The following is an 84,907-nucleotide window of genomic DNA, read 5'->3' on the forward strand; positions in this document are numbered from 1 at the left end:
GACGAGCGACTGTTCCTTCTCGACCGTGTCGCCGACCTTCACGCCGATCTCGATCACCGGGACGTCCTTGTAGTCGCCGATGTCGGGCACTTTCACTTCGAGGGTGCCGCCGGACGCTGCCGGTGCGGCCGCGGGGGCTGCGGCAGCCGGTGCCGGTGCTGCTGCCGGAGCCGGAGCCGCGGCCGGCGCGGCCGCGCCGTTCGCCTGCGCGCCAGCGCCGCCTTCGAGCAGGATGATCAGCGAGCCTTCCGACACGGAATCGCCAACCTTGACCTTGATTTCCTTCACGACGCCGCCGACCGGGCTCGGCACGTCCATCGTCGCCTTGTCCGACTCGAGCGTGACGAGCGACTGCTCGGGCTCGACCGTATCGCCCACCTTCACGCCGATCTCGATGACCGGCACGTCCTTGTAATCGCCGATATCCGGCACCTTCACTTCGATCGCTTGACTCATCTGTTTCTGTCTCCATGGCCGCGCGCGCTCCTCGCGGGAGCGGCGCGCGGCATCACACGGCGTGTGCGTTAAACGGTCATCGGGTTGGGCTTGGACGGATCGAGGTTGTACTTGGCGATCGCGTCAGCGACCACCTTGCGCTCGATCGTGCCTTCGTCGGCCAGCGCGTTGAGCGCGGCGACGGTGACCCAGTGACGGTCGACCTCGAAGAAGTGACGCAGCTTCTCGCGGGTGTCCGAACGACCGAAGCCGTCGGTGCCCAGCACGACGAAGCGGCGATCGATCTGGCCACGGATCTGGTCTACCAGCGCACGGACGTAGTCGGTCGATGCGATGACCGGGCCCTGCGTGTCCTTCAGGCACTTCTGCACGTGCGACAGGCGACGCTCCTCCGTCGGATGGAGCAGGTTCCAGCGCTCGATTTCGTGGCCTTCGCGCGCGAGTTCGGTGAAGCTCGGCACGCTCCACAGGTCGGCGGCGACGCCCCAGTCGTTCTTCAGCAGGTCGGCGGCAGCGATCACTTCGTTGAAGATCGTGCCCGCGCCGAGCAACTGGACGCGCGGCGCCTTCTTGTCGGCGTCGGCCTTCTTGAACGCGTACATGCCCTTGATGATGTCGGCCGCCACGTGCTCGCCCTGCGGAATCGCCGGGTGCTCGTAGTTCTCGTTCATCACCGTGATGTAGTAGTACACGTCTTCCTGGTCCTGCACCATGCGGCGCAGGCCGTCCTGGATGATCACCGCGAGTTCGTAGCCGAACGTCGGGTCGTAGCTCACGCAGTTCGGCACCGATGCCGCCCACAGCAGCGAGTGACCGTCTTCGTGCTGCAGGCCTTCGCCGTTCAGCGTCGTACGGCCCGCGGTGCCGCCCAGCAGGAAGCCGCGCGAACGCATGTCGCCCGCGGCCCAGGCGAGGTCGCCGATCCGCTGGAAGCCGAACATCGAGTAGAAGATGTAGAACGGCACCATGATCTCGCCGTGCGTCGAATACGACGTCGCCGCCGCGATCCAGTCGCACATGCCGCCCGCTTCGTTGATGCCTTCCTGCAGGATCTGGCCGGTCTGCGATTCCTTGTAGAACATCAGCTGGTCGGAATCTTCCGGCACGTACTTCTGGCCTTCCTGGTTCCAGATACCGATCTGGCGGAACAGGCCTTCCATGCCGAACGTACGCGATTCGTCCGGGACGATCGGCACGACGCGCTTGCCGAGCGCCTTGTCCTTCAGCAGGATGTTCAGGATCCGCACGAACGCCATCGTCGTCGAGATCTCGCGGCCTTCGCCCGTGCCCTTCAGGAGCGGCTCGAACGCGTCGAGCGCCGGCACCGGCAGCGACGTCGCCTTCTCGCGGCGGTGCGGCAGGTAGCCGCCGAGGTCCATGCGCTTCTGGCGCATGTATTCGAGTTCCTTCGAGCCTTCCTCGAATTTCAGGTACGGCACGTCGGCGATCTGCTCGTCGGTGATCGGCAGGCGGAACTGGTCACGGAACTTCTTCAGTTGCTCGACCGGCAGCTTCTTCTGCTGGTGCGTGATGTTCATCGCCTGGCCCGACTCGCCCATCCCGTAGCCCTTGATGGTCTTCGCGAGGATGACGGTCGGCGCGCCCTTCGTGTTCGTGGCTTCATGGAACGCCGCGTAGATCTTGTGCGGATCGTGACCGCCGCGGTTCAGCGCCCAGATGTCGTCGTCCGACCAGTCGGCGACGAGCGCCTTCAGTTCAGGCGTGTTGAAGAAGTGCTCGCGAACGTACGCGCCCGACTCCGACTTGTACGTCTGGTATTCGCCGTCGACGCACTCCATCATGCGGCGCATCAGCGCGCCCGACTTGTCGCGCGCGAACAGCGCATCCCAGCGGCTGCCCCAGATGACCTTGATCACGTTCCAGCCGGCGCCGCGGAATTCCGATTCGAGTTCCTGGATGATCTTGCCGTTGCCGCGCACCGGACCGTCGAGACGCTGCAGGTTGCAGTTGATCACGAACACGAGGTTGTCGAGCTTCTCGCGGCTCGCCATGCCGATCGCGCCGAGCGATTCCGGCTCGTCCGTCTCGCCGTCGCCGAGGAACGCCCACACCTTGCGGCCTTCCGTCTTCGCGATGCCGCGCGATTCCAGATACTTCATGAAGCGGGCCTGGTAGATCGCCATGATCGGGCCGAGGCCCATCGACACGGTCGGGAACTGCCAGAAGTCCGGCATCAGCCACGGGTGCGGATACGACGAGATGCCCTTGCCGTCGACTTCCTGGCGGAAGTTGTCGAGCTGCTCTTCCTTCAGGCGGCCGAGCAGGAACGCGCGCGAGTACACGCCCGGCGACGAGTGGCCCTGCACGAACACGAGATCGCCGCCGTGCTGGTCGGACGCTGCGTGCCAGAAGTGGTTGTAGCCGACGTCGTAGAGCGTCGCGGCCGATGCGAACGACGCGATGTGGCCGCCGACGTTCGTGTCCTTGCCTGCGCGCAGCACCATCGCCAGCGCGTTCCAGCGCGTGTACGAACGGATGCGGTGCTCGATGTCCTGGTCGCCCGGAATCTTTGCCTGGGCTTCGACCGGAATCGTGTTGATGTACGGGGTATTGGCGGAGAACGGCAGGTGTTCGCCGTGCATGCGGGCGAATTCGATCTGCTTTTCGATCAGGTAATGCGCACGGCCGGTGCCCACGGAGGAGATCACGCCATCGAGCGACTCCAGCCACTCGACGGTTTCTTGCGGGTCGTCGTCACGTTCGGCGGCGACATATTTCATCACTTCGTTCGGTACAGCGGACATTCTCGTCTCCTGGGTCCTGGAATGTGAGGATCGCTCTCGTGCAGACGACGCGACGCGGCCGGCTGCGGGCAAGCTCCGACGGATTGTAATGAGCGTGGACGGGCCTGCGCAACAAAATTTTCGAATTGTGAGATCTTTTCTCGTAATGCGGAATATTGCTGCGCTGCACCCATATTTCGGGGCTCCGCGGCCCGTCTCGTCCGAACAAAACCGTTTCCGTTCAACATATCCGGTATCGGTTTTCCATGTATTGCGCTGCGCTACAATCCTGCCATGTTGACCGATCGGCTTTTCGCACGCTCGGCGCGACCGCCGGGCCCGCCGGCGGAGTCGCAGCCGTCCCGTTGGCACCACGGACCGTGGTGGTCCAACTCCTATTTGCTGACGCCGCTGCTGTCGATCCTGGTGTTCCTCGTGGTGATGAGCCTCATCCTGTGGAGCCTCAACCGGCGCGAACAGCAGCAGCAGGAAGACACCCTGTTCCGCAACGTCGCGTGGGCCCAGCAGCAGATCCGCCTGTCGATGACGGGCGCGCAGGAACAGTTGCAGGCGCTGTCGCGCGACCTCGCGTCCGGCCGCCTCGACCAGAACGCATTCCAGATGGCCGTCGCGGACGTGATGCAGACGCATCCGGAAATCCTCTACCTGAACTGGTACACGGCGCCCGGCGTGCAGCGCTGGCCGACCGTGCATCCGCCGCTGCTCGGCCAGCGCCTCGCGAAGCCCGGCGACGCGCAGATGCAGGACGCCGTGCGCGGCGCGTACGACGAGGCGCGCAGCACGCGCCGCCAGGCCTATTCTCCGCTGATCTACGACGACTTCGGCAACGGCTTCATCACGTTGCAGACGCCCGTGATGCGCGGCGACCGCGAATACCTCGGCTCGATCGCCGCGGTGTTCTCGGTCGAGGGCATCCTGAAGCACGACATCCCGCAGGAACTGTCGTCGAAGTACAAGATCTCCATCACCGATTCGAACAACCGCGAACTGTCGTCCACGTCGACACGCCCGCGCCTGCCGCGCGACTCGCACTACGATCTTCCGCTCGACCCGCCCGGCCAGGGGCTGACGGTGCGCGTGTACGCGTTCCCGCAGCTCACCAACCTGACCAACAACACGCTCGTGTGGCTCGTCGCCGGCCTGTCGTGCTTCGTGCTGTGGAGCCTCTGGAGCCTGTGGAAGCACACGCGCCAGCGCTTCGAGGCGCAGCAGGCGCTGTACGCGGAAGCGTTCTTCCGCCGTGCGATGGAAAACTCGGTGCTGATCGGCATGCGCGTGCTCGACATGCACGGCCGCATCACGCACGTGAACCCCGCGTTCTGCCGGATGACGGGCTGGGACGAAACCGATCTCGTCGGCAAGGTCGCGCCGTTCCCGTACTGGCCGCGCGACGCGTACCCGGAAATGCAGCGCCAGCTCGACATGACGCTGCGCGGCAAGGCGCCGAGCTCGGGCTTCGAGCTGCGCGTGCGGCGCAAGAACGGCACGCTGTTCCACGCGCGCCTGTACGTGTCGCCGCTGATCGACAGTTCGGGCCGCCAGACCGGCTGGATGTCGTCGATGACCGACATCACCGAGCCGAAGCGCGCGCGCGAAGAGCTCGCGGCCGCGCACGAACGCTTCACGACGGTGCTCGAAAGCCTCGACGCCGCGGTGTCGGTGCTGGCCGCCGACGAAGCCGAGCTGCTGTTCGCGAACCGCTACTACCGCCACCTGTTCGGCATCCGCCCGGATGGCCATCTGGAGCTGTCGGGCGGTGGCTTCGATCGCGCGCAGGCATCGTCCGACTCGATCGACATGGTCGACGCGTTCGCGGGCCTGCCGGCCGCCGCGCTGACGAGCAGCACCGCCGATGCGCAGGAGGTGTACGTCGAGAGCATCCAGAAGTGGTTCGAGGTGCGCCGCCAGTACATCCAGTGGGTGGACGGCCACCTCGCGCAGATGCAGATCGCGACCGACATCACGACCCGCAAGAAGGCGCAGGAGCTCGCGCACCAGCAGGAAGAGAAACTGCAGTTCACGAGCCGATTGATGACGATGGGCGAAATGGCGTCGTCGATTGCTCACGAATTGAATCAGCCGCTCGCCGCGATCAACAACTACTGCTCGGGCACGCTCGCGCTCGTGAAGAGCGGCCGCGGCACGCCCGAGACGCTGCAGCCCGCGCTGGAAAAGACCGCGCAGCAGGCGCTGCGGGCCGGGATGATCGTGAAGCGGATTCGCGAATTCGTGAAGCGCAGCGAGCCGAAGCGCCAGCCGGCGCGGGTCGCGGACATCGTCGCCGATGCGGTCGGGCTGGCCGAAATCGAGGCCAGAAAGCGCAGGATCCGGATCGTCACGGAAATCCTCGCAAGAATGCCTATTATTTATGTCGACCCCGTGCTGATCGAACAGGTGCTGATGAACCTGATGAAGAACGCAGCCGAGGCGATGGCCGACGTGAAGCCGGCGTCGGCGGACGGCGTGATCCGCGTGGTCGCCGACATCGATGCGGGCTTCGTCGACATCCGTGTGATCGACCAGGGCCCGGGCGTCGACGAAGCGACCGCCGAGCGCCTGTTCGAACCGTTTTACAGCACCAAGTCCGACGGCATGGGCATGGGGCTGAACATCTGCCGTTCGATCATCGAATCGCATCGGGGGCGTCTGTGGGTGGTCAACAACGTCGAGCCGGATGGCCGCATTTCCGGCGCGACGTTCCACTGCAGCCTGCCCATTGGGGAACCCGCTGATCTCGGCCAAGGGGGGCGCGAGGCATCGGCATCACATACCGTTACGGGAGAACTATGAATAGCCCTGTCACCACCACTCAGGAAACCGTCTTTGTCGTCGACGACGACGAGGCCGTACGGGACTCGCTGCGCTGGCTGCTGGAGGCGAACGGCTATCGCGTGCAATGCTTCTCGAGCGCCGAGCAGTTCCTCGATGCCTATCAGCCGGCGCAGCAGGCCGGCCAGATCGCCTGCCTGATCCTCGACGTGCGGATGTCGGGCATGAGCGGCCTCGAATTGCAGGAACGCCTGATCGCCGACAATGCCGCGCTGCCGATCATCTTCGTCACCGGTCACGGCGACGTGCCGATGGCCGTGTCGACGATGAAAAAGGGTGCGATGGACTTTATCGAGAAACCGTTCGACGAAGCCGAGCTGCGCAAGCTCGTCGAGCGGATGCTCGACAAGGCCCGAAGCGAAAGCAAGAGCGTGCAGGAGCAGCGTGCCGCGAGCGAACGCCTGTCGAAGCTGACCGCGCGCGAGCAGCAGGTGCTCGAGCGGATCATCGCCGGCCGCCTGAACAAGCAGATCGCCGACGACCTCGGCATCAGCATCAAGACGGTCGAGGCGCACCGCGCGAACATCATGGAAAAGCTCAACGTCAACACGGTGGCCGACCTGCTGCGCCTCGCGCTGTCGAAGAAGCAGGCCTGAGCGGGTTCGCCGGCCGCCCGGCCCGCAACCGGTGTTTGCCGCCCCGCGCGATGCGGCCCACTCGCGCGGCGGCGGCCGTTTCTCCCGGCACGCGAGCGCCGCGGCCATGACGCTTCCCGTTGATTCGCTGTCGGACGGCAGCAGGCGAACGGTATAATTACGTGCTTTGCTACGGCGCTTCGCGCGCCGTACGCCCGCATTCCAACTTCCCGGCAGGACCCACCACCATGACAGCCCTCCTCATCGACGGCAACGCCCTTTCGAAGACCTTGCGCGCCCAGGCCGCCGAACGCGCCGCCGCGCTGACCGCACGCGGCCACCAGCCCGGTCTCGCGGTGATCCTCGTCGGCGCCAACCCGGCGAGCGAAGTCTACGTGCGCAACAAGATCAAGGCGTGCGAGGACAACGGCTTCTTCTCGCTGAAGGATGCGTACCCGGCCACGCTGTCGGAAGCCGACCTGCTCGCGCGCATCGACGAACTGAACCGCGACCCGAAGATCCACGGCATCCTCGTCCAGCTGCCGCTGCCCGCGCACATCGACAGCCACAAGGTGATCGAGGCGATCGCGCCGGAAAAGGACGTCGACGGCTTTCACGTCGCGAACGCCGGCGCGCTGATGACCGGCAAGCCGCTGTTCCGCCCGTGCACACCGTACGGCGTGATGAAGATGTTCGAAGCGCACGGCATTGCGCTGCAAGGCGCGAACGCGGTCGTGATCGGCCGCTCAAACATCGTCGGCAAGCCGATGGCGATGATGCTGCTCGACGCCGGCGCGACCGTGACGATTTGCCACAGCAAGACGCGCGACCTCGCCGCGCATACGCGCGAGGCCGACATCGTGGTCGCCGCGGTCGGCAAGCGCAACATCCTGACCGCCGACATGGTGAAGCCGGGCGCGACGGTGATCGACGTCGGCATGAACCGTGACGACGCGGGCAAGCTGTGCGGCGACGTCGATTTCGCGGGCGTGAAGGAAGTCGCCGGCTACATTACGCCGGTGCCGGGCGGCGTCGGCCCGATGACCATCACGATGCTGCTGATCAACACGATCGAATCCGCCGAACGCGCCGCCGCCGCGGCCTGACGCTGCCTTTGCCGAGCCGGTGCGCGGTCCGCGCGCCGGCGCCTCGCCAGCCGCAATCGCGCGGCTGCATCGCGCCGGCCGGCGCGCCGATGCACCTCGCTGCTCGCCCGCCGCCGGTCACCCTTGGCCGGCCGCCCCTGGCCGGCCGCCCCTGGCCGGGCGCCCCTGGCCGGGCGCCCACATCCGACCCTGCGTCAATCGCGTCATTAGAAACTAACGATTGGAAAGCGCACGATGCGCCCCAATAATGTCGGTATCGGGCGCCGCTTCATCGCGCCTCACCCTTTTCATCCCGGTTCATCCGGCAACAGACAGGGAGTCTTATGTCCGCCAGCGCCAACACCAATCCGCTCCTCGACTTCTCCGGCCTGCCCCGTTTCGGCGAGATCCGCCCGGAACACGTGACGCCCGCGCTCGATACGCTGCTCGACGCCGCCAGCCGCGCGGTCGAAGCGGCGAGCGCGAGCGACACGCCGTCGACCTGGGCCGCCGTCGTCGAGACGGTCGAGCAGGCCACGGAGCCGCTCGGCCGCGCATGGGGCATCGTCGGCCATCTGAATGCGGTCGCCGACACGCCCGAACTGCGCGCCGCCTACGGTGAAAACCTGCCGCGCGTGACCGAGTTCTGGTCGAGCGTCGGCCAGAATCTCGCGCTGTACGAAAAGTACAAGGCGATCGCCGCGAGCGCCGAATACGCGACGTTGTCCGCCGAGCGCAAGAAGATCCTCGACAATGCGCTGCGCGACTTCCGCCTGTCGGGCGCCGAGCTGCCCGAAGACCAGAAGCCGCGCTTCGCGGAACTGCAGGAACAGCAGGCCGCGCTGTCGAAGGCGTTTTCCGATCACGTGCTCGATGCAACCAACGCGTACGCGTACTTCGTCACCGACGAAGCCGAGCTGGCCGGCCTGCCCGGCGACGCAATCGAGGCTGCTCGCGAAGCCGCGCAGAAGGACGGCAAGGAAGGCTGGAAATTCACGCTGCATTTCCCGTCGTACTTCCCGGTGCTGCAGTACGCGGACAACCGCGCGCTGCGCGAGACGCTCTACCGCGCCTATGCGACGCGCGCGTCGGAGCTCGGGCCGCAGTACGGCGACGGCAAGGCCGAATGGGACAACACGGCGATCGTCGTCGACGCGCTGAAGCTGCGCCGCGAAGAGGCGCAGATGCTCGGCTACCGCAACTTCGCCGAAGTGTCGCTCGCGCCGAAGATGGCCGAATCGCCGCAGCAGGTGATCGCATTCCTCGAGGATCTCGCGACGCGCGCCCGCCCGCACGCGGACAAGGACTGGGACGAGCTGCGCACGTTCGCCGCGAAGGAGCTCGGCCTCGCCGAACTCGCGCCGTGGGACGTCGCATACGCGGCCGAGAAGCTGCGCCAGCAGCGCTATGCGTTCTCGGAAAACGAGGTCAAGCAGTACTTCCCGGAACCGGCCGCGCTGAAGGGCCTGTTCACCGTCACCGAAACGCTGTTCGGCGTGAAGATCAAGCCGGACGACGCGCCGGTATGGCACAAGGACGTGCGCTTCTTCCGCGTCGAGAACCGCGACGGCTCGCTCGTCGCGCAGTTCTATCTCGACCTGTACGCACGCGAAGGCAAGCGCGGCGGCGCCTGGATGGACGACGCGCGTTCGCGCGCGAAGCGCGGCAGCGACGTGCAGACGCCCGTCGCGTACCTGACCTGCAACTTCTCCGCGCCGGTCGGCGGCAAGCCCGCGTGCTTCACGCACGACGAAGTGATCACGCTGTTCCATGAATTCGGCCACGGGCTGCATCACATGCTCACGCGCGTCGACGAGCTCGGCGTGTCGGGCATCAACGGCGTCGAATGGGATGCGGTCGAACTGCCGTCGCAGTTCATGGAGAATTTCTGCTGGGAATGGGACGTGCTGTCGTCGATGTCGTCGCACGTCGATACGGGCGCGTCGCTGCCGCGCGAGCTGTTCGACAAGATGATCGCCGCGAAGAACTTCCAGAGCGGGCTCGGCACGCTGCGCCAGATCGTGTTCTCGATGTTCGACATGCTGCTGCACGTCGACTTCGACCCGGCCGGCGCCACCGGCGTGACCGCGTTCGCGCGCGAGATCAACGAGCGCTATCACGTGATCCCGCAGGCGGCGTTCTCGCGCTGGCCGAACACGTTCAGCCACATCTTCGCGGGCGGCTATGCGGCCGGCTACTACAGCTACAAGTGGGCCGAAGTGCTGTCGGCCGATGCGTACGCGGCGTTCGAGGAAGCGGCGGCCGCCAGCGGCAGCGTGCTCGACGCGGCAACCGGCACGCGCTATCGCCGCGAAATCCTCGAGGTCGGCGGCAGCCGCCCGGCGATGGAGTCGTTCAAGGCATTCCGCGGCCGCGAGCCGCAGATCGACGCACTGCTGCGCCACAACGGGATGGCCGCGTCCGCGCACTGAGCGCGCTGCCCGGCCCTTCCAGTTGTTCAGGCTGCTCAGGCTGCATCGACAGGCACCGCTTCGGCGGTGCCTTTTTTCATGGCGCGGACGTGTCGTCGCCCACTTCGTCGTCGAACAGCAGGAATTGCCCGTGGCGTTCGGCCGTATCCTCGTCGATGCGCACGCCGACACCGAGCAGCCGTACCGGCTGCGCGCGCCGCAACAACCCCTTCGCGAGCAGCGTGACGGCCGTCTCGGCATTCGTCGCGTCGGCCACGCACTCGACCGTCGTGCGCTGGAAATCGGCGAAGCGGATCTTCACGTACAGCTTGCGGATCGACCGCGCGGCGCCCGCGCGATCGATCCGCGCGTCGAGTTGCACGACGAGGCGACGGATTTCGTCCGCGCATTGCTCGAGTGTCGTCAGGTCGGTCACGTAGGTCGTCTCGACGCTGACCGACTTGCGCTCCTGGTCGGCCTGCACGGGCCGCTCGTCGATCCCGCGCGACAGTTCGTACAGCCGCCGCCCGAACGCGCCGAACTCGCGGTGCAGGTCGATCAGCGGCCAGTCGCGCAATTGCGCGCAGGTCTGGATGCCGAGCCGGTCGAGCCGCGTGGCCGTCACCTTGCCGACGCCGTGCAGCTTGCGCACTGGCAGCGCCGCGACGAATGTGTCGATCTCATGCGGCCGCACGACGAACAGCCCGTCGGGCTTGTTCCAGTCGGACGCGATCTTCGCGATGAACTTGTTCGGCGCGACGCCCGCCGACACGGTCACGCCGACCGTATCGCGCACGCGCTCGCGGATCTCGCGCGCAATCAGCGTCGCACTGCCCTGGCAACGCTCCGACCCGCTGACGTCGAGGTACGCCTCGTCGAGCGACAGCGGCTCGACGTCCGGCGTGTAGTCGCGATAGATCGCCATGATCTGCCGCGACGCCGCACGATACTTGTCCATCGCGGACGGCAAGATCAGCAGGTCCGGACACTTGCGCATCGCCAGCGCCGACGACATCGCCGAATGCACGCCGTAGCGCCGCGCCTCGTAGTTGCAGGTCGCGATCACGCCGCGCTGGTCGGGGCGGCCGCCGACCGCGAGCGGCCGGTTGCGCAGCGACGGGTCGTCGCGCATCTCGACCGACGCGTAGAAGCAGTCGCAGTCGCAATGAATGATCTTGCGCATGCGCGGCGGCGCGTCGCCGGGCAGCGGCGTGGGTAGATCGGCAGGCGGGATGGTGGTCGGGCTCACGGTGCCGATACTGTACAAAAACACAGTGCCGGTTTCAACTGCCGCGTACGCCCGAGGGCGGTCGCAGCCGGCCACCCGGCGCCGGCCATCTGCCGCCGGCCGCGCCGTACTGGCCCGCTTTGTGCGGATCGTACCGGCCGGGCACGGGCAGCGGCCCCTATACTCGTCTGCCACGACACACGAAACGCAAAGGTGACGGATGAAGACGATCGGACTGATCGGCGGCATGAGCTGGGAATCGTCGGCCGAGTACTACCGGATGATCAACCGGCACTCGAAGGCATTGCACGGCGGCCATCACAACGCGAAGAGCGTGCTGGTCACGGTCGACTTCGCCGAAATCGAAGCGCTACAGCGCACGCACGACTGGGCCGCGCTCGGCGAACGGATGGCCGACGCCGCGCGACAACTCGAAGCGGCCGGCGCCGATCTCGTCGTCCTGACGACCAATACGATGCATCGCGTGCACGACGCGATCGAGGCCGCGGTGACGCTGCCGTTCCTGCACATCGCCGATCCGACCGGCAGCGCGCTGCGCGCCGCGGGTGTCGAGCGCGTCGCCCTGCTCGGTACGCGCTACACGATGGAGCTGCCGTTCTATGCGGCGCGGCTGCGCGAGAAATTCGGGCTCGACGTGCTGGTGCCGGACGAACGCGGGCGCGACGACGTGCACCGGATCATCTACGACGAGCTGTGCCACGGCGTCATCTCGGAGGAATCGCGCGCCACGTATGTGTCGATCATCGATGGACTGGCCCAGCGCGGCGCACAGGCGGTGATCCTGGGCTGCACGGAAATCACGCTGCTGATCGGTGCGGACGACTCGCCGCTGCCGGTATTCGATACGACCGCGCTACATGCGAAAGCAGCCGTCGAGTGGGCGGCGCGCTGAACGACACGCGCCATCGCGTATCGACAAGCGTCGCCGAACGGCATCGCCGCATTGTTTCGCGCGCCGGGATTCACTCTCCCGGCGCGCGCGTCGCCGCTCGGCCGACGCCCTGCTCTCGCCCACCACACGGGCCGGCACGAACGGCCCGCGAATCATGCGACTCCGTTCCCGCGGGCACGCCGACACAAGGGGTTATCCATTGGTAATAAAGTGACCGCAAATTGGTACGCGAGCAGCGGCACCGCACTCGACGCTGCTCGTCGCGGTCTCTTTTTCCACCAACCGGAAACAGGAACATGAAAAGACTCAGCACCGTGCTCGGCGCGCTGCTCGCCGTGTCGGCCACGCTCAACGCGCACGCGGACCCCAGCATCACCGCATCGGCCGCCACGACGCCCAGGGACGGCTTCGATCGCATGACGTGGGAGATCACGCCCGAAGTCGTGCCGACCCAGGTCAACGCCAGTTACTACTGGGCCAACCAGTTGTCGTCGCAACACGGCGGACACGCGATCTACACCGGCATCCAGCCGCGCACCCGCAGCACCAACGTGGTGATCTTCAGCGCGTTCGGCACCGGCACGGCGCCGCTGTCGGCGAATTGCCGCGGCGGCGCCGACGGCGGCTCCGGCACGTCGTGCTCGATCGCCTACCCGTGGAAAACCGGCCACGCCTATCGGCTGCAGGTCACCGTGACGCAGGCCAATCGCAGCGACGGGCGCTCGACCGTCGACGGCTTCATCACGGACGTCGCCACCGGCGCCACGACGCCGACCGGCAGTATCGCGGTGCCGGCGGACTGGGGCGGCCTGTCGAGCTCGGCTTACCTGTTCGACGAGTACTTCCCGTTCAACGCCGCGTCGAAGGACCCGATGCAGCGGCCGTGCGTGCCGTATGCGCGCTACATGACGTCGCTGCCGCATTTCTACCTGAAGGATGTGGACTACCCGGCGACCGAGCGGTCGATCCGGCTGAATACGGGCAAGGACAAGTGCGCGGTGCTCTCGGGCACGCCGAACGCACGGACCACGCTGGTCAACACGACGACCTATCTGCTCGAGAACGGCTTCCTGCCCGGGAGCCCGGGCGCGCCGAAATAACAAGCGGACGCGGAAAACAAAAAACCCGGCATGGAGCCGGGTTTTTCGTGGACGAGGTGCGCATCGGTCAATTGCGCGGCACATCGTCTGGTGTGCTTGGTTGCGGGGACAGGATTTGAACCTGTGACCTTCGGGTTATGAGCCCGACGAGCTGCCAGACTGCTCCACCCCGCGTCAGAGAAATAAATTATAGGGTGAGGAAGTACTCACGTCAATACTTTTGTCACAATTTCTGCTTCCCTTCCTCGCGCGACGATGCGTGACCCTGCACGACATCCGCGTTCGCACCCCATGCTCGCGGTAAGATGACGGCCTCCGAATTCACGCCGCACGCCCCTCCCGTTCATGAAAATAGCCACCTGGAACGTCAACTCGCTCAACGTCCGCAAACAGCACGTGCTCGACTGGCTCGCGCAAAGCGGCACCGACGTCCTGTGCCTGCAGGAACTGAAGCTGCCGGACGAGAAATTCCCGCGCGCCGATCTCGAGGCGGTCGGCTACCGCAGCTGGTTCACGGGCCAGAAGACCTACAACGGCGTCGCGATCCTCGTGCGCGACACGCTCGCCGTCGACGAATCGGACGTCGTGCGCAACATCCCCGGCTTCGACGACCCGCAGCAGCGCGTGATCGCCGCGACGGTCGACGGCGTGCGCATCGTGTCCGCCTACTTCCCGAACGGCCAGGCGCTCGACTCCGACAAGTTCGTCTACAAGATGCAGTGGCTCGACGCGCTGCAGGCATGGCTGCGCACCGAGCTGCAGCGCTACCCGAAGCTCGCGCTGCTCGGCGACTACAACATCGCGCCGGAAGACCGCGACGTGCACGATCCCGCGAAATGGGAAGGCCAGAACCTCGTGTCGCCGCAGGAGCGCGCGCACTTCGCGCAGCTGATCGAACTCGGCTTCGTCGATGCGTTCCGCCGCTTCGAGCAGCCCGAGAAAACCTTCACGTGGTGGGACTACCGGATGATGGCGTTCCGCCGCAACGCGGGGCTGCGCATCGACCACATCCTGCTGTCGCCGGCGCTCGCGGCAACCTGCGCGTCGTGCGAGGTCGATCGCACGCCGCGCACGTGGGAACAGCCGTCCGACCACACGCCCGTCGTCGCGATCGTCGGCTGATCGCCCAGGGCCTGTTCACGCGCGATCAGCGCCGCGCGGGCGCCGGCCCGAGATGGGCCCACAGGAAGCCGAATTCGGCCGCATCGGCTTCCGCGCGTTCGAGATCGTCGGCGCTGCCGTGGCCGCCGTCGGTGTTCTCCCAGTACCACACCCGTTCGTGACCGAGCGCCTGCATGCGCGCGGCCAGCTTGCGTGCATGCGCGGGATGCACGCGGTCGTCGCGGGTCGACGTCGTCAGCAGCAACGGCGGATACACGACACCTTCGCGCACGCGGTGATAGGGCGAATACGCTGCCAGCGCCGCGCCTTCGCTCGGATCGTCCGGATCGCCGTATTCGTCGAGCCATGCGGCGCCCGCGTGCAGCTTCGGATAGCGCTGCATGTCGAGCAGTGGCACGCGGCACAGCACCGCGCCGAACAACTCCGGCCGCTGCATCATGCACGCGGCGACCAGCAGCCCGCCGTTGCTGCCGCCCTCGATCCCCAACTGCGCGGCGCTCGTCACGCCGGTCGCAACCAGATCCTCGGCCACTGCGATGAAATCGTCGAACGAACGCTGGCGATGTTCGCGCTGCGCGTCGGTATGCCAGCGCGGCCCGAACTCGCCGCCGCCGCGGATGTGCGCGAACGCCATCACGCCGCCGCGTTCGAGCCAGCCGATGCCGAACGCATCGCTGTAGCCCGGCAGGTTCGGGATCGCAAAGCCGCCATAGCCCGACAGCAGGCACGGCCGCGCGACGCGCGCCACACCTTCAGGTGCGTCGAGCGCATCGCGCGGCCCGATCAGCGTGTACGGCACCACCGTGCCGTCGTGCGAACGCGCGCTCGCGCGCCGTACGACCAGCCCGGCGGCGTCGAACTGCACCGGCGGCCGGTCGAGCAGCACGCGGCGCGACGGTGCATCGTCCGCGCGGTCGGCCAGATCGGCCAGCCAGCATTCGGGCGGATCGAGATAGGTGTCGACGTCGACGTACACTTCGTCGTTCAGCGTCGATTCGACGGGCTCGACGTCGATCTGCGCGTCGCCGGGCCAGTCGAACGGCCGCGCGTCCCACGTCCACGCCCCGTCGTCGGCCTGCCGCGGCTGCCACAGCATCGTGCGGTTGTGCACGTCGTCGAGCCAGCTGGCGATCAGCGTCGTGCGCGTATGCGTCCACGTACAGGCGGACGTCGTCGGCCGCGGCGCGAACAGCGTCGTGAATTCGCGCGCGCCGGCGAGGAACGCCTCTTCGCGAATCGCGAGCAGCGAGCCGCCCGCGTGGCGCACGCCGTCGCAATCCCAGTCGAGGCGCGGCTCCAGCACGAGCCAACCCTCCCAGAACCCGACCTCGACATGCGTCGGCACGTCGTAGCGCGCCCATTCGCCCGCGTCGTTCAACCAGTACGCGTGTGCGTCGAAGAAATCGACGCTGCGCCACGCGACGTGGCGGCGGTCGATCGGGTCGTACCACGCGCCTGCGCTGATGTCGTCGGGTTCGCCGCTGAACACGACGGGCGCGTCGGCAAGCGCCGTGCCGCGCACCCAGCGCCGCGCTTCATACGGATAACCGGCGGCGGTCGCATGCGCTTCGCCGCGATCCCAGCTCACGTACACGGTATCGCGGTCGATCCAGCCGACCGTGTGATGGCCCGGCGCGTCGATCGTGAAACCGCCGTCGACGAAACGGCGCTCGACGAGGTCGAATTCGCGCACGACGACCGCGTCGGCGCCGCCCGGCGATAGCGACAGCAGCACGCGATCGCCGTCCGGATACAGGATCGCCTCCTGCTCGAACACCCACGACTCGCCCTCTTCGGCGCCAAGCGCGTCGATGTCGAGCAGCGTTTCCCAGGCCGGCTGGCCGGCCCGCCAGTCGGCCCAGCGCGTGCGGCGCCACAGCCCCTTCGGATGGAGATCGTCCTGCCACAGGTCGTACGCCCAGTCGCGCCAGCGGGTCGGAATCACCGGGCGTTCGCGCGGCAGATACGCTTTCGCGAGACGCGCGGTCAGCGCGCGATAGGCATCGTCGTCGCGCAACGCGGCGCGGGTGCGCGCATTCTGCTCGTCGACCCACGTGCGGGCGCGCTTGCTGTCGAGTGCTTCGAGGAAACGGAACGGGTCGGCCCCGGCGGGCCAGCGGAAGGATTCGGACATTGAGGATCGCGGAATGGCAAGCTGCATGCAAACCGCGATTATGTCCGATCGCGGCATGCGCGGGCCCGCGCATGCCGCGAATCGTGCTCAGGGTTCCAGATGGAGTTCCTGGATCTTGCGCGTGATCGTGTTGCGGCCGATGCCGAGCCGCTCTGCGGCCTCGACCTTGCGACCGCGCGTGAAGTCGAGCGCCTCGCGGATCACGGCGGCTTCGAAGCGGCGTGCGAGTTCGTCCATCACGTCGGCCGAGTTCTCGCGCAACAGCCGCGCGACTTCGGTGCGCAGCCCGTGCTCCCACAACGGGTAGCCGGCCGGCGCGCTGCCGTTCGCCGCGCTCGCGACGGGCGCGGCCGTCGGCGCTGCACCGATCGCGGCAGGCGCCGCTGCGTGACCGCCGCTGCCGTGCGCGTCCGCGCCGTCGCCCGTCGCGACGACCGGCGCACCGGCCGGCACGAGGTCGGGCGGCAGATCCTTGATCTCGACCGTCTGCGCGGGCGCCATCACGGTCAGCCAGTTCGCGAGGTTCTCGAGCTGCCGCACGTTGCCGGGAAACGGCAGCGACGTCAGGTACGCGAGCGCATCGTCGGACACGCGCTTCGGCTCGACGCCGAGATCGCGCGCGCTCTTCTGCAGGAAGTGGCGCGTGAGCAGCGCGATGTCCTCGCTGCGTTCGCGCAGCGGCGGCAGACGCAGCCGGATCACGTTGAGCCGATGGTAAAGGTCCTCGCGGAACAGCCCCTGCCGCACGCGCGACTCGAGATTCTGGTGCGTCGCGGCGATCACGCGCACGTTCGCGCGCAGCGGGTTGTGGCCGCCCACGCGGTAGAACTGCCCGTCCGACAGCACGCGCAACAGGCGCGTCTGCAGATCGAACGGCATGTCGCCGATTTCGTCGAGGAACAGCGTGCCGTTCTCGGCCTGCTCGAAGCGGCCCTGGCGCGTCGTCTGCGCGCCGGTGAACGCGCCGCGCTCGTGGCCGAACAGTTCGGATTCCAGCAGATCCTTCGGAATCGCCGCCGTGTTCAGCGCGATGAACGGTCCGTTCGCACGCGGGCTGTGACGGTGCAGCGCCCGCGCGACGAGCTCCTTGCCGGTGCCCGACTCGCCGGTGATCAGCACGGTCGCGGCCGAATGCGACAAGCGGCCGATCGCGCGGAACATGTCCTGCATCGCCGGCGCCTGGCCGAGCATCTCGGGCGCCTCGGCCACGCGCTCGTCCTGCGGCGCGCCGCCGCGCAGGCTTTCTTCCACCGCGCGGCGGATCAGCTCGACCGCCTTGTCGACGTCGAACGGCTTCGCGAGGTATTCGAACGCGCCGCCCTGGAACGCCGCGACGGCGCTGTCGAGATCGGAGAACGCCGTCATGATGATGACGGGCAGGCCCGGCAGCCGCTCGTGCATCGCCTGCAGCAACTCGAGGCCCGAGCCGCCCGGCATCCGGATGTCGGACACGAGCACCTGCGGCGTCTCGTGGTCGAGCGCGGCCAGCGCATCGCGCACGTTCGCGAAGCTCTTCGTCGCGAAGCTGTCCCGGGCGAGTGCCTTTTCAAGCACCCAGCGGATCGATTGGTCGTCGTCTACTATCCAGATCGGCTTCATAGGTCGGTCAGGTATGGGTGAATCGCAATGCTGCCGCTCAATGGTCGAGCGGCAGCAGAATCTGAAATTCGGTACGTCCGGGCCGGCTTTCGACCTCGATCATCCCGTCGTGCTGCTGCACGAACGTCTGCGCGAGCGTGAGGCCGAGGCCGCTGCCGTCGTCGCGTCCGGACACGAGCGGGTAGAAGATCCGGTCGCGGATCTCTTCCGGAATGCCGGGCCCGTTGTCGACCACGTGCAAGTCCAGTGCCAGCTTGTACAGGCGCTTCGCGATCGTGATCTTGCGCGCGATGCGCGTGCGCAGCTCGATCTTCGCGTCGCCCTGCGCGATCCGTTCGCGCAGCGCCTGCGCGGCGTTGCGAACGATGTTGAGCAGCGCCTGGATCAACTGCTCCTTGTCGCCGCGCAGGTCGGGCACGCTCACGTCGTAATCGCGCTCGATCGTGAGCCCGCGCGGAAATTCCGCGAGCATCACCGCGCGCACGCGTTCGCACACTTCATGAATGTTCACGTCGCCGACGATGTGCGGATGCCGGTGCGGCTCCAACAGCCGATCGACGAGCGTCTGCAGGCGATCGGATTCCTTGATGATCACCTGCGTGTATTCGCGCAACTCGCCGCGCTCGCGCTCGCCCAGTTCGAATTCGAGCAGCTGGGCTGCGCCGCGAATGCCGCCGAGCGGGTTCTTGATCTCGTGCGCGAGGTTGCGGATCAGTTGCTTGTTGACCGCGGTCAGGTCGTGGATGCGCTCTTCCCGATCGGTGCGCGACTGCCGCTCGTTCTCGAACAGCTCGACGAGCACGAAATCGGGCGCGCTCTCGAGGAAGCCGACGATCGCATGCACGTGCAGCGGTTCGCGGCCGGGCCGGTCGAGCACCGTATCGAGGTGCGTCGCGTGAAAGCGTTCCTGGCCGATCGCGGTGATCGTCGACGCAAGCTCGTTCGCGTTCGGAAAAATCTCGCCCCACGGCCGCTGTGCGAGCTGCCGCCGCGAGATGTCGAGCATCGCCTCCGCGGACGGGTTCGCGAACGCGACCCGCAGCGTCTTGCGGTCGAGCACGATCACGACCGTCGGCAGCGCTTCGAGCCCCGCCAGCAGACCCGAGCGCGCGAGCCGCTCGTCGTCCGTCAGTCGTTCGGGTTGCCCCGTTTTCGCCTTGATCAGATTCTTCAGAACCATCTGCGTGCTTGTCGCGCCTCACCGGGCCAGAAAATGAAAATCGTCGGAACAAAAAAGGGACGGCCGGACGCCGTCCCCTTTCAGACTCCGCCGTTCCCGCCGCCAGCCGCGCGACGGGAACGAACCGGCATGACGGCGCTGAATCGAAGCGCCATCGCCGATTAGAGCGAGTAGTACATCTCGAACTCGATCGGGTGCGTCGTCATGCGGAACTTCGCCAGCTCCTGCTCCTTCAGCGCGAGGTACGCGTCGAGCATGCTGTCCGTGAACACGCCGCCACGGGTCAGGAACTCGCGATCCTTGTCGAGCGCTTCCAGTGCCTGGTCGAGGCCTGCGCAGACGGTCGGGATCTTTGCATCCTCTTCCGGCGGCAGGTCGTACAGGTTCTTGTCGGCTGCTTCGCCCGGATGGATCTTGTTCTGGATCCCGTCGAGGCCGGCCATCATCAGCGCCGAGAACAACAGGTACGGGTTCGCCATCGGGTCCGGGAAGCGCGTTTCGATACGGCGGCCCTTCGGGTTCGACACGTGCGGAATGCGGATCGATGCCGAACGGTTGCGTGCCGAGTAGGCGAGCTTGACCGGTGCTTCGAAGTGCGGGACCAGACGCTTGTACGAGTTCGTCGTCGGGTTCGTGATCGCGTTCAGCGCACGGGCGTGCTTGATGATGCCGCCGATGTAGAACAGCGCCAGTTCCGACAGGCCGGCGTAGCCGTTGCCCGCGAACAGGTTCTGGCCGTCCTTCCAGATCGACTGGTGAACGTGCATGCCCGAACCGTTGTCGCCGACGACCGGCTTCGGCATGAACGTCGCCGTCTTGCCGTACGAGTGCGCGACGTTATGGATGATGTACTTCGACCATTGCGTCCAGTCGGCGCGCTGAACCAGCGTCGAGAACTTCGTGCCGATTTCGTTCTGGCCCTGGCCCGCCACTTCGTGGTGGTGCACTTCGACCGGGATGCCGAGCTGCTCGAGCAGCAGGCACATTTCCGAACGCATGTCCTGGAACGTGTCGACCGGCGCGACCGGGAAGTAGCCGCCCTTCGTGCCCGGACGGTGGCCGGTGTTGCCGCCTTCGAATTCCTTGCCGGCCGACCACGGTGCTTCTTCCGAGTTGATCTTCACGAAGCAGCCCGACATGTCCGTGTTCCACTGGACCGAGTCGAAAATGAAGAATTCCGGTTCCGGACCGAAGTACGCCGTGTCGCCGATACCCGTGCTCTTCAGGTAGGCTTCCGCGCGCTTCGCGAGCGAACGCGGGTCGCGCTCGTAGCCCTTGCCGTCGGCCGGCTCGACCACGTCGCAGGTCAGCACGAGGGTCGACTCTTCGTAGAACGGGTCGACGAAGGCAGCGGTCGGGTCCGGCATGAGCAGCATGTCCGACGCCTCGATGCCCTTCCAGCCCGCGATCGACGAACCGTCGAATGCATGGCCGCTTTCGAACTTGTCTTCGTCAAACGCCGAAACCGGCACCGACACGTGCTGTTCCTTGCCGCGCGTATCCGTGAAGCGGAAATCGACAAACTTGACGTCCTCGTCCTTCACGAGCTGCATGACGTCGGCGACGGTTTTACTCATAACCTCTTCTCCTGATTGAACAATTCCGGCGGACTGGGAAACCGCCTCGTTTATCGAGCTGATCGGGGTCTTGCTTTGGCGCAGCGCGCCCCGATTCGACCGAATTCTATATAGCAGCTTCCGTGCCACCTTCATGCAGGATCGGCGCGAATCGCGTCAGGGCTCGCCAGGACAGGGCTGCGCTGCGCGATTCCGGGGCTTTACCCGCCATCGGTTCCGCCCCGAAAGCACCGACGTGGTGCAACCATCGAGCCCCGTCGCTTCGAGCGAGTTATTTTGGTGCATTCGCGCCATTCTGCACTCTTTTGGTGAGCGCGTGTACGGCCCATGCACCGTGTCGCAGGCGGACGTCCGTGCCGCGACGTCGCGCTAGAATGATCGTTTGACCGATACGGAGACTCCCTACCATGAGTACGCTGGACCAGCTTTACGCGAAGGCCGACGAACGCCGCGCACAAGGCGCGCTCAACTATGCCGGCGCGCTGCTGCCGGTCGAAGCATTCGAACTGCTGCAGCTCGACCCGTCGGCGCGCCTGGTCGACGTGCGCACCCGCGCCGAGCTCGACTGGATCGGCCGCCCGCTCGTCGGCGACGACCAGTACCTGCACCTCGAATGGACGCGTTACCCGGGCGGCGTGCCGAACGCCGAATTCGTCAACGAACTGAAGGCGGCCCTCCCGGCCGATACGCCCATCCTGTTCCTGTGCCGCAGCGCCGCGCGCTCGAAGCTCGCCGCGGTCGCATCCGCGCAGGCCGGCTTCACGAAGGCGTTCGACCTGCTCGAAGGCTTCGAAGGCGCGAAGGACGCCGAAGGCCACCGCAAGACGGTCGACGGCTGGTGCTTCCGCAAACTGCCGTGGATCGGCGCCTGAGCGCGCGCCGCTCACGCCGGCTGCGACGACCTCATCGTCGAGCCGGGCGATGACATGCCGATGACGGGCCGCGTTGCGCGGCCCGTTGCTTTTGACAAGGCGGCGTGGCAGGCCGCTCAGGCGCGCGGCGTATCGGGCTCGACGACGTCGCCGCCGAGCAGGTGCACGCCTTCGCGCAGCTTCACGAACGCGGCCGCGACCGCTTCCGGCTCGCCCTTCACGCCGAGATCGATGTGACGGCGCGCATAGATGCCGCCGCGCTCCGCGTCGCCGACGCTCGGCAGGCTGAACACGCGCACGCCGGGGAAATCGCGCTCGATCTTCTCCATCAACGGCGTGAGCGTCGATTCCGGCAGCTCGAACACGTACAGCGAGCGCTCGGCATGCGGCGTCGCGTGATGCAGATGCGCGTACTTCGTATCGAGCACCCATTCGATCATCGGCCACGCCATCACCGGGAAGCCCGGCACGAAATGCAGATCGCCGACCGAGAAGCCGGGAATCCGGTTGTAGCCGTTCGGGATGATCGTCGCGCCCGCCGGGAACACGCCCATGTTGAAGCGATGCTGGTTCTCCGGCGACTCGAAGTCGACCGGCGCGGCCGGATCGGTGTGCGTCTCGCGAATGCGCTCCGAAATCAACGTCTTCGCCTCCGGATGCAGCTCGAGCGGCACGCCGAGCGCGGCGGCCGCGCACTGGCGCGTGTGGTCGTCCGGCGTCGCGCCGATCCCGCCCGTCGAGAACACGATGTCGCCCGATGCGATCGCGCGCGCGAGCGTCGCGGTGATACGCGCCGGATCGTCGCCAACGTATTCGGCCCAGTCGAGCGCGAGGCCGCGCGCGCCGAGCAGCTCGATGACCTTCGCCAGATGCTTGTCCTGCCGGCGGCCCGAAAGGATTTCGTCGCCGATGATGATGATGCCGATGCTCATGCCTGCCTCATGTCGATTGCGGTGGCGCGCGCACTGGCGCGCAGGTCTTCCAGCGCGCGCAGGCAGTAGTGCCCGAACCACAGCGCCGAGAAGACGAGGATGAAAGCGTAAACCCAGATCATGGCGGCCGCGACGAACGGGAACAGCACCATCATCCAGACCGACGAGACCCACACGAAGGTCGGCACGGTGCCGAGCAGCCCGGTCGCGACGCCGATGCCGATCAGCGGCCAGCGGTGCCGGCGCACCAGCGCGCGGCGCTCGTCGCGGCTCGCGTGCAGCGCGAGCGCGTCGTAGGTCATCACGCGGTACGTGAGCCAGCCCCAGATCACCGGCGGCAGCAGCGCGAAGAACGGCGGAATCAGCCACAGCGGGATCGTGACGACGAGCAGCACGACGCCGACGATCGCCGCGCCGAGCGAATTGACCACGCTGCCGAAGAAGGTGCCGCCCCGCTTCGCTTCGAGCGCCGCGAACTGGCGATTCGACAGGTGCTTGATCACGACCGGCATCGAGATCGTCGCGATCAGCAGCAGCACGGTCAGCACGATCAGCGGGATCGCGAGCGACACGACCACGAACGGCGCGACGACCGCATGCAGTTGCGACATGCCGATCGCGTCGAACGCGCGATACAGCATGGCCGTCAGCACGAAGCCGTCGAGCGCGCCGCGCGCGAGGTCCAGCAGCGTCTGCCACGAGAACCACAGCACGGCGCCCCACAGCAGCGCCGACACGACGAACGGCATCAGGGTGAGCCACAGCATGCGCGGGTGCAACGCGCTGGCGAGCGCCCGGACGAAGGAACGCAGCAAGTCGTTCATGCGAGCCTATGGAATCTGGATTGACGGAGAAAAACGGGGAAAGGATAAACCACGCGGCCCGCATGCGCCAAAGCGCATGCGGGCCGCGTGGAAGGGTCGTTCAACGGGAGAACGGCCGGAGGGGATCAGGCCGACGCCGCGCCGCGCTTGGCGGGGAACAGGCGCCGGAAGATCCGCACGAACGCCAGGCCGTGCTGCGACCAGAAGCCGTCGCCATAGGACACGCCCTCGACCTGCTCGCGGATGCCGGTCGGCTCGACCGTGCGGCTCCACGACGCGGTGCCGAACATCATGTCCCACCACGGGAACAGCACGCCGAAGTTGCAGCCGTACTTGGTGCCTTCGTGGCCATAGCCGACCGCATGGTGGCGGCGGTGGAAGATCGGGCTGACGAGCAGGCGCTCGCCGAGCCAGCCGAACGACAGCCGCGCATTCGTATGCTGGATGCTCTGCACGAAGTTCGTGACCGCGGTGAGCACGACGAACTGCGACGGCGTCACGCCGATCACGAGCGCGATCGCCGCGAAGAAGCACGACTGCAGCACGTCGTCGAGCAGGTGGTTGCGGTCGTCGCACCACAGCGACATCTGGCGCTGGCTGTGATGGACCGCGTGCAGCTCCCACCAGACGCCGAACTTGTGTTGCCAGCGGTGATACCAGTAGCCGGCGAAATCGAGCACGACGAGGTAGATCGCGAACGCGACGATCGGCTGCGAGGTCACGCCCGGCCACAGATAGTCGAGGTTGACGTTCGCGACGCCGTGCAGGCGCAGCCACGCCTGGAAGTTGTCGAACACCGGCTGCAGCGCGAAGAAGAAGAACAGCGTGTAGATGCCGAGCTTCGAGATCGCCGTGTAGATCACGTCGACCCGCACCGCGCGGCGGTTCTTCCAGCGCTCGACCGGCAGCAGCGCCTCGAGCGGGCGCAGCAGCGCGAACATCAGCACCATCTGCAGCGCGCCGATGATCACCCAGTACAGCGCGTCGTAGGTGTCCTCGTCATAGTCCATCAGGTTGAACTTGAAGAGGAGCGGCTGCACGACGTCGACGTACAGCCAGGTCTGGATGTCCGACACGAACGCATCGATCAGGTGCAGCATCGTTCGCCTCCGCCCGTCACGCGCCGTTCGCCGCTCTCCACGGCGCGCGGTCGTAGAAGTAGATGCCGTGCGGCGAGCGGCCGACGGCGATCGTCTGCACCAGCTTGCGCGAGGCCAGGTCGATGATCCCGACCTTCTTCGCGAAACGGAACGTCACCCACAGCGTCTTCTTGTCGGCGGACAGCTCCATGTCGTCGGGGCCCGGCAACAGGCCCGTGATGTCGCCGACGTTGGTGAGCGTGTTCTCGTCGATGATGCTGATCGTGTTCGCGACGCGGTTCGTCACCGCGACGTGCGTGCCGTCGGCGAGCGAGCGGAAGTTGTGCGCGCCCTTGCCCGTGTAGATCTGCTTGACGATCTTCTGGTTGCGCCAGTCGACGACCGCGACGTAATCCGCGCCGGTCATCCCGACGAGCAGGAATTTGTCGTCCGGCGTGAGCCACAGGCCGGCCGGCACCTTGCCGACCTTCATCCTCCATTTGACCGTCTGCGTCGGCAGGTCGATCGCCGCGATCTCGCCGGACACCTGCAGCGACACGAGCAGCGTCTTGCTGTCCTTCGTGAACGCGAGGTGGCTCGGCATCACCGCGAGCGGCACGCGCTTCACGAGCTTCAGGTCGCGGCCGTCGTAGCCGTAGATGTCGACGCGGTCGAGCCGCAGGCCGGCCGCCGCGAACCACTTGCGATCGGGCGAGAAACCGAGCTGGTAAGGATCGTCGATCCCTTCGACGGTGCGCTGCAGCTTGCCCGTCTTAGGATCGAGGAACATCAGGCTGTTCGAGACCGAATTTGCGACGATCAGCGACGCGTTGTCGGGCGTCGCCATCAAATGGTGCGGTTCCTTGCCGGTCGGCATCGTGGAAACGACTTCGCGGGTCTGCTGGTCGATCAGGGAAAGCGTCGCTTCGGCCGAGTTGAGAACGATCACGTTATTCGCGTGGGCGGCGGGCGCCAGGACGGCGGCGGCCAGCGCGAGCGTGCGGCCGAGGGAAAGGAAAGTGCGCATGAAGACTCACGTCGTGGAACAGCAGTCATTGTAGAACGTTCGGCGGGCCCCGCCGGTTGACCCATGCCGGCATTGCGCCGCTTCGACGCACGCCCCGCCTGCCGGACGAGCCGCGGCAGCAGGCGCCGTGCGGCCGGCCGGGGCCGGCCGCCGATGCCGGCCCGGCCCATCGAAGTTGCGCTAGCGCTGCATCGACTCCCAGACCTTGTGCAGACGCTTGACAGAGACCGGCATCGGCGTGCGCAGTTCCTGCGCGAACAGCGAAATCCGCAGTTCCTCGAGCAGCCAGCGGAATTCCGCGAGCCGCGCATCGGCGACGCCGCCGCGCTGCGACACCGCGCGCTGGTACTGCTGGGCGAGCGGCAGCAGGTCGGCCGACTGCTTCGCGTCGCGCGCCGGATCGGCCTTCAGCTTGTCGATCCGCAGCGCGATGCCCTTCAGGTAGCGCGGGAAGTGCGCAAGCTGAGCGTAAGGCGTGTCGATCACGAAACGCTTGCCGACCAGCGCGGCCAGTTGCTGCTGCAGGTCCGCATGGGCCTGCGCGAACGGCTTCGCCTGCGCGAGCTTCTTCACGAGGCCCGCGTATTCGGCCAGGATCTGCCCGACGAGCCGCGCGATTTCCTGCGCGAGCAGGTTCAGGCGGCTGCGGCCCTCGTCGCGGCGCGCGTGGAAGCTCGCGTCGTCGTCGGGCAGCGGGTCCTGCAGGCACGCGCGGTCGAGCGCCGTATCGATCAGCTGGTCGCGCAGCTCGTCCTGCGTGCCGAGCGACATGTACTGCATCGCCATCTCGCGCAGGCCCGGCAGGTTCTTTTCGAGGAACTTGATCGGCTCCTTCAGCTGCAGCGCGAACAGCCGCCGCAAGCCGGCCCGGTGGATGCGCGCGGCCTCCTCCGGCGAATCGAACACCTCGACGTCGCAATGCGTGCCGCGGTCGACGAGCGCCGGATAGCCGTACAGCGTCTGGCCGCGCCGGCGGATTTCCAGCAGCTCGGGCAGCTTGCCGAAATTCCACGTCGTCAGGTTCTCGTACAGCGCGGTCGCGCCGGTTTCCGCCGCGGTGGCCGTCTGCGGCGCCGCGCCCTTGCCCGGCTTGCCGCCCTTCGCCGCCGAACCCGGCGCGGCAGCGGGCGCCGGCGTATCGCCTGCGTCGCCCGCGCCGGCATCGGCGCCGCCGGTCGCGATCGTCGACGCCGCCGCGATCTTCTGGAACTGCTGCTGCGCCTGCGCGCCCAGTTCCTGGCGAAGCTGCGCGAGATTGCGCCCCATCGCGAGCTGGCGGCCGTGCTCGTCGATCACCTTGAAGTTCATGAACAGGTGCGCGGGCAACGTCTCGAGCTTGAAGTCGGCCGTTTTCATCGCGACCTGCGTCTCGCCGCGCACGTCGGCGATCAGCGCCTCGACGAGCCCACCCGCACCGAAGCGCTCGCGGCCCATCCGCTCGACGAAGCCGGCCGCGTACTCGGGCAGCGGCACGCAGTGCCGGCGCAGCTTCTGCGGCAGCGACTTCAGGAGCAACTGCACCTTTTCCTTCAGCATCCCCGGCACGAGCCACTCGCAACGGCGCGCGTCGACCTGGTTCAGCGCGAAGAGCGGCACCGCGAGCGTCACGCCGTCGCGCGGCGTGCCCGGCTCGAAATGATACGTGAGCGCCATCTCGACGCCGGCCATCGTCGCGCGCTTCGGAAACAGGTCGGTCGTGACGCCGGCCGCCTCGTGGCGCATCAGGTCGTCGCGCGACAGGTACAGCAGCCGCTGCTTGTCCTCCGCCTGGCCGCCCTTCTTCACCTCGTCGCGATACCAGCGCTCGAACGCGGCGCCCGTGTGGATGCCTTCGGGAATCGCCTGGTCGTAGTACGCGTAGATCAGCTCGTCGTCGACCAGCACGTCCTGGCGGCGCGACTTGTGTTCGAGCTGCTCGATGTCGGCGAGCAGCTTGCGGTTGTGCGCGAAGAACGGCAGCTTCGTGTCGAATTCGCCTTCGACCAGCGCACCACGGATGAACAGCTCGCGGGCGCGCGCCGGGTCCTGCTTGCCGAACGCAACGCGCCGCCGGTGGTAGATCGGCAGCCCGTACAGCGTCGCGCGCTCGAATGCGCTGACCTGCGCCGGACGCTTCTCCCAGTGCGGCTCCGACAACGATTTCTTCAGCAGGTGCGCGCCGATCTTCTCGACCCACTCGGGCTCGATCTTCGCGAGGCAGCGCGCGTACAGCCGGCTCGTCTCGACCAGTTCGGCCGCCATCACCCAGCGGCCGGCCTTCTTCGCGAGCGCGGAGCCCGGCCACAGGTAGAACTTGATGCCACGCGCGCCAAGGTAATGCGGATCGTCGTCGGCCTTCATCCCGAGGTTGCCGAGCAGGCCCGTCAACAGGGCCAGATGAATCTGCTCGTAGGTGGCCTCGACTTCGTTGAGTCGCCAGCCGTGCTCGCGCACGACCGTCAGCAGCTGCGAATGGACGTCGCGCCATTCGCGCAGCCGCAGGTGCGACAGGAAGTTCTGCCGGCACGCGTCGATCAACTGGCGATTCGACTTCTTGTGCGCGACGGCCTCTTCGAACCACGCCCAGATCTTCAGCCACTGCAGGAATTCGGAGCGCTCGTCGGCGAACCGGCGATGCGCGTGGTCGGCCTGCTCCTGCGCCTCGATCGGGCGGTCGCGCGGGTCCTGCACGGACAGCGCGCTCGCGATGATCAGCACCTCGCGCAGCGACTGCTGGTCGCGCGCGGCGAGAATCATCCGGCCGACGCGCGGGTCGAGCGGCAGCCGCGCCAACTCGCGGCCGAGCGGCGTCAGCGCGTTGTCGTCGTCGACCGCGCCGAGTTCGTTGAGCAACTGGTAGCCGTCCGCGATCGCGCGGCCGGGCGGCGGTTCGAGGAACGGGAACGATTCGATCGCCGTCAGGTGCAGCGATTTCATCCGCAGGATCACCGACGCGAGCGACGAGCGCAGGATTTCCGGGTCGGTGAAGCGTGCGCGCGCCTGGTAGTCGCTTTCCTCGTACAAGCGGATGCAGACGCCATCGGCCACGCGGCCGCAGCGGCCCGCACGCTGGTTCGCGGCCGCCTGCGAGATCGACTCGACCTGCAGCTGCTCGACCTTGTTCCGGTACGAATAGCGCTTCACGCGCGCGAGGCCGGTGTCGACCACGTAGCGGATGCCCGGCACCGTCAGCGAGGTTTCGGCCACGTTGGTCGCGAGCACGATCCGGCGCGCGTTCGACGCCTTGAACACCTTGTCCTGGTCGGCCGCCGACAGCCGCGCGAACAGCGGCAGGATCTCGGTGTGCGGCGGATGATGCTTGCGCAGCGCCTCGGCCGCCTCGCGGATCTCGCGCTCGCCGGGCAGGAACACCAGCACGTCGCCAGGGCCTTCGCGGCACAGCTCGTCGACCGCGTCGACGATCGCGTCCATCAGGTCGCGCTCGGCCTCGCGCGCGGTCTTCACGCGATCGCGGCCGCCCGTGCCTTCGGCGTTCTTCACCGCCGGGCGATCCTCGGCCACCGGGCGGTAGCGCATCTCGACCGGATACAGCCGCCCGCTCACCTCGATCACGGGCGCCGGACGCTCGTCGGTACCGAAATGGCGCGCGAAACGGTCGGCATCGATCGTCGCGGACGTGACGATCAGTTTCAGGTCCGGCCGCCGCGGCAGGATTTCCTTCAAATAGCCGAGCAGGAAGTCGATGTTCAGGCTGCGCTCGTGCGCCTCGTCGATGATCAGCGTGTCGTACGCCTTCAGCAGCGGATCGGTCTGCGTCTCGGCGAGCAGGATGCCGTCCGTCATCAGCTTGACGGATGCGCCCGGCGCGAGGTTGTCGGTGAAGCGCACCTTGTAGCCGACCACCTCGCCGAACGGCGTGCCGAGTTCCTCGGCGATGCGGCGGCCGGTCGACGATGCGGCCAGGCGCCGCGGCTGCGTATGGCCGATCAGGCCCGTGCCGCCGGCGCCGAGGCCGCGGCCGAGATCGAGACAGATCTTCGGCAACTGCGTGGTCTTGCCCGAGCCGGTTTCGCCGCAGACGATGACAACCTGATGACCGGCGATCGCGCGCGCGATTTCGTCGCGCTTGCCCGACACGGGCAGGCTTTCGGGGTACGTGATCGGCGGGACGGGATTCGGTGCCACCGCGGCGCGCGGCGCACGCTCGCGGCGCGGGGCGCGCTCGCCGGTTGTCTGCGGCGCGCCCTTCGCGGCCGGCTGGCGCGCGTCGCCGCGCCGTTCGTCATTGCGCGGCCCGCGCGGTGCGGGTGCCGGCTTGCCCGCCGGCGTGCCCTGCTGCTGGCGCGACGGCTGGCCCTGCTGCTCGCGCGCATCGGCCGCACCATCCGGGTGCTTCGCCGACGGCGTATTGGCCCGCGTCGGCGCGGGACTTTTAGAAACATTCGACATGGGGGCGCATTATAATCCCGCCCATGAATTCCCAAACCGACCTCCCTCCCGCCCAGACCGGCGCCGCGACGCCGCCGGCCGCCGACGATTCGGCCGCCAGCCACGCGCAGTTCGTCGACTGGATGCGCTCCGTCGCGCCCTATATCCACAAGTTCCGCAACAGCACGTTCGTCGTGGGGTTCGGCGGCGAGGTGGTGCAGCAGGGTCTGCTGAACGCGCTCGTGTCCGACATCGCGCTGTTGCAGGCGATGGGCATCCAGATCGTGCTGGTGCACGGCTCGCGCCCGCAGGTCGAGGAGCAGTTGAGCCTGCACGGCGTCGAATCCGAGTTTTCGCACGGGCTGCGCATCACCGATGCGCGCGCGCTCGAATCCGCGAAGGAAGCGGCCGGCGAAGTGCGTCTCGACATCGAGGCCGCGATCAGCCAGGGTCTGCCAAACTCGCCGATGGCGCACGCGCACATCAGCGTCGTGTCCGGCAACTTCGTGACCGCACGGCCGGTGGGGATTCTCGACGGGGTCGATTTCGCGCACACGGGCATCGTGCGCAAGATCGACGCCGAATCGATCCGTCATTCGCTCGCGAGCCGCAAGCTCGTGCTGCTGTCGCCGCTCGGTTTCTCGCCGACCGGCGAGGCCTTCAACCTGTCGATGGAAGACGTGGCGTCGGCGGCCGCGATCGCGCTGCGCGCCGACAAGATCATCTTCCTGACCGACGGGCCCGGCATCGTCGACGACGAAGGCGAGCTGGTGCGCGAAATGTCGCTCGACGCGGCGGCCGAGCTGCTCGATTCCGGCAACATCCAGGGCGACGACGCGTTCTTCCTGAAGCACTCGATCCGCGCGTGCCGCGGCGGCGTGACCCGGGCCCACCTGATCCCGCAGTCGCTCGACGGCAGCATGCTGCTCGAACTGTTCCTGCACGACGGCGTCGGCACGATGATCTCGTACGAGAACCTCGAAAGCCTGCGCGAGGCGACGCCGGACGACGTCGGCGGCATCCTGTCGCTGATCGAGCCGCTCGAGTCCGACGGCACGCTGGTGCGGCGCGGCCGCCACCAGATCGAACGCGACATCGACCACTTCTCGGTGATCGAGCACGATGGCGTGCTGTTCGGCTGCGCGGCGCTGTACCCGTACCAGCAGGAGAAGATCGGCGAGATGGCGTGCCTGACGGTCGCACCGGAAGCGCAGGGCTCAGGCGACGGCGAACGCCTGCTCAAGCGCATCGAGCAGCGCGCCCGCGCGCGCGGCCTCACGCACATCTTCGTGCTCACGACGCGCACCGAGCACTGGTTCCTCAAGCGCGGCTTCGTCAAGGTCAGCGTCGACGACCTGCCGGAAGACCGCCGCAAACTCTATAACTGGCAGCGCAAGTCGCTCGTGCTGATGAAGCAGCTCTGAGCGCAGGCACGACTGCCCTTCCCCCCAGACACCGATTACAGGAGAAGTACACGATGGCTCGAATGATCCAATGCGCGAAGCTCGGCAAGGAAGCCGAAGGCCTCGATTTCCCGCCGCTGCCGGGCGAACTCGGCAAGCGCATTTACGAGAGCGTCTCGAAGGAAGCATGGCAAGGCTGGCTCAAGCAGCAAACGATGCTGATCAACGAAAACCGCCTGAACATGGCCGACCCGCGCGCGCGCCAGTACCTGATGAAGCAGACGGAGAAGTACTTCTTCGGCGACGGCGCGGACCAGGCGTCCGGCTACGTGCCGCCGACGGAAGGCTGAAGCGACGCTCGACTCGCGACGGCCGGCCGCGCCGATCTCGTCGTGACTTGAAGCAAACGCCCGAGCAAACGGCACCGTGGATCGCACGGTGCCGTTTGCTTTTGGGCTGCGTGATCGGAACGAGTCGAGGCTGCGCCACGCGCACTCGGTCCGACGCGCGATGCCGACGGAGCGCCGAATCACCGAATTGCCGAATCGCGAGCGTGCCGAATCACGCCGGCCTCCCCGGCTCACCCCGCCGGTTTCAACGTGCCGCGATCGTCCGGCTGCACCGGCTCGCCGACCGGACGATCGGCGCTCGCGCCTTCGGTGCCCCACTCGGCCGCATCGCTGCGCTCGGCGCTCGACAGCTCGTCGGCGCGATATCCGGTGCGATTGAGCAGCGCCAGCATGCACGCCAGCGACACGAGCGCGTACAGCCCCGACGCGATCGCGACGCCGACGATGCTGCCGGTCGCATTGAGAATCGCCTGCGCGAGCACCGGCGTGCCGCCGCCGGCGACCAGCGCGCTCAACTGATATGCGAGCGACAGGCCCGTATAGCGGATGTTGGCCGGGAACACGCGGGCGAGCACGCCGCCGACCGCACCATAGAACATCGCCGACGGAATCGTCGAGATGCACATGCCCGCGACGGCGACCCAGTACGAACGCGTCGCGAGCGCATGGAACATCACGGGCATCAGCACGATTTCCGGAATCAGGATCCAGCACATCGCGCGCCGCATGTCGACCTTCGACACGAACCACGCGCCGACCGGCTGCATCAGGAATTGCACGACGAGCGAGATCGACAGGATGCCGAGGAACGTGCCCTGCGCGTAACCGAGTTCCTTGGTCGCCCACGACAGAGCGAACGTGCTGCGGAAATACGTGACGTTGATCACCGGCAGCGTGCCGGCCGCGAGCAGCACGACGACCCAGTGATCGCGCACGACCTCGCGCAGCGGCAGCTTCACCGTGCGCTTGCGCGCGAGCACACGCTGCATGTCGACCGACTCCTCGAGCCTCAGCCGGATCACCATGCCGATGATCACGAGCACGGCCGACAGCAGGAACGGAATGCGCCAGCCCCACATCAGGAACGACGGGGTCGGCAGCGTGCTCAGCGCGAAGAATGCCGCCGTGGCCAGCAGGTTGCCGGTGGGCGAGCCTTGCTGCGCGAACGCCGCATACAGGATGCTGCGATGCTTCGGCGCATTCTCGCTCGCGATCAGCACCGCGCCGCCCCACTCGCCGCCGACCGCGATGCCCTGCAGCACGCGCAGCGCGACGAGGCCCGCCGGCGCCCAGACGCCGATCGACGCGTAACCGGGCAGCAGGCCGATGCCGGTCGTCGCGAGCCCCATCATCACCAGCGTGATCACGAGCGCGGTCTTGCGGCCGACGCGATCGCCGAGATGGCCGAACACGATGCCGCCAAGCGGCCGCGCGGCGAAGCCGGCCCAGAACGTGACGAACGCGAGCAGCGTCGCGACGCCGGGGTCCATCGTGCTCGAAAAGAACACCTTGCCGAACACGAGCGCCGCGGCCGTGCCGTAGATGTAGAAGTCGTACCACTCGATCGTGGTGCCGACGAACGCCGCGAGGGCGGCGCGGCCGGGCCGCGGTTGTGCTGCGGGCGGGGATTGCGGACGGCTCATCGATGTCTCCATATTGTGATGATCGGGGGCGCGACTCGCGCGCGCCTTTCCCGGGTGGCCGGCATCACGCCGCCGGCCGGCGGCGTCGTGTCAGTCGGGCGGCGACTCGCCGGCTGCCGTCTTCAGCACGCCGGCATCGAGCAGTTGTTGCTGAAGCACGCGATCGACGCCGAGCCGGTCGAGCACCGCGCGCGTGTCGCGGCCGAGCGCGGGCGGCGCCGACCGGTAGGTGGCCGGCGTGCGCGACAGCTTCACCGGCGACGCGGTGCCGCGATACGCGCCGATCTCGACGAACAGGTTGCGATGTAGCGCATGCGGATCGTGCGCGACGTCGGCCACCGTGCGCACCGGCCCGCACGGCACGCCGGCCGCCATCAGGTCGCGCGCGAGCGGCTCGCACGCGTGCGCGATGAGCCGCGCTTCCAGTTCGGCCTTCAGCTCGGGCCGGTGCGCACAGCGGCTGCGGTTGTCGACGAAGCGCGGATCGGCGGCGAGCGCCGGCGCGCCGAGATGCGCGACCAACCGTGCGAACTGCCGGTCGTTGCCGACCGCGAGGAAGATCGGCACGGTCGCCGTGCGGTAGCTGTCGTACGGCGCGATGTTCGGATGCGCGTTGCCGCTGCGTTCCGGCACGCGGCCCGAGCCGAAGAAATTCGGCAGGTGCGGATGCAGCAGCGACACGCCGCAGTCGTACAGTGCGACGTCGATCGACTGCCCGCGCCCGCTCTTCTCGCGCTCCGCGAGCGCCAGCAGGATGCCGGCGAGCGCGTTGAGCCCCGTGACCATGTCGACGATCGGCAAACCGATGCGGGTCGCGTCGCCGTCGCGTTCGCCGTTCACGCTCATCAGCCCGGCCATCGCCTGGATCACCGCGTCGTAGCCCGGCAGCCCGCCGAGCGGACCGTCGGCGCCGAAGCCCGTCACCGCGCAGTGGATCAGGCGCGGCAAGCGCGGCTGCAGGTCGCGTGCGTAGTCCATCCCCCAGCGCGCGAGCGTGCCGGGCTTGAAATTCTCGACGAGCACGTCGGCTTCTTCGAGCAGGCGCCACAGGATCGCGCGCCCTTCGTCGTGCGACAGGTCGAGCGCGAGCCCTTCCTTGTTGCGGTTCACGCCCATGAAGTACCACGCCGTGTCGCCGAGGAACGGCGGCCCCCAGCCACGCGTCTCGTCGCCGGCGGGCGGCTCGATCTTGACCACCGTCGCGCCGTGGTCGGCGAGCGCCTGCGTGCAGTACGGGCCGCCGAGCACCCGGCTCAGGTCGACGACCTTCAGGCCGTCCAGTGCGCCACGCGTCGGGTTCATCGCTCGACCTCCGGCAGCAGGTCGAGCGCCATGTCGAGCGCGACCGGCAGGCCGCGCAGCAGCGCGTCGGACGCGGCCGATTCGTCGTCGCGCGGGGCCGGCGCGAGCGGATCGACAGGCAGCAGCTTGTGCCGCACGATCAGGTGCGCGAGCGCGAGACGCCGGAAATCCGGCGCGAGCCGTGCGCCCTCGCAGGCCATCAGCACGGCCGCGCTCGCGTAATACAGCGCGGACGCGGCCTGCCGCACGCGCGCGTCGTCGCCTTCCCCGGCCACCCTCGCAAGTGCATCGCATGCCCGTACAAGGATGCGCCGCAGCGCCGTGCGGCTCGCCTCGGGCAGCGGCGCCGCGCCCAGACGATCGCCGAGGAACGTCCGCAGCGCGTCGAGCGCATGCTCGCGTTGCGCGGCACGCGCGACGTCGAGCGCGACGATGTTGCTCGTCCCTTCCCAGATCGAACCGAGATGCGCGTCGCGTACGAGCCGCGCATCGCTCCATTCCTCGATATAGCCGGTGCCGCCGCGCACTTCCATCGCGTCGCCCGTCACGCGGCGCGCGTCGCGGCAGGCGCGGAACTTGATCAGCGGCGTCAGGATCCGCACGCAGCGCGCGGCCTGCTCGTCGCCCGCGTCGGCCTGCGGCAGCAGCAGCGCGATCTGCATGAACATCGCGCGTGCGGCCTCGGCCGGCAGCAGCATCTTCATCAACTGGCGCTGCATCAGCGGCATCTCGATCAGCTTGCGGCCGAATGCCTCGCGATGCGCGGCGACGTGCAGCGCTTCGTTCAGCGCGCGCCGCATCAGCCCCGCCGCGCGCACGCCGTTCGACAGCCGCGACATGTTGATCATGTCGGCCATCTGGTGAAAGCCGCGGCCGATCTCGCCGATCAGGTACGCCTGCGCACCTTCGAGCGCGATCTCGCCGCTGGCCATCGAACGGCTGCCGAGCTTGTCCTTCAGGCGCACGATCCGGTAGCGGTTGCGCGTGCCGTCCGGCAATGTCTTCGGCAGCAGGAACAGCGCGAGGCCCTTGATGCCGTCCGGCGCGCCGTCGGGCCGTGCGAGCACCATCGCGAGATCGGCGTCCGCGTTCGAGCAGAACCACTTGTCGCCGGTCAGCCGCCAGACGGTCTCGCCGTGCGCGTCGGTTTCGCTGGTCGCGCGCGTCGCGATACGGCCGACGTCGGAGCCGGCCGCCTGCTCGGTCATGAACATCGCGCCCTGGTACAGCGTGTCGAAGTCGCGCGAGGCGAGCCGCGGCAGGTAGCGCGCGACGAGCGCGGGATCGCCGAAGCGGCGCAGCGTGCGCGTCAGCGAATCGGTCATGCTGACCGGGCAGCACAGCCCGAATTCCGCCTGCACGAACAGGAACGTCAGCGCGTACTTGACGAGCGGCGGCACGGTTTCGGCTCCATGGCTCAGTGATGCGAGCCCGAGCTCCGCATACGCGACGCGTTCGAGCGCGACGTACGCCGGGTCCTTGTCGATCCGCTGCACGGCCTCGCCGCGCCGGTTGCGATGCTCGAGCACGGGCGGATGCTTGTCCGCGCGCGACGCCCACTCGTCGAGTTCGCCCGACACGCGCGCGCCGAGCGCGCGCAGCCGCGGCTCGAGTTCGGCATAGTGCGCGTCGCCGAGATGCAGCTTCAGCAACGCGCCGAGATCGGGATCGAGGGTGAAGAAATTGATGCCCCGGGTATCGGGGATATTGGATGCGCCGGTGTCCGGCGTGCGAGCGGTGTCGTTCATGCGTGCGTCTCCTGGGTTGCCGGTGCAGCGACCGGGCCGCGCGCCGCAGCGCCCGGCCGGCCCTGCATCGAGCCTCCCGCAGAGCGTAGGCGCGCGATCGATAAGCGTCCAATACAGGATTTGTCCGGTACGATAGAGATCGCTTATCGATGCCGACGCCGGGAGGAGACACCGTGGAACTGAGGCAGTTGCGCTACTTCGTGGCGGTCGCCGAGGAGCTGCATTTCGGGCGCGCGGCGAAGCGCCTGTTCATCTCGCAGCCGGCGCTGAGTTTCGACATCCGCAAGTTCGAGGACGCGCTCGGCGTGCAGTTGTTCTCGCGCACCAACAAGACGGTCGCGCTGACCAACGCGGGCGAGGTGCTGCTCGGCGAAGCGCGCCGGCTGCTGCTGCAGGCGGACGAAGCCGAGCGCCTGACGGTGCGCTCCGCGTCGGGGCTCGCCGGCCGGCTGCGGATCGGCTTCGTCCATTCGATGCTGTATCGCGGGCTGCCCGACGCCGTGCGGCGCTTCGAGGCCGACTATCCGGGCGTCGAGGTCGTGCTGAGCGAGATGAACACGCACGCGCAGGTGCAGGCGATCCAGCGCGGCCAGATCGATCTCGGCTATGCGCACTGGGGCCACTTCCCGCCCGAGGTCGAATCGGTGGCCGTCTATGCGGAGCCGTTCGTGTGCTGCCTGCCGGCCGCGCATCCGCTCGCGCGGCGCAGGCAGGTCGCGCTCGCCACGCTCGCGACCGAACCGTTCATCCTGTTTCCGCGCGACGCCGCTCCGCACTATCACGACCTGATCATCGCGCAGTGCGTGAACGCGGGATTCAGTCCGCTGATCCGCCACGAGGCGCGGCTGTGGCAGACGATCCTGTCGATGATCGAGTTCGGGATGGGCATCGCGCTGGTGCCGCGCGTGCTGCAGCAGGCGAAAAGCGACCGGCTCGCGTTCCTGCCGCTGAAGGATGCGTCGCTCGAATCGCGCACGCTCGCGCTGAAACGCAGCGGCACCGCCGAACCGGTGGCGCTGCGCTTCGCCGGCTACGTGCGCGCGTCGATCGACGCGCTGCCTGCGCTGGCGGGCTGAGCGCGCGGCTCGCGATCCGGTGCTTGCGGCTATTTGAAAAAATTTGCAGAAAGGGCTTTACGAGCCCCAAAATCTCTGACATAATTTGATTCTTCTTTGGGCGGTTAGCTCAGCGGTAGAGCACTGCCTTCACACGGCAGGGGTCACTGGTTCGATCCCAGTACCGCCCACCAAAGAATTCAAGGGCCTGCGTCTCACGACGCAAGCCCTTTTCGTTTTGGCGTCGCGCGTGTCCCGCGACGCGGGCGCCACGTCATTCGACGCCACGCCGCACGCAGGTACCGGCTTACCGTCCGTGCCCCACCCGCTCCGCCGTCGCGTCGAACGCGCGCTTCGCCTTGTCGACGATCTCGTCGACCTCCGCCTCGCGAATCACGAGCGGCGGCGACAGCAGCATCCGGTCGCCGGTCGCGCGCATGATCAGGTTGCCGTTGAAGCAGAAGTCGCGGCAGATCGTGCCGACATCGACGTCCGCGCCGAAGCGCTCGCGCCGGCTCCGGTCGCGCGCCAGTTGAACACCCACAACCAGCCCCGCTCCCGCGATCTCCCCGACGATCGGATGGTCGCCCAGCGTGTCGCGCAGCCGGCGCTGGAAATACGGCCCGATGTCGGTCTTCACCCGCTCGACGATCCCCTCGTCGCGCAGCAGCTTCAGGTTCGCGACCGCGACGGCCGCCGCCACCGGGTGCCCCGAGTACGTGAGGCCGTGATTGAATTCGCCGTTGTCGATGATCGGGCGCGCGACGCGCTCGTGAATGCCGACCGCGCCCATCGGCACGTAGCCCGACGTGAGGCCCTTCGCCATCGTGACCAGGTCCGGCTCGAAGCCGAAGTGCTGGTGCGCGAACCATTCGCCGGTGCGCCCGAAGCCGCCGATCACTTCGTCGGCGACCAGCAGGATGTCGTACTTGCGGCAGATCCGCTGGATCTCCGGCCAGTACGTCGACGGCGGGAAGATCACGCCGCCCGCGCCCTGGAACGGCTCGCCGATGAATGCCGCGACGTTCTCCGCGCCGAGTTCGAGAATCTTCGCTTCGAGCTGCTGCGCGCGTGCGAGGCCGAACGCTTCGGGCGTCTCGCCGGTTGCCGCTTCGCCGAAGAAATACGGCTGGTCGATGTGCACGATGTGCTCGACCTTCGATGGCATCTGCTCGTGCATGTAGCCCATCCCGCCGAGCGTGCCGCCCGCGATCGTCGAGCCGTGATAGCCGTTCTTGCGCGAGATCACGACCTTCTTCTGCGGCTTGCCCTGCACGCGCCAGTATTGATGCACGAGACGCAGCACGGTGTCGTTGCCTTCCGAGCCGCTGTTGCAATAGAAGAAGTGGTTGAAGCCGGCGGGCGTCACTTCCGCGAGCATCGCGGAAAGCTCGATCACCGGCGGATGCGTGGTCTTGAAGAACGTGTTGTAGAACGGCAGTTCCTGGATCTGGCGATACGCGGCGTCGGCGAGCTCCTTGCGGCCGTAGCCGACGTTCACGCACCACAGGCCGGCCATCCCGTCGATCACCTTGTTGCCGTCCGAGTCCCACAGATAGACGCCGTCGGCCTTCACGATCACGCGGCTGCCGGCGCGGTTGAGCGCGCCCATGTCGGAGAACGGGTGGATGTGGTGGGCGGCATCGAGCGCGCGAAAATCGGCGGTCGAGCGCGGCGGAAAAGCTTCATTTCGATCGGTCATGTTTTCTCCGTCAAACAGCGCCGCACGCTTATACGTGCAGCAGCAAGTGCCTGCGTTCCCACGAGCTGATCACGCGGAAGAACGCTTCATATTCGGTTTCCTTCAACGCCAGGTAGGCCTTCACGAACTTGTCGCCGAGGATGCCGGCGAGCGGCTCGCACGCGGCCATCAGCGAGATGCCTTCCTCGAGGTTGCGCGGCAGCTGGTACGGCAGGTCGTAGCCGTCCGATGCGATCGGCTCGGTCGGCGCGAGCTGTTGCGTCATGCCGAGATAGCCGGCGGCGAGCGTCGCCGCGAACGCGAGGTACGGGTTGCAGTCGACGCCCGGAATCCGGTTCTCGATGCGGCGCGCGATCGGGCTCGACTGCGGAATGCGAAAGCCCACCGTGCGGTTGTCGTAGCCCCACTGCACGTTGATCGGCGCGGCCATGAAACGCGACAGGCGGCGGTACGAATTGATGTAAGGCGCGAAGATCGGCATCAGCGCCGGCGTGTACTTCTGCAACCCCGCCAGATAGCTGCGGAACAGCGGCGACACGGCGCCGTTTTCGTCGGCGAACAGATTGCGCCCGGTGCGCATGTCCGCAAGGCTCTGATGAATGTGCATCGCGGAACCCGGTTCGTTTTCCATCGGCTTGGCCATGAAGGTCGCATACATGTTGTGACGCAGCGCGGCCTCGCGCACCGTGCGCTTGAACAGGAACACCTGGTCGGCCAGCGGCAGCGCGTCGCCATGCACGAAGTTGATCTCCATCTGCGCGGCGCCGACTTCGTGAATCAGCGTCTCGATATCGAGCCCCTGCATTTCGCAGTACTCGTAGATGTCCTCGAACAGCGGATCGAACTCGTTGACCGCCTCGATCGAATACGACTGGCGGCCCGTTTCCGCCCGCCCCGTGCGGCCGACGGGCGGACGCAGCGGCAGGTCGGGGTCGGCGTTCATGTCGACCAGATAAAACTCGAGCTCGGGCGCGACCACGGGTTTCCAGCCCTTCGCCTCGTACAGGTCGAGCACGCGGCGCAGCACGTAGCGCGGCGAGATCTCGACCGGCGAGCCGTCGAAATGCACGCAATCGTGGATCACCTGCGCGGTCGGATCGACCGCCCACGGGATCAGGCAGATCGTCGACGGATCGGGCACGCACACCATGTCGGGATCGGTCACGCCGGTCAGCGTGCCGTCCTCCGGATAGTCGCCGGTGACGGTCTGCACCATCACGGCCTGCGGCAGGCGCATCGATTCGCCGGATTCGAACTTGTTGCGCGGAATGATCTTGCCGCGCGCGATGCCGGCCATGTCGGGAATGATCGCCTCGACTTCGGTGATACGGTGCTGTCGCAGGAATTCGCTCAGTTCGGGTTGCATGATCGGCCTCGTTGGTCGATGTCGATGTCGGATGCGGCCGGCGACGGCGTCGCGCCGCCAGCAGCATGCATGCGGTGCGTCATGCGCGCGCGGCACGCCGCGCCGAATGCCGCGAAGATGTCGCGCGACAGCGGCTGCTCCGCGTAGCGCCATTCGGGATGCCACTGCACGCCCAGCGCGAATGCACGCGCGCCGCGCACGCTGACGGCCTCGACGAGCCCGTCGGGCGCGCTCGCTTCGACCGCGAGCCCGGTGCCCAGCCGCGCGATGCCCTGGTCGTGCAGGGAATTGACCGTCGCCTCGTGCGCGCCGCGCGCGACCCGCTGCAGCAGGCCGCCTGGCGCGAGCTGCACGACGTGCGCGGGACCGTACTGCCGTTCGAGCGGATCGGCCGGCCGTTCGCGATGGTCGTCGAAACCGGTCGTCGCATGCAGCCGCTGATGCAGCGTGCCGCCGTACGCGACGTTCAGCTCCTGCATGCCGCGGCAGATCGCGAGCACCGGCACGCCTGCGTCGATCGCCACGCGGATCAGCGGCAACGCGGTCGCGTCGCGCGCCGGATCGTGCAGCGTGTCGGGCGCGCTGGCGGTGCCGCCGTAATGATGCGGTTCGACGTTCGAATAGCTGCCGGTCAACAGCAGCCCGTCGATTGCCGCGACGATCGCGTCGGCCGGCTGCCGCGCGCCGAGCGCGGGCAGCACGAACGCCAGCGCGCCGGCGCCGTCGACGACGGCGGCGAGGTACTTCTCACCCGCCGTGTGGTTCGGATGGGCGCCGCGCAAGATGCGGTCGGCGGTGACGGCTACGATCGGTCGTGCGCGCATCGGCGTCTCTCCGGTGATGGCGCGCGACACGCTCGCGCGCGCAACGATGCAGGTTCGCGGGTACGCCGCACACGCGGACAATCGCGCAGCGCCAACGCCGGCGCAGGCGCGATCCTGCCGCGCGAATGCCGCGGCAACCGGCGGTACGGCCCCGGACGGAAGCGGAAAGGGGCGCTAGGGCAACAACGATGCGCTGCCGTCGCACTGCACCGCGCTGCACAGGTGCGCGGTCACGAGATTGAAGCGGCGCGGGCCGCAATGGGAAATGGCGAAGAAGCGAGGCTCGCGTAACGGGGCGGCGCGCGTGCCGCGATCAGCATGCCGGTTCGGCCCGGCCTGAGGCGGCGCGCCCGCCGACGGACTTCGCGTCCGGCGTATCGAAGGGCTGGCGGCTTTCACGATCGTACTCGACTGACTGATGGAGGCAGGACACGTGTCGCAATGCCGCGTGGCGACACGTCAGCAAGATGTCTCGCAGCGCATTCCGGCGCAGTCCGGCCATCGTCGATGGCCTCGCCGCCGGCGCGCGCGTGACGACTTCCTGACATTCAGCTTATATCACTTAAAAATTGCGTCAAATTTTCAGGGGTCGATGACGACATCGGTCAGACAAAAAAACGGCATCGATCGCGCCGGATCGATGCCGTTTTGTGCATTGCGTCGGCTTGCCTGCTATGTGCCGACGGGGCGGAGCGCACTGCCCCACCGCGCTGCCGCATGGAGGCAGCCCGCGTTCAACGATGCGCGAGCGCGGTTTCGACGAGCGTCTGCAGCAGCGGCACGATCCGCGCTGCACGCGCTTCGTCGTATGCGTACGGACGCGTCTCTTCCATGTAGGTGATCTGCGACAGTTCGAGCTGGACGGCCTCGACGCCGGTCTCGGGCACGCCATAGTGACGCGTGATGTAGCCGCCCTTGAAACGCCCGTTCGCGACGGCCGTATAGCCGCCGTGTGCGAGCACGCGCGCGGCCAGCGCTTCCGCGAGACCGGGCGCCGCACTCGCGCCGCTCGACGTGCCGAAGTTGAAGTCCGGCAGGCGGCCGTCGAAGAAACGCGGCACGTGCGAGCGGATCGAATGCGCTTCCCATACGAGCACGCGACCGTGTTCGCCTTTCAGGCGCGCGATCTCGCGTTGCAGCGCGTCGTGATACGGCAGCCAGTAGCGATCGCGGCGACGCATGATCTCGTCGTTGCCGGGCAGCGCGTTGGCCGGATACAGCGGCGCCTTGTCGAACGTATCGACCGGCACGAGCCCCGTCGTGTCCTGCCCCGGATACAAGTTCTCGTTGTCGGGCGGACGGTTCAGGTCGACGACGTAACGCGCATGCGACGGCACGAGGATCGATGCGCCGAGATCGGCCGCGAAGCCGTACAGCCGCTCGAGATGCCAGTCGCAATCGTCGACGAAGCGCGCGTCGGGCGTCATCGTCGCGGCGATGTCGTCGGGAATGTGCGTGCCTGCGTGCGGAATCGAGATCAGCAGCGGCAGCGTGCCCTGCTTCAGCGTGAATACAGCCGGTTGTTCAGTCATGTCGCCTCACCGTAAGAGTCGGCCGGCGCACGCATGACGCGTGCGCCGGTTGCCGCGCGTTCAGCGCAGCAGTTGCGCCAGCGCGGCGCGGTAGTCGGCATACGCGGCGGCTTCGTCGCGATGGCGGCGGCCGCTCACGACGCGCTCGCCGCCCGTGTAGACGTCGAGCACCGGCGTCTCGCCGTGCTCGGCGAACACGATGCCCGACAGCCATGCGGCGCTGTCGTGTTCGGCGATCGCCGGATGATCGGGATCGAGCACGAGCCAGTCAGCGCGGCAGCCTGCGCGTAGCGCACCGATGCGCCGCCCGCTCGCCTGCGCGCCGCCCGCGAGCGACGCATCGAACAGGCGATCGGCGACGTGCGCCTGCGTGTCGCTCGCCAGCACGTTGCGCGCGCGGTGCACGAGCCGCTGCCCGTATTCGAGCAGGCGCAGCTCCGAGCGCCAGTCGACCGACGCGTGGCTGTCCGAGCCGATGCCGATCACGCCGCCCTGCGCGAGATAGTCGACGGCCGGGAACACGCCGTCGCCGAGGTTCGCTTCGGTCGTCAGGCACAGGCCCGCGACCGCGCGACGCTTCGCGAGCGCCGCCGTCTCGGCCGCGTCGACGTGCGTCGCATGCACGAGGCACCAGCGCGCATCGACGTCGAAGCGATCAAGCAGCCATTGCACGGGGCGTGCGCCGTAGGCGCGCACGCAGTCGTCGACTTCAGCCGTCTGCTCGGCGATGTGGATATGCACCGGTGCATCGCCGGGCAACCCTTCGAGCAGCACACGCAGCCCGTTCTCGGACACCGCGCGCAGCGAGTGCGGCGCGACGCCATAGCGCAGCCCGCCATGTTCCGGCGCCACGCGACGCATCGCGTCGAGCAGTTCGAGCACGCCGTCGGGCGTGTTGATGAAGCGGCGCTGGTCGTCGCGCGGCGGCTTGTCGCCGAAGCCGGCGAACTGGTACGACACCGGCAGCATCGTGATGCCGATGCCGGCCGCGCGCGCGGCGTGGATCACGCGCGTGCCGAGCTCCGCGATCTGCGGATAGCGCGAGCCGTCCTGCGCGTGATGCACGTAATGGAATTCGCACACCGACGTGTAGCCGCACTTGAGCATCTCGACATACAGCCAGCGCGCGATCGCCGCGAGCGCGTCGGGCGTGATCTTCAGCGCGAAGCGGTACATCAGGTCGCGCCAGCTCCAGAAGCTGTCGGCGGGATTCGCGCGGTATTCGGTGAGCCCCGCCATCGCGCGCTGAAACGCGTGCGAATGCAGGTTCGGCATGCCGGGCAGCACCGGCCCGGCCGCGCGCGCGACGCCTGCCGGCGCATCGGTGTCGGGTGTCACGTCGGTCAGCGTGCCGGCGGCGTCCCAGCGCAGCAGCACGTTGCGGCGCCAGCCCTCGGGCAGATAGGCATGGTCCGCGAACAACAGGGTGTCGGTCATTGCGTGTCCTCATCGACCGGATCGAGCGCTTGAGCAATCCCGTCCGGCCCGGTGCCGCAGCCGGCAGGCGCGAGCGCGTCGCGCCAGCGCCAGCCTTGCGGCGATCGACCGGAGTGCGCCCGTTGCGCACCGGCTCCGGTCCCCTGCAAAGCGTCGGCCGGGCTCGGTACGTCACGTACCGAGCCCGGTCCGTCGTCAAACTTATCCGTTCATCCGGCGAAACACGGTCGTGCCGCCGCGTACGACCTGCTCGCACAGCGGCCGGCCGATCCAGTACGCCAGCTCGGCCAGCGAGCCGACCGACCACACGGCGAAATCGGCCTGGCGACCGACCTCGAGCGCGCCGTGGCGATCCGCGCGGCCCAGCGCCGCGGCCGCATGGCGCGTGACGCCCTGCAGCACCTCGGGCACCGTCATGCGGAACAGCGTGCAGCCCATGTTCAGCGTCAGCAGCAACGATTCGAGCGGCGACGTGCCGGGGTTGTGATCGGTCGCGAGCGCGATCGGCACGCCGTGCTTGCGCAGCAGCTCGATCGGCGGCAGCTGCGTTTCGCGGATGAAGTAGTACGCACCGGGCAGCAGCACGGCTACCGTACCGGCCGCCTTCATTGCCTCGATGCCCGCTTCGTCGAGAAATTCCAGATGGTCGGCGGACAGCGCGCGGTAACGCGCGGCGAGCGCCGTCCCGCCCGCATTCGACAGTTGCTCCGCATGCAGCTTCACCGGCAGCCCGCGCCGCGTCGCGGCCTCGAACACGCGCTCGGTCTGCGCGAGCGAAAAGCCGATGCGTTCGCAGAACACGTCGACCGCGTCGACGAGCCCTTCGTCGGCCAGCGTCGGCAGCATGCGGTCGCACACTTCGTCGATGTATTCGTCCGCGCGGCCGGCGTATTCCGGCGGCAGCGCATGCGCGCCGAGGAAGGTCGTATGGACGGTGACCGGGAAGCGCTCGCCGAGCTGGCGCGCGACGCGCAGCATCTTGCGCTCGCTCGCGAGGTCGAGCCCGTAGCCCGACTTGATCTCGATCGCGGTCACGCCTTCGGCGAGCAGCGGCTGCAGGCGCGCGGCGGCCTGCACGAACAGCGTCGTCTCGTCGGCCGCGCGCGTCGCGCGCACCGTCGACACGATCCCGCCGCCCTGCCGCGCGATTTCCTCGTAGCTGACGCCCGCGAGGCGTTGCGCGAATTCGTCGGCGCGCGTGCCGCCGTACACGAGGTGCGTATGGCAATCGACGAGGCCCGGCGTCACCCACGCGCCGTGCAGGTCCTCGCGCTGCCAGTGCGCGTAACCGTGCGGCAGCGCGGACAACGCGCCGAGCCACGCGATCGTGCCGGTTTCGTCGACGGCGATCGCCGCGTCGTCGATCGTCTCGTCGGGATGGCCGTGCGGACACAGCCTCAGGTGATGCCAGACAGTCGGTTTCATGCGTTCAGTCTCGTTCGCCGACGGCAAGCGAGACGGCCAGCAGTGCGCCGCCTCCGCTCACGACGACGTCAAACGCACGCCGCGGCCCGTCGAGCCGCAACGTGTCCATGTCTTCCAGCGCGTAGTGCGTGCCGTCGAGGTCGACGCTCACCGCACCGGCCGCGCAAAACAGCAGCACGGTATCGGCCGGCGCGACGCGGTGCACGCCCGCGCGCCACACGTCGAGTGCGCCACGCGCGGCCGAACGGCGCGTCATCAGGTTGAAGTCGCGCGTCGCGCCGTCGTGCAGCGTCGCGTCGATCGCCGTCTCGCCCGCGAAATCCGCGCGGGCGAGCGGCGCATCGAGCACGTGGCGCGTGCCGCCCTCCTCGGCCAGCGTCATGCCCGCGCCGGACAGCAGCACGAGCGTGCGGTCGATGCCGTCGAAACGCGAGAACGGCCCGGCCGTGCCCACGTCGGCGACGCTCACGCGCCACGCGAACGTATCGAGCGCCGCGCCGGGCGGGAACGCGCCGATTTCACGCGTCACGCCGCCACCGTTCTTCCACGGCGACGCGACGAGATCCGCCGCGCGGATCAGCGCGACGGCCAGCGTCGCATTCCCCGGCGCGTGGTCGAGCGCCGTCATGCTCAGCGGCCGAGCATCGGCAGCTTCAGGCCGGCTTCGCGGGCCGTCTGCTGCGCGAGTTCGTAGCCGGCATCCGCATGGCGCATCACGCCCGTGGCCGGATCGTTCAGCAGCACGCGACCGAGACGCTCGTGCGCGTCAGCCGTGCCGTCGGCGACGATCACGACGCCCGAGTGCTGCGAGAAGCCCATGCCGACGCCGCCGCCATGGTGCAGCGACACCCACGATGCGCCGCCCGCGGTGTTCAGCAGCGCGTTCAGCAGCGGCCAGTCGCTCACGGCGTCCGAACCGTCCTTCATCGATTCCGTCTCGCGGTTCGGGCTCGCGACCGAACCCGTATCGAGGTGATCGCGACCGATCACGATCGGCGCCTTCAGTTCGCCGTTCTTCACCATCTCGTTGAACGCCTGGCCGAGGCGATAGCGATCCTTCACGCCGACCCAGCAGATCCGCGCCGGCAGGCCCTGGAACGCGATACGCTCACGCGCCATGTCGAGCCAGTTGTGCAGGTGCGGATCGTCGGGGATCAGCTCCTTCACCTTCTGGTCGGTCTTGTAGATGTCTTCCGGATCGCCGGACAGCGCGACCCAGCGGAACGGGCCCTTGCCTTCGCAGAACAGCGGGCGGATGTACGCCGGCACGAAGCCCGGGAAGTCGAACGCGTTCTCGACGCCCATTTCCAGCGCCATCTGGCGGATGTTGTTGCCGTAGTCGAGCGTCGCCGCGCCGCGTTCCTGCAGCGCGAGCATCGCACGCACCTGGACGGCCATCGACTGCTTCGCGACCTTCACGATGCTCTGCGGGTCGACCTTCTGCGCTTCGCGCCATTGCGCGACGGTCCAGCCTTGCGGCAGGTAGCCGTTGATCGGGTCGTGCGCGCTCGTCTGGTCGGTCACGCAGTCCGGCGTGATGCCGCGCGTGACGAGTTCCGCGAACACGTCGGCCGCGTTGCCGAGCAGGCCGATCGACACCGGCTTGCCGGTGCGCTTCGCTTCCTCGATCATGCCGAGCGCTTCGTCGAGCGTCGTCGCCTTCTTGTCGACGTAGCGCGTCTTCAGGCGGAAGTCGATGCGCGTCTCGTCGCATTCGACCGCGATCATCGAGAAGCCGGCCATCGTCGCGGCCAGCGGCTGCGCGCCGCCCATCCCGCCCAGGCCGCCCGTCAGGATCCAGCGGCCCGACGGATCGCCGTTGAAGTGCTGGTTCGCGACGGAGAAGAAGGTTTCGTAGGTGCCCTGCACGATGCCCTGGCTGCCGATGTAGATCCAGCTGCCGGCCGTCATCTGGCCGTACATCATCAGGCCCTTGCGGTCGAGCTCGTGGAAGTGATCCCAGTTCGCCCAGTGCGGCACCAGGTTCGAGTTCGCGAGCAGCACGCGCGGCGCATCCTTGTGCGTGCGGAACACGCCGACCGGCTTGCCCGACTGGATCAGCAGCGTTTCGTTTTCCTCGAGATCCTTCAGCGACGCGAGGATCTGGTCGTAGCATTCCCAGTTACGCGCCGCACGGCCGATACCGCCGTACACGACGAGCGCATGCGGATGCTCGGCGACTTCCGGGTCGAGGTTGTTCTGGATCATCCGGTAGGCCGCTTCGGCCAGCCAGGTCTTGCAGGTCTTTTCGCTGCCGCGCGGCGCGCGGATCGTGCGCGTCGGATCGAGACGGGGATCGATGTGTTTCGGATGGTTCATGACGACTGCTCCCGAAGGAAATTGAAGATCAAATAGGAATCAGAAATGCCCGGTGAAGCGATAACGGCTGCCGGGATGCCACAGATTCGCCACCGAGGCGACGACGCCCTGCGACCAGGTGCGCCGATGTAAAACCAGACACGGCTCGACGCCGTCCATCCGCAGCTGCTCGCGCCGCTCCGGCGCCGGGGCCGCCGCTTCGATCCGGTACTCGACGCGCTGCAGCGGCGCCGCGCGCATCAGGTACTGGTTCGGCGTCGTGTTCGTGAAGTCCTGCTCGGCGTAATCCGGCGCGACCGCCGGATTCACCCACCGTTCTTCGAGCTGCACCGGCTCGTCGTTCTCGAAGTGCAGCACCTGCGAATGAAACAGCTTCGTGCGCACGGCCACCTGCATCTCGTCGGCGAGGGCCTCGTCGGCGCGGATCGTGTCGAGCCCGAGCACGCTCGCGCGGTACGCATGCCCGCGCGCGCCGACTTCCTCGGAGATACTGCGGATCGCCACCAGCGTCGACTCGTACTTCGGCCGCGCGACGTAGGTGCCCGCGCCCTTCATGCGCGTGAGCACCTGTTCGGCCGTCAGTTCGCGCAGCGCGCGGTTGACGGTCATGCGCGCCACCTTGAACTCGCGCGCCAGCTCGTTCTCGGACGGCACCTGATCGCCCTCCTCCCACTCGCCGGCATGGATGCGGGCCAGGATGAAATCCTTGATCTCCTGGTAGACCGGCGCACTCATCGGCTTACTGTTCCGACGCGAACGAGAACGGCGCGACTTTCGCGAACGCGCGCTCGCCGACCAGCTTCGCGATCACCGCGATGTCCGGTGCGAAGTAGTGGTCGAGTTCGTAGTGCGCGACCTTGCCGCGGATCGTCTCCATCACCGGCGCGAGCTTCGGGCTCGTGTGATACGGCGCGCGCAGGTCGACGCCTTGCGCGGCGGCCAGCAGTTCGATCGCGAGGATGTGCTTGGTGTTGTCCGCGATGTCGGCGAGCTTGCGCGCGGCGAACGTCGCCATCGACACGTGGTCTTCCTGGTTGGCCGAGGTCGGCAGCGAGTCGACCGATGCCGGGTGCGCGAGCGTCTTGTTTTCCGATGCCAGCGCGGCGGCCGTCACGTGCGCGATCATGAAGCCGGAGTTCACGCCGCCGTCCTTCACGAGGAACGGAGGCAGACCCGACAGCGTCGCGTCGATCAGCAGCGCGATGCGGCGCTCGGCTAGCGCGCCGATTTCCGCCGCGGCGAGCGCGAGGTTGTCGGCCGCGAACGCGACGGGCTCCGCGTGGAAGTTGCCGCCCGACAGCACTTCGCCGGTGTCCGGGAAGATCAGCGGGTTGTCCGACACGGCGTTCGCTTCGACCAGCAGCACGTCGGCCGCATGGCGCATCTGGTCCAGGCACGCGCCCATCACCTGCGGCTGGCAGCGCAGGCTGTACGGGTCCTGCACCTTGTCGCAGTCGCGGTGCGACTGGTTAATCGGCGAGCCTTCGAGCAGTTCGCGGTACGACGCGGCCGCGTCGATCTGACCTTGATGGCCGCGCAATTCGTGGATGCGCGCGTCGAACGGCTTCACCGAACCGGCTGCCGCGTCGACCGACAGCGCGCCGGCGACGAGCGCGGTGCGGTACAGGTCCTCGATCGCGAACATGTTGTCGAGCGCCAGCGCGGTCGACGCCTGCGTGCCGTTCAGGAGCGCGAGGCCTTCCTTCGCCTGCAGCGTCAGCGGCGCGAGGCCCGCGACGCGCAGGCCGTCGAGCGCACTCGCGCGCTCGCCGCGGATGAACACTTCCCCGACGCCGAGCAGCACGGCCGACATGTGCGCGAGCGGCGCGAGGTCGCCCGATGCACCGACCGAGCCCTTCACCGGGATCAGCGGCAGCACGTCGGCGTTGAACAGCGTGATCAGCGCATCCATCACTTCACGGCGGATGCCCGAGTGGCCGCGGCCGAGGCTCGACAGCTTCAGCGCCATCAGCAGGCGCACCGACGAACGCGCCATCGGCTCGCCCACGCCGACCGCGTGCGACAGCACGAGGTTCTTCTGCAGCAGTTCGAGCTGGTCGTGCGGGATGTGGGTGCTGGCCAGACGGCCGAAGCCCGTGTTGATGCCGTAGGCCGGCTCGCCCTTCGCCGCGATGTCGGCGACGGCCTTCGCGCCCGCGTCGATCTTCGCGAAGCTGGCCGGGTCGAGCTTCAGTTGCACGGGTTCGCGGGCGATCCGGCGCAGTTGCGGGAGGGTCAGGTGGCCGGGGGTCAACGTAATCATGTGAGCAATCCTGTCTAGACAAGTTCGGAATGGATTGAAGTGTAGCCATCGGAACTTGTCTAGACAACCCGTTTTTCAATATTCCGGCCTCAGGAGTTTCCCTGATGCCGGCGCGGCCCGGCAGGCCGGTCGGTGCGATCCCGCGCTTAACATGTGTTGCAATTATTTTGTTTTTGGCAACATACGAATCATCACTCGCCACGGAGACCGTCATGCCCTTCCCGTCCCGATTCGCCGCCCGCGTCGGCCGCCCCCTGCTCGTCGCCGCATGCGCGCTCGCGTGCGGCGCGTCCGTCGCCGCCGAGCCGCTGGCCGGCACGCTGGAGAAGATCCGGCAATCCAACCTGATTTCGATCGGTCATCGCGAAACGTCGGTGCCGTTCTCCTATGTCGACGCGGGCGGCAAGGTCATCGGCTTCTCGCAGGACCTGTGCGACCGCGTGATCGCCGCGGTGAAGGCGCGCACCGGCAAGCCCGACCTGCAAGTGCGCTTCATTCCGGTCACGTCGCAGAACCGCATTCCACTCGTGCAGAACGGCACCGTCGATCTCGAATGCGGCGTGACGACCAACCTCGCCGCGCGCCATGCGCAGGTCGCGTTTTCGACCACCTTCTTCGTCGCGACGACGCGCCTGCTCACGCGCACGAGCTCGGGCATCCGCGACTTCCCCGATCTCGCCGGCAAGACGGTCGTGACGAACCAGGGCACGACGTCCGAACGCCTGCTGCGCAAGATGAACGAGGAAAAGAAGATGAACATGCAGATCATCAGCGCGAAGGACTACGGCGAAGGACGCCTCACGCTCGAATCGGGCCGCGCGGCCGCGTACATGATGGACGACGTGCTGCTCGCGGGCGTGCGCCAGCTCGCCGCGAAGCCGGCCGACTGGCAACTCGTCGGCACGCCGCAATCGTCGGAAGCCTACGGGTTCATGCTGCGCAAGGACGATCCGCAGTTCAAGGCGCTCGTCGACGGCGTGCTCGCGCAGCTGATGAAAAGCGGCGAGATCAACGCGCTGTACGACAAATGGTTCATGAAGCCGGTGCCGCCGAAGGGCCTGTCGTTCGACTTTCCGATGAGCGACGTGATCAAGGCGCGTTACGCGGCGCCGAACGACGCGCCGCTCGAATAAGCGCCGCGCGTCACGCCCGGCTTACGCGCGCGTCCACGCGACGCACGCCGCGTAGCCGGGCGCCGCGTCGAGCCATGCCGCGTCGAACGCGGCGACGCCGGCGGCAGGCGCGGTGGGCTCGACGATCGTCGTCGCGGGCGTCGCCGCGTCGCGCGGCGGCACGACCGCGAACGCGCGCAACCCGGCGACGATGCCGGTGCCGAGCGCCTTGAGCAGCGCCTCCTTCGCGGACCATACCCGCATGAATTCGCGCTCGCGCGCGCCGGGCGGCAGGCCGTCGAGATACGCGACCTCGGTGGGCGCGCACACTTCGCGTGTCAGCGCGCGCCAGTCGGCCGCGCGGTTGCAGCCCTCGATATCGACGCCGACGCGGCCCGCCGGCGCCCACGCGATCAATGCATGATCGCCCGCGTGCGACACGTTGAAGTCGAGCGACGCACGATGCGCAGGGGCCAGCGACGGCCGCCCCGCCGCGTCGACGACGATCTCGACCGCGTGCGGCGCGATGCCGAGCGTCGCGCCGAGCACGTCGCGCAGCGCGGCGCGCGTCGCGGCGCTGCGTACCGCATCCTCGTGCCGCAGGAAGCGCGCGGCGCGTGCGCGCTCGTCGTCGTTCAGCGCCGCGTACGCGGGCGACACGAGCGGCACGCGCCAGTCGAAATCGACGCGCGCGATCCGCACGCCGGCCCGTGCCGCGGCGGGCGGCACGTCGAGTACATGCACGCGCCATGCGTGCGGCGTTTCAACGGGAGAAGCGGAATCGGACGGAATGGACATCGGCGCGCGGCAGCCTGTGTTCTGGAACGAAACGTCCGATGGTAATCGATCGCGCCGACCGGCGGCCGGCGGCTGCGGCAGGCTCGTGACACGAACGAGGCTGCGCGTCATGCTCGCATACGCTGGATCACCCGTTCGCGGCGATGCCCGGCACGCCGCTCCCCGTCACCCGCCCGCGCGACGCCGGATGCAGCGCGTGCACGACGCCCGGCGCATCGGCCGGCAGCACGCCGTGTTGCAGCCAGTACAGCGCGACGGGCCACAACGTGTCGGTGAAGCGGCTGTGGAAAAACGCAAAATGACCGATCGCGTCGACGCCGATGTCGGCCGGCGCGATCCGCAGATGCGTGACGTTGCTGCCCGTGTAGTAGCCGACCAGCCGCTCGATCGCGTCGACCGTGCCGAACGCGTCGTCGTCGATGCCGACCGCGAGCATCGGCGCCGACAGCCCCGCGAAGCGCGCCGGCAACGCGGCGCGGCTCGCGCCGCTGTCGTCCAGCACGCGACCGACGTAGCCCTCCTCGAAACGCGGCTGCGACCGCGCCCACGACAGCGCGATACCGCGCGGCGTGTCCTCCATCCAGCCGAGCCGCTTCGCGGGCAAGTAGCCGAACACCGCCGCGAGCGCCGGCATCGCGACATGCCACTTCCACCACATGCGGCGCCGCTCGGCCGGCAGATAGTCGCGCCAGTACGCGTACTGCGCGCCGACGGTCACCGCATGCCGCACGTGCACGTTCGATGCGGCGAGGCCGAGCACACAGCCGCCGATGCTGTGCGCGACCACATCGAGCGGCTGGCCCGGAAACGCGTCGCGCGCGTAGTGCAGCGCGGCCTCGCAATCGAGCCGCCCCCAGTCGAGCCAGTTCGCGCTGAGCTTCGCAAGCCGCGCCGGACGCGACCCGCCGATGCCGCGATAGTCGTAGACGAGCACGTCGCGCCCCTGCGCGAACAGCCAGGCCGCGAAACGAAAGTAGTAGTCGCAGCGCACCGACGTCGCGCAATTGACGACCGTCACGGGCCGCACGGCGCCGCCGCCGCGATGGCGCCAGACATGGCCGCGCAGTTCGTAGCCGTCGGCTGCGCGCAGCGTCACGGGCTCGGGCGGCAACGCGCCCGCCGCGCGACTGGCCTGCGCCGCGTCGCTTTCCTCGTTCGAAATCGTCATCGTGTCTCCTGTCGATCCCCAGTTAGCGCTTTAGCGCTTACTGGGGTCCCATGCATCGCTGTCGGTCCGAGTTGGCGCTTTAGCGCTTACTTGGACCCCATGCATCGCTGTCGGTCGGGGTTAGCGCTTCAGCGCCTACTCGCCCCGTCCTCCGCGATCACCCAGCCTCCATTGAACTTGACGCGTGCCGCGTTCTCAACCAATCTTGCTGCTCCGTTCGCATGAGTCACGCGCATGTCAACGCCACTCGTCCGTCTCCCGTCGCTCGACCTCGTCCGCGGTTTCGTCGCCGTCGGCCGCCGCATGAGCATCACGCTCGCCGCGCAGGATCTGTGCGTCACGCAGTCCGCGGTCAGCCGCCAGGTCCATGCGCTCGAAGCGCATCTCGGCGTGACGTTGCTGCAGCGCGGCTACCGGAAGATTTCATTCACGCCGGAAGGCGAACGGCTGTTCCGCGTCGCTGATGCGGCGCTGCTCGGCCTGCAGGACACCGTCGCGTCGCTCGCCGCGGCGCGCGAGCGCCAGCCCGTGACGATCACCGCCAGCATCGGCGTGACCGCGCTGTGGCTGCTGCCGCGGCTCGGACGGCTGCAGGCGCGGCTGCCCGGGATCGACCTGCGCGTCGCCGCGAACGACAAGGTACTCGATTTGCGCGCCGAAGGCATCGACCTCGGCATCCGCTACTGCCCGCGCGAGCGGGCGCCGGCCGGCGCGCTGCGCCTGTTCGACGAGGTCGTCGTGCCGGTCGCGCACCCCGCGCTCGCCGCGCGACCGGTCACGAACGCGGCCGCGCTCGCCGATCACGTGCTGCTCGAATTCGACGGGCCACCGCAACCGCAGCTACAGTGGCACGCGCACCTGCACGCGGCCGGGCTCGGCGACGCGCGCCCGAAAGGCGTGCTGCGCTTCAACCAGTACGACCAGGTGATCCAGGCCGCGATCGCGGGCCAGGGCATCGCGCTCGGCCGGCTCGCGCTCGTCGCGCCGATGCTCGCCGACGGCCGGCTCGCGGTGCTCGGGCCGCACACGCAGACGCTGTCGCAGACGTACGGCTACTGGCTGTTCCAGCACGATCCGGCCCCGCGCCGCGAAGTCGCCGACGTGCGCGACTGGATGCTCGCCGAAGCAGCCGAATGCGATGCGGCGATGCATGCGCACGATACGACGTCGGCCTGAGCCGGCGGTGCGGATGCGCGTGACCACCGGCAACCGCCATCGCCCCTTCACATTCCCGTTGCGCATGCCAACCTGACCGAATGATCGCTTGAGCGACGGCCGCCCCGCTCGTCTAATCGGATCGAGCGCGGCCGTTTCGCCGCGCGCCTTCATCCGGAGACACGCATGACCCCGATCGAGCAGGAAGTCCGGCGCCGCTGGCTGCCCGTGCTGGCAGGCGGCCTGATCATGGGCGCCGCGCTCGGCATCCGCCACGTGCAGGGCCTGTTCCTCGCGCCCGTGTCGCTCGACCACGGCTGGTCGCGCGAGGCGTTCGGGCTCGCGCTGGCGCTGCAGAACCTGATCTGGGGCGTCGCGCAGCCGTTCACCGGGATGATCGCCGACCGCTTCGGCTCGGTGCGCGTGATCATCGCCGGCATGCTGCTGTATGCGGCCGGGCTCGTCACGATGGCGCAGGCGGCCACGACCGGCCTGTTCACGGTCGGCGCCGGGCTCGTGATCGGCATCGCGCTGTCGGGCTCCGCGTTCGCGTCGATCTACGGCGCGCTGAGCCGCCTGTTTCCGCCCGACCGGCGCGGCTGGGCGCTCGGGGTCGCCGGCGCGATCGGCGGGCTCGGCCAGTTCTGCATGGTGCCCGTCGCGCAGGAATTGATCGGCGGCATCGGCTGGCGGCACGCGTTCATCGCGCTGGCGCTCGTCGCCGCGCTGCTCGCGCCGCTCGCCGTGCTGCTGCGCGACCGGCCCGCGCAAGCGGCCGGCGCTGCCGCCGGCGCCGGCGCCGACCAGTCGATCGGCGAAGCCGTGCGCGAAGCGTTCGCGCATCGCGGCTTCTGGCTGCTGAACGCGGGCTTCTTCGCGTGCGGCTTCCAGCTCGCGTTCATCGCGACGCACCTGCCCGCGTACCTGCTCGACCACGGACTGCCGGCTCGCCACGCGAGTGTCGCGCTCGCGCTGATCGCGCTGACCAACGTGGCCGGCACTTACGCGTGCGGCCATCTCGGCGGGCTGCTGCGGCGCAAGTACGTGCTGTCGGTGCTGTACCTCGTGCGCGCGCTCGCGATGGCCGCGTTCGTCGCCGCGCCGCTGTCGCCCGCGAGCGTCTACGTGTTCGCGGCCGTGATGGGGTTCACGTGGCTCGGCACGGTGCCGCTGACGAACGGCGTGATCTCGCAGGTGTTCGGCGTGCGCTACATCGCGACGCTGTTCGGCTTCGTGTTCTTCGGGCACCAGCTCGGCAGCTTCTTCGGCGTGTGGCTCGGTGCAATCGTGTACGACGCGACGCACTCGTACATGCCGCTGTGGCTCGGCTCGATCGCGCTCGGCGTGCTTGCGGCGCTGCTGCACCTGCCGATCGACGACGCGCGCGTCGCGCGCCCGGCATCGGGCAATGCGGCATGGGCATGATCCGCGCGGCGCTGGCCGCCGGCACGCTCGCGTTCGTCGCGTGGTGCGGCGCGGCCTACTTCGATTCGGGTGTCGCGTACGCGCTGCTCGAGCACATCGCGTTCTGCAATTGATGCGGCAAACCGGCGCGTGCGGTCAGCGGCGCTTCGGCAACGCGGCCAGCGCATCGAGCGCACGGGCGCGCGCGGCCGCATGCTCGATCAGCGGCGCCGGATAGTCGATGCCGAGCCGCACGCCGGCCGCCTCGAGCGCCAGCGGCGACGCTTCCCACGGCGCATGGATCGACGCGTCGTCGAGGCCGGCAAGCTCGGGCACCCAGCGCCGCACGTACGCGCCGTCCGGGTCGAACTTGTGCCCCTGCGCGACCGGATTGAAGATGCGGAAATACGGCGCGGCGTCGGCGCCGCAGCCGGCCACCCATTGCCAGCTCGCCGCGTTGTTCGCGGGATCGGCATCGACCAGCGTGTCGCGGAACCATGCTTCGCCCGCGCGCCAGTCGATCAGCAGGTGCTTGATCAGGAACGACGCGACGACCATCCGCACGCGGTTGTGCATCCAGCCGGTCGTCCACAGCTCGCGCAGGCCCGCATCGACGAGCGGATAGCCGGTCCGGCCGCGCTGCCACGCACGTAACGCGACGGGATCGTCGCGCCACGGCATTGCATCGAATTGCGCACGGAAATTGTCGGTCGCGAGCGCCGGGAAGTGATACAGCAGCGTGTAGCTGAATTCGCGCCAGCCGAGTTCGCTCAGGAACTTGTCGGCGTGCGCCGCATATGCCGCGCCGCCTGCATTCGCGGCGCCCTGCACCGCATGCCACACCTGTCGCGGCGACACGTTGCCGAAACGCAGGAACGGCGACAGCCGGCTCGTCGCGGGGCGGTCGGGACGGTCGCGCGCATCCGCATAGCCGGCGAGCGAGGTCGTCAGAAACGTGTCGAGTCGCGCGAGCGCGCCGGCTTCGTCCGGCGCCGGCCACGCATCGCGCAGGCCGCCGGCCCAGTCCGGCGCATGCGGACGCAACGCAAGTGCATCGAGCGCCAGCGCGCGGTCGCGCACGGCTTGCGGCCACGGATGGAACGCGATCCGCTCGGGTGCCGGCAGCGGCGCGGCGACCGTGCGATCGCGGCGCGCCGCGCGCCAGTACGCGGTGAACACCTGGTACGGGCCGCCGCTGCCCGTCAGCACTTCCCACGGCTCGTTCAGCAGGCTGCCGTTGCTGCTCTCGACCGCCACGCCGCGCGCCTTGAGCGACGCCTTCAGCGCCGCGTCCGCGTCGCGCTGCGGCTGCGCATAGCGGCGGTTCCAGTACACGGCTGCCGCGCCCGTGTCACCGACGACGCGCTCGATCTCCCGCTGCGCGTCGCCGCGCAACAGCAGCAGGCGCCCGCCATGACGCGTGAGCGTGGCGTCGAGCCCGGCCAGCGACCCGTGCAGCCACCAGCGCGCCGCGCCGCCGAGCGCGGGCCCGGCGCCGGCGCCCGTGTCGTCGACGAACACGCAGACGAGTGGCCGGCCGGATTCGACCGCGCGCGTCAGCGCGGGCTGATCGGTCACGCGCAGATCGTCGCGGAACCAGACGATCGCGGGAGCAACGGACGGCTTGGCAGACACGGGCAGGCACCTCGATGGCGAAAGCAAAAGGAGACGCGTATTGTCGCGGCTGCGCTGCACGGTGTCGACGCCGGCCGTCATGGCCGGCACGCCACGTGCGACACCGCGCTCGAGCACACGATCCGCTTCAATCCGATGGAAGTCGCGCTACCGACCGGCAGCACGCCCGGAAGGTTTCTCAGTCGGGGATACGTCGACCGGCTCGTGCACACCGCGCACGGCTGACGCAACGCCGAACGCACCGAGGCAGGCCACGGCCGCTCGACGGGCCGACCGTGCTCGCCGGTGCGGCCGGCTGATCCGGTCGACGATGCGTCGCGTCAATCGAGCCGGAACGCGGCCTCGAAGCGCTCGGCGAATGCGTCGAACTCGTCTTCCGGCAGATGATTGATGCCGCCTGCGCGCTTGCGCCCGCCGCCGGTCGCGAAGCCGCGGCAGAACTCGTCGGCGCCGATCGGCCGGCCGTCGGGCACGCGCACGCTGACGACCAGCCCGCCGCCCGCGCGCGGCGACAGCACCGCGAGCGCTGCATGCGGTGCGTTGCGCATCCGCTCGTTCGCGAGCATGCCGGTCGCGCGCCGCGCCCACGGATGATCGGGCATCCGGACCAGCGTCGCGCCCGGCACCTCGCGCAGCGGCGCGAGCGCGCACGCGCGCGCCATGTCGTCGCGGTAACCGTCGCGCAATGCGGCGAACACCGCCGTGTCGCGTACGAAATCGAGCGGATCGATGCACGGCAGCATCGCGTCCGCGAGCGTCGCCGGATCGAAATGCAGATCGCCGACGCACTCGCCGTATGCGTTGTAGTTCAGATAGCGCCCGAGTTCGGCGAGCATGCAGCGCTCGGCTTCGTCGACGCCATGCTCGCGCGCCAGCGCGTCGCCGAGCGCCGGCAGTTCGTCGCCATAGGCGGCGACGATCGCCCAGCGCACGTACCGGCCGCCGAGATAGCGGTTCACGATCGCGCTCGTGCAGACGTCGGCCGCCATGTCGATATGCACGTCGAAACGCGGATGGTCGGGCAGCTCGCCGGCAAAGTGATGGTCGAAGTAACGAACCGTCGCGCCGTCGCGCAGCAGCCGCGCGCACGCGTCGCGGTTCTGGTCGTGCGACACGTCGAGCACGGTGACGATGTCGCCCGCACCCGCGTCGATGCGCTCGAGCAGCCGGATGTCGCGCTTCACGCCGGTCACGAGCGTGCCGTGCACGCGTTCGGCGAGCCGCAATTGCTGAAGCGCGCACAGGCCGTCCGCGTCGCCATTGAACGCGAAGACGTGCCGCGCGTACCGGTTGTCCTGCATGATCTGTTGCTCCATCGTCAAGGTATGAAATCGCCGCCGTTTGCATCGCGTGGCGTGGCGTGCACGGCGAGTTCGCATGCCCGGTATTTTGCCGCAACCGCGAGCGCGTTCTTCAACTCAATGGAGCGTAGCCGCCCTCCCCCGCAAACGGCTTGCGGGGTGCCTCCGTGTCGTTCATCACGATCGCGTGGCCGCCGCTCCATGTGCGGCACGCCTTGCCGCATGCGCACCAGCGTGTGAAACACACGGGTATCGAGCGCAGCCCCGTCGAGATCGGTTTTCTCCAGCGGCTCCGGAAATCGACCACGCACGAATGAATGCGCCGCCTCGACCGCGGATTTCACGCCGCCCCCAAGGACCGCCGACGGACGCAGCATCGTTCCATGTCATACGTCATCAGATGTGAAAGCGCTCGCTTCCCCTCCCGATATTTATGCAGAAGGCGGGATATTTCCGGGTAAACCCGTGACGTCATCCTCGGTCCACCGGCGTACCATGTCATACGACGACGTACTACATTGAATCGGCATCCAGACGCCGACGCGGGCCGCCGCCCCGTCCGCCGTCACCCGACCGGAGACACCCTTGAACCCGCCCTCGTCCGCCCTGCCCGGCCGCGACCCGCTCGCGTCCGCCGTCTCGAAAGTGAAATGGCACGTGCTGCCGCTCGTGCTGATCATGTTCATCGCGAACTACATCGACCGCGTGAACGTCGGCTTCGTCGATCGCCACCTCGAAGCGTCGATCGGCATCGGCGCGGCCGCGTACGGGCTCGGTGCCGGGCTGTTCTTCGTCGGCTACGCGCTGTTCGAAGTGCCGTCGAACCTGCTGATGCAGCGCTACGGCGCGCGCATCTGGCTCGCGCGGATCATGGCGACGTGGGGCATCGTCGCGGCCGCGATGGCGTTCGTGTGGAACGACACGTCGTTCTACGCGCTGCGCTTCCTGCTCGGCGCGGCCGAGGCCGGCTTCTTCCCCGGCGTCGTGCTGTACCTGTCGCAATGGCTGCCGCCGCAGGAACGCGGCAAGGCGATGGCGATCTTCCTCGGCGGCTCCGCGTTCGCGTCGGTGCTGTCCGGGCCCGTCACCGGCGCGCTGCTGTCGATCCGCGGCTTCGGCCTGGAAGGCTGGCAATGGATGTTCCTGATCGAAGGGCTGTTCTCGGTCGCGCTGTGCGGCGCAAGCTGGCTGCTGCTGAAATCGCATATCCGCGATGCGACGTGGCTCACCGCCGAAGAACGCACGGCGCTGCAGAACGCACTCGACGAGGAGCGCGCGACGCGCGACGTCCGCTCGAACGTGCCGGTGCGCGCCACCACGCTGCTGCGCGATCCGCAGATCATGCTGTTCTGCTTCCTGTACTTCTCGATCCAACTGACGATCTACGCGGCCACGTTCTGGCTGCCGACCATCATTCGCAAGATGGGCGGGCTCACCGATTTCCAGGTCGGCCTGTACAACACGATTCCGTGGATGATCGCGATCGGCGCGATGTACGGCTTCGCGGTGCTGTCGTCGAAGTGGAAGCATCCGCAGCGCTGGCTGGCGTGCGCGCTCGTGCTGGCCGCGTGCGGGCTGTTCGCGTCGACGTCGCATGATCCGGTCTGGTCGTTCGCGTCGATCTGCTTCGCCGCGCTCGGCTTCAAGGCCGCGTCGTCGCTGTTCTGGCCGATTCCGCAGGGCTACCTCGATACGCGGGTGGCCGCGGCCGTGATCGCGCTGATCAACTCGGTCGGCAACCTCGGCGGTTTCGTCGCGCCGACGGCCTTCGGCTATCTGAAGCAACATACGGGTTCGATCACGGGCGGGCTGTATGCGCTCGCGATCGCTTCGCTCGTCGCCGCGGTCGCCGCGCTGTTCGCGCGCACGCACCGGCGCAGCGATCCGCCGCGCGGCCAGCCGGCCGACGAAACTTTCTCGCACGCCTCGATGCTCCGCCATGCCGAACACTGACCGCCTGACCGTCGTCGTCTCGAATGCCGTCGACGGCGACCTCGCCACCTTCGCCCTCACCGGCGACGGTACGCTCGCGCCGCTCGCCCGCTATCCGGCCGCCGACGTCGCGATGCCGATCGCCGTGCAGGCCGACCGCACGCGGCTCTACGTCGCGACGCGCGGCGAGCAGCCAACGATCGTCGCGTTCCGCGTCGCCGCCGCCACGGGCGCGCTCGCGCGCATCGGCACGACCGCGATCGACGCGAGCCATGCATACCTGTCGCTCGACCGCAGCGGCCGCTGGCTGCTCGGTGCGTCGTACGGCGGGAATTCGCTGAGCCTCTACGACGCCGGGCGCGTGCGCGACGGCGACGGCACGCCGCTGCAAGTCGCGGGCGGCATCGCGAACGCGCATGCGGTGATCGTGTCGCCGGACAACCGTTTCGCGTACGTCAGCTCGCTCGGCTCGGACCGCGTGTTCGGCTTCGCGCTCGTCGAGGACGCCGCCGGCCTGCGCGCGGTCGAACACGGCGACACGCGCGTGCCCGCCGGCTTCGGCCCGCGTCACCTGCGGTTCGCGGATGACGGCCGCACGCTCGTCGTCGTCAGCGAATTCCAGGGAATGCTCGCGACCTTCGCCCGCGACACCGACACCGGCCGGCTCGGCGACCCGCACGTGAGCGCACGCCATCCGGCCGTCGCCGAACTCGCGCAAGGCCATGCGCGCCCGCCCGCCCCGACCGAGCCGTCCGTGTGGGCCGCCGATCTGCACCTGACGCCCGACGAGCGTTTCGCGTACGTCAGCGAGCGCACATCGAGCCGGTTGCTCGGCTACCGCCGCAACGAAGACGGCACGTTCGAGCCCACCCACGCGACGCCCACCGAGACGCAGCCGCGCGGCTTCGCGATCGATCCGTCGGGGCGCTGGCTCGTCGCGTGCGGCGAGCAGTCGGAGCACGTGGCTGTGTATGCGATCGCGCCGGACGACGGCACGCTGTCGCTGCACACGCGCGTGCCGGGCGGCCGCGGCGCGAACTGGATCGCGATCGTCTGAAAGCTTGAAGGTTTGAAGAAGCATCCGCGCATGCGCGAGGACCGGCAAGCCGATGCGGGGGCAACGTTCAGCGCCGCTCGCTCGGCGCCACGCCCGTCCAGCGCTTGAACGCGCGCGTGAAATTCGCGCGGTCGGTATAGCCGACGCGCGCGGCGATCTCGTCGACCGGCAGCCGCGTGCCTTCGAGCAGCCGCAGCGCGTCGCGCAGCCGGATCTCGTCGAGCAGCGCCGAATAGGTCGCACCGTATTCGGCGAGCTTGCGCTTGAGCGTGCGCGCCGACACATGCAGTTCGCGCGCGACGTCGTCGACCGACGGATAGCCGCCTTCCCCGCAGATCAGCAGGTTGCGCACGCGCTCGACGATGCTCTCCGCATAGCCGAGCCGCGCGAGTTCGGCCTCGCACTGCTGGACGATCATCTGCGCGGTCTGCGCGTTCGCGGTGCCGATCGGCTCGTCGAGCAGCGCGGCGTCGCAGCGGATGCGGTTCGCGCTCGCGTCGAAATGGCAGCGCGGCAGCCGCGCGCGATAACGCTCGAACCACGGCGGCTCCGGCCATTCGAAATGGAGCTCGGCACGCGACTGCAGCGTGCGCCCCGGCGTCGGATACAGCAGCGAATTGAACAGGATCGCGGTTTCGACCAGAAAGTTTTCCACCGCGAACTGGCGCAGCCGGCCGAGCGGAAACGCTTCGAGCACGTCGATGTCGACGATGCCGTCGAGCTGCGCGAGCCGCACCGAGAAAAAAGGCACGCGCGTCGGCAGGTAGCGGATGCCGAGCGCGATCGCCTCGCCGAGCGTCGCGCAGCTCATCAGCCCGAAGCCGATCAGCCCCGCTTTCGTCAGGCTGCTGCGCAGGCCGATCTCGATCGCGATCGACGGATCGTCGGTCGCGTCGAGCAGGTTGAACACGATCGCCGCCTGCTGCAGCGGCGTGATGCGCGCATCGGGCTGCGCGAGCCGGTCGCGCGCGACGCCCGAGCCGGCGAGAATGCGGCCGCCGTCGATGCCGCGCTCCTCGGCCAGCATCAGCATGAACAGCGCATACGCGGACGACACCGTCGCCTTGTTCAACTGGCGCGCGGCATCCGGAACGGACAAGGCCATGCGGCGAACTCCCGAGCGGTTTCGGCGGATTGTAGCGTCGCTGGCCCGCCATGACACCACGGTGGCACTCTAGCGGGCCGACCTCCGCTCAGGCGCCCGCGCGTCGGCCAACGTGGCCCGAAATGACACCACCCTTGGCACCGACGGCCCTCGCCTGCGTTCCGGCACGCGCCTATGCTTGTCACATCGGCATTGCGCCCCACTCTTTCCGCACGGATTCCGGTCGATGAGCCAACCCGCACGAACCGCCTTTCGCCACGACGCCGACAGGGTCGCGTACGTCCGCCGCGAAGTGAACGCCGCGAGCGACGCGATCCGCGCACGCTTTCCGCTGCTCGACAACCAGAACCTCGTCGGCGCGACCGTGATGGCCGTGTCGGTGAGCGCGATGCTCGCGATCGCATGGCTGTATGCGCGTGGCGCGATCGCGTGGTACGTCGCGCTGCCGCTCGCCGCGTTCGTCACGTCGCTGATCCACGAGCTCGAGCACGACCTGATCCACCTGATGTACTTCAAGAAGACGCCGTGGGCGTATCACCTGATGATGGCGCTGTGCTGGCTCACGCGGCCCGGCACGATCAACCCGTGGACGCGCCGACGCATGCACCTGCATCACCACAAGGTGTCGGGCGGCGAATCGGACCTGGAGGAATACGGCATCACCAACGGCGAGCGCTGGGGCGTGAAGCGCCTGCTGATGATCGCGGACGGCATGCTCGCCGTCGTGCTGCGGCCGGCCGCGATGCGTCGCAAGGTGAAGCAGTACGTGGCCGCGCAACCGGTGCAGGACCCGTCCGAACGCCTGCAGTTGCGCATCGAGCAGGTGTCGTCGTACATGCCGATCGGTCACCTGTACTACACGCTGTGGCACGCGTTCATCGTCTATCACGTCGGCCTGTTCGCGCTGCATGCGTTCGATGTCGCGGTGACGGTGCCCGCCGCCGTCGAGCGCGTGATGAGCGTCGTCGATTTCCTGGCGGTGGTGTGGCTCGGGCCGAACTTCTTGCGCAGCTTCTGCATCAACTTCGTCAGCTCGAACATGCACTATTTCGGCGACATCGACTCGCGCAACGTGATCCAGCAGACGCAGGTGCTGAACCCGTGGTGGATGCTGCCGTTCCAGCTGTTCTGCTTCAATTTCGGCAGCACGCACGCGATTCATCATTTCGTGGTGCGCGATCCGTTCTACATCCGGCAACTGACCGCGCGCCATGCGCATGCGGCGCTGCGCGAAGTGGGCGTGCGCTTCAACGACGTCGGCACCTTCGCCCGTGCGAATCGCTGGGGCGGCTATCGTCCGTCTCGCCGCACGCACCACGCGCAGGCCGACGCGTAACGGCGGCGGCGCGCCGCATCAGCGCCGCATCAAGCGTCGATCGGCGGCATCGGCCCCTGCCCGCGAATCCACGACCAGTTCGCGAGCTCGGCCATTTCCTTGTCGCCGCGACTGTCGCCATACGCGAACAACTGCTTCGGCGGCCGGTTGCCCCACCATCCGCGCAGCCGCACGACCTTCTGCGGCCCCCAGCAGTTCTCGCCGTCGAGGCGCCCGGTGAAGACGCCGCGCTCGAACGCGAGCCGCGTCGCGAGCACCGTGTCGAAGCCGGCCGTCTTCGCCCACTTCTCCAGATACAGCGACGGCGATGCGCTGACCAGCACGACTTCATGCCCACGCGCCCGATGCTCGCGGATGCGCTCGAGCATTTCCGGACGCACGAGGCGCGGCAGATAACCGTCAACGAAGGTGCGCGCGTGCGCATCGAGCGCGTCTTCACGAATCGGCCCGAACGCGAACGACGCGAACTTTGCCTTCGCGTCGCCGCGCGACAGCAGCCCGGCCTTCATCGCGACGATCCACGGCAGCGCGCGCAACCCGGCCCACGCGAAACGCGGCGTGCCGACCGCCTGGCGGACGAAATGGCGAAAGCTGTCGGTGGTCGTGATGGTGCCGTCGAAATCGAAGGCGGCGACGATGCGGTCGGTCATGGAGAATCGGCGGGGAAAGCGATGAGATGCCCGGGAAGATAGCAGACTCGCGGGGGCCCGCGCGAAACCGTAGAGTCCGCCCCGACGCCCCCTCAGCGATCATGCACCATCGCCCGTGAACGCCCAGTTATCTCAAATAGTGGGCCGCCCCTCCCGCAAACGACAATGATTCTCGTTTACGCTAGACTCCGCCGCTCGATAAAAACACGTCCGCGACAGTACGGACGCGTCACGCCGCCCGGATTCCGACTTGCCGCCCTGGGATGGATCACCGACTACACCCGATTTGCGTCCCATGTCGACACTTTCGTTACCCGTCCGGCGTCTCACGCCGATTGCCTTCGGCATTGCGCTCGCCTGCACCTTCCCGGCCGCCGCACGGGCCCAGCAGGCGACTTCCGCCGCCGTCAACGCCAATGCCGCGTCCGATGCCGCCATGCTGCCGTCGATCAACGTGACCGGCGCGGCCGAGCCGCTGCCCGGCGACCTCGCACCGACCTACGCCGGCGGCCAGGTCGCGCGCGGCGCGGATTTCGGCGTGCTCGGCCGGCAAAAGGCGAGCGACGTGCCGTTCAGCATGACCACCTATACGTCGAAACTGATCGAGGACCAGCAGGCGCGCACGCTCGCCGACGTACTCGACAACGACCCGGCCGTGCGCAGCGCCTCCGGCTACGGCAACTTCTCGCAGGTATTCGTCATCCGCGGTTTCGAGCTTGCCGGCGACGACGTGTCGCTCAACGGCCTGTACGGCGTCACGCCGCGGCAACTCGTCCAGACCGATGCGGTCGAGCGCGTCGACGTGTTCAAGGGCGCGAATGCCTTCCTGAACGGGGCGTCGCCGAACGGCTCGGCGGTCGGCGGCGGCGTGAACCTGCAACTGAAGCGTGCGGACGACAAGCCGCTCACACGCGTCACCGTCGACGGCGCCACGTCCGGTTCGCTCGGCACGCATGTCGACATCGGCCGCCGCTTCGGCAGCGAAGGCCAGTTCGGCGTGCGCGTGAACCAGTCGATCAGCGGCGGCGACACGGCCGTCGACGACGAGCGCCGCCGCAGCAACGTGACGGCGGTGTCGCTCGACTGGCGCGGCGACAAGCTGCGCCTGTCCGGCGACTTCCTGTATCAGCGGCAGCGGATCGACAACGGCCGCCCGGTCGTGCTCGTCAGCGGCGATCAATTGCCCGCCGTGCCGTCCGCGACGCACAACTATGCGCAACCGTGGAGCTTCAGCGAACTCGAGGACACGGTGGGCATCGTGCGCGCCGAGTATGACTTCCTGCCAGCATGGACGGCCTACGTATCGGCCGGCGCACGCCATACGAACGAGCATGGCGACTATTACACGCCGACCTACTCGTCGTCCGGCACGACCGGCTCGCGCCTGAGCGTGCCGCACAAGGAAGATGCGCAGTCGGCCGAGGCCGGCGTACGCGGCCGCTTCACGACCGGCCCCGTGTCGCACTTCGTGACGGCCGGCGCGTCGTTCATCCGCGTCGACAGCCAGTCCGCGTACACGCTGTCGAACGCGTTCCCGACGACGCTCTACGATCCCGCGCCGATCGCGTCTCCGCCGACGGCCTACACGGGCGGCGACATGAACGATCCGGGCACGGTCACGAAGACCTGGCTGCGCAGCCTCGCGGTGTCCGATACGCTCGGCTTCCTGGACGACCGCGTGCTGTTCACGATCGGCGCGCGCCGCCAGTCGATTTCGGTCGACAACTTCAGCTACACGGGCGCGGTCACGGGCGTCTACAGCGACGCGATCACGACGCCCGTGTTCGGTCTCGTCGTGAAGCCGTGGCGCAACGTGTCGATCTTCGCGAATCGCAGCGAAGCGCTCGCCCAGGGCGAGATCGCGCCGAACACCGCGCGCAACGCAGGCCAGGCGCTGTCGCCGTACCGGTCGAAGCAATATGAAGCCGGCATCCGCTACGACACCGACAAGTACGGTGCGTCGCTTGCGCTGTTCCAGATCGAGAAGCCGATGGCGTACACCGACCCGGCGACGAACCTGTTCGGCGCCGACGGCACGCAGCGGCACCGCGGCATCGAGACGGCCGTGTACGGCGAGCCGTGGAAAGGTGTGCGGCTGATCGCCGGCGCGACGTACCTCGACGCGACGCTGCAGAACACGGCGAGCGGCGCGAACGACGGCCACCGGCCGATCGGCGTGCCGTCGTTCCTGCTCAACGCGGGTGCCGAATACGACGTGCCGATGCTGCGCGGGCTCACGCTAACCGCGCGCTGGCTCCACACGGGGCCGCAGTACCTGGACGTCGCGAACACGATGTCGATCCAGGCGTGGGACCGCTTCGACCTCGGCGCGCGCTACGCGACAAACGTGTTCGGCAAGAAGACGACGTTGCGCGCGACCGTGCGCAACGTCGCGAACAAGTCGTACTGGTCGTCGACGATCGGCGGATACCTGACGCAGGGCGACCCGCGCTCGGTGTGGCTGTCGATGACGACGGATTTCTGACCGACGCGGAAGGGAGTGGCGGGCTGCCGCCAGAGTTTGCTATACTCTCGGTCTTCCGGAGAGATGGATGAGTGGTTTAAGTCGCACGCCTGGAAAGCGTGTATAGGTTAATCGCCTATCGGGGGTTCGAATCCCCCTCTCTCCGCCAGGATTGACGAGAAAGCCCCGCAGAATCAATGTTCTGCGGGGCTTTTTGTTTCTCGGCCCATCAGCAACCCATCACCAGGCCGAACGTCGCCCGGGTCGCTGCGCTTCCCACTGCTCATGCCTGGCAAGAACTGGCGATGAACTCGCATCACGCCGAGGTCTCTCGTTACTGCCACGTCGCGCGCAATGAGCCCCGGCTTGCCGAAGCGGTCTTGGTCGACGCCTCAAACATTCCCGCGCCCGACCGTTAAACTGCTTTCCCGATAAACAATATCGAAACGCGTAGAGACCATGAAAAAGAAAACACGAATCGCGATCGCCGGAATCGCAATCGCCGCAGGCATCGCTTCCAGTTATGCGAGCCCGTACATCACCATGTATCAGATGCGATCGGCCATGGCAGACAAGGATGCCGACTCGTTTTCGTCGCACGTCGACTTTCCGTCGCTGCGCGAAAGCCTGCGTGGTCAATTCCTGACCATGGTGCAATCGAAACTGGCGAATTCGCCCGACATGAAAGGCAATTCATTCGCCGGTCTGGGAATGATGGTGGCGATGGGTTTCGCGAATCAGCTCATCGACACGATGGTGACGCCGGCGGGCGTCATGACCATGATGGCTCAGGGAACGGCCAAACCCGCGCACCCTGCCGATGTCCCGGCGGCCCCCGCATCCTCCGCCGCCCCGACGGAAGCGACTCACGCAGGTTCCGATGTCGGCGCGACGCCGGATCAAGCCAACTCGACGCCGAAAGTCGACTATTCGGTACGCTACAAGAACTGGTCGACCGTCACCGCAACTGCGCGAAAAGGAACGGACGACCAGGTGACGCTGGTATTCAAGCGTGATGGTCTCTGGTCGTGGAAACTGAGCGGCATCGACCTGCCGATCGACCGGATCGCTCCGAACTGATCGCCGAGCGTGCGAAGCGCGATGGATGCCGAGCGCCGCACGCTAAAGATCGGCATTGATCCGACGATATAGGAGGTTTCGGCTCCGCGAGTCACGTCCATGCGATTCAGCCTGCGGTTCATCATGACGGCCGGCGCGTCGGCCATGCTGGCGGCCTGCGCGACAGCACCGTCGCACCCGACGATCAGTACCACCGTTGCCGTCACATCGACTCCGTCACCGCAGAAAACACTACGCGATGGCGGGGCCGCAACCGACCTGTCAGTCGTCGGTCAGCCCGCGCCGACGTTCCACACGCTCCTGTCCGTTCGCGAATGTGTTGCCGGAAAATGCACGGCAGGCATCGCAAAGCCGACGATCGCGGTAACCGTCCAGCGCGTTTCCGAAGGGCACGCGACCATACGCTTCATGGTGACCATGGATATCGCCGGCAGTCAGACGCTGAAATCGCAAACCAGCCAGGCGACGTCGGAAGTGACCCTGTCGGTCCCGTCGGGCGCGACGCCGATCACCGATCAGTTTGCCGTTGACCGGGTCGCGACGATCAAGGTGGGCGAGTTTCGACACGTGGCGTTGCCGCACGGCATTCGTGCCTATGTGTGCGTCGCGATCCCCAATGCAAACGACGTGACGGACGGAAGCTGCGATGTCGGTCGCATGCAAACGACCAAAGGTGCCGAACTCGGGACTTCCGCGCTCTAATCCGCGTCATACGATACGACATTCGCCCCCTCACGGATGCCGAATGTAATCCACCAACGCCCGCGTATACTCATCCGGCCGCTTATCACACAGACTCACCACGATCGCCACCGCGAACCCCGCCGGCACGCCGAACACGCCTGAGCTGATCGACTCGATCCCGAACCACGTACGTCCGGCGAACCCGGTCAACTGCGTGAAGAACGGATAAGTCGACACGATGTAGTACACACACACCGCCAACCCCGTCACCATCCCGGCAATCGCGCCACGCGTCGTCGTGCGCTTCCAGAACACCCCCAGCACCAGCACCGGAAAGAAGCTCGACGCCGCCAGCGAAAACGCGGCGCCGACGAGGAACAGGATCTTCCCGGTATTGAGCGACGCGACATACGACGCGAACAGCGCCACCCCCAGCAGCAGCACCTTCGAGATCGTCACGCGCCGCTGGCTCGACGCATCGGGCGCGACCATGCAGTAATAGACGTCGTGCGACAGCGCATTCGCGATCGTCAGCAGCAACCCGTCCGCGGTCGACAGCGCCGCAGCCAGCGCACCGGCCGCGATCAGCCCCGACACCACGTACGGCAGCCCCGCGATCTCCGGCGCGGCCAGCACGACCATGTCCGGCTGCATCTGGATTTCCGACCAGTGCACGATGCCGTCGCGAATCACCTCGACGACGCTGATCAGGTCGGGTTCGAAGTGATGCCATTGCGTGACCCACGCCGGCAATTCGGCGAACGGCCGCCCGACGAGATTCGCGAGGATCTCGTACTTGATCAGCACCGCGAGCACCGGCACGCTCAGGTAGAACAGCGCGATGAAGAACAGCGTCCAGCCGACCGAGCGCCGTGCCGACGCGACCGACGTGGTCGTGTTGTAGCGCGTCAGGATGTGCGGCAGGCTCGCGGTGCCGAGCGACAGGCACAGCAGCAGCGCGAGGAAATTCCGCTCGCGCGGCTTGCGTTCGTCTTCGCTCGCGGCCGGAAACGGCTCGTGCATCGGCACGGGCGGCTCGGCCCGCGCGAGCAGGTCGTCGCGCGCCTGCGTCCACGCCACGCGCGCCGCTGCCGGATCGCGCGGGAAATCGGCCAGTTCGCGCTCGCGCTGGCTGATCTCGCGCAGCGGCCCGTTGTGACGGCGCAGGTCGGCAAGCTGGTCGACGAGATGTCGACGCGCATCCGCATAGGACGCCGGCAGCCGGTCGAGCCGCGTCTGAATAGCCGCGGCCTGCCGGCGATACGCATCGCGCACCTGCTGCTCGTCGTGCGCGTCGCGCACCTGCGCCTCGCGCGCCGCGACGCGCTCCATCAGCTTGCCGTAATTGAACTGCGGCACGGGGCCGAGCCCGTTCTTCATCGCGATCAGCGACACCGGAATCAGGATCGCGCTGATCAGGATGATGTACTGCGCGACCTGCGTCCACGTAACCGCGCGCATCCCGCCGAGAAACGAGCACACGAGAATGCCCGCGAGCCCGCAGAAGATGCCGATCGCGAAATCGACGCCGATGAAGCGCGTCGCGATCAGGCCGATCCCCTGGATCTGCGCGACCAGGTACACGAACGAACACAGGATCGCCGCGCCGGCCGCGAGCGCACGCACGGCCGTGCTCGAGAAGCGCGTGCCGAGAAAGTCGGGAATCGTGTAACGCGCGAGCTTGCGCACATACGGCGCAAGCAGGAACGCGACGAGGCAGAACCCGCCCGTCCAGCCCATCACGTACGCGAGCGCGTCGTAGCCGGTCGCGTAGAGCGAGCCGGCCAGGCCGATGAACGACGCGGCCGACAGCCAGTCGGCCGCCGTCGCCATCCCGTTGAACGCGGATGGCACGCGCCGCCCGGCCACGTAGTACTCGACGAGATCGGACGTGCGCGACAACAAGCCGATCACCGCATACACGGCGATCGGCACGAACAGGAACACGTAGCCGATCCAGACGCCCGAGCCCGTCGCGCGCTCGATCCGCCACATCAGCAGCACGAAGCCGAGAAACCCGAGCGTGTAGAGCGCGTATGCGCGTATCAGTCGATGCGTCAGCATGAATCAGCGCCCGCCGTTCGCATGGCCGGCGCGCGCCGCATGCTCGTCGTACGCGCGGCGCAGCGTGCGGTCCGCGCGTTGCATCAACCCGATGTAGGCGACGATCAGCACGAGGTACACGAGAATCGCGCCCTGCGCGCCGACATAGAACGGCAGGCTGAAGCCGGCGAAGCGAACGCCGGCGAGCGCGGGCCCGAAGAACGGCACGATGAACGACACCGCGAAGCCGGTCACCATCAGCACCGCGATCAGCGCGACGTTGAAGCGCCAGTAGCGCGCATGCGCACGCGCGAGCGGTTCGGGAACGGGGGGTGGCGCGGCAGGCGCCGAACGGGTCGGAACGGTCATGCCGTTATGTAGCAAAAAGCCCCCGCGCGGGCAATCGGGATTGCCGCGCAGGGGCTCGTGCGCGAGATGCGCAACCGGCAGGCGCTCAGCGCACTTCGGTGAGCTGCTCGAGGATGGCCGGATTCTCGAGCGTGGACGTATCCTGCGTGATCGCCTCGCCCTTCGCGAGCGAGCGCAGCAGGCGCCGCATGATCTTGCCCGAGCGCGTCTTCGGCAGGTTGTCGCCGAAGCGGATGTCCTTCGGCTTCGCGATCGGCCCGATCTGCTTGCCCACCCAGTCGCGCAGCGTCTTCGCGAGCGCCGCCGCTTCGTCGCCTTCCGGGCGCGAGCGCTTCAGCACGACGAATGCGACCACCGCTTCACCGGTCGTGTCGTCCGGACGGCCGACCACCGCCGCCTCGGCCACCAGCTCATGCGACACCAGCGCCGACTCGATCTCCATCGTGCCCAGCCGGTGGCCCGACACGTTCAGCACGTCGTCGATCCGGCCCATGATCGTGAAGTAGCCGGTCTCCTTGTCGCGCACGGTGCCGTCGCCGGCCAGATAGAGCGTGCCGCCGAGTTCTTCCGGGTAGTAACTCTTCTTGAAGCGCTCCGGGTCGCCCCAGATCGTGCGGATCATCGCCGGCCACGGGCGCTTGACGACCAGAATGCCGCCTTGCCCGTTCGGCACGTCCTGACCCGTCTCGTCGACCACCGCGGCCGTGATGCCCGGCAGCGGCAGCGTGCACGAGCCCGGCACGGTCGGCGTCGCGCCCGGCAGCGGCGTGATCATGTGGCCGCCGGTTTCGGTCTGCCACCACGTGTCGACGATCGGGCAGCGCTCGTGGCCGACGTGCTTGTGGTACCACATCCACGCTTCCGGGTTGATCGGCTCGCCGACCGTGCCGATGATGCGCAGGCTCGACAGGTCATAGCTTTTCGGATGGACCTTGTCGTCGGCTTCGGCGGCCTTGATCAGCGAACGGATCGCGGTCGGCGCGGTATAGAACACGGTGACCTTGTGATCGCCGATCATCTTCCAGAAGCGGCCGGCGTCCGGATACGTCGGCACGCCTTCGAACACGACCTGCGTGCCGCCGCACGCGAGCGGGCCGTAGGTGATGTACGTGTGGCCCGTGACCCAGCCGATGTCGGCCGTGCACCAGAACACGTCGTCGGGTTTCCAGTCGAAGGTCCACTTCATCGTCTGCGCGGCCCACAGCAGGTAGCCGCCCGTGCTGTGCTGCACGCCCTTCGGCTTGCCGGTCGAGCCCGACGTATACAGGATGAACAGCGGATGCTCGGCGCCGACCCAGGTCGGCTCGCAGCGGTCGGATTCGCCATCCACCAACTCGTGCATCCACAGGTCGCGCTCCGCATGCCAGTCGATCTGGCCGCCGGTGCGTCGATAGACGATCACGCTCTTCACCGCTTCGCAGCCGCCCAGCGCGATCGCCTCGTCGGCGATGCTCTTGAGCGGCAGCGTCTTGCCGCCACGCGCCTGTTCGTCGGCGGTGATCAGCGCGACCGCGCCGACGTCGACAAGCCGCTCGTTCAGCGATTTCGCGGAGAAGCCGCCGAACACGACCGAGTGCGTCGCGCCGATGCGCGCGCAGGCCTGCATCGCGACGATGCCTTCGATCGACATCGGAATGTAGATGACGACGCGGTCACCCTTGCCGATCCCGCGTTTCTTCAGCGCATTGGCGAAGCGCGACACGCGCGCGAGCAGGTCCGCATAGGTGACGCGGGTGACGGTGCCGTCGTCGGCCTCGAAGATCACCGCGACGCGCTCGCCGTTGCCGGCTTCGACGTGGCGGTCGAGGCAGTTGTACGACGCGTTCAGCTCGCCGTCGTCGAACCATGTGTAGAACGGCGCGTTGCGCTCGTCGAGCACCTTGGTGAACGGCTTGTGCCACGTGAGGCCTTCGCGCGCGAGACGCGCCCAGAAGCCTTCGTAATCCTGCTCGGCCTCGGCGACGAGCGCGCGGTAGGCCGGCATGCCGGAAATGGTCGCCGTCTTCTCGAGCGCCGCGGGCGGCGCGAACTGACGGGTTTCGTGAAGAACCGATTCAATCGCAGACATCGACTACCCCTTGGTGAACATGAATCCTCTGCATGGCGGCGCGATCGTGCGCGCCGCGCGTCGTCCTGGCCGGCGCCTGCGCGCCGCTGTCTCCCACCACCTGCACGCGACCGCGAAGGCCTGCGCACGATGCTGCACCGCACCACATCACGCGAACGTGACTCGCAGCCCGGCAGTTTCCACGATAAGCGCTCCAACTTACCCGTCACTTACGCGGCATGGCCGTGTCGTGCGCCGGGCGGCGCGCATCGAGGGCGGCTTTACGCTGTTACAACCGCGACCCTACAATCCTAACTGAACTCGCCTTCCGGACTCCAGCTTGAATCGCTACGCCCTCTTCCTCATCCTGTCGATGCTGTTCGTCGGCAGCAATGTCGGTATCGGTAAATCCATCGTTGTATTCGTTCCCGTCGCCATCCTCGCCACGCTGCGCTTCGTGATCGCGATCGCCGTGCTGTGGCCGCTGTTCAGCCCCGTGAAGATGCGCGCGGTCAAGCGCGGCGAATGGCTGAACCTGTTCCTGCAGGCGTTCTTCGGCACCTTCATGTTCACGCTGCTGATGCTCAACGGCGTGCAGCGCACGAGCGCGGTGGCCGCGGGCGTCATCACGAGCACGATCCCGGCGATCGTCGCGCTGTTCGCGTGGCTGATCCTGCGTGAAAAACCGAACGGCCGTGCACTCGTGTCGATCGCGCTCGCGATCGTCGGCGTCGTGACGATCAACCTCGCCAACGGCGGCGCGGCCGACCACGGCGCGCAGGGTGACGCGTCCGGCTCGCTGGCGGGCAACCTGCTGATCCTCGGCGCGGTGTGCTGCGAATCGATCTACGTGATCCTGTCGCGCCGGCTCACGCAAACGCTCGCGCCGATCGACATCTGCGCGTACACCCACCTGTTCGGCCTGTTCCTGATGCTGCCGCTCGGCGCAACCGCGCTGTGGCGCTTCGATTACACGAGCGTGCCGGCCGGCACCTGGGCGCTCGTCGTCTGGTACGGGCTGTCGGCCAGCATCTTCTCGTTCTGGCTGTGGATGAAGGGCATCCGGCACGTACCAGGCAGCCTCGCCGGCGTGTTCAGCGCGGTACTGCCGATCGCCGCGGCCGCGTACGGCATCGCGTTCCTCGGCGAGCGCCCGACGCTCGCGCACGGCATCGCGCTCGCGTGTGTCGTCACCGGCATCGTGCTCGCGAGCCTGCGCGTGAAACGCGTGCCGGCGGCCGCTTCCTGATCCGTCCCCGGCAGTGCCGGCGCGTCGCTGCAGCGGCGCCGGCCGACGCGTTACAATAGCGCGCCTTTTCAAGATTACCCCCGATACCTGCGCACCGCGCCCGTACCCCGACATGTCCGCCCCGCATTCGTCCGGCCATCCCGGCCGCCGCCCGCTTCGCCCCCTTCCCGCGCTGATTTTCATGAGCCGCTGGCTCCAGGTCCCGCTTTACCTCGGCCTGATCGTCGCGCAGGGCGTCTACGTGTTCCTGTTCCTGAAGGAAGTCTGGCACCTGCTGTCGCATGCGACCGGCCTCGACGAAATCAGCGTGATGCTCGCGGTGCTCGGCCTGATCGACGTGGTGATGATCTCGAACCTGCTGATCATGGTGATCGTCGGCGGGTATGAAACGTTCGTGTCGCGGCTCGGCATCGAGGGCCACCCCGACGAGCCCGAGTGGCTCGACCACGTGAACGCGGGCGTGCTGAAGGTCAAGCTGTCGATGGCGCTGATCAGCATTTCGTCGATCCACCTGCTGAAGACCTTCATCAACCCCGACCAGCACACGACGCACGCGATCATGTGGCAGGTAATCATCCACGTGTCGTTCCTCGTGTCGGCGCTCGTGATGGCGTGGGTCGATCGCCTGACGACGCACACGCACCCGGCCCATTTCCACGAGGCGCACGCGCCCGCGGCGTCCCGACCGGCGGCCTGAACCGTCGGCAAACCCTTCCCCACTGTCCCCACAGAGTCTCAGCCATGACCGTCATCAAACAGGAAGACCTGATCCAGAGCATCGCGGATTCGCTGCAGTACATCAGCTACTACCACCCGCTCGACTACATCCAGGCCCTTGGCCGCGCGTACGAGCTGGAAGAGAGCCCGGCGGCGAAGGACGCGATCGCGCAGATCCTCACGAACAGCCGCATGTGCGCGGAAGGCAAGCGCCCGATCTGCCAGGACACCGGCATCGTGACGATCTTCGTGAAGGTCGGCATGGACGTGCGCTGGGACGGCGCGACGATGGGCCTCACCGACATGATCAACGAAGGCGTGCGCCGCGGTTACACGCACCCGGACAACGTGCTGCGCGCGTCGATCGTCAATCCGCCGGAAGGCGCCCGCAAGAACACGAAGGACAACACGCCGGCCGTGATCCACTACGAGATCGTGCCGGGCGACAAGGTCGACGTGCAGGTCGCGGCGAAGGGCGGCGGCTCGGAGAACAAGTCGAAGTTCGTGATGCTGAACCCGTCCGATTCGATCGTCGACTGGGTGCTGAAGACGGTCCCGACGATGGGCGCCGGCTGGTGCCCGCCGGGCATGCTCGGGATCGGCATCGGCGGCACCGCCGAGAAGGCGATGCTGATGGCGAAGGAATCGCTGATGGAGCCGATCGACATCCAGGAAATCATCGCGCGCGGCCCGAAGGACTGGGTCGAGGAACTGCGCGTGGAACTGCACGAGAAGGTCAACGCGCTCGGCATCGGCGCGCAGGGCCTCGGCGGCCTCGCGACCGTGCTGGACGTGAAGATCATGGCGGCGCCGACGCACGCGGCGTCGAAGCCGGTCGCGCTGATCCCGAACTGCGCGGCCACGCGCCACGCGCACTTCGTGCTCGACGGGTCGGGCCCGGCCAAGCTGGAAGCGCCGTCGCTCGACGCCTGGCCGAAGGTGCAGTGGGAACCGAACACGGAAACCAGCAAGCGCGTGGACCTGAACACGCTGACGCCGGAAGAAGTCGCAAGCTGGACGCCGGGCCAGACGCTGCTGCTGTCGGGCAAGATGCTCACCGGCCGCGACGCCGCGCACAAGCGCATCGCCGACATGCTCGCGAAGGGCGAGAAGCTGCCGGTCGATTTCACGAACCGCGTGATCTACTACGTCGGCCCGGTCGATCCGGTGCGCGACGAAGTGGTCGGCCCGGCCGGCCCGACGACGGCCACGCGCATGGACAAGTTCACCGAGACGATGCTCGCTCAGACGGGTCTGATCTCGATGGTCGGCAAGGCCGAACGCGGCCCAGTCGCGATCGACGCGATCAAGAAGCACAAGGCGGCCTACCTGATGGCGGTCGGCGGCGCGGCCTACCTCGTATCGAAGGCGATCCGCGGCGCGAAGGTGCTCGCGTTCGAAGACCTCGGCATGGAAGCGATCTACGAGTTCGACGTGCAGGACATGCCGGTGACGGTCGCCGTCGATTCGTCGGGCACGTCGGTGCACCAGACGGGTCCGAAGGAATGGCAGGCGAAGATCGGCAAGATCCCGGTCGCCACCGCTTAAACGCGATCGAACGAAAGGCCGGACAGGAGTCCGGCCTTTTTACTTCTCATTCTCATTATTGTGCGCGGCCGGTTATTCAAGGCTGATTCTCATTACACGCAAAAGGCAGGCCCGACAAGGCTTCGAGGCTTGGCTTTTCTCGTTCGAGCGATTATCGTTCGGTTTCTGAAGCCCCACTGAACAAGGAACAGCCATGCAAGGCGACAAGAAAGTCATCGAATATCTGAACGCCCAACTGAAGAATGAACTCACGGCGATCAACCAGTACTTCCTGCATGCGCGCATGTACAAGCACTGGGGCCTCGACAAGCTCGGCAAGCACGAATACGACGAGTCGATCGGCGAAATGAAGCACGCCGACTGGCTGATCGAGCGCGTGTTCATGCTCGACGGCCTGCCGAACCTGCAGGACCTGCACAAGCTGCTCGTCGGCGAGGAAACCGAAGAGATCCTGAAGTGCGACCTGAAGCTCGAGCAGATCTCGCAGTCCACCTGCAAGGAAGCGATCGCCTACTGCGAATCGGTGCGCGACTACGTGTCGCGCGAGATCTTCGAGAAGATCCTCGACGACACCGAAGAGCACATCGACTGGCTCGAAACGCAGATCGACCTGATCGGCAAGGTCGGTCTGCAGAACTATCAGCAGACGATGATGGGTTCGGCCGAGTAATCGCCCTGCCCGCCAGCCCGCCGCCCGCCTGACGATGACGAACCCGTCCCACGCTACCGCGCCGCGCGCCGCCGCCCCTGTCGGCATCTTCGACTCGGGGCTCGGCGGCCTGTCGGTGCTGCGCGCCGCACGCGCGCACCTGCCGGACGAATCGTTCGTCTACGTCGCCGACTCGCACCACGCGCCATATGGCCCACGCGACGAGGCCTTCATCACGGAACGCACGCTGGCCATCGGCGAGTGGCTCGCCCGCGAAGGCGCGAAAGCGCTCGTCATCGCGTGCAACACGGCAACGGCACGGGCGATCGCGGCCATCCGCGAACGCCTGTCGATCCCGCTCGTCGGCGTCGAGCCGGGCATCAAGCCGGCCGCCGCACTGTCCGCGACCGGCGTCGCGGGCGTCCTCGCCACGCAATCGACGTTGAACAGCCCGCGCTTCCAGGCGCTGCTCGACCGCTACGGCGCCGGCCGCCGCTTCATCTGCCAACCCGGCCACGGGCTCGTCGAAGCGATCGAACGCGGCGACACGAACTCGCCCGCGTTGCGCGCGTTGCTCGAACGTTACATCCAGCCGATGCTCGACGACGGTGCCGATACGCTGGTACTCGGCTGCACGCATTACCCGTTCTTCACAGAAACGATTCGTGACCTTGTTGGCGAGCGCCTGACGATCGTCGACACGAGCGATGCCATCGCCCGCCAGCTCGCGCGGGTGCTCGACGAACGCGGGCTGCGCGCGCCGGCCGGCACGCATGCCGCGCCGCCGCGCTTCTGCTCGACGAGCGACGGCCTGCAACTGCACGCGCTCGCGTCCACGCTGCTCGGCCTCGACGCCCCGGTCGAATCCGTCACCATTTCCTCGCCGAACGCGCGCGCCTGCGCGACTGCCTGACACGGGCCGGCGCGCCGGCTCCCCACCCCAGCTTCCCCGCTCCCGCCGTTTCAAGGGTCTGATGACCTTAAAAAAAGCCCGACCCAGGCTTGTCAACGTCCGCAAAATTAATGATAATAATTCGCATTAACGTTAGCTATCGCAACTCATCATGATCGTCTGCGTGTGCAAGTCTGTTTCCGATCGCAAGATTCGCGCGTCCCTCGCCGAGGGCGTGAACTCTTTCGATGAACTCCAGTTCGAGCTCGGCGTGGCCACGTGCTGCGGCAAGTGCGAGGAGTCCGTACGCGACCTCATGGCCGAACAAGGCGTCTGCGCGAGCCGGTGCGGTGTCGAGCATCATGCTCATCCGATCCCGGTCACGTTCTACGACCGCAAGGCGGCCTGAGCGGCGCCGAGCGTGCGCATGCGGCCCAGGCCGCATTTTTTGTTTTGACCGTCAGCAAGCCACCGTCCGCGCGAGCCAACGGCTTACCTGTCAAGGAGCCTGTGATGGAATTGCTGATCGGATTCGTAACCACCGTTTGCATCTCGCTGCTGATCTTCCGCAAGTGATGCCGATTCACCCGCCGCGCCCCGGGTGCGACGTCGTTCTTTCAAGCTAACATGCAGGCTTCGCATCTCGCTCCTGCCGGCGCCATGCCGGCTGCACCACGTATGAATCCCCGAGTGATCGTCGTCGCGGTCGGTGTGCTTGCCGCACACGCGATCATGCTGACGGCCGCGTGGCTCCATCGCAACGCGCCGCCGCCGAAATCGGTCGAGGTCCAGACGATCACCGCACAGCTCATCACGCCGGCGCCGATCGCGCAGCAGGTCGCGGCCGAGTCGATCCCGCAGCCCGCGCCGCCGAAGCCCGTGCCTCGCGTGAAGCCCAAGGTCGAGCCGAAGCCGGTGCAGAAGGCGGCGAAGCCGACCCCGCAGCCGGTTGCGCCCTCGCCGGCCCCGTCGCCCACACCCGCGCCTGCCGCCGACCCAACGCCTGCTCCCGCCGCGCCCGCTCCCGCGGCACCGGCCGCCACGCCGGGCCCGGCGCGCGAAACGATGCAGGTCAGCGCGCCGAAGAACGTGCCGACGCTCCAATGCAACTTCGTGAAGCCCGACTATCCGTCGATGTCGCGCCGCCGCGGCGAATCGGGTACCGCCTATGTTCACTTCGTCGTCGGCGTGACCGGCAAGATCGAAAGCATCGATCTGCAGAAGAGCAGCGGCTATCCGCGCCTCGACGATGCCGCACTCGACGCGATGCGCTCGACCACCTGCCGTCCGTACGTCGAGAACGGCCAGGCGATCCGCGCCGCCCGCACACAGCCCTACAGCTTCGGGCTCACCGACTAACCTGCCTCATCCGGAAGATTCAAAGGAAACAAAAATGCAAAGCTACGGTATCGCGCACGTCTGGGCGCAAGGTGATTTCGTCACGCGCGCCATTGCGATCACGCTGCTCGTGATGTCGGTCCTGTCGTGGATCGTGATCGTCATCAAGGGCTGGAACGTGATTCGCCTGAACCGCCTCACGAAGAACGCCGAACAGGCATTCTGGCATTCCGACAATTTCGACGACGGCATCAAGAAGCTCGGCCTCGCCGCATCGACGCCGAACGACAATCCGTTCCTCGCGCTCGCGCTGTCGGGCAAGGAAGCCGCCGACCACCACCATCAGACGCAACCGCACCTGCACGACCGCATGGACGTGTCGGACTGGGTCACGCGCTGCCTGAAGGACACGATGGACGAAGGCATCTCGCGTATGCAGAGCGGCCTCGCGATCCTCGCATCGGTCGGCAGCACGGCGCCGTTCGTCGGCCTGTTCGGCACGGTCTGGGGCATCTACCACGCGCTGCTCGCGATCGGTGCCACCGGCCAGACGTCGATCGACCAGGTCGCGGGCCCGGTCGGCGAATCGCTGATCATGACGGCCTTCGGCCTGTTCGTCGCGATTCCCGCGGTGCTCGGCTACAACGCGCTGACCCGCGCGAACAAGGGCGTCGTCAGCAAGCTCCGCCGCTTCGCGCACGGTCTGCACGCGTACTTCGTGACGGGTGCGAGCCTCGCGTCGTCGTCGACGCGCGACGGTCTGCGTCTCGCATCGCGCGCCGCCAGCTGAGACGAGGTGAACCATGGCCATGAACACCGGTTTCAGCGACGATGACGACGATGCCGTGATGAGCGAGATCAACATGACGCCGCTCGTCGACGTCATGCTCGTACTCCTGATCATTTTTCTCGTGACGATCCCGGCGATGCAGCATGCGGTGAAGATCGACCTGCCGCACGCCAGCAGCCAGCCCGTCGACGAAAAGCCGCAGACCGTCGACGTCGCGATCCAGGGCGACGGCACGATCCTGTGGGACGACCACACGGTCACGCGCGAACAGTTGCAGGCGCGCATCGCGGAAGCCGCGAAACGCACGCCGCAGCCGGAGCTGCATCTGCGCGCGGATCGCAAGGTTGCGTACGAGCACGTCGCGGAAGTGATGTCGGATGCGCAGGCAGGCGGGCTGACGAAGCTCGGCTTCGTGACGGAGCCGGGTGCAAAAGCGAAGTAACGCGCATACGTCTCGCAGTCGCAACTGCGCACCTAGCCGGCCGCACCTAACCGGCCGTGCACAAAGTAAAAGGCCTTCATCGCCAGATGAAGGCCTTTTTTCATGCGCACGCGGGCGCCTTCGGGCGGCGGGCTCTTTGGCGGTATCGGTTACGCCTCGAGCAACGCAAATGCGACTCTGCCGTGGTCTGCACGGACTGCGCGTTCTGCCCTATCTGGCTCACAATATATGCGGCCACCTGATTTCGCTCAGAACTTCCTTCACGAAATGGGATTTCAATATAGGCCCGCCCGCGCACGCATTCAAGGTTCCGGCGATTGAAACTTGCGATTGCAGACGACGCTTCAATGACAAAACAAATTTGCGTCGTCGTGCACGCCGTGTTCAGGTCGCCGAAACATCGGCCACCGCTTCCTGCTTCGCGCGCTCGGGGCAACCCGGCTCCTTGTACGCGCCATGGTCGAGCTTCTCGACCAGGTAATCGACGAACGCACGGACCGCGGGCGGCATCCCCTGCCGCGACACGAACACCGCGTACAGCTGCGGCACCGGCAGCGTCCAGCCCGGCATCACGGGCGACAGTTGCCCCGCGCGCAGCGCGTTGCCGTACATCATCTCCGGCAGCGCGGCGATGCCGAGGCCATCGAGCACGGCCTCGCGGATCGTCATCAGGTCGGCCGTCACGAGCCGCGGATCATGCTCGTGCACGTGGCGCGTTCCATCCGGCGCGATCAGGTTGAATACGTGCCGGCCGTCGACGCTCGGCGTATCGAGCGTCTCGAAGCCGGTCAGGTCGTCCGGCGCCAGCGGCGGCGCATTCTGGCTCAGCAGGCTCGGCGCGCCCACCAGCATCTGCTCGGTGCGCCACAGCGGCCGCACGACGATGTTGGCGTTCTGCGGCGGCTCGGAGCGCACGCGCAACGCGACGTCGATCGAATCCTCGAACAGGTCGATCACGCGATTCGTCACGCGGACATGCACCTTCACCTCGGGATAGCGGCGCAGGAATTCGGGCAGGATGCGCGACAGCATCGTCTGCGACAGCGTCACCGGCACGCTGACGCGCACCGAGCCGCGTGGCGACGCGCGCAACTGCTGCACCGCGTTCATCGCGGCCTGCGCTTCGGCGAGCATCGCCTGGCAATGCTGGTAGAACAACTCCCCTGCCTCGGTCAGCGCGAGCTTGCGCGTCGAACGCTGCAGCAGGCGCACGCCGAGCGCCGCCTCGAGCTCGGTCAGGCGTCGCGACAGACGCGATTTCGAGATGCCCAGCACGCGCTCGGCGGCCGAGAAGCCGCCATGTTCGACGACCTGCGAGAAGTACATCAGGTCGTTCAGGTTATGTGCATCGATATTCATCTCATCGTTCCAATTTCAGAACAATCCATTGCGAACGGCCGCAAATCGGACGGGAAAACGCCCAATATAATAGCGCTATGTTTCAAAAATAACGCTATTCCGATGATTTCGAGGGCTTCCCATGACGACCGCTCGCTCGCTTGATCGTACCTACCCCGCGCTTCGCACCACCGAAGGCGGCGGTTTCGTGGTTCACCGTCCGTTCCCGACGCGGCTGCTGATGGACTTCGATCCGTTCCTGCTGCTCGATGAAATGGGCCCCGTCGACTACGCCCCCGGCGAAGCCGTGGGCGCGCCCGACCATCCGCATCGCGGCTTCGAGACCGTGACGTACGCGCTCGACGGGCGCTTCCGCCATCGCGACTCGTCCGGCCATGCCGGCACGCTCGGCCCCGGCGACGTGCAGTGGATGACGGCCGGCGCCGGCGTCGTGCACAGCGAGATGCCTGATCCGGCATTCGCCGAGGCAGGCGGGCGTTCCCACGGCTTCCAGCTGTGGGTCAACCTGCCGCGCCGCGACAAGATGATCGCACCGCGCTACCAGGAGATCCCGGCCGACCGCATTCCGACTGCGACGTCGCCGGACGGCCGCGCGCGCGTGCGCGTCATCGCCGGCGAAGCATTCGGCGTACAGGCCGCGATCGAAACGCACACACCGATTCTCTACCAGCACTTCACGCTGGAGCCGGGTGCAACGGTCACACAGCCCGTGCCGGCCGGTTATCGCGTGTTTGCCTATCCGATCGACGGAACGGGCCTCTACGGGCCTGACAGGCAGGCGGTCGACGCACGGCACATGATCGTCTACGGAGACGATGGCGACACCGTCACGTTCGCTGCCGGCGACACGTCGCTCGACCTGCTGCTGATCGGCGGCGTGCCGCTCAACGAGCCGATCGTCCGCTACGGCCCGTTCGTGATGAATACCGAAGAAGAGATCCGGCAGGCCGTCGTCGACTACCAGACCGGTCGCATGGGTCGCATCGAAGCGTAAATCGGATCGGGGTCACAGGGGCCGCGAAGCCGATGGTTTTGCGTCACAATAAGTTCTTGAACCATGTGGCCAGCCGCCACCAGAAGGAACCCGCCCCTTGAACTTCGAACACCTGATCCAGATCAACTCCGACGAACCGGGCGTGCCGAGCCTCACCCGCGACCAGCTCTGGGAAGGCCTCGTATTGCGTGCCGAACAGCCGCAACTGTTCGTGATCGGCCTCGACAGCTGCGTCATCCACGAACGGACGGACACGACGCTCGAACGCGAACTCCATTACGGCCACGCGACCGTGCGCGACCACGTGACGTTCACGCCGAACCAGCAGGTCCGCTACGACATCCGCGCGGCCGATGGCGAGATCGGCGGCTCGCTGACGATGACGATCGAGGAGCGCGACGACCGCCAACTGTTCCTGCGTTTCAAGTACCGCACGACGCTGACGGTCACGGACGACAGCGAAGAAGCGCGACAGACGCACGGGATCGTCAAGGAGGCGTACCGCACGTCGGATATCGACACCGTTCGCCTGATCCGCGAGTACGCGCAAGGTCGCAAGGACCCCGATCCGCTGCACTGAACCCGGCGGCGGCCTGCGGGCCGCCGCTTTGATTCAAACTATCAGACCAGACTTATCGATCGATAAAGAGTTTTTGTAAATGGGAATAGTTATCATTTAGAATTCATTCCATCGTATCGACAGTCACCGATCAAACCGAATGACCGACACCATGCGCCCGACCACGCTGACCCTGCGCCGCACCACCAGCACCGCAGCCAGCAGCCGTCAGAAGACGGCAGCGGTCACCACGCCGGCGAAACCCGCCGGCAACCGCGATGCAGGCACGCGGGTCGTCAACAGCGATACGCTGCTGCAAGGCCATAGCCACATCAGCATCGCGCATAACGGAGAGACTTACCAGTTGCGGGCCACGCGGCTCGGCAAACTGATCCTGACGAAGTAACGACCGAGTATTGTGGGGACCACCTCCCTGAGAGGTGTTGGGCAGTAGCCAGCGTAACGGCTTGCACGCGAGATCTAGACCCCTTCGTGCAAACACACTCAAGCAGCCGTTGCAGCAAGCCAAGCCACTTTTTTGGTTCTCGCACAAGGAAGAAAAAAGCGACACGTCGAAGGACGTGT

The 84,907-nt window shown here is 67.5% G+C and carries 69 protein-coding genes and 3 tRNA genes; 35 read left to right on the forward strand and 37 right to left on the reverse strand.

Annotation, left to right across the window (positions count from 1 at the left end; genetic code table 11):
- A partial coding sequence (locus JMF86_RS10595) for a biotin/lipoyl-containing protein (RefSeq protein ID WP_305790729.1) occupies positions 1-456 on the reverse strand: 456 nt, incomplete at its 3' end.
- Positions 457-524: 68 nt separating this feature from the next.
- A complete protein-coding gene (gene aceE / locus JMF86_RS10600) occupies positions 525-3,221 on the reverse strand; it encodes a pyruvate dehydrogenase (acetyl-transferring), homodimeric type (protein WP_012328827.1) in 2,697 nt (898 codons plus the stop codon).
- A gap of 273 nt (positions 3,222-3,494) precedes the next feature.
- On the opposite strand from aceE, the gene fixL reads away from it, so the two are divergent.
- From fixL to JMF86_RS10620, 4 genes are all read left to right on the forward strand, one after another.
- Positions 3,495-6,011, forward strand: a complete 2,517-nt coding sequence (gene fixL / locus JMF86_RS10605) for an oxygen sensor histidine kinase FixL (RefSeq protein WP_006478377.1) — start codon at positions 3,495-3,497, stop codon at positions 6,009-6,011.
- Complete coding sequence (fixJ, locus tag JMF86_RS10610) at positions 6,008-6,646, forward strand: oxygen response regulator transcription factor FixJ (RefSeq protein ID WP_006493245.1); 639 nt, start codon at positions 6,008-6,010, stop codon at positions 6,644-6,646. Before fixL ends, fixJ begins: the two co-directional genes overlap by 4 nt.
- 227 nt (positions 6,647-6,873) lie before the next feature.
- Positions 6,874-7,731, forward strand: coding sequence for a bifunctional methylenetetrahydrofolate dehydrogenase/methenyltetrahydrofolate cyclohydrolase FolD (folD, locus tag JMF86_RS10615; RefSeq protein WP_011694326.1), 858 nt, complete (start codon positions 6,874-6,876; stop codon positions 7,729-7,731).
- Between the two features lie 323 nt (positions 7,732-8,054).
- Positions 8,055-10,142, forward strand: coding sequence for a M3 family metallopeptidase (locus JMF86_RS10620; protein ID WP_012328829.1), 2,088 nt, complete (start codon positions 8,055-8,057; stop codon positions 10,140-10,142).
- A gap of 76 nt (positions 10,143-10,218) precedes the next feature.
- Here the strand turns inward: JMF86_RS10620 and dinB are convergent, their stop codons facing one another.
- Entirely contained in the window at positions 10,219-11,394 is a 1,176-nt protein-coding gene (gene dinB, locus JMF86_RS10625) for a DNA polymerase IV (protein WP_054927965.1), read from the reverse strand.
- A gap of 175 nt (positions 11,395-11,569) precedes the next feature.
- Here dinB and JMF86_RS10630 point away from each other — a divergent pair, with 175 nt between their 5' ends.
- Together JMF86_RS10630 and JMF86_RS10635 are read left to right on the forward strand one after the other, a co-directional pair.
- A complete protein-coding gene (locus JMF86_RS10630) occupies positions 11,570-12,262 on the forward strand; it encodes an aspartate/glutamate racemase family protein (RefSeq protein WP_054927966.1) in 693 nt (230 codons plus the stop codon).
- Between the two features lie 296 nt (positions 12,263-12,558).
- Positions 12,559-13,362 (forward strand): DUF3472 domain-containing protein, encoded by an 804-nt coding sequence (locus JMF86_RS10635; RefSeq protein WP_034174512.1) that lies wholly within the window; start codon positions 12,559-12,561, stop codon positions 13,360-13,362.
- Between the two features lie 97 nt (positions 13,363-13,459).
- Here the strand turns inward: JMF86_RS10635 and JMF86_RS10640 are convergent.
- A tRNA-Met gene (locus JMF86_RS10640) sits at positions 13,460-13,536 on the reverse strand.
- Positions 13,537-13,707: 171 nt separating this feature from the next.
- Here JMF86_RS10640 and xth point away from each other — a divergent pair.
- Positions 13,708-14,484 (forward strand): exodeoxyribonuclease III, encoded by a 777-nt coding sequence (xth, locus tag JMF86_RS10645; RefSeq protein ID WP_006478369.1) that lies wholly within the window; start codon positions 13,708-13,710, stop codon positions 14,482-14,484.
- 25 nt (positions 14,485-14,509) lie between these two features.
- Here the strand turns inward: xth and JMF86_RS10650 are convergent, their stop codons facing one another.
- The 4 genes from JMF86_RS10650 to glnA all read right to left on the reverse strand — a co-directional run bounded on the left by JMF86_RS10650 (position 14,510) and on the right by glnA (position 20,974).
- A complete protein-coding gene (locus JMF86_RS10650) occupies positions 14,510-16,618 on the reverse strand; it encodes a prolyl oligopeptidase family protein (protein ID WP_054927968.1) in 2,109 nt (702 codons plus the stop codon).
- 87 nt (positions 16,619-16,705) lie between these two features.
- Entirely contained in the window at positions 16,706-18,217 is a 1,512-nt protein-coding gene (ntrC, locus tag JMF86_RS10655) for a nitrogen regulation protein NR(I) (protein ID WP_023477459.1), read from the reverse strand.
- Between the two features lie 37 nt (positions 18,218-18,254).
- Positions 18,255-19,397 (reverse strand): nitrogen regulation protein NR(II), encoded by a 1,143-nt coding sequence (gene glnL / locus JMF86_RS10660; protein ID WP_006478366.1) that lies wholly within the window; start codon positions 19,395-19,397, stop codon positions 18,255-18,257.
- A gap of 161 nt (positions 19,398-19,558) precedes the next feature.
- Complete coding sequence (glnA, locus tag JMF86_RS10665) at positions 19,559-20,974, reverse strand: type I glutamate--ammonia ligase (RefSeq protein ID WP_011549441.1); 1,416 nt, start codon at positions 20,972-20,974, stop codon at positions 19,559-19,561.
- Between the two features lie 407 nt (positions 20,975-21,381).
- On the opposite strand from glnA, the gene JMF86_RS10670 reads away from it, so the two are divergent.
- The gene (locus JMF86_RS10670; protein WP_201316992.1) at positions 21,382-21,846 is read left to right on the forward strand and encodes a rhodanese-like domain-containing protein; all 465 of its coding nucleotides are present in this window, start codon (positions 21,382-21,384) and stop codon (positions 21,844-21,846) included.
- 116 nt (positions 21,847-21,962) lie between these two features.
- Here the strand turns inward: JMF86_RS10670 and JMF86_RS10675 are convergent, their stop codons facing one another.
- The 5 genes from JMF86_RS10675 to hrpA form a co-directional block, all read right to left on the reverse strand.
- Positions 21,963-22,778 carry a molybdopterin-binding protein gene (locus JMF86_RS10675; protein WP_054927969.1) on the reverse strand — a complete coding sequence of 272 codons (816 nt, stop codon included), beginning with the start codon at positions 22,776-22,778 and terminating at the stop codon, positions 21,963-21,965.
- The gene (locus tag JMF86_RS10680) at positions 22,775-23,602 is read right to left on the reverse strand and encodes an EI24 domain-containing protein (RefSeq protein WP_054927970.1); all 828 of its coding nucleotides are present in this window, start codon (positions 23,600-23,602) and stop codon (positions 22,775-22,777) included. Before JMF86_RS10680 ends, JMF86_RS10675 begins: the two co-directional genes overlap by 4 nt.
- Before the next feature lie 125 nt (positions 23,603-23,727).
- Positions 23,728-24,702 (reverse strand): sterol desaturase family protein, encoded by a 975-nt coding sequence (locus JMF86_RS10685; RefSeq protein WP_023477463.1) that lies wholly within the window; start codon positions 24,700-24,702, stop codon positions 23,728-23,730.
- Between the two features lie 16 nt (positions 24,703-24,718).
- The gene (locus tag JMF86_RS10690; RefSeq protein WP_054927971.1) at positions 24,719-25,708 is read right to left on the reverse strand and encodes a beta-propeller fold lactonase family protein; all 990 of its coding nucleotides are present in this window, start codon (positions 25,706-25,708) and stop codon (positions 24,719-24,721) included.
- 180 nt (positions 25,709-25,888) lie between these two features.
- Positions 25,889-30,097, reverse strand: coding sequence for an ATP-dependent RNA helicase HrpA (hrpA, locus tag JMF86_RS10695; RefSeq protein ID WP_200161793.1), 4,209 nt, complete (start codon positions 30,095-30,097; stop codon positions 25,889-25,891).
- Positions 30,098-30,120: 23 nt separating this feature from the next.
- On the opposite strand from hrpA, the gene argA reads away from it, so the two are divergent.
- Together argA and JMF86_RS10705 are read left to right on the forward strand one after the other, a co-directional pair.
- A complete protein-coding gene (gene argA, locus JMF86_RS10700; protein WP_006497806.1) occupies positions 30,121-31,500 on the forward strand; it encodes an amino-acid N-acetyltransferase in 1,380 nt (459 codons plus the stop codon).
- A 53-nt stretch (positions 31,501-31,553) separates the two neighbouring features.
- Positions 31,554-31,829 carry an oxidative damage protection protein gene (locus tag JMF86_RS10705; RefSeq protein ID WP_006478357.1) on the forward strand — a complete coding sequence of 92 codons (276 nt, stop codon included), beginning with the start codon at positions 31,554-31,556 and terminating at the stop codon, positions 31,827-31,829.
- Between the two features lie 230 nt (positions 31,830-32,059).
- Here the strand turns inward: JMF86_RS10705 and JMF86_RS10710 are convergent, their stop codons facing one another.
- The 3 genes from JMF86_RS10710 to JMF86_RS10720 form a co-directional block, all read right to left on the reverse strand.
- Positions 32,060-33,472 (reverse strand): MFS transporter, encoded by a 1,413-nt coding sequence (locus tag JMF86_RS10710; protein WP_200161791.1) that lies wholly within the window; start codon positions 33,470-33,472, stop codon positions 32,060-32,062.
- A 90-nt stretch (positions 33,473-33,562) separates the two neighbouring features.
- Complete coding sequence (locus tag JMF86_RS10715; protein ID WP_200161790.1) at positions 33,563-34,774, reverse strand: CaiB/BaiF CoA-transferase family protein; 1,212 nt, start codon at positions 34,772-34,774, stop codon at positions 33,563-33,565.
- A complete protein-coding gene (locus JMF86_RS10720) occupies positions 34,771-36,522 on the reverse strand; it encodes an acyl-CoA dehydrogenase family protein (protein WP_201316993.1) in 1,752 nt (583 codons plus the stop codon). The genes JMF86_RS10715 and JMF86_RS10720 overlap by 4 nt, the downstream gene beginning before the upstream one ends.
- 173 nt (positions 36,523-36,695) lie before the next feature.
- Here JMF86_RS10720 and JMF86_RS10725 point away from each other — a divergent pair, with 173 nt between their 5' ends.
- Both JMF86_RS10725 and JMF86_RS10730 read left to right on the forward strand, forming a co-directional pair.
- A complete protein-coding gene (locus tag JMF86_RS10725; protein ID WP_041489528.1) occupies positions 36,696-37,598 on the forward strand; it encodes a LysR family transcriptional regulator in 903 nt (300 codons plus the stop codon).
- Positions 37,599-37,696: 98 nt separating this feature from the next.
- Positions 37,697-37,771, forward strand: a tRNA-Val gene (locus JMF86_RS10730).
- A gap of 113 nt (positions 37,772-37,884) precedes the next feature.
- Here JMF86_RS10730 and JMF86_RS10735 read toward each other — a convergent pair.
- From JMF86_RS10735 to hutH, 10 genes are all read right to left on the reverse strand, one after another.
- Entirely contained in the window at positions 37,885-39,279 is a 1,395-nt protein-coding gene (locus tag JMF86_RS10735; RefSeq protein WP_201316994.1) for an aspartate aminotransferase family protein, read from the reverse strand.
- A gap of 28 nt (positions 39,280-39,307) precedes the next feature.
- A complete protein-coding gene (locus JMF86_RS10740; RefSeq protein ID WP_069232896.1) occupies positions 39,308-40,645 on the reverse strand; it encodes a glutamine synthetase family protein in 1,338 nt (445 codons plus the stop codon).
- On the reverse strand, positions 40,630-41,469 hold the full coding sequence (locus JMF86_RS10745; protein ID WP_201316995.1) for a gamma-glutamyl-gamma-aminobutyrate hydrolase family protein: 840 nt from the start codon (positions 41,467-41,469) through the stop codon (positions 40,630-40,632). The genes JMF86_RS10740 and JMF86_RS10745 overlap by 16 nt, the downstream gene beginning before the upstream one ends.
- A 734-nt stretch (positions 41,470-42,203) precedes the next feature.
- Positions 42,204-43,001 (reverse strand): N-formylglutamate deformylase, encoded by a 798-nt coding sequence (gene hutG / locus JMF86_RS10750; RefSeq protein ID WP_124482218.1) that lies wholly within the window; start codon positions 42,999-43,001, stop codon positions 42,204-42,206.
- Positions 43,002-43,061: 60 nt separating this feature from the next.
- Positions 43,062-44,438 carry a formimidoylglutamate deiminase gene (locus tag JMF86_RS10755; protein WP_200161786.1) on the reverse strand — a complete coding sequence of 459 codons (1,377 nt, stop codon included), beginning with the start codon at positions 44,436-44,438 and terminating at the stop codon, positions 43,062-43,064.
- A 201-nt stretch (positions 44,439-44,639) separates the two neighbouring features.
- Positions 44,640-45,863 carry an imidazolonepropionase gene (hutI, locus tag JMF86_RS10760; protein WP_200161785.1) on the reverse strand — a complete coding sequence of 408 codons (1,224 nt, stop codon included), beginning with the start codon at positions 45,861-45,863 and terminating at the stop codon, positions 44,640-44,642.
- Positions 45,864-45,867: 4 nt separating this feature from the next.
- Positions 45,868-46,491, reverse strand: a complete 624-nt coding sequence (locus JMF86_RS10765) for a HutD family protein (protein WP_200161784.1) — start codon at positions 46,489-46,491, stop codon at positions 45,868-45,870.
- 2 nt (positions 46,492-46,493) lie between these two features.
- Complete coding sequence (gene hutU, locus JMF86_RS10770) at positions 46,494-48,182, reverse strand: urocanate hydratase (RefSeq protein WP_006478343.1); 1,689 nt, start codon at positions 48,180-48,182, stop codon at positions 46,494-46,496.
- A gap of 39 nt (positions 48,183-48,221) precedes the next feature.
- Positions 48,222-48,917: a histidine utilization repressor gene (hutC, locus tag JMF86_RS10775; RefSeq protein WP_006478342.1), complete on the reverse strand. Its 696-nt coding sequence runs from the start codon at positions 48,915-48,917 to the stop codon at positions 48,222-48,224.
- Positions 48,918-48,921: 4 nt separating this feature from the next.
- Positions 48,922-50,445: a histidine ammonia-lyase gene (gene hutH / locus JMF86_RS10780; protein WP_006478341.1), complete on the reverse strand. Its 1,524-nt coding sequence runs from the start codon at positions 50,443-50,445 to the stop codon at positions 48,922-48,924.
- Positions 50,446-50,657: 212 nt separating this feature from the next.
- Here hutH and JMF86_RS10785 point away from each other — a divergent pair, with 212 nt between their 5' ends.
- A complete protein-coding gene (locus tag JMF86_RS10785; protein WP_054927980.1) occupies positions 50,658-51,578 on the forward strand; it encodes a glutamate/aspartate ABC transporter substrate-binding protein in 921 nt (306 codons plus the stop codon).
- A gap of 21 nt (positions 51,579-51,599) precedes the next feature.
- Here the strand turns inward: JMF86_RS10785 and JMF86_RS10790 are convergent, their stop codons facing one another.
- Complete coding sequence (locus JMF86_RS10790; protein WP_054927981.1) at positions 51,600-52,355, reverse strand: 4'-phosphopantetheinyl transferase superfamily protein; 756 nt, start codon at positions 52,353-52,355, stop codon at positions 51,600-51,602.
- Positions 52,356-52,482: 127 nt separating this feature from the next.
- Positions 52,483-53,523, reverse strand: a complete 1,041-nt coding sequence (locus JMF86_RS10795; protein WP_054927982.1) for an alpha/beta fold hydrolase — start codon at positions 53,521-53,523, stop codon at positions 52,483-52,485.
- A gap of 234 nt (positions 53,524-53,757) precedes the next feature.
- Between JMF86_RS10795 and JMF86_RS10800 the strand changes: the two genes are divergently transcribed.
- From JMF86_RS10800 to JMF86_RS35275, 3 genes are all read left to right on the forward strand, one after another.
- A complete protein-coding gene (locus JMF86_RS10800; protein WP_054927983.1) occupies positions 53,758-54,699 on the forward strand; it encodes a LysR substrate-binding domain-containing protein in 942 nt (313 codons plus the stop codon).
- 165 nt (positions 54,700-54,864) lie between these two features.
- Positions 54,865-56,103, forward strand: a complete 1,239-nt coding sequence (locus tag JMF86_RS10805) for an MFS transporter (RefSeq protein WP_054927984.1) — start codon at positions 54,865-54,867, stop codon at positions 56,101-56,103.
- Positions 56,094-56,216, forward strand: coding sequence for a hypothetical protein (locus JMF86_RS35275; protein WP_054927985.1), 123 nt, complete (start codon positions 56,094-56,096; stop codon positions 56,214-56,216). The genes JMF86_RS10805 and JMF86_RS35275 overlap by 10 nt, the downstream gene beginning before the upstream one ends.
- Before the next feature lie 22 nt (positions 56,217-56,238).
- On the opposite strand, the gene JMF86_RS10810 is transcribed toward JMF86_RS35275, so the two are convergent.
- From JMF86_RS10810 to JMF86_RS10820, 3 genes are all read right to left on the reverse strand, one after another.
- The gene (locus tag JMF86_RS10810; protein WP_197285589.1) at positions 56,239-57,717 is read right to left on the reverse strand and encodes a deoxyribodipyrimidine photo-lyase; all 1,479 of its coding nucleotides are present in this window, start codon (positions 57,715-57,717) and stop codon (positions 56,239-56,241) included.
- A gap of 320 nt (positions 57,718-58,037) precedes the next feature.
- Positions 58,038-59,018 (reverse strand): acetyltransferase, encoded by a 981-nt coding sequence (locus JMF86_RS10815; protein ID WP_200095230.1) that lies wholly within the window; start codon positions 59,016-59,018, stop codon positions 58,038-58,040.
- Between the two features lie 17 nt (positions 59,019-59,035).
- The gene (locus JMF86_RS10820) at positions 59,036-59,395 is read right to left on the reverse strand and encodes a hypothetical protein (protein WP_082409331.1); all 360 of its coding nucleotides are present in this window, start codon (positions 59,393-59,395) and stop codon (positions 59,036-59,038) included.
- Positions 59,396-59,603: 208 nt separating this feature from the next.
- Here JMF86_RS10820 and JMF86_RS10825 point away from each other — a divergent pair, with 208 nt between their 5' ends.
- Positions 59,604-60,971, forward strand: coding sequence for an MFS transporter (locus JMF86_RS10825; RefSeq protein ID WP_012328858.1), 1,368 nt, complete (start codon positions 59,604-59,606; stop codon positions 60,969-60,971).
- Positions 60,958-62,007 carry a beta-propeller fold lactonase family protein gene (locus tag JMF86_RS10830; RefSeq protein ID WP_054927986.1) on the forward strand — a complete coding sequence of 350 codons (1,050 nt, stop codon included), beginning with the start codon at positions 60,958-60,960 and terminating at the stop codon, positions 62,005-62,007. Before JMF86_RS10825 ends, JMF86_RS10830 begins: the two co-directional genes overlap by 14 nt.
- Positions 62,008-62,074: 67 nt before the next feature.
- On the opposite strand, the gene JMF86_RS10835 is transcribed toward JMF86_RS10830, so the two are convergent.
- Entirely contained in the window at positions 62,075-63,112 is a 1,038-nt protein-coding gene (locus JMF86_RS10835) for an AraC family transcriptional regulator (RefSeq protein ID WP_034174502.1), read from the reverse strand.
- A 226-nt stretch (positions 63,113-63,338) separates the two neighbouring features.
- Between JMF86_RS10835 and JMF86_RS10840 the strand changes: the two genes are divergently transcribed.
- Positions 63,339-64,448, forward strand: coding sequence for a fatty acid desaturase (locus JMF86_RS10840; RefSeq protein ID WP_054927987.1), 1,110 nt, complete (start codon positions 63,339-63,341; stop codon positions 64,446-64,448).
- 29 nt (positions 64,449-64,477) lie between these two features.
- On the opposite strand, the gene JMF86_RS10845 is transcribed toward JMF86_RS10840, so the two are convergent.
- The gene (locus JMF86_RS10845; protein WP_054927988.1) at positions 64,478-65,098 is read right to left on the reverse strand and encodes an HAD family hydrolase; all 621 of its coding nucleotides are present in this window, start codon (positions 65,096-65,098) and stop codon (positions 64,478-64,480) included.
- A gap of 295 nt (positions 65,099-65,393) precedes the next feature.
- Here JMF86_RS10845 and JMF86_RS10850 point away from each other — a divergent pair, with 295 nt between their 5' ends.
- From JMF86_RS10850 to JMF86_RS10865, 4 genes are all read left to right on the forward strand, one after another.
- Positions 65,394-67,583, forward strand: a complete 2,190-nt coding sequence (locus tag JMF86_RS10850; protein ID WP_054927989.1) for a TonB-dependent siderophore receptor — start codon at positions 65,394-65,396, stop codon at positions 67,581-67,583.
- A 57-nt stretch (positions 67,584-67,640) separates the two neighbouring features.
- Positions 67,641-67,731: transfer RNA gene (locus tag JMF86_RS10855), tRNA-Ser, on the forward strand.
- Positions 67,732-68,021: 290 nt separating this feature from the next.
- On the forward strand, positions 68,022-68,642 hold the full coding sequence (locus JMF86_RS10860; RefSeq protein WP_054927990.1) for a DUF2939 domain-containing protein: 621 nt from the start codon (positions 68,022-68,024) through the stop codon (positions 68,640-68,642).
- Between the two features lie 99 nt (positions 68,643-68,741).
- Entirely contained in the window at positions 68,742-69,344 is a 603-nt protein-coding gene (locus tag JMF86_RS10865; protein ID WP_054927991.1) for a hypothetical protein, read from the forward strand.
- Between the two features lie 30 nt (positions 69,345-69,374).
- On the opposite strand, the gene JMF86_RS10870 is transcribed toward JMF86_RS10865, so the two are convergent.
- The 3 genes from JMF86_RS10870 to acs form a co-directional block, all read right to left on the reverse strand.
- The gene (locus JMF86_RS10870) at positions 69,375-71,390 is read right to left on the reverse strand and encodes a sodium:solute symporter family protein (protein ID WP_054927992.1); all 2,016 of its coding nucleotides are present in this window, start codon (positions 71,388-71,390) and stop codon (positions 69,375-69,377) included.
- Positions 71,391-71,393: 3 nt separating this feature from the next.
- Positions 71,394-71,738: a DUF4212 domain-containing protein gene (locus JMF86_RS10875; RefSeq protein ID WP_054927993.1), complete on the reverse strand. Its 345-nt coding sequence runs from the start codon at positions 71,736-71,738 to the stop codon at positions 71,394-71,396.
- An 85-nt stretch (positions 71,739-71,823) separates the two neighbouring features.
- The gene (acs, locus tag JMF86_RS10880; protein ID WP_125380594.1) at positions 71,824-73,806 is read right to left on the reverse strand and encodes an acetate--CoA ligase; all 1,983 of its coding nucleotides are present in this window, start codon (positions 73,804-73,806) and stop codon (positions 71,824-71,826) included.
- 319 nt (positions 73,807-74,125) lie between these two features.
- Here acs and JMF86_RS10885 point away from each other — a divergent pair, with 319 nt between their 5' ends.
- The 9 genes from JMF86_RS10885 (at position 74,126) to JMF86_RS10925 (ending at position 81,410) form a co-directional block, all read left to right on the forward strand.
- Positions 74,126-75,034, forward strand: coding sequence for a DMT family transporter (locus JMF86_RS10885; protein ID WP_054927998.1), 909 nt, complete (start codon positions 74,126-74,128; stop codon positions 75,032-75,034).
- Positions 75,035-75,146: 112 nt separating this feature from the next.
- Positions 75,147-75,731 carry a TIGR00645 family protein gene (locus JMF86_RS10890; protein WP_011549403.1) on the forward strand — a complete coding sequence of 195 codons (585 nt, stop codon included), beginning with the start codon at positions 75,147-75,149 and terminating at the stop codon, positions 75,729-75,731.
- 44 nt (positions 75,732-75,775) lie between these two features.
- A complete protein-coding gene (locus JMF86_RS10895) occupies positions 75,776-77,299 on the forward strand; it encodes a fumarate hydratase (RefSeq protein WP_006478316.1) in 1,524 nt (507 codons plus the stop codon).
- Positions 77,300-77,492: 193 nt separating this feature from the next.
- The gene (gene bfr, locus JMF86_RS10900; protein ID WP_006478315.1) at positions 77,493-77,969 is read left to right on the forward strand and encodes a bacterioferritin; all 477 of its coding nucleotides are present in this window, start codon (positions 77,493-77,495) and stop codon (positions 77,967-77,969) included.
- Positions 77,970-78,003: 34 nt separating this feature from the next.
- Positions 78,004-78,861 (forward strand): glutamate racemase, encoded by an 858-nt coding sequence (murI, locus tag JMF86_RS10905; RefSeq protein WP_012328879.1) that lies wholly within the window; start codon positions 78,004-78,006, stop codon positions 78,859-78,861.
- A gap of 151 nt (positions 78,862-79,012) precedes the next feature.
- Entirely contained in the window at positions 79,013-79,249 is a 237-nt protein-coding gene (locus JMF86_RS10910; protein WP_006482749.1) for a bacterioferritin-associated ferredoxin, read from the forward strand.
- 218 nt (positions 79,250-79,467) lie between these two features.
- A complete protein-coding gene (locus JMF86_RS10915; protein WP_006478312.1) occupies positions 79,468-80,199 on the forward strand; it encodes an energy transducer TonB in 732 nt (243 codons plus the stop codon).
- A gap of 34 nt (positions 80,200-80,233) precedes the next feature.
- A complete protein-coding gene (locus JMF86_RS10920; RefSeq protein WP_006483875.1) occupies positions 80,234-80,968 on the forward strand; it encodes a MotA/TolQ/ExbB proton channel family protein in 735 nt (244 codons plus the stop codon).
- Positions 80,969-80,981: 13 nt separating this feature from the next.
- The gene (locus JMF86_RS10925; RefSeq protein WP_006478310.1) at positions 80,982-81,410 is read left to right on the forward strand and encodes a biopolymer transporter ExbD; all 429 of its coding nucleotides are present in this window, start codon (positions 80,982-80,984) and stop codon (positions 81,408-81,410) included.
- A gap of 384 nt (positions 81,411-81,794) precedes the next feature.
- On the opposite strand, the gene JMF86_RS10930 is transcribed toward JMF86_RS10925, so the two are convergent.
- A complete protein-coding gene (locus JMF86_RS10930; RefSeq protein ID WP_011549399.1) occupies positions 81,795-82,769 on the reverse strand; it encodes a LysR family transcriptional regulator in 975 nt (324 codons plus the stop codon).
- Between the two features lie 121 nt (positions 82,770-82,890).
- Here JMF86_RS10930 and JMF86_RS10935 point away from each other — a divergent pair, with 121 nt between their 5' ends.
- The 3 genes from JMF86_RS10935 to hemP all read left to right on the forward strand — a co-directional run bounded on the left by JMF86_RS10935 (position 82,891) and on the right by hemP (position 84,728).
- Positions 82,891-83,763 carry a pirin family protein gene (locus JMF86_RS10935; RefSeq protein WP_054927999.1) on the forward strand — a complete coding sequence of 291 codons (873 nt, stop codon included), beginning with the start codon at positions 82,891-82,893 and terminating at the stop codon, positions 83,761-83,763.
- A gap of 97 nt (positions 83,764-83,860) precedes the next feature.
- The gene (locus tag JMF86_RS10940) at positions 83,861-84,343 is read left to right on the forward strand and encodes an SRPBCC family protein (protein WP_054928000.1); all 483 of its coding nucleotides are present in this window, start codon (positions 83,861-83,863) and stop codon (positions 84,341-84,343) included.
- Positions 84,344-84,482: 139 nt separating this feature from the next.
- Positions 84,483-84,728 (forward strand): hemin uptake protein HemP, encoded by a 246-nt coding sequence (hemP, locus tag JMF86_RS10945; protein ID WP_011549397.1) that lies wholly within the window; start codon positions 84,483-84,485, stop codon positions 84,726-84,728.
- Positions 84,729-84,907 lie beyond the last annotated feature (179 nt).

This window comes from Burkholderia sp. E168m15 (assembly GCF_016586105.1).
Classification (GTDB): domain Bacteria; phylum Pseudomonadota; class Gammaproteobacteria; order Burkholderiales; family Burkholderiaceae; genus Burkholderia; species Burkholderia orbicola.

What these genes read in the sequence shown, in the direction of transcription:
- JMF86_RS10800 (WP_054927983.1), top strand. Translation starts at nt 53,758, where the DNA reads ATGTCAACGCCACTCGTCCGTCTCCCGTCGCTCGACCTCGTCCGCGGT.
- folD (WP_011694326.1), top strand. Translation starts at nt 6,874, where the DNA reads ATGACAGCCCTCCTCATCGACGGCAACGCCCTTTCGAAGACCTTGCGC.
- hemP (WP_011549397.1), top strand. Translation starts at nt 84,483, where the DNA reads ATGACCGACACCATGCGCCCGACCACGCTGACCCTGCGCCGCACCACC.
- JMF86_RS10850 (WP_054927989.1), top strand. Translation starts at nt 65,394, where the DNA reads ATGTCGACACTTTCGTTACCCGTCCGGCGTCTCACGCCGATTGCCTTC.
- bfr (WP_006478315.1), top strand. Translation starts at nt 77,493, where the DNA reads ATGCAAGGCGACAAGAAAGTCATCGAATATCTGAACGCCCAACTGAAG.
- JMF86_RS10845 (WP_054927988.1), bottom strand. Translation starts at nt 65,098, where the DNA reads ATGACCGACCGCATCGTCGCCGCCTTCGATTTCGACGGCACCATCACG.
- JMF86_RS10890 (WP_011549403.1), top strand. Translation starts at nt 75,147, where the DNA reads ATGTCCGCCCCGCATTCGTCCGGCCATCCCGGCCGCCGCCCGCTTCGC.
- hutG (WP_124482218.1), bottom strand. Translation starts at nt 43,001, where the DNA reads ATGACTGAACAACCGGCTGTATTCACGCTGAAGCAGGGCACGCTGCCG.
- JMF86_RS10740 (WP_069232896.1), bottom strand. Translation starts at nt 40,645, where the DNA reads ATGCAACCCGAACTGAGCGAATTCCTGCGACAGCACCGTATCACCGAA.
- JMF86_RS10895 (WP_006478316.1), top strand. Translation starts at nt 75,776, where the DNA reads ATGACCGTCATCAAACAGGAAGACCTGATCCAGAGCATCGCGGATTCG.
- hutU (WP_006478343.1), bottom strand. Translation starts at nt 48,182, where the DNA reads ATGAACCATCCGAAACACATCGATCCCCGTCTCGATCCGACGCGCACG.
- JMF86_RS10920 (WP_006483875.1), top strand. Translation starts at nt 80,234, where the DNA reads ATGCAAAGCTACGGTATCGCGCACGTCTGGGCGCAAGGTGATTTCGTC.
- hutC (WP_006478342.1), bottom strand. Translation starts at nt 48,917, where the DNA reads ATGAGTGCGCCGGTCTACCAGGAGATCAAGGATTTCATCCTGGCCCGC.
- JMF86_RS10720 (WP_201316993.1), bottom strand. Translation starts at nt 36,522, where the DNA reads ATGAACGACACCGCTCGCACGCCGGACACCGGCGCATCCAATATCCCC.
- JMF86_RS10930 (WP_011549399.1), bottom strand. Translation starts at nt 82,769, where the DNA reads ATGAATATCGATGCACATAACCTGAACGACCTGATGTACTTCTCGCAG.
- glnA (WP_011549441.1), bottom strand. Translation starts at nt 20,974, where the DNA reads ATGAGTAAAACCGTCGCCGACGTCATGCAGCTCGTGAAGGACGAGGAC.
- JMF86_RS10635 (WP_034174512.1), top strand. Translation starts at nt 12,559, where the DNA reads ATGAAAAGACTCAGCACCGTGCTCGGCGCGCTGCTCGCCGTGTCGGCC.
- hutI (WP_200161785.1), bottom strand. Translation starts at nt 45,863, where the DNA reads ATGAAACCGACTGTCTGGCATCACCTGAGGCTGTGTCCGCACGGCCAT.
- JMF86_RS10765 (WP_200161784.1), bottom strand. Translation starts at nt 46,491, where the DNA reads ATGACGGCGCTCGACCACGCGCCGGGGAATGCGACGCTGGCCGTCGCG.
- JMF86_RS10630 (WP_054927966.1), top strand. Translation starts at nt 11,570, where the DNA reads ATGAAGACGATCGGACTGATCGGCGGCATGAGCTGGGAATCGTCGGCC.
- hrpA (WP_200161793.1), bottom strand. Translation starts at nt 30,097, where the DNA reads ATGTCGAATGTTTCTAAAAGTCCCGCGCCGACGCGGGCCAATACGCCG.
- JMF86_RS10835 (WP_034174502.1), bottom strand. Translation starts at nt 63,112, where the DNA reads ATGGCCTTGTCCGTTCCGGATGCCGCGCGCCAGTTGAACAAGGCGACG.
- JMF86_RS10690 (WP_054927971.1), bottom strand. Translation starts at nt 25,708, where the DNA reads ATGCGCACTTTCCTTTCCCTCGGCCGCACGCTCGCGCTGGCCGCCGCC.
- JMF86_RS10925 (WP_006478310.1), top strand. Translation starts at nt 80,982, where the DNA reads ATGGCCATGAACACCGGTTTCAGCGACGATGACGACGATGCCGTGATG.
- JMF86_RS10675 (WP_054927969.1), bottom strand. Translation starts at nt 22,778, where the DNA reads ATGAGCATCGGCATCATCATCATCGGCGACGAAATCCTTTCGGGCCGC.
- JMF86_RS10680 (WP_054927970.1), bottom strand. Translation starts at nt 23,602, where the DNA reads ATGAACGACTTGCTGCGTTCCTTCGTCCGGGCGCTCGCCAGCGCGTTG.
- fixJ (WP_006493245.1), top strand. Translation starts at nt 6,008, where the DNA reads ATGAATAGCCCTGTCACCACCACTCAGGAAACCGTCTTTGTCGTCGAC.
- JMF86_RS10755 (WP_200161786.1), bottom strand. Translation starts at nt 44,438, where the DNA reads ATGACCGACACCCTGTTGTTCGCGGACCATGCCTATCTGCCCGAGGGC.
- JMF86_RS10710 (WP_200161791.1), bottom strand. Translation starts at nt 33,472, where the DNA reads ATGAGCCGTCCGCAATCCCCGCCCGCAGCACAACCGCGGCCCGGCCGC.
- JMF86_RS10620 (WP_012328829.1), top strand. Translation starts at nt 8,055, where the DNA reads ATGTCCGCCAGCGCCAACACCAATCCGCTCCTCGACTTCTCCGGCCTG.
- ntrC (WP_023477459.1), bottom strand. Translation starts at nt 18,217, where the DNA reads ATGAAGCCGATCTGGATAGTAGACGACGACCAATCGATCCGCTGGGTG.
- JMF86_RS10670 (WP_201316992.1), top strand. Translation starts at nt 21,382, where the DNA reads ATGAGTACGCTGGACCAGCTTTACGCGAAGGCCGACGAACGCCGCGCA.
- JMF86_RS10790 (WP_054927981.1), bottom strand. Translation starts at nt 52,355, where the DNA reads ATGTCCATTCCGTCCGATTCCGCTTCTCCCGTTGAAACGCCGCACGCA.
- JMF86_RS10785 (WP_054927980.1), top strand. Translation starts at nt 50,658, where the DNA reads ATGCCCTTCCCGTCCCGATTCGCCGCCCGCGTCGGCCGCCCCCTGCTC.
- JMF86_RS10840 (WP_054927987.1), top strand. Translation starts at nt 63,339, where the DNA reads ATGAGCCAACCCGCACGAACCGCCTTTCGCCACGACGCCGACAGGGTC.
- JMF86_RS10705 (WP_006478357.1), top strand. Translation starts at nt 31,554, where the DNA reads ATGGCTCGAATGATCCAATGCGCGAAGCTCGGCAAGGAAGCCGAAGGC.
- hutH (WP_006478341.1), bottom strand. Translation starts at nt 50,445, where the DNA reads ATGATTACGTTGACCCCCGGCCACCTGACCCTCCCGCAACTGCGCCGG.
- JMF86_RS10830 (WP_054927986.1), top strand. Translation starts at nt 60,958, where the DNA reads ATGCCGAACACTGACCGCCTGACCGTCGTCGTCTCGAATGCCGTCGAC.
- JMF86_RS10870 (WP_054927992.1), bottom strand. Translation starts at nt 71,390, where the DNA reads ATGCTGACGCATCGACTGATACGCGCATACGCGCTCTACACGCTCGGG.
- JMF86_RS10650 (WP_054927968.1), bottom strand. Translation starts at nt 16,618, where the DNA reads ATGTCCGAATCCTTCCGCTGGCCCGCCGGGGCCGACCCGTTCCGTTTC.
- JMF86_RS10860 (WP_054927990.1), top strand. Translation starts at nt 68,022, where the DNA reads ATGAAAAAGAAAACACGAATCGCGATCGCCGGAATCGCAATCGCCGCA.
- JMF86_RS10745 (WP_201316995.1), bottom strand. Translation starts at nt 41,469, where the DNA reads ATGCGCGCACGACCGATCGTAGCCGTCACCGCCGACCGCATCTTGCGC.
- murI (WP_012328879.1), top strand. Translation starts at nt 78,004, where the DNA reads ATGACGAACCCGTCCCACGCTACCGCGCCGCGCGCCGCCGCCCCTGTC.
- glnL (WP_006478366.1), bottom strand. Translation starts at nt 19,397, where the DNA reads ATGGTTCTGAAGAATCTGATCAAGGCGAAAACGGGGCAACCCGAACGA.
- JMF86_RS10910 (WP_006482749.1), top strand. Translation starts at nt 79,013, where the DNA reads ATGATCGTCTGCGTGTGCAAGTCTGTTTCCGATCGCAAGATTCGCGCG.
- JMF86_RS10865 (WP_054927991.1), top strand. Translation starts at nt 68,742, where the DNA reads ATGCGATTCAGCCTGCGGTTCATCATGACGGCCGGCGCGTCGGCCATG.
- aceE (WP_012328827.1), bottom strand. Translation starts at nt 3,221, where the DNA reads ATGTCCGCTGTACCGAACGAAGTGATGAAATATGTCGCCGCCGAACGT.
- JMF86_RS10805 (WP_054927984.1), top strand. Translation starts at nt 54,865, where the DNA reads ATGACCCCGATCGAGCAGGAAGTCCGGCGCCGCTGGCTGCCCGTGCTG.
- JMF86_RS35275 (WP_054927985.1), top strand. Translation starts at nt 56,094, where the DNA reads ATGGGCATGATCCGCGCGGCGCTGGCCGCCGGCACGCTCGCGTTCGTC.
- xth (WP_006478369.1), top strand. Translation starts at nt 13,708, where the DNA reads ATGAAAATAGCCACCTGGAACGTCAACTCGCTCAACGTCCGCAAACAG.
- JMF86_RS10685 (WP_023477463.1), bottom strand. Translation starts at nt 24,702, where the DNA reads ATGCTGCACCTGATCGATGCGTTCGTGTCGGACATCCAGACCTGGCTG.
- fixL (WP_006478377.1), top strand. Translation starts at nt 3,495, where the DNA reads ATGTTGACCGATCGGCTTTTCGCACGCTCGGCGCGACCGCCGGGCCCG.
- JMF86_RS10915 (WP_006478312.1), top strand. Translation starts at nt 79,468, where the DNA reads ATGCAGGCTTCGCATCTCGCTCCTGCCGGCGCCATGCCGGCTGCACCA.
- JMF86_RS10935 (WP_054927999.1), top strand. Translation starts at nt 82,891, where the DNA reads ATGACGACCGCTCGCTCGCTTGATCGTACCTACCCCGCGCTTCGCACC.
- acs (WP_125380594.1), bottom strand. Translation starts at nt 73,806, where the DNA reads ATGTCTGCGATTGAATCGGTTCTTCACGAAACCCGTCAGTTCGCGCCG.
- JMF86_RS10820 (WP_082409331.1), bottom strand. Translation starts at nt 59,395, where the DNA reads ATGCTGCGTCCGTCGGCGGTCCTTGGGGGCGGCGTGAAATCCGCGGTC.
- JMF86_RS10735 (WP_201316994.1), bottom strand. Translation starts at nt 39,279, where the DNA reads ATGACCGATCGAAATGAAGCTTTTCCGCCGCGCTCGACCGCCGATTTT.
- JMF86_RS10815 (WP_200095230.1), bottom strand. Translation starts at nt 59,018, where the DNA reads ATGCAGGACAACCGGTACGCGCGGCACGTCTTCGCGTTCAATGGCGAC.
- JMF86_RS10795 (WP_054927982.1), bottom strand. Translation starts at nt 53,523, where the DNA reads ATGACGATTTCGAACGAGGAAAGCGACGCGGCGCAGGCCAGTCGCGCG.
- JMF86_RS10715 (WP_200161790.1), bottom strand. Translation starts at nt 34,774, where the DNA reads ATGAACCCGACGCGTGGCGCACTGGACGGCCTGAAGGTCGTCGACCTG.
- JMF86_RS10875 (WP_054927993.1), bottom strand. Translation starts at nt 71,738, where the DNA reads ATGACCGTTCCGACCCGTTCGGCGCCTGCCGCGCCACCCCCCGTTCCC.
- argA (WP_006497806.1), top strand. Translation starts at nt 30,121, where the DNA reads ATGAATTCCCAAACCGACCTCCCTCCCGCCCAGACCGGCGCCGCGACG.